The following is an 87,056-nucleotide window of genomic DNA, read 5'->3' as shown; positions in this document are numbered from 1 at the left end:
GCTCGTCGGGGTACTTCCTGGGTGCTGCCATGACTCTCATCCTCCATGGATTGAGAGCCTCCACCAGACCCGGGGCGATTCACGGTATCAGCGAAGGGCGAGCCCAGGACGCCTTCTTCACTGGCGAGCCGACATTGGCGCCGACCGGAAGCTTCAGCCACAGTTCGTCGGAGCCTAGGGGCCGATCAGCAGGCGACGCAGGCCATGACCCAAAGCTGTTCGAGACCTCCATCCGGCTGTCAGTACCCTCCACCCGCGCGAAGATGCCGGCAGGCACGATCAGCTGACGGGCGACGTTGTCATCGACGACGAGCGACTCAGACCATTGATCAGCACTGTGCCACGCAGTGGCCTCTTGCCCGTCCGCCATCCCGGCTCAGCTCTCCTCGAAGCCCGACTGGTCGAACTTGAGCGTCTTGGCGTTCTCGGAGACTGTGCGTACCTTGCCGTCGCCGAAGCCGGTCTGGTTGATGGCTTCGATCTCGATTCGGACGGTCAGCTCGGTGCCGTCGTCGGCGCGAAGGTTGGCGATGACCTCGTCGGCGATGTTCTTGAAGTCCATCGCGATCTTGTCGGAGTTGAGAGTCTTCACGCCGTAAAACCGGGTCTTGGGCAGCGGGTGGAAGACATCGACCCTGGGAGTGTTCGCGTCGTGCTCCGTGGTACCGCCGTGCTGTTCGATCAGCTCGGCGAGTTGCTCTTCAGCGGTCGGCTTCGGAGCCGACTCTTCCTCGATCTGCTTGGATGCGACCTCGGGCTTCACGAGCAGGAGCGTGTCGGCGGTGTCCGGCGGAAGCGTCTTGCCGTCGTTGGTGGGCGCCCAGAGCCCGATGTAACGGCCGGTGGATTCGTCGTAGCCAGTGGCGAGAGCGAAGGCGTCAGTCTGCCAGATCATCGGCATGTCAACGACGCCCTCGTTGAGGACCTTCCGGTCACGCAGGCGCGGCATGTACGGGTACTGCGAATAGAGACTCCACAGCGCGCCGAGGGAGACGTGACCGTCCTTCCAGATCTGCGGCACCTTGGTGATCGCCAACCGGATGGTTGCAGCGGCCTGCCGGATCGACAGGTCGCCGTCGTTACCGAGGCGTCGGGAGACACGGTCGGCAAGCGCGTCGGACTGGCCTTCGACCTTTGTCTCCTTGATCAGGAACGGGGCCCCCGGGTCGGGCTGAGCGGGAACCAAGGCCCAGGTGAAGCTCTGCAGCAGACGCGCGGTGACGGTCTGGTCGGCCTGCGTCGCACGCTGTGAAGCCTGGTTCTTCTGGTTCTGGGTGAGATCGAGATCCGCCTCGTTTGACAGGACGTGCTTCCAGCCGAGGTAGTCGCGAGTCGCGTTATCGAGTTCTTCCAGCCTGGCCTCGTCCGCGGCCAGGTACACAAGCGCGTTGCGATGCGTGCGGTTCGAACTGCCGCGATGCTCCGTGGCCTTGTGGGCAAACTCTTTGGCCGCCGACTCCGCCCCACGCTTGTGGGCGAACTTGGGGTGCAGGATGACGAGGCGAGCCTCGTCGCTGTCTGGGATGTCGGCATTCGACTCCGGGCAGACGTGAACGCCAGCGAAGTCGCCACGCGTTCGGCCCTGATCCTGAAGTCGACGCACAATCTCGGCCCATACGTCCTCCTTGTGGAGACGCTCGGCCTGGTCCTTCGCGGTCCGGGTGATGTTGGGCTGGACGTCGTACCAGTATTTGCCTGAGCCGGAGTAGAAGTACGTCGCTCGGTCGCCGAGCTGCGTCAGCGCGGAGTGGAAGTTACCTGGGATATCGCCGGGAATCGCGGTGCCCAGGAAGACGCGCTGCGTGCCGATTCCTTTGTGCACAGACCCCGGTGCGATCGTTGGGGCCGCTCCGAAGAAGACCGTTCGGGCGAGCCGCTTGGTGAGCGCGCGCTGGCCGAAGAGCGGCTTCTCCTTGTCGATGCGAGCCGGTTCAGAGTTGGGGCCGTCGACATCAGCGTCGATGATCGCCTTCCAGGAGTCCTGGAGATACTGCGTGAGCTCGGAGTTGACGTTGGACGTCGCGAGCGGTATCGAGGCGGGCATGATCATCGGCGACTGGTCTTCGCCGGTCCAGAGAGCGTGGATGACCGTGCTCATCAGCCTCAGCACGCCCCGCGTGCGCTGAAAGCGCTCCAGTGACGACCACTCCTCGTAGAGGGTGTCGAACAGCTCCGGGTGGATCGGGTAGGTCCGCTTGATCCGGTCCTCGTAGGCGCTGTCGCGCACTTCGCGCGGGAAGTCGTCGGAGAACTTGCGATACATCTCGACGTACGCCCGAGCGGTGGCACCGATCGCCGCGAGCGCTGCGGCGTCGGGCTGCTTGAACAGACGTTGCTTGACGATGTGGTAGGCCTCGTCCGATGACGCGGGGCGCCATTGGTCAGCGACACGGCGGACGACGTTCTGCAACCGCTTGAGTGCTTCCAGGCCGTGCTGGCCGCCGACCTCCTCGGCGTTCCCAGCGACGATCGTGTCGTTTGCGTCCCCCCTTTCCGAGGCCGGGATCGAGATCGCCAGCAGGACACCCTTCGTGCCCTTAACAGCCTCCGTGAGCGACTGGGCAAAGGTGAACTGATCGTCGAACGTGCCACCTGCAAGGTCATCGCGACCGACGAGGGAGCGCGCGTACGCGACCCACTCGTCAATAAGAATGACTGCCGGTGCGTACTTCTCGAGTAGCTCGTGCAGCGCGTCGCCGGGGTGTGTGCGGTCGCGGTCAGCCTTGGCCACCATGGCGTAGGCCTGCGGCCCACCGAGCTGCCAGGCGAGCTCACCCCAAATGGTGTTGACCTGCGTCCCGTCGTCCTTGGTCACGCCCGACGGACTGAGGTGGTTGCCGACGATCGCGACACGGTTGACCGCCGTGGCCGAGTAGCCGTTAGCCGTCAGGAGCTCCTGTGTCTCCTGAGGGAAGCCGCCGACCGGATGGCCAGCGGCGACGTGCCAGAGCGAGAGCATCGAGTGGGTCTTGCCGCCGCCGAAGTTGGTCTGCAGGTTGATGACCGGCGAGGCGTTGTCGTCACCCTCGAGGCGGCGGACCGCGCGGCCGATGAGGTCACGTAGGCCTTCGGTCAGGTAGGTACGTCGGAAGAACTCGACCGGATCGGCGTAGTCGGAGTCGACCTCTCCCCCGGTGGCGACCTTGTAGAGGTCGGCGGCGAACTCGGAGGCGTGAAAGTTGCCCGTAGCGACGTCGTCGTGCGGCTGGAGCACCTCGCGCCACGGGCGAAGCCCTGCAGCCTCAGGGTTATCGACCGCTGCTCTCAGAACCTTCTTGTCGTCCTTGTCGGCCGTCACCCGGCGCAGGTTCAACCGAATCGCGCGGACTTCGTCTGCCTCCTTGGCTGCGCCGATGAGCTTGAGCAGCCGTTCGCCGGTGTCGAGGGCGCGGTACGCGTCGTCGTCGGTAAAAGTCCCGTTATGCGCCCACTCGTTGCGCACCTCTCGAAGCTCACTGGCAAACGTCTCGCCGGCGCGACCGATGGCCTGGTTGAAGGGGTACCACCCCGGCTTGAACCCGGCGGTGATGTTGCCCTCGGTGAGGATCCTGAACTGCACCTGGGGATCGAGGGCATCGTACGTCTTCGTCGACGGCGCACCGTTCTTGCTGTCCTTCGCCTGAACGAGCTTCGTCCAAACCGCCCCCAGCGAGGGGTCGCCCTGGCCAACGACTGTGGAGATGAAATCGTCCAGCGCCGGCGCCAGCACCTGGAACATGCGGTCGATGCGGTCTCGGTTACTCAGTGCCATGTCAGTCGGTCTCCGTGACGGTGTCATCTGCGAGCTCATCGGGCTCGAAGTGAGCTGAATCTTCTTCGGCGAAGCCTTGGTCGATGTCGCGCTGGACATTCTTGCCGATGGCGGCCTCAACGAGCTTGCACAGGCTCTCGCGGCGTGCCCTGAAGAACGCGTGGAAGTCATCCGCGCGCAGGAGCTCTGCCGGCACGAGATGCGTTCCGAGCAACTCGTCGAGGCGAGGTGAGTCCAGCTGGGCGCGCGCCTCGATCACCTTCAGGTACGACGACGGCGCAGTGCCGCCGATCGTCCGATTGGTCCGCGCGCTGATCGTGGTCTTGTTGACGATGCTCTCGCGGTGCTCGTCGTCGATCCCCGTGTCGTTGCACCACTTCTGCGGGAAGATGTGATGGATGTCGACGGCAAGGTCGACGTACTGGACCTTGTCGAGCGCCTTGTCCTCCATCCAGTCACGCGCGCCGCCCGCGAGGATGAGCGCTGCGATGCCCTTGTAGGCTGCTGCGTTCCGGGTTCGGAGCGAGTGAAGGCGCGACTCGGTGAAGTTGGCGTCTTGAATGGTGCGCGGGACCGGCATTGACTCGTCGCGGGCCCAGGCCGGGACCATCTCGATGTCACGTGCGAACCGAGTTTCGATGGCGGAGCCGTATAGCTCCCCGAGCACACCGCACCAGTACCAGCGGATGAGTCGCTCGCTCACGCTGATGAGGTCAGCGTCCTTGCCGAGCACGACCTTGATTGTGGCCAGCGGGACCAACTGCTTCGGATACGGCACGTCGCGTGGAGCGAAGATGTGACGATCGGCGAGGAAGGTGGCCGCCCAGATGAACGCCTCACGGAGCTGGTCGCGCCACTCCAGGTAGTCGGCAAGCGTAAGCTTGAGGACGTCTTCGCGCTTTGCAGAGATTGCCGGCGGCCGGTCGGACGTGTCAGCCAGGTTGCGTTTGCGGGTCGTGAGCATCGTGACCGCTTGCAGGAAGTCGATGTTCTCTACAGCTGCGAGGACTGGATACGAGGACCACTTAAGTTGGGTTTCCTTCCAATCGTCGTTCAGGCGGAAGTCCTCGCCCGACTTTTCGTAGTAGCCTGCGTCCCCGGCGAAGACTGCGGTCAGCAATTCGAAAACGTTGAGTGGCAGACCTCCGATGTTGACCTTCTCAAAGACAGTGGCAACGGCCGCCTTGTCCGTGCTCTCGTCGAGCACGATCGCTGGGATGTCATAGGTTGCGGCCGGCTTGATGAACTCCTCGTGGAACCGCTTGCCGAGATCTCTGTCCGCGAGTTCCAGGATCCAGCTCATGTAGTCGCCGTAGAGGAGATGCAGCGGGAAGTAGCCGTGTTCGCGCTGCTTGTCGTGGTCGCTCAGGTCGAGGACGACATCCTTGCCGAAATTGGTCTTGATGACTCCGTCGGCGGGGATGCTGATGAGAGCTTCGTCCACCCGGTTTGAGTCGCTCAACGCGGTTTCCATGTGCACCAGGTAGCGGCGGTCCAGAAGTTTGCCGCGGCTGTCCTTGGTGGCGACCGCGCCATCGCCGCTGAGCGCCTGCGTGAGGGACGTCAGACGCTGCTGGCCATCGAGCAGGAGGAACTTCGCTTCAGTGCCGGGCGCGAGTTCGACACCCTCGATCGGACGCGGTTTGAACCGAACCTGGGTATTGCCGGTTTTCAGGAGCATGACCGCGCCGAGAGGGTGGCCCCGCAGCACCGTGACCAGCAACTGGCGGATGCGCTCGTCTTCCCACTTGTACCCACGCTGGAAGTCCGGGAGCTGGATCTCCCCCGACCGCGTCCACGTCAGGTATTCACCAAGCTCGTACATTGGTGTCAGGAAGCCCATCTCAGTCCTCTTCGGGTTCGAAGTCGATCACAGCCTGCGTGGCTAGTGGCCTGGCGTCGGCGGCACGCTTGGCCGCATCCAGGACGTCGGGCCAACTCGTGACGACGTTATTGAAGCTCAGCGCATCCTTGGTCCAGCCCTGCTTCTCGGCGAAGCGGAACAGCAGGTGGGCGAGCTCCTTCACCAGGTCGGCTTCGACCGCACCGTCCGGGCGGCTGAGCGCGGCTTGCAAGAAGTCGCCGGCCGGGGCGATGCCCTCGCGCTCGAGCGTTTTGATCAGGTGGTGCAGCGCTTCCCACGCGCTGGTGTGGTCGTCCGAGAAGACGTCGTAGTCTGACGGCAGGTCGGCCGGCTTGATCAGCGCGACCTTCCCCGCTGCGCTGGTGAGGATCTCGTTACGGCGCATGGTCTCGACGCTGGTGTTGCGGGCGCGGGCGAGGTTGTCGGCGTCGCCGAAAGTGCCGATGCCGTAGCCGTGTTGGCGGTACCAGGCGATGGCGAATCGGGTGGTCGCGTCAAAGTCACCCTCCTGCTCCGACAGCACCCGATCGAGGATCTCGTTGATCCGCGCGAGCGCGGAGCGGACGGTCATCTTCGAGCCGTCGTTCTCGATCACCCCGCTGTAGCGGCTGAACACCGACATACCTGGCCCGATCGCCGCCTGCGGCAAGTCGACGGGCGCGATCTGGCCCTGTTGGAGCTTGCGGAGCGCGTCGGGCAGCTCGGCCTCGAGTGCAGCGATGAAACCGCGGCGATCGGTGGTGGGTGCGGACTCCGGGCGGGGGCGGAGGGAGAGGACGATCGACGATGCGAGGGCGTTGGTGCCGCTCGCGATCATCCGGTTGCTGAGCTCGCTGCGGTTCGGCCATGTGGACGTGATCTCCCAGCCGGAGCGGATCATGCCGTCGAGGAGGGTCTCCCAGCCTGTAGATGCCTCACCAGAGCCGTCGACCTCGCTCTGCTTGAAGGCGTACCAGACGGTGATCGGATAATCGTCGCGCGCTGCTTCGCGGGCACGGGCAAAGACCGACCTGAAGCCTTCCTCGAAGAAGGCTCGCGCCCCTTCCTTGCCATCGTGGCGGTAAGGATTGGCGACAAGTTCCTCCGCTTTCGGGACCAGCATCGTGCTGAGAAGGTCCGAATGAACTGCTCGCAACGTGCGGCGAAGCCAGACGTAGAAGAAGTCCGACAAGTCCGAGTAGCCAATGTTGTCGTAGTATGGCGGGTCAGTGCTGACCAGGACACCCTCGTACGATCGGGAACTCGCATCCGCCTGGTCCGCGTGCCCCGAGGCATCCGGAACCAAACGTTCAAGAGCCTTGCCGACCCAAGTCCACTGGTCACGCATGTTGCCAGACGACGCTGACAACGGGTTCGCCTCGCAGAAGTCCCAAACCATTGGGATGGCCTGTCGAGCGAACAGGTGGCCGATGCCCTCGTTCTTGACGTCGGAGCGCCATGCACACAGAGCGTTGTGATAGTCGGTCGCCTTTGAGATGCCGAAACCCAGGAGAGTGGCAACGCCATCGGCGTACTCCTGGGTGCCGCCGTCGGCGAGGACCCGCTCCCGGGCCTCGGCGACCAGGTCGCTGAAGGTGGTGAGTGCGACGAGCTGGCGGTTGGTGAAGAGGTCAGCCCAGGTCGTGATGCCGTAGTTCGGCGTCTTGAAGTCCCGTGGGTTCGTCGGAAGCGTTCCTTCCGGTACATCTTCGGGGCGTTGAAGGTCAGCGGCCTGCACGTGTACCTCGGTCGGTGCGAGGTAGACGCGCTGTCGGTTGCCCTCGGCGACAACTGACATTAGCTTCTGGTCCATTCGGCCGGCGCGGCCCTGCTCACGGATGTACTTCAGCGGCACGGACGACTCGCAGGCGATGCAACGCCCCCCGAGCCGCCCAACAGTGCCGTCGTTCTCCTTCGTCGGCGCACCTGCGAGGCTATGTCCGATGTCGAACGCCACTCGCTGCCCCGATGGATGGTCAGCGTCCGCAACGACGGTCGGGACGACATACGCCTCCTTGCCCTTCTTCTTGCCCAGCCACCAGGACCGGACGAGGGGCATCTCGATGCCGCAGGCGGGGTTGGGGCAGGTGACGGTGCGGGCCCAGATCCAGGCGATGACGGTGGCCTTGGATCCGTCCGGGAGTGTGGCCTTCGGGTAGAGGTGGCCGATCCGCTCCTCGGCCTGGTCGCGCATCCACTGGCCGTAGGCGCGGACGTCGGCAGCGAGGCCCTCGGCGCCCTTCCACTGGCGGATCTGCGACTCGGCCAGGCCGGGGAACACGGGCGACTGGTCGCGGAACTTCGGCGGAATCTCGATGAGCGCCTTGTTGATGAGCACGGCGACCGGATTGAGGTCGGAGGCGTGCGCCTCGAGGCCGAGCCGCTGCGCCTCGAGCGGGATAGTGCCGCCGCCGGCGAATGGGTCGAGGATCGGAGGCGGGTTGCCATCAGTCGACTTGAGAATCTCCTGGCGGGCTTCCTCAAGCAGGCGCTCGTCACGGATGTTCTCCCAGACCACGAGCCGCTCAATGATGCCGTGCAAGCGCTCTCGCTCGGCCCGCTGCTCCTCTTCGTTCAGGCTGGGGTCCGAACTCGGGTCATCAACCAGCTGAGCGAAGAGGACTGCCCGGGCGGCGGCAAGTGGCCGGCGAGCCCACCAGAGGTGCAGCGTCGACGGGTGACCGTGCCGGATCGACTTCTCGCGAGCGGACTCGCGGTTGATTGCCTCCAGCGGTAGCGCCACTTCGATCAGCTTGCGTTTGTGCACTGGTTCCTCGACCCTCCGTGCCCGATGTGACGGGCGAATCTGGACGCCGATACGGCGCGTGATGATGCGTACAGAACCCTACCGTTCGGCTCCGACAGAAAGGCCGAAAACGCGAGAGAACTGTGGGACTAGTCCGAGGTCAAAACGGTGTCGTCCCCTTGGCCCACGTCTTGGCCCAGTCGCCGCGAATGCCGGTGGCTTCGAAGTCGCCCAGATCGGTGGTCGCGAAGGGGTCGGCGAGATAGCGGACCTCGTCGTTCTGCGCTCCTCGGGTGTCGACCTTGACAAGGGCGAGGCGGTAGCGCGGGACCGCGTTTTTGCCGGTCATGACCTCGTTGTGGGTCACGAAAAAGTCCTTAGCGCCGTCGATGCGCGCCTTGACTTCGATTCGGTAGGTGTCGCCGTTCGCATCGGTCGAGAGGATGTCGAAGCCCTTGTTGTTAAACGCCTGCTCGACGGGCTTGCGGCCCAGCTCACGTTCGCGGGCCATGACCAGGTCGACGCCTCGGCGCTCGACCTCCTTCGTCTCCTTGGCGTGCATAGGTGCGTTGGCGGGCAGGTCGCCTTCGAGCATCGCGATCGGGAGCACAAGAGCGGCGGTCACGATCCTTGGAGGCTTGGTCGACATCAGGCTCTGCTGATCGAGCAACTCGAGGCGCTTGCGGAGGCGGACGTCAAGCTCAACAGCCTTGCGGTTCAGGCTTTCGGAGGACTCCTTGGGCTTGTCGCCGGCCTGTTCCTTCTCACTGGCGATGGCGGCGTCAAGGAGAAGTCGATCGCGTTCGCCCACTAGCCGCTTGGTCACAAGGTCGCGTGCCTTGCTCAACTCCGAGAGTCGGCGCGGCTGGACGTCCGCGAGGTACTCGGGCAACTGGTTATTGATGATCCAGCTCGTTGCCTTGTCCTCAGCCTCGGCGAGCCACGGCAGATCACGAGCGGCTTTAGTGACGGCGTTCTCGGGTGCGGCGACGCAGTCCAAATAGGGCGCAGGCCCGGCGGGGCTGACGGTGCCGTAGGAATCGACGTAGGCGTAGCCAAAACGGCGGGCGACGGACTCGCCGGTGGCGTCGGCGACCTCCTCGATTACGCCGACGAGCAGGTGAGGCTCCTCCAGCGCGGCCGAGACGAGGACGGTGCCTCGGTTGAGTGCTCCGCCGAACTGACGCACGGCCTCATCCATGACTGCGTCGTGGAGTGGGTGACCGGGGGCGAGGAGGTCGGCGCGGGCCAAGTCGCCGGGCTGGACCTTGTCGAGGTCGAAGGTGACACGGTCGTACTTGGTGGCGATCGGTCCCTTGCCGGCTGCCCGGATCTGTTGGGGGACGTTGGCGATCTCGTAGCGACCCTGTTCACGCTTGACGATGCGGCCCCCGAGCCGGGTGAACGCAGCCTTGAAAGCGAGTTCGATGTAGTGCGGTTGGAGCCGACGTGCACGGGCCTCGTCCATTGCCGCTCGAAGAACCTGCAAATCCGCTTCAGCCAGATGCTCAGATGCAAGGGCACGTTCGTCGAGGAGATCCTTGAGCCCTTCGCCGACAGACGCATCGATGACATCGTGCATCTTGTCCTTGACATCCGGTCGCTCGCCGTACTGGATGGCATCTAGCAAGAGCGTCCGCAGCGGGACCTCATTGAAGGCTTCACCGAGGACGTCGAAGACCTTGCCGCCGTAGGTCTCTCGCATTTGTTCGAGCTTCTCGAGCAATCGGCTGAAGACCTCACCTTCGCGGGTGTTCGCAGCGACGAGGTTCCAGAGACGGCAGACTTCCTCCTGGCCGATGCGATGAATTCGACCGAACCGCTGCTCGATACGGTTCGGATTCCAGGGCAAATCATAGTTGACCATGAGGTGAGCTGCCTGGAGATTCAAGCCCTCGCCGGCGGCGTCAGTCGCAATGAGGATCTGGACGTCGCGGTTCTTGGTGAACTCCTCGGTGATGATCCTGCGGTCGCCACGACGAACACCGCCGTGGATGGCTTTCACCGCTTCAGGTCTGCCGAGCAGAGAACCGATTTTGCGCGTGAGGTAGTCGAGCGTGTCGCGGTGCTCAGTGAAGATGATGAGCTTTCGAGGCGAGCCGTTGGTATCGCTGGTCAGAGCGTTGTCCTGAAGGATTCTCGACAGCTCGGTCCACTTGCGGTCAGTACCGGCGTCTCGCACACGCTTGGCGGTTTCGACGAGTGCAGCAAGCTCGATGAGTTCCGCGTCGAGTTCCTCAACTGTTTGCGCAGCTGTCGCGGCGTCCATCACGTCCTCTTCGAGCTGCTCCAACTCCTCAGCGTTGTACTCGTCCTCATCGAACTCACTGATGTCGATTGTGGGTTCGCTCTCGCGGTAGGTGCCGTTGAGGATCTCCGTCTTCTTGCGCTCCAGGCGCTCGCTGCGGCGTACGAGGCTCTTGTAGATCGCTTCGGGCGACGACGCGAGACGCCGTTGGAGGACTGTGAGGGCGAAGCCGACGGTGTTCTTGCGTTTGCCGCCGAGCTTCTCCGCGCGGTTCATCCCCTCGCGGACGTAATGGGTGACGTCTTCGTAGAGGTCCTGCTCCAGCGCGGTCAGCTCATAGGGAACGGTTTCGGCGATGCGTTCGGGGAAGAGTTTCTTGCCTTCGAAGGTGAGCAAATCCTCCTTGACCATGCGGCGCATGATCCCCGAGACGTCGACGCTCTTCTTCTGCTTGCCCTCGAATCGGTCGCGGTCGAGCAGGGTGAGGAAGAGCTGGAAGTCCTCCTCCTTACCGGAATGCGGCGTTGCGGTCATCAGCAGCAGGTGGCGGGTGATCTGGCCGAGCAACTCGCCGAGCAGGAACCGCTTGGTCTTCTCCAGTTTGCCGCCGAAGTAGTGCGCGCCCATGCGGTGCGCCTCGTCAACGATGATCAGATCCCACTCAGTCTCCTTGAGCTGGGCCTGCAGGTGCTCGTTGCGGGAGAGCTGGTCCATCCGCGCGATCAGCAGCGGGTTGGTCTCGAAGACGTTGAGGTTGATGTTGGCGTCGATCAACTGGTTGGTCAGCAGGTCGAACCGCAGCCCGAACTTGAAGAAGAGTTCGTCCTGCCACTGCTCGACCAATCCGCCAGGCGCCACGATGAGGCACTGCTTCACATCGTCACGCAGCAGCAACTCCTTGATATAGAGGCCGGCCATGATTGTCTTGCCAGCTCCAGGGTCGTCAGCAAGCAGGAAACGCAAGGGAGTGCGCGGAAGCAGCTCCCCGTACACGGCGCGAATCTGATGCGGCAGGGGCTGAACGTCGCTCGTAGCGACAGCGAGCATGGGGTCGAAGAGGCCCGCCAGGTTGATGCGCTGTGCTTCAGCAACCAACTTGTAGTCGCTCGCCTCCGCATCGAAGGCTCGGCTTCCTGTTGGCGCAATTGACAGGGTGGCTTCGTCCTTCCGGAAAACCACCTGCTGCCCAAGTGCGCCCTTGGCATTCTTGTACGTCAACTCCAGCGCGTCGGTGCCGTGCCACTGTGCGGCGATTACTGTGATGACCTCGGCAGGGATCAAACCTTCAACCCGCAAACCGGGTTTGAGTTCCTCAAGCTGCATTTCTGACCTCCTGATCGACAGTCGGCCAACGTTACGCGAACGGTCCGACAGCCCAGTGTGTGACATGCGCGTCGGTGGCCACCACTAATCTTTGCAGCAACCCAAGGACGAATGAGGCACGAGGCCATGGATCGAGAACAACGGCAAGAGCTACGCGCGACCGCTGAGCAGGTCTCACATTGGGTCGATCAGGCGAATTCATGCGTGGCACTACGCGGCAAAATCGAAGCGGATGCGTCCCAAGCCCTCGGCGCCCTACGGCAGAGGATCGTCAACGTCCATGTGGATGGCAACCGCGTCGCGTGGAGGGTGCTGCCGCTCCGGAATCCGGACGAGAAGACGCTCGGCTCGATTGCCCGTCGGGCTCAGCTCCCGACGCTCTCATCTAAGGAAAGGGGGTGGCTTGACGGGCTGACGTCATCAGCCGCTGCCGCGGTCCGTGACGTCAAGCCGTTAGTCGGTGCGCGTCGCTTCTTCAGCGGAAGCTCGAGAAAAGCCACGGGCTCCGCCGCCGGCGAGTACCTCACGCGCGTCCGAGCAGAAGGGCTCGCTGTCGACGTTCCGGGCCTTCTCGACGCGCTCCTACGACATCACACGGCCGAGCGTTCCGACATCCCTCTCCACCATGCGATGGAGGAATGGGTCGGCCTCCGCTCGCTCATCAGAGACCTCGGAGCTGACCCGCAGGTTAGCCCTGTGTCAGTCCTGGGCCCGCTTACAGCGTCTATCGAGAGCATCAACGCAGCCGTGCGACGCGAGGAGAGCCTCCAAGCCGACGCGCGCGCTGCGGGTCAGAAGGTTCGCGAGAGCGAGGTGTCAAAGATCCTGAGCGATATGCCGGTCGAACGACTCAAGAACGCCACGCGCGACCGCCTTCGCATTGGCCCACTGATTGAAGGCGGCATCACGACGGTCCAAGCTGTGCTCGACCGCGGTGCGGCACTCGAATTTCTCCCTGGAATCGGAGCGACCACCGCCACCCGGATACGGGGCGCCGCTCAAACGCTGCGGCAGACAACCCACGATGAGATGCCGGTGCGCGTCGACATCAAGAGCCGCACGCCCGAAGCAACCGAGCTCCTCCATCGCCTTCGGGACTGGGACGCACTGCGGCGGATCAAGGGCGCGACAACCGATTTGGCGTTGACGCACGCGCTGACTCCGCTCGCCAATGGTCTCGACAGAGACGTGACGCACCTGGTCGTCACCGCCGGGGACCGTACTCCCGAGCAGTTCTACGACGCCGTCCAGTCGGTCAACCAGCGAGCGGCTCAAGTCTCTTTCGCAGCATCTGATCCGTCAGATCGCGACCCCTGGGAGGACTTCCTCACGAGACCTGCCGACTACTTTGCGTTGCTGTCCGAGCTCGGCTTTATTACGGAGGACGACGAGAAGACCCACGGGGACCTGCCGGACGACATTGTCGATGCAGTTCGGAAGCTTGAACTCAACACTCAGCATCTGACGGCCTCGCTCCGCGGCTACCAGAGTTTCGCCGCCCGGTTCGCTCTCACACAGCGCAAGGTGATCATCGGCGACGAGATGGGCCTCGGGAAGACCGTCGAGGCCCTCGCTGTCCTCGCACACCTGAAAGCCAAGGGCTCCCACCACGCCCTCGTGATCTGTCCAGCTGCCGTCGTCACCAACTGGCTGCGCGAAGTTCAGTCCAAGTCGGCTCTCCGACCTCACAGGGTGCATGGGCACGGCCGCGACTCAGCGCTGCGGAACTGGACGCGTAATGGTGGGGTCGCAGTCACCACCTTCGAAACCTTGGCCTGGGCTAGTGAGAGCATCGGCAGCGTCGACATCGGCTGCATCGTGGTTGATGAGGCCCATTACATCAAGAACCCTGCTGCACTGCGCTCGCAGCGCGTTTCAGACCTCATCGACAGATCTGACCGAGCGATTCTCTTGACGGGCACACCGTTGGAAAACCGTATCGATGAGTTCCGAAACCTCGTGAGCTATCTCCGGCCGGACCTATTGCTGGATGCGAACGAGCTCGCGCCTCGACGTTTTCGCCGCCAGGTCGCACCTGCATATTTGCGGCGGAACCAAGAGGACGTGCTGACTGAGTTGCCAGAACTCGTCGAGGTTGACGAGTGGCTTCCCATGTCGTCGAAGGACGAGCAGGCGTACCGGGAGGCGGTCGGCGCCGGCAACTTCATGGCGATGCGCCAAGCCGCGATGGCGAACGGTATCGACTCCGAGAAGATGCGACGGCTCATCGAGATCGTCGAGGAGGCCGAAGACAACGGCCGGCGCGTGATTGTTTTCTCTCACTTCCGCAAGGTGCTCGACGAGATCGCTCAGGTGCTACCTGGCGAGGTATTCGGCCCTCTTACCGGGTCCGTGCCGGCGGCCGCACGCCAGACGATGGTGGACCGCTTTTCCTCAGCCGGCCACGGCGCGGTGCTGGTCTCGCAGATCGTCGCTGGCGGCGTAGGGCTCAACGTGCAGGCCGCGTCGGTGGTGGTGATCTGCGAGCCGCAACTCAAACCCACAATCGAGTGGCAGGCGATCGCACGGGCGCGGCGCATGGGCCAGCTCCAAACCGTTCAGGTGCACCGGCTTCTGTCTGAGGAAGGCGTTGATCAACGAATAACCGATCTCCTTGCGCGCAAGAAGGAGCTATTCGACGACTTCGCTCGAGTGAGCGAAACTGCGGAGAGCGCGCCCGAAGCCTACGACGTCACTGAGGCCGAGCTCGCGCGGGAAGTTGTCGCGGCTGAACGCGAGCGTCTGTTCAAACGGCCCACTGCTGAATCCCGCGAGGAAGAGGCGGTCTGATCCGTTTCGGGGCCCGAGGGCGCCGCGCAATGGGCATTCGCTCCGCGGCGTCCTCGCGCTTCGGCATCGTTTGCTAACTCCACGCTGGCCGCAGTGCCGGAAAACGTGGAGTTTGACCGTGAGGTTCCGGCGTCGTCGTCTGCGCGGAAACGTGGCCATCGGTCTTGCACCGCGCAGTTGGCCGGGCCAACCCCTCCGCGGCCTTACACGCTGACCAAGAGGAGCCACCACAAGGAGAAAACCCCCGAACCGAAGGTCCGAGGGTTTTCGATGTCTGTCGACATCTAATTGGTAGCGGGGGCAGGATTTGAACCTGCGACCTCTGGGTTATGAGCCCAGCGAGCTACCGAGCTGCTCCACCCCGCGTCGGTAGTTCCTACTTTACGGGACGGCCATATGCCGTTCAAACTCGGGGTCCCCCTCTGAGCTTCCGAGCTGGAACCGCGGGAAGATCAGCGTTCTCGCGCGCGCTGGACGGCGGACTCGCCGTGGTCGCGCACGGCGATAACAGCCGCGGTCAGGGTCTCGGGATCAGCAGAGAGGCCGGCGATCACCTCGTCGAGCTGGTCGAGTCCCGCGTCGGCGAGCAGGCGCTTCTCGTTCGTCACCCACTGGCCTCGCGCCGCCATCACCGCGTGGGCGAACTCGAGCGCAGCGACCGCAACCAGGCCCGCAGTCTGCGTGACGCGCCCGTGGATCGCATCGTTGTGCTCGGCGTAGACGAGGTTCATCCGGGCACGCCCCATCCACACTTCGGGCGCGAGGCGCCGAAGCCCATCGGGATACGTGGGACGCGGGAGCTCTCCCCTCAGCACCTGGTTGATGCCAAGCTCGGCGACGACGAGGTAGCTCGGGATGCCGGCGAGGTGGAACATCAGCGGTTCGATGTGGAAGTCACCGCGCCGACTCCGCTCGAGCTCGCGCTCGACGACGGCGAGGTCGCGGTAATGGACGTCCACCCGCCGGCCGTCGATGTGCAGCCACGCGCCACCGTTGAACACTCCCCCGCCCCAGTCACCGATCTCCGAGACCTCGCCGTCCCAACCGACGTCGCGCAGCGACTGCGGGTCGAAGGCGCCGCGGTAGTAGATCGCCATGTCCCAGTCGCTATCGGGACGCGCAATCCCTTGCGCACGTGACCCGCCGAGCGTGACGGCCTCGACGGCCGGGAGCGCGGCGAGGGTATCAGCGACGTGGTCGAGGAACTGGGAGTCGTCCATGGCGCTCACGCTAAAGGACCCACCGCGGTTCCCGACACCACCTCACTTGCTGAGGTTGCGGAACTGGCGGCGTACCGAAGAGAGTGGCCGAACCGAAGCGAGGGAGCGCTTGATCGCGGAGGAGGACGCTGCCCGTGGCGATGGAGTCGGACGCGGAGCCCCTTCGCGCTGCCGGAAGCCAGACGCAGCCCCGCGCGGCGAAGCGCCAATGTTGTCAGGAAGCGCAGAATTTCTAAATCTCGCACCTCGGCGCGCGCAAATCGATATTGTGCCCTTATGGATCTCGCCGAGGTACAGCTAAAGGTACAGCTTGCGCTCCTTCGCACATTCAAAGAGGAGCACGCTCTTTTCGAATATCGCGCAAGCGAAAGGTCAATCGTGCACCAACTCGCCTTGAGGGTACGAGATCAGTTTCCCAATTTTGACGTAGACGTGGAGTACAATAGAGAATCCGGCCAAGGTGATGTGAAATGCGTCCATACCGAGCCCGGCAAGCGCTTACTTAAGAGACGACGACTCCCTGACCTTGTGGTGCATCACCGCGAGGCCATCGGAACGAATAGCAATTTGCTTTGTCTTGAAGCCAAGACGGCCTGGTCGCCCGGCGGGATCACACGCCTGGACGGCGATTCGCTCAAGGTTCAAGCGCTCATGCAGACCTTCGGGTATAGGCATGGTGTTGCGCTTGAACTCCACCCATACGGAGAGTCTCGATGGTTCACCTTGCAAGAGGGTGCACCTGTGGAGGTCCGCGAGGACGATCAGATCAAGATAGGCACTAGCGAGTGATGCCCCACACCAGCAGAACCTCGCTCACAGTTCAGAACTCACTGACGACGATGAAACACCTCAACGCCCGCTAGCGGCTCGCTGTGACTCGGTCCAGCGGGTGAGTTCGGCGGTGAGCTGTGCGGGAGCGTCGAGCTGGATGAGGTGCCCCGCCCCTTCAACCAGCGTGAGGCTCGCGCCCGGAATGAGCGACTGGAGCCGGTGGGCACGGTCCACGGCAATCCACTCGTCCTCGGCACCCCACACGATGTGCGTCGGCTCGTCGATCGTCCCGTACAGCGGCTCGACTTCGTCCGTGAACCGTTCGTCCGCCTGGGCCATCTGCCGGTACAGCGCCGCCGGCCCCTCGCCACCGGTCCAGGGTTCGACGAGCATCGCCAGATCCTCCGGTCGCAATCCGCGATGGCTCGCACCGCTGATGTAGGCCTCGACAGCCCCGCGATGCACCGCAGGAGGCAACTGCTCGAAGACTTCGGCGTGCTGCTTGACCAGCCTGAAGAACGGCGAACCCCATGGCCTGAGTGCCACCACGTCGACGAGACACAACGACGCGAATCGCGCCCCGTGGAGCAAGCGGGCGCGCAGAGAGACCACTCCCCCGAAGTCATGCGCGATCACGTGCGGCCGCTCGAGCCCCCACTCGCGCAGCAGCTGCGCGAACAGCTCTCCCTGCACGCCGAGGTCGACCGCGTGGTCGGGGTGCTTCGACGACACGCCGTACCCGGGCATGTCCCACAGGTACACGGTGAACCGGCTGGAGAGCGCTTGAGCGATGGGGCGCCACAGCGCCGACGACCACGGCGTGCCGTGCAGAAACACGAGCGGCGGGCCATCGCCGAAGCGATTCCACGCCACGGTCCGGCCGTTCCACTCGATCGTTCGTGTGAGGTGAGGAGTCACGCCAGCGACGATAACCGCGGGCGGTGTCACGTTGCCGTATTCGGCTCGGTGGTCTCGATACGGTCGGTCGCTGAGCGACCTCCCTACTCGACCACCAATGGCCGGATTAGGTGGTCGCGTAGGCCCGAGGAACGAGGGCCGTATCGAGACCAGCCGACGTAACGCGGTCTCGATACGGCTCCGCAAGCTCCGCCTACTCGACCACCTATGGGGGTGGTGAACGAAACCACAAAAGTGTCGGTGGCCTTCTCTAGGTTAGAAACATGATCGAGAGCAGTTCTGACGCGCGGGTCGGCTTCCTGGCCGAATTGCGGCGCGAGAATGCTCTCGCGGAGTACCGCCGCTGGTCGGCCACGCTCGAGTACCTCGACGCGGAGACCGCGCGGATCGAGCGGGAGGTCGAGCCGCAGCAGCGCGAACTCGCCCTCGCGGCCGTGCGGTCGGTGATCGCGCAAGCCAACGGGTGGAGCGAGCATCAGATCACGGCACGAATTCACGAAGCCGAGACCGCCCGCGGTGAACTGCAGAATGTCTGGGCAGCGTTCGGCGAGGGTCTGCTCGACGCCGCTCGGGTGTCGATCATCGCGGCGGGTGCGTGGAAGCTGACCCAAGAACGATCGATAGCCAAACTCGACCGGCGCGTCGTCGCCTACGCCACGACGCATACGACCGGCGAACTGCACCAGTGGATCAAACGGTTCATCGCCCGCGTCGAACCCGACGAGGTCGAAAAACGGTACGAGGACATCGTCGCCGAACGATCCGTCACCATCCATCACCACGAGGACGGGACCGGCGACCTGTACGCCGAAAACCTGCCCTCGTACGTCCTCGCGGGGATCGACCAGCGGCTCGACCACGCCGCCAAGACAGTGACCGAGGACGAGCGGACCATCGCCCAGCGTCGCGCGGACTTCCTCGTCGACGCCCTCGACCACATCGACCCCGACAACGAACCCGCCCGGACCCCGAACCTCGCGATCGGGGTGATGGTTCCTGCGTCCACGCTCGCGGGCATCGATGATCAGCCCGCCATCAGCGCCGACCGTGACTGGGTGATCCCCGCCAACGTCCTTCGCACACCCGCCGAAAGCGGCCACACGTTCTGGTACCGGCTCCTCGTCGACGAGAACGACAACATCCTCGCCACCCGCTACGACGGCCGATACCCCCCAGACCACCTCCGCAACGCGATCCGCTTCAGAGACGGCACCTGCCGATACCCCAGAATGGAGCCATCGCATAAGGGGCATAGCCGCGATGGAGACGAAGAAGGCGCAGAACTGCGACCTCGACCACCGAGAACCACTCCCCGACGGCCCCACCTCAGGCGACAACCTCTGGGCCTTGTGCCGCCACCATCACAAACTCAAGACCTTCAACCACGCCGAGCCGCTGCCCTTCGGTGAGGGATGGGCGTGGCGCGTGGGCGAGACGGTGCTCCGGGAGTAGAGCGCGTCGCGTCGTGTGGTCTCGATACGCTCCCTCGTTCCTCGGTCGCTACTCGACCACCTATGACGTCGGCCCTCGTTCCGGTTCCTGAGTAGCCGCGAGGAACGAGCGGCGTATCGAAGGGCGCGGCTACTCGACCACCTACGAACTTCAGTCACGTGGTCTCGATAGGCTCCCTCGTTCCTCGGTCGCTACTCGACCACCTATGGCCGGTTAGTCTCCTGGCATGGGTGAGGAACGGGCTTTGGGAGCGTTGGAGTCGGCGGGGATCTCGTTTGCGGTGACGCGGCACGGGCCGGTGTCGTCGCTCGAGGAGGCGGCCGCCGCGCGCGGCGTCGAGCCGGCGAAGCTGCTCAAGTCGCTCGTCGTCCGCCGCGCCGAGGACGACTACCTGTTCGTCCTCGTCCCCGGCGATCACGGCATCAGTTGGCCCAAGCTCCGCGCTCTGCTCGGCGTCTCACGCCTGTCGATGCCGGACAAGTCCGTCGCGAAAGACGTCACCGGCTACGAGCGCGGCACCATCACCCCGTTCGGCTCCACGCACGCCTGGCCGGTCATCGCGGACAACCGCATCGTGGGCGCCGGCCCGGTCTCCATCGGAGCCGGCGCCCACGGGGTCGCGGCGACCGTCGACGGCGACGACCTCGTCGCCGCCCTCGACGCTCAGGTCGCCGACGTCACCGATCCGCTCTGACGCCGCCCGAACCGGCCCCGCACCTTCTCCACCAGGAGGTACAGCACCGGCACCAGGATCAGCGTCAGCAGCGTCGAGGTGACGAGTCCACCGATCACGACGATCGCCAGCGGCTGCGAGATGAACGCACTACCGCCGGTGATACCGAACGCCATGGGCGTCAGCGCACCGATCGTCGCGAGCGAGGTCATGAGAATCGGGCGCAGACGATGCCGCGCGCCCTCCTCTACAGCATCGGTCGGTGACAGCCCCTGCTCGCGGTACTGGTTCACCAGGTCGATCAGCACGATCGCGTTCGTCACGACGATGCCGATCAGCATGAGCATGCCGATGAGTGACGGCACACCGAGGGGGATGCCGGTCGCCACGAGCAGACCGATCGAACCGGTCGCCGCGAACGGCACCGACACGAGCAGGATCAACGGCTGGATCAGGCTGCGGAACGTGCCGACCATGATGAGGTAGACGATCAGCACTGCCAGCGCGAGCGCCAGACCCAGCTGCGTGAACGCCTCATCCTGATCGGCCGCGACACCACCGATGGAGGCCTCCGCGCCGTCCGGAAGGTCCAGATCGTCGATCGCCGACTGCAGCGCCGTGGTCACCGAGCCGAGATCGTCGCTCTCCGGCGTCGTCGACACCGTCACCGAGCGATCCCCGTCGAGACGCGTGACTGTCGTCGGCACCTGCAGCTCCTCCACCGTGGCGACTTGACCGAGCGTCACCCCCGGCGCGAGCGGCGTCTGCCGCAGCGCCTCCACACCCTGCGGCACCTGGCCCATCGCCAGCACCGCGTCACGACGCTCGCCGTCGAGCACGACCTGACCGAGCGGAACCGGTTGCAGTGAGCTCGCCACGATGCCGGCCAACGAGGTCTCGTCCAGGCCCGCCGCCGCGGCCGCCTGCTGGTTGAGCGTCACCGAGACGATGGGCTGCTCCCCCGACGCGTTCGACGTGACGTCCTGCGCGCCGTCGATGCCCTCGACGGCTTCGAGCACCTGCGTGGCGGCCTCGTCGAGCGCCTCCGGATCGTCCGCCGTCACGACCACGTCGAGGCTGGACGCGAAGCCACCGGTCGCATCCAGTGTCACCTTGCCGACGTCCTCCAGGCCGTCGATCGCAGCGCGGATGTCGTCCTGGAGCGCGGTCTGGTCGGCCTCTGGATCGGTCGTGACCGAGAACGACGCGTCGCTGGAGCCGGCGAGGACGGCGAGGCCCTCGCCCTGGCCGACGGTCGTCTGCACCGTCTCGACGCCGTCGATCTCGAGCAGCGCCTCCTCGACCTTGGTCGCGGCCTCATTCTGCCGTTCGAGCGAGGCGCCGGGCTCCAGCTCCTGCGTCACCGCGACGGTGTTCTGACCGGAGTCGCCGAGGAAGTTCGTCTTCATGAGCGGCGCGAGGGCGAACGTGCCGATGAGGATCGCCACCGCCACCACGAGCGTGATGACCGGGTGCGCGTTGGTGCGGTGCAGCAGCGGCACGTACAGCCGCTGGAGGAAGCCCTCGCGCTCCTTCTGCTCGGCCTCGCGGCGCACCTGCTCGGCGTCGACCTCGCCCGTCGGGGCCTTGAGGAACCAGCCGGCGATGACCGGGATGATCGTCAGCGCGACGACGAGCGAGGCCAGCAGCGCGAGCGAGACGGTCAGCGCGAACGGACGGAACAACTCGCCGACCTGACCGCCCACGACGGCGATCGGCAGGAACACCGCGGCCGTCGCCAGGGTCGCCGACGTGATAGCGCCCGCGACCTCCTTCACGCCGGTGATGATCGCCTGCACCTTCGGCGTCCCGTAGGACAGGTGGCGTTTGATGTTCTCGATGACGACGATCGAGTCGTCGACGACGCGACCGATCGCGACGGTGAGCGCGCCGAGCGTCAGGATGTTGAGCGAGTAGCCGCCTACGTAGAGGCCGATGAAAGCGAGCAGCAGCGACAGCGGGATCGAGATCGCCGTGACGAGCGTCGAGCGCAGCGACAGCAGGAAGACGAGGATCACGATGATCGCGAACACGAGTCCAAGCGCGCCCTCGACGGTGAGGTCTTCGACCGACTTCTCGATGAACGGCGCCTGGTCGAAGACCACGTCCACGGACGCGCCGTCGCCGACCGCGGACTCGATGTCGTCGAACACGTCGTGCACGGCGTGAGAGATGTCGACGGTGTTGCCGTCGGGCGTCTTGGTGATCCCCACCGCGATGCTGTCGCGGCCGTCCGTGCGGGAGATGGACGTGGCGGGGGCCTCCGCGAGGGACACGTCCGCGACCTGACCGAGGGTGACCGGCTGCGTTGCGCCTACCAGCGGCAGCACGGCGAGGTCCTCCACCCCGGCGAACGACGTGCCGACCTGCACTGTCAGCGCGCGCTCCCCCTCGTTCACGGTCCCGGCGGGCACGAGCGCGCCGTTGTTCTCCAGCGCCGATGTGATCGCCTGCGTGTCGAGTCCCGCGCCGGTGAGGGCGGCTAGGTCCGGGGTGATCTCGACGCGCTGCGTCGGCGCGCCGCTGACCGTCACTTCGCGGACACCTTCGAGGTCGGACAGCAGCGGCACCACGTCCTGCTCCACGCGGGTGGCGACTTCGGCGAGGTCGGCGTCGCCGGCGATGGCGAGCTGGATAACCGGGAAGTCGTCGACGCTGCCGGCCAGCACCTCGGGGTTGACGTCGTCCGGGAGCGCGATGGTCGGGCCGGACAGCCGGTTCGTCAGGTCCTGGCGCGCCTGACCGAGGTCGGTCCCGTAGTCGAGTTCGACGAGGACCATCGAGACGCCGCTGCTCGACGTCGCGCTCGTCGAGGCGACGCCCGCCAGACCGCGCACGGCCGACTCCACCGGTTCGGTGATCTGCTGGTCCACGACCTCCGGCGACGAGCCCGGGTCGGTCGTCACGACCGCCATGACGGGCAGTTCGAGCGACGGGATGAGCTCGAGTTTGAGGCTCGACATGGAGACGAAGCCGAAGATCGCGACAATGACGGTGGACAGACCGACGAAAGCACGGTTGCGCAGACTGAACCGGGCAAGACCGGACACGGGACTCCTTAGGATGGTTAGCGTCACGCTAACTATGACAGGGCGGAACAACGGGAGACGAATGAGCAGTGAACGCGATGCGGTGATCGCGCGACTCGAGGACGACCAGTTCGCCATCGCGATGATGCTCGTCCGCCGCGACACCGGCGCACTGAGCGGCGACGACATGCCGGCTCAGCAGCTCAAGACGCTCTTCGTCGTCCGCGCGCTCCACGAACCCACCGCGCACGACATCGCGCTGCGGCTCGACGTCAGCGCAGCTACCACGTCCGGGCTGCTCCACCGCCTGGAGGATCGCGGCTACATCACGCGGCGCCCCTCCCCGACGGACCGGCGTGCGCGCATCATCGAGGTGACGCCGAGCGGCGACCAGTTTCTGCACGAGATGCTGACGATGGTCCGCAACACGAGCCTCGAGATCATCGACGGCCTCACGATGGAAGAGCTCACCGCCCTCGCCATCGGTACGGCCGCTGTCCGCCGTGAGGCCGAACGGCTCGAGCGCGGTCAGGACTCCTGAAGCGGCACGAAGTTGTACACCCCGTGGCGGGTGATCGTGGGCTCGTTCCCGTGCCGGACGACGCGCGTCATGGCGGCTCCGACCGGGACCACGAGCACTCCGCCCTCAGGTGAGAGCTGGTCGACCAGCGCGTCGGGGAGCCGCCGCGCTGACGCCGACACCAGGATGCGGTCGTAGGGGGCTTCCGCGGGCCATCCCAGCTCGGCACCGGCCTGCTCGATGCGCGCGTTGGTCGTGGTCACGTTGTCGCGCCCCATCTGCGCGAGTTCGGGCACGATCTCGACGCCGATGACGAACCCGTCCGGACCCACCCGATGTGCCAGGAGCGCGGTGGTCCACCCCGAACCGCTGCCCACGTCGAGGACCCGGTCGCCCGGCTGCGGGTCCAGCAGTTTGAGCATGTCCGCGACGGTCCGCGGCTGGGAGTTCGTCATCCCGTAGCCGATCGAGACGGGAGCGTCGATGCCCGCTTGGTCGGCAACGTCATGAGGGAGGAACCGCTCGCGCGGAACCTCCCTCATGACGGCCTCGACCCACATGGGTCAGGAGCCTCCACCCAACTGCTGCTCGGCCTGCTCGATCGCGTCGGCCATCTCGTTGATCCGCCGCTGATACGTGGCCAGATCGCCCTCCTGCAGCGCCTGCTGAGCCTGGTCGTACAGCTCCGTGGCCTGCTGGAGCAGCTGCTCCGGGGTCTGAGCCTCGGCGGGCTCGCCTCCGTCGCCCTCCTCCGGCGGGGCCTCCACCTCGTCCTCGGGCGGCGGCGCCGCGCCCTCCTCGAGCCCGAGCGCCGCGCGCAGCGCCTCGTCGAGCGTATTGCCGATGCCGACGTCCTCACCGAACGACGCGATGATGTACTGCAGCACCGGGTACGAGCCCTCCTCCACGGAGCGCTGGATGTAGACCGGCTGCACGTACAGCAGAGCACCGCCGACCGGCAGCGTCAGCAGGTTGCCGCGCAGGATTCGCGCGTTGGTCGCCTGCTCGAACGGCAACAGGGTCTGCGTCACCTGGTTGTCGGCCTGGATCTGCGCGGCGATCTGGTTGGGACCACCGACTCGTGTCTCACTGGGCAACTCCAGGATCTGCAGCTTGCCGTAGTTCTCCGGGTCGGACGCCTCGGAGTTGACCGACATGAACGACGCCAGGTTCTGACGATTGTTCGGCAGGTAGACGCTGGTCAGCGAGAACTGCGGCGTCTCCTGGTCGGGTCGGCTCATCGTCAGGTAGTACGGCGGCTGCAGCGCGCCCTGGTTGCCCGACGGGTCCTCCGGAACGCGCCAGCGCTCGCCGTCCTCGTAGAACGTCTGCGCGTCGGTCACGTGGTACCGCGTGAGGATGTCGCGCTGGACCTTGAACAGATCCACCGGATAGCGCAGGTGCTCCAGCAGGCCCTCGGAGATCTCGCTCTTGGGCTTCACCGAGTCGGGGAACACCTTCATCCACGTCTTGAGGACGGGGTCCTCCTCGTCCCACTGGTACAGGTCGACGGTGCCGTCGTAGGCGTCCACGACGGCCTTGACGGAGTTGCGGATGTAGTTGACCTGGTCGGTCGGCAGTGCCATCTGCGCGGCGGTCTGCGTCAGGGTGTCCGACGTCGCCTCGCGCAGCGAGCGGTGCTGGCTGTACGGGTAGCTGTTGCTCGTCGTGTAACCGTCGGCGATCCACACCACGCGACCGTCGACCACGGCCGGGTAGATGTCGCCGTCCACCGTCAGCCACGGGGCGACCTTCTGCACACGCTCGCGCGGGTGGCGGTCGTAGAGGATCTTCGACTCCTCGTTGACCCGGTCCGAGAGCACGATGTTCGGCTCAGCGAACTTGAGCGCGTAGAGCACCTTGTTGAACAGGTTGCCCACCGGCACGCCGCCCTCGCCGTCGTACGTGTTGGCGGTGGCGTTCTCGGGGTTGTCGTCGTCGCTGCCCCCCGAACCGCGCGGAATGTCGACCTCGATCGGCTCCGCACCTTCGGGGCGGCCGACGATGGAGTACTCGGGCGACTTCTCGCCGAAGTAGATGCGCGGCGGCACCTCGAACTCGAACTCACCGGTCGGCGGGATGTCGCGGGCCGCCCAGACGGGCTCACCCTGGGGCCCGCGCTCGTTGCCGTAGGCGGCGATGACGCCGTAGCCGTGCGTGTAGACCGTGTGGTCGTTGGACCAGGTGCGCTGCGAGCTCTGCAGACCGTCGAGGTCGACCTCGCGCGCGGCGATGATGACGTCGCGCGGCTGGTCCTCGCCGTCGAAGCGGTACCGGTCGACGTCGAGCGTCTTGTTGACCGTGTAGTAGCCGCGCACCTGCTGCAGCTGCTGGAACGCCGGCGACACGAGGGTCGGGTCGATGAGTCGCGAGCTCACCCGGGACTCGGCGCTCGCGTTGAGCTCCTCGGGCGAGAGCTCCGTCGCCGCCGAGTACGAGCGGGTCTCCACCTCACTGACCCCGTAGGCCGCGCGCGTCGCCTCGATGTTGCGCGCGATGTACGGCTCCTCACGGTCCGCCTCGGAGGGGCTGACCTGGAACTGCTGCATGAACGCCGGCCACAGACCGCCGATGAGCACCGAGGACAGGATGAGCCCGCCCAGACCGATCGCCGGAAGAGTCCAGCTGCGGGCGATGATCGTGGAGAAGAACAGCAGTGCGCAGATGATCGCGACCGCGATCATGATGTTCTTGCTCGGGATGCGCGCGTTGGCGTCGGTGTAGGTGGCGCCGTCGACGACTCCGCCCGTGCCGAGCAGCAGGGTGAACCGGTCGAGCCAGTACTGGAACGCCTTGATCAGCACTGCGATGCCGGCGAGGACGGCGATCTGGATCTGGGCGCCCCGCGTGAAGCTCAAGCCGCGGCCGGCGAAGCGGATGCCGCCGTAGACGTAGTGCACGAACGCGGTCACCACGATCGTGATGATCACCATCGTGAAGGCGAAGGACGCGATGAACGTCAGCCACGGCAGGTCGAAGACGAAGAAGCCGTTGTCGCGGCCGAAGTGCGGGTCCTCGACGCCGAACTCGGTGCCATGCCACCACTGCTGGAACGTCTCCCAGCGGGACTGGCCGACGACGCCGGCGAAGATGCCGAGGATCACGGAGATGATGATGAATGCGGCCTTGCGCACCGGAGTGAGCGCGAAGCGGTACCGGGCCGCCGGGTCGTCGCGACGCAGCAGGTGCGGTTCGGCGCGCGTGCGGTACGCGAGGAAGAGGTTCAGGGCGACGAACAGCGCGAACACGATCGCGAAGCTCACGAAGAGGCCGACCCGCGTCCAGATGACGGTGGTGAAGACGTCGGAGTAGTCGACCGAGCGGAACCACAGCCGGTTGGTCCACACGTTGGTGAAGACGGAACCGAGCACGACCAGCGCGGCGAGCGTGATGAGAGTCGGCACGAGAACGCGACGACGGCGGTCGGGCGGCGGAGCGGCCGGTTGCGGACGGGGGGCTCCGAAGATGTCGCTCAACAGTTCTCCTGGGTCATGTCGCCGGCATGGCCGATGGCAGGCCTAAGCCTATCGAGTGACCCCAATCACGACATGCTCGCGTTCAGGAGCGCCACCAGGCCGGGGACGAGCTCGGGCCCCTCCAGCAGCGGCGCGTCCTCGGGGGTCCGGGCCCGCACGGTGGTGTGGGCGCTGCCGTCGCGCAGCACGGCGGCGCAGATCCGCACCTCCTGGCGTTCGGGATGCTCGGCCACGACGCGCACGAGTTCGTCGGGGTCCTCGGGCAGGTCGGCCTGCGCCGACGGCGGGAGCATGACCCGCTCGATCACCACGGCGCAGCCGTGCACGGTGTCGGGCCACATGAGCGTCGGAAGCACGTCCTCGACGGAGCGGTCGGCCGGCACGCCGTCCTGCTCGACCGGCGTGTACCCGTCAGGATCGCTTAGCTGATCGGCGAGCGCCGGCTGCGCGGCGATCAGCTCGGCCGTGCGCACCAACGCGAAGAGGCGCGGGGACTGGTCCCAACCGCCCTCGGCCACGTGCCGCTCGACCTCGAGGGTCGCCTGGCGCAACGGGGAGTCGGGGGCTACTTCGAGCATGTGGGGACCTCGGCTTCCGGGTTGTCGGCGAGCGTCTCGATCGCCTCGATCGCCTGCTGCATGGTCTCGACGTCGACGAGCGTCATCGCGGTGTCGGCGGTGGCCGCCTCGGCGCAGTTGGCGCTCGGCACGAGGAACACGGTCGCTCCCCCGTCCTCGGCGCCGGCGATCTTCTGCTTGATGCCGCCGATCGGGCCCACCGCCCCATCCGGGGTGATCGTCCCCGTGCCGGCGATGGACAGGCCGCCGGTCAGGGCGCCAGGCGTCAGCTTGTCGTAGATGGCGAGCGCGAACATGAGCCCGGCGCTCGGACCGCCGACGCGATCGCCGATGTGGTTCTCGATCTCGATCGGGAAGTCGAAGCCGACGCCCACGACGATGCCGACGCGGGCGCGCTCGGGGTCGTCCTCGGCGGGGACCGTTCCGATGGTGACCTGCTGCGGAACGCCCTCGCGGGCGATCTCGAGCCGTACCTCGTCGCCCGGCTCGAGGGCACCGATCGTGTCAGCCACCTGCTGCTGGTCGGCGACCCGTTCGCCGCCCACCGCGAGGATCTCGTCTCCCTCCTCGAGCACACCCTCCGCGGGCGACCCCTCGACGACCGAGCGGACGCTGACCGTCTCGGGAACGTCCATGCCGAGGGCCCGCAGCGCGGCCGCGCGCGAGGCGTCCTGCGAGGAGCTCAGCTGCGCGGCGCCCTGCTGGCTCGCGTCTTCGTTGGTCTCGCCGTGGGGGTAGAGGAAGTCGTGCGGAACGAGGTCGACGTCCTTGTCCCACCAGGCCTGCAGCGCGGCAGGCAGCGCGATCTCGGTCTCGGCGCGCGACACCGAGACGGTGGTGAACGCCAACTCGCCTTCGGTCTCGTACGTCTCCACGCCCGCGCCGAAGGTGAGCAGCGGCTGCCCGTCGAGGGTGCTGAGGGTGTCGAAGGACGGTCCAGGGCGCATCGTCGAGTACGGCACCGGGAGGATGAACACCAGGCACGACACCGCGACCAGCGCGATACCGGTCACCGTCAACGTGGCCGTCCGGCGGCTCATCGCAGGCTCTTCCGCGTCGTCGTCACCCCCGCAGCCTAGACACCTGCGCGAAGCAGTTTCGATTGGCGACACGGCCTAGTCTTGACCCATGGCTGGCGACGAACCCCGCGAAGAACCGGAGAACCCGTTCAAGGGCACGCCCATGGAGCATCTGTTCGGCCAGATGGGCGGACAGTTCGATCTGTCCGCGCTCCTGTCCCAGATGCAGTCGATGTTCGAGCCGCACGAGGGCGCGGTGAACTACCGCCTCGCCACCGACATCGCCCGGCAGACCCTTGCCGCGAGCGGCCCCGACCCGTCGCCGACGACGACTAAGCGCGGCGCGATCGACGACGCTGTCCGCCTCGCCGAGATGTGGCTGGACCGCGCCACCGAGCTGCCGAGCGGCGTCACGTCGAGCGCGGCGTGGAGCCGTGCGGAGTGGATCGAGCAGACGATGCCGCAGTGGCAGGTGCTCGTCGAGCCCATCGCCGCCAACGTCGTCGCGTCCATGGGCGAGGCGCTGCCCGCGGAGGCGAAGGCCCTCGCCGGTCCGTTCGTCGCGATGATCTCGCAGGCCGGCGGCGCGATGTTCGGCCAGCAGATCGGTCAGGGCATCGCCGGTCTCGCGACCGAGGTGCTGTCCTCGACGGACGTCGGTCTGCCGCTCGGCCCCCAGGGCATCGCGGCGATCCTCCCCCACAACGTGAGCACGTTCGCCGAAGGCTTCGAGCACGGTGAGGCCGACGTGCTCCTCTACGTCGCGCTGCGCGAGTGCGCGTACCAGCGCCTCTACGTCCACGCCCCCTGGCTGCGCAGCGCGATCGTCACCGCCATCGAAGAGTTCGGCCGCGGTTCGCGGATCGACGCGAGCGCGATCGAGGAGAAGATGCGCTCGATCGATCCCACCCGTCCCGAAGCGATCCAGGAGGCCCTCGAGGGCGGCCTGTTCGAGCCGGACGTCACGCCCGAGCAGCAGCACGCGAAGAACCGCCTCGAGCTCCTGCTCGCCCTCGCCGAGGGCTGGGTCGACGAGGTGGTCGGGCAGGCCACGGCCGAGACGATGCCGGCCGCAGTGGCGCTCGCGGAGGCCATGCGTCGCCGTCGCGTCACCGCGGGGCCGGCCGAGCAGACGTTCGCCGCGCTCGTCGGGCTCGAACTGCGCCCGCGCCGCCTGCGCGATGCCGCGAACCTCTTCTCGGCGCTGCGCGACCGCGAGGGCACCGAAGCGCGTGATCGCGTGTGGAGCCACCCGGACCTGTTGCCCACGAGCGAGGACCTCGACGATCCGCTGGGTTACAGCGAACGGCACGGCGAGACCGGCCAGATCACCGACGACGAGTTCGACGCGGCGCTCGGCAAGTTGCTCGCGGACGAGGCGTCTCGGGGCGACGACGAGCAGAAGTGACGCTGCACCAGGACGCCCACGCGGTCCTGTCCGCCTGGCACGCGCCGGACACCGACCAGGAGACGCTCCGCACGCGCTACCTCGCTCATCTCGAAGCCCACGATGACGCGATGTGGCGTACCTGCCACCCGGACCATCTGACGGCCAGCGCGATCGTGCTGTCGGACGACGCACGCCACGTCGCTCTGACGCTGCACCGCAAGCTCGGCCGGTGGTTGCAGTTCGGCGGCCACTGCGAGTCGGACGACACCAGCCTCGCCGGCGCCGCCGCCCGGGAGACGCGTGAAGAGTCCGGCATCGCCGAGTTCGCACTGGACCCGCGGCCGCTCCTGTTGTCACGGCATGAGGTGCCCTGCGGGCCGCTGCGCCCGGCGCATCACCTCGACGTGCAGTACCTGGCGGTCGTGCCGGCGGGAACGGAACTGGTCGTGTCCGAAGAGTCGACGGACGTGCGGTGGTTCGACGTGGACGCGCTTCCGGCCGACACGGACGACACCGTGCGGGCGCTCACCGCGACTGCCATGACACGGCTTCGAGAAAGCCCTCGGCCCGCTCCCGGCGCTCGTATCCACTGAGCAGCCGCTGGAATCGAGGTCCATGATCGGCCTCGAGCAGGTGGGCGAGCTCGTGCAGCAGGACGAAATCCACGACGTAGCCCGGCATCGGGCGCAGCCGATCGGACAGCCGGATCGACCCGTCGTGCGTGCTGCATGACCCCCAGCGCTTGTGCTGATTGCTGACCCACCGGACCGACGACGGCTTCGCAGCTCCGTCGAGGTACCGCTGCGAGAGATCGGCCGCCCGGGACATGAGGTCGTCGTCGGCCTGCGGCGCCCGGCGCCGCTGCACGCGCGCGTCGAGCTTGGCGACGAGATCGCTCACGACACGCTCTTCCTCAGCTTTGCTCATGCTCGCCGGGATCATGACGATGGTGCGGTCGCCTTCACGTCGCGCCTGCACCGTCCGGCGGCGCCGAGCGCTGCGCCGGACCTCGATGCGGGGCGCGTCGTTCATGCCGAGGACTGTAGTGCGCGGCACCGACACGGGTCGCTGTCCACTGCTCGTCCACACCTCGCCTCGGCGATCCCCACAGGTTCTCCCCAAGGTTGTCCACAGGCGTGGACAACTGGTCTGCGGGATGGGCTTGACGCCCGGCCCGCGGGGCCCTACGTTCAGTCCAGACGAACCCCCGGTGGCCGCAGGGGAAGGCGCGCCGCCGGGGGTTCTTCTCTGCCTCAATACCGGCTGAATCGACGTGCAGCCTCTACGCTTAACGTGACCTACCCCACATCCAAGGAGACCGTCATGGCAGACGACAGCTGGAGCGGCGAGTTCTACTGCGTGAAGTGCAAGGAGAAGCGCGAGGCGACCGGGACGATCCAGGTCAACGACAAGGGCACCAAGATGGCCAAGGCCACCTGCCCAGTGTGCGACACCAAGCTCAACCGGATTCTCGGCAAGGCCTGACCCCACGCGGCTGTGGATGACGGCCGCGCGCGACGAGCAGGACGCGGCACGATGACGTCATGGCCGTCCGCCCCCTGCTTCGTCCCGGCTCCGCGGTGCTGCGTCGCGACGCTCAGCACCTCCAGATCGGCACCACGCCGGGAGTGATCGTGCGCGACGATCCCGGCGCTGCCGCGGTGCTGCGCCACGCCGACGGCGTGCGCGTGGCCGAGGAACTCGCTGACATCGCCGAACGCGAAGGCTCGACCCACGGTGCTGAGCTGGTAGCCGAGCTCATCGCTCGCGGCGCGCTGGTCGTCGCATCGCTGGGTGGCAAGCGTCCGCGGGTCGACATCCGCCACGACCTCGGATGCGCGCGCTTCGCGCAGGTTCTGCGCGCCCTCCTCGCGGACGACGCCGTCTTCGCCGAGGGCCCGCAGGCGCTCATCGTGGCGGCGACCGTCGGCGAACCCGCCCGGACCGCGTTCCGGGCGATGAGCGACCACCGCATCGCGCATCTTCCGGTCGCGCTGCTCGACGACAAGGCCCGGGTCGGTCCGCTCGTCCTGCCCGGACACACGCCGTGCCTCGACTGTTTCGACCTGCAGCAATCCACCACCGATCCGCACTGGCCTGCGCTCGTCACGCAGTTCGGCGTCGCCCGGCCTTCACGTGTCGGTGCCAGCGCAGCGGCGCTCGGCCTTGCGGCCGCCGAGATCGCCCGGGCCGTCGCCGAACTCGACGCCGGAAACACCCCGCACCTCGCCGGGCGAACGGTCCTCCTCGGTCCCGCGCCCACCCAGGCCGTCGCGTCCGCAGTCCGATTCCACCACCGCTGCGGATGCCACCTCCTCGCCGCCTGATATCACTGCGGATTCGACCGGCGCCCCTATCCTGATGACGTGGCCGGCCGCGACAAGGACGAGGAACGCCCACTGACGGGCAGCGCCTTCGCGCGGGGCGCCCGGCTGGCGAGCCTTCCGGCCTCCTTCGCCGCCCGCACCACGTTGGGTCTCGGCAAGCGGATGGTGGGAGCCCCGGCTCAGGCGGTCCTGACCGACGTGCAGCGCCGCACCGCCGACCAGATCTTCAGCGTGCTCGGCCAGCTCAAGGGCGGCGCGATGAAGTTCGGGCAGGCGCTGAGCGTCTTCGAGGCAGCCCTCCCCGACGAACTCGCCGGGCCGTACCGCGACGCGCTGACCAAACTGCAGGACGCGGCGCCGCCGATGCCGACATCGACCGTCCACCGCGTCATGACCGCCGAGTTCGGCGTCGACTGGCGCCGCCGCTTCCCGGCCTTCGACGACCAGCCGGCCGCCGCCGCATCCATCGGTCAGGTCCACCGGGCGACGTACCGCGACCCCGAGACCGGCGACGAGACCGAGGTCGCGGTCAAACTGCAGTACCCGGGCGCCGGCGACGCCCTGCTGTCGGACCTTCGGCAGATCTCCCGGATCGCGAAACTCTTCGGTGTCCTGGCCCCCGGCATGGACGTCAAGGCGCTCGTCGCCGAGCTGCGCGAGCGCGTGGCCGAGGAGCTCGACTACGGACTCGAAGCCGAGGCGCAACGCGCCTTCGCCGAGGGCTTCGCCGACGATCCCTACGTCGTCGTCCCGATGCCGCTCGCGCACACCGAGCACGCCCTCGTCTCGACCTGGATGGACAGCTCGGGATCGCTGGCCGACGTCATCGACCACGGCTCGAAGGAGGACCGCGACCGGCTGGGCGAGGCATTCGTGCGTTTCCTGTTCGCCGGCCCCTCTCGCGTCGGACTGCTCCACGCCGACCCTCACCCGGGCAACTTCCGGATACTCGACGACGGCCGGCTCGGCGTGGTCGATTACGGCGCGGTGGCGCGGCTGCCCGACGGCCTCCCCGACGTCATCGGTCGGCTGCTGCGCGCCTCGGTGGACGGTGATTACGAGGCCGTCGTCGCCGGACTGCGCGACGAGGGCTTCCTGCGCGGTGAGGCGCTCGACCCGGAGGTCATGGAGCGCTACCTCGCGCCGCTCATCGAACCGGCCCGCGCGGAGACCTTCACCTTCAGTCGTGCCTGGTTGCGCGCGCAGGGCCAGCGACTCAGCCGGCCGGACGCCGAGGGGTTCGGGACCGCGCGCCAACTCAACATCCCCCGCGAGTACCTGCTCATCCATCGCGTGTGGATGGGCGGCGTCGGCATCCTGTGCCAGCTCGGCGCGACCGCCCCGTTCCGCGAGATCCTGGCCGAATCGCTCCCCGGGTTCGCCGACTAGGCGTGCTCGGTGACGACGGAGAGCACCGCGTCGCCGTACCGCTCGAGCTTGGCCTGGCCGACACCGCGGATACCGGCCAGCTGCTGGACGCTCGTCGGCTTGACCTCGGCGATCGCCTGGAGCGTGGCGTCGGTGAACACGACGTAGGCCGGTACCGACTGTTCCGTGGAGATCTCCTTGCGCCACGTGCGCAAGGCCTCGAACAACGCCTCGTCGTAGGTGGAAGGACAGTCCGCGCACCGGCCGCGGGACCGGTCGGCCGCCGCCAGCGGTTTGCGGCACACCCGGCAGAGCGCCACCTTGCGTTGGCGCGGCGAGCGGACCGGCTGCCGGGCCTCGTGCTGGGCCGGCAGCAGCGCATCAAGGAACCGCGTCGGCGGTCGGTTGCCGCGGCCGCCGGGATGCCGCGTGGCCGACCAGCTGATGATGAGGTCGTGGCGGGCCCGCGTGACGCCGACGTAGAACAGCCGGCGTTCCTCCTCGACCGCCGCCGGGGTGTCGGCGTGGACGCTCGGCATCATGCCCTCGTGCATGCCGACGAGGAACACGGCGTCCCACTCCAGACCCTTGGCGGCGTGGAGCGTGGCCAAGGTGACGCCGTCGGCCGTCGGGGCGTGGGCCTGCTGAGCCCGGCGGTCGAGATCGGCCACGAGCGCCGTGAGGTCGGCGTCGGGCTGCTCCGCGGCGAGATCACCGGCCATCGTGACGATCGCGTGCAGCGACTCCCACCGATCACGCACCGCGCCCGAACCGCTCGGTGGCTCCTCGGTGTGGTTCATCGTCGACAGGACGGCACGGACGTCGGCGACGAGGTCCCCGGCGCCCTCGCCTGCGCGTGCCGCACCCCGGAGCAGCGTGACCGCCTGGCGCACCTCGGCGCGTTGGAAGAACCCTTCGACGCCGCGCAACACGAAGGGGATGCCGTGCTGGCCCAGCGCCTCCTCGAACGCCTCGGACTGGGCGTTGATGCGAAAGAGCACGGCGATCTGCTTGTACGGCGTGCCACGACGATGCAGCAGGGCGATCTCGTTGGCGACCGCGTTGGCCTCCGCCGTCTCGTCCGGGTACCCCTGGTACGACACGGGGTTGCCCGGCTCCTGCTGCGAGCGCAGCTGAACGCCGTCGCCGCCGCGCGGCCCGAAGACCGCGTTGGCGGCCGCGACGATCTGGGGCGTGGACCGGTAGTTGCGGACCAGCTCGTGGCGCTCGGCGTCGGGGAACTTGCGCCCGAACCCGGCGAGGATGCGCGGGGACGCGCCGGCGAACGAGTAGATGGTCTGACGTGGATCGCCGACGACGCAGAGGTCGTCGCGTCCACCGAGCCACAGGTCGAGGAGAGTGGCCTGCAGCGGGTTGACGTCCTGATACTCGTCGACGACGAACCAGCGGTACTGACGGCGTACCTCGGCGGCCACCCGCTCGTCGTCGGCGAGGATCGCGGCGGTGACCAGGAGGATGTCCTCCATGTCGATGCGGCCGCGCTCGTGCTTGACGTCCTCGTAGGCCCGGAGGATGGCGCCGGTGGTGCCGTGATCGAGGTCGGCGACCTGGCGCCGACGCTGGGGCGCCTCGCGCGCGTAGTCCTCGGGCCGGATCGTGGAGACCTTGGACCACTCGACCTCGGCGGACAGGTCGCGGATGAGCGCCGTGTCGGTGGGCACGCCGACCCGCTTGGCGGCCTCGGCGACGAGCCCGAACTTGGACGCGATGATCTCGGGGAACTCGGTGCCGTAGACCCGTGGCCAGAAGTACCGCGCCTGCCGCAACGCCGCAGAGTGGAACGTGCGCGCCTGCACGCCACCGGCACCCAGCTGGGCGAGCCGCGTGCGCATCTCCCCGGCCGCGCGGGTGGTGAAGGTGACGGCGAGGACCTCCGTGGGCTTGTAGACGCCTGTCGCGACGCCGTAGGCGATGCGGTGCGTGATGGCGCGCGTCTTGCCGGTCCCCGCGCCCGCGATGACACAGACCGGGCCGCGCAGGGCCTGGGCCACCTGACGCTGCTCGGGATCGAGTCCGGCCAGCAGGTCCTCGGCGTCGGGCACGCGGCAACTCCTTGAGCAGTCGTGGGAGGATGGACGACGTCCAGGTTAGACGTCGGAGGTGACAACCGTGTCGGCAGCGTTCACGCTCTTCTCGACCCCGTGGTGTGGCTATTGCCATCGCCTCAAGGGTCAGCTCGAACGCGAGGGGATCGAGTTCACCGAGGTCGACATCGAGAAGGACCCCGACTCCGCGCTCGTCGTCGAACAGGCCAACGGCGGCAACCAGACCGTCCCCACCCTGCTGTTCGAGGACGGCTCCACGCTGACCAACCCCACGGTCGCACAGGTCAAGGAGAAGCTGGGCCGCTGAGCCAGCTCTCGATCAGCCAGCGCGAGATCGAGACGTGCGGCGGCGGCAGAACGATCTCCTCACCGCCGACGGCCGCCGTCAGTTCGTCGCGGGTGAACCAGCGCGCGTGAGCGATCTCGTCCTCGTCGACGCTGATCTCGCTGGCGGTCGCCCGCCCGAAGAAGCCGAGCATGAGACTCGACGGGAACGGCCAGGGCTGGCTTCCCGCATAACTCACGTCGCCGACGGGGAGACCGACCTCTTCACGCACCTCCCGGCGCACCGCATCCTCGAGCGCCTCGCCCGGCTCCACGAAACCGGCCAGCGTCGAGTACCTGCCCTCCGGCCACGCCGCGTTGCGGGCCAGCAGCGCGCGGTCCGACTCGTCGGTGATGAGCATGATGACCGCCGGGTCGGTGCGCGGAAAATGGTGCGCGCCGCACTCGCGGCAAGTCAGCAAGTGTCCTGACTCCGCCACTTCGAGCTCGGTGCCGCAGCGGGCGCAGAAGCGATGGGAGCGCAACCAGCGGGCCATCGCGATCGCGTGGATGGCCAGCGACAGTTCGTCCGGCCCCAGCAGCGGCGCGAGAACGCGCACGCTCGTGGGCGCGAGATCCTCTGCGACGCGATCGACCACGACGGCCGCATGGGTGACTCCCCCGGACTCTCCCAACAGCATCCACGTGCCCTCAGGCGCCTCGTCGCGGGTGATCCACCGCAGGGCCGGTCCGTCGACGGTGGGGACGTGCTCGCCGCCCACCACGAGAACGCGAAGCCCCGGATCGTCCTTCCAGGTGTCGTCGTGACGGCGATTGCCCTGCCGGTCGTGCCGAGCACGGTCGAAGGCGAAGTCCACCCGCTCACCGTAGCCCGAGTCGCTCCTCGAGATCGGATCGGCCGGGGAGGTCGTCGAAGCGCCGCACCTCGTCGAGTCGCACGTAGTAGAAGGCGCCCGTGACGCGCTCGGGCTCGATCCCGTGCATCTCGGCCCACGCGAGTCGGTAGATCGCCAACTGGAGCGGGTCGGCGTCCGCCCGGCGGTTGGTCTTCCAGTCGACGACCTCGAACCCGTCGTCGGTCGCGAACACTGCGTCGATCCGCCCGATGAGCTGCTGACCGCCGAGGCGCAGTGAGAACGGCGCCTCGATCGCGACCGGCTCGCGCTCGGCGAACGGACCAGCCTCGAAGGCCTTCTGCAGCGCTTCGAGGTCGGCGTCGTCGAGCACTTCCGTGTCGCCGCGGCCCGGTAGGTCGCCCGGGTCGAGCAGCGTCTGCTGTCCGAAGCGGGCCTCGATCCAGGCGTGGAGCCGCGTGCCGAAGCGCGCCGCGGAGGACGGGCGCCGTGGCATCGGCCGGGCCAGGGAACGAGCGAAGGCGGTCTCGTCCTCCGCGAGCGCGAGCGCGGAGGTGGCCGACAGGGCGGGCGGCAACGTCACCTCGACGACGGACGACTCGGCGTCGTTCGCCTCCTCGATCAGCAGGTCCAGCTCGGCGCGGATCTGCATGAGTTCGGGGTGCACCGTGATCGGCAGCGCTTCGGTGGCAGCGAGGTGATGCCGGACGTCCTCGGCGAACGCGCGCCGCGTTTCCATCCCCTGCAACGGCATCGGCCAGGCGTACGTGGTGGCGTCGACGTGCGGATTCTGTTCGTCCTCGTCCGGCTCGGGCGCCCACACCAGCGGCTCGACGTCACGCTCGCCCAACCATCGGCGCACATCCTCGAGGAAGCGGGAGACCTTGCGCGGCTTGAGCTGGGTGCGGCCCCAGCGGTGGCCGCTCACGTGGAGCCGGTGGCGTGCGCGGGTGAAGGCGACGTAGCCGAGGCGGATCTCCTCCATCAGCGCGTCGGCCTTGTTGCGGGCCTTGAAGTCGGCGTCGCCGGCGGAGGTGAACTCCTCGATGTCCGGGACGAAGTCGGCATCCCCGCGCAGGGCGACGGGAAGGACGCTGGCGTTCGTGGTCCAGCGCGGACGCCCCTTGGAGTCGGGAAAGACCCCGTCGGCGACGAACGGCACGACGACCTCGTCGAACTCCAAGCCCTTGGACTTGTGGACGGTGAGCAGCTTGACGGAGTCGGCGTCGGAGGGGGCGCTGAGCTCCATGCCCTTGTTGAACTCGTTCTCGGCCTGCAGATACGCCAGGAGACCGGCGAGCGAGGCGTAGCGATCGGACTGCGCATAGTCGCCGATCGCGTCGAGCAGCAGCGTGAGATTGTCCGAGGAGATCTGCTCGGTGGCCAGCTCGACGTCGAGGTCGAGCTCGGTCACGACGCGTCGGGCCAGGTCGAGCAGCGGTTCGTGGACGTGCCGCCGCAACCGCGACAGCATCGCCGCGAGCTCAGCGAAGCGGGCCCGGGCATCGTCGGAGTACGGCAGGTCGCCGGGGTCTTCGACAGCCTCGGCGAGTGCGACGATCTCGGTCGGGTCGGTGCCCGCCGTGGCGTGCTCGAGATCGGACTGCAGCCGGCTCTCCGGGTCGTCGTTCTCGGAGTCGTCGCGCCAGATCCGGCCGAGGTGGGCGGCGCGTCTTCCGAGGAGGGCGAGATCGCGGTCGCCGATGCGCCAGCGCGGGCCGGTGAGCAGCCGCAGCATCGCCGGGTTGGCGGTGACGTCCTCGAGCAGCTCGAGGACCGCGAGGACGTCGAGCACCTCGGGCTGGCTGAGCAGCCCGGTCAGCCCGACGATCTCCACCGGGATGCCGCGACGCCGCAGCGCCTGGACGATCTCGGTGTTCTCGTTCGTGGCCCGCACGAGCACCGCGATCTCGCGCCAGACGTGCTCGCGTCCGGCCTCACGCGCCCGCTCCCCCGCCGCGGCGACCAGCTCGACGAGATGGTCGATCTCCTCCGCGACGCCCCGGTGCAGGGCTACGGACACCTCACCGGGCGGGTTCTCCGGCGCTGCCTGCAAGGGAGTGACGACCTTGGCGACCGCCGGATCGGCGTAGTAATCGGCCGCGATGACTCCGGCGAGGTCGATGATCTCCGGAGCACAGCGGCGGCTCACCGCGAGCGAGTGCAGATCGCCCCGCGAGCCGTCGGCTGCCGGGAAGTCGTCGAGGAACGCGGCCAGATTGCCCGACGCCGCACCGCGCCAGCCGTAGATGCCCTGGGCCGGGTCGCCCACGGCGCTGATCCCCCGGCCGGCGAAGAGCGCTCGCAGCAGATCGCGCTGCGCGACCGAGGTGTCCTGGTATTCGTCGAGGAGGACCACCTCGAAGCGCTCGCGCAACGCCGCGCCGACCTCCGGCAACTGGGCGAGCTGGGCACCCCACGACATCTGGTCGGAGAAGTCCATGACGCCCGCGTCGAGCTTCGCCGTCCGATAGGCGTCGACCAGCCGGCTCAACTCGGTGCGTTTACGCGCCCGGTCGGCGACGTCACGATGCAGCGCGAGCTGCTTGTCGACCGACTCGACCTCGGCGATGATGCGGGCGTCGTACTCGCGCAGCTGCTGCGTGGTGACCAGATGCTCCGAGAGCTGCGCGTCGAGCGCCAGCAGGTCGGTGATCGTCGTGGGCATCCACGCCGAGACGTGTGAGAGCGGCCCGTCGTAGCCGCGCACGATCCGTGCCGCGATCTGGAAGCGGGTGGCGTCGGCGAGCACCCGCAGATCCGGTTCCACGCCCAGCCGCAGCCCGTGCTCGGAGATGAGCATGCCGGCGAAGGCGTGGTACGTGGAGATGGTCGGCTCGCCGTACTCGAGCGAGAAGTCGCCGATGAGGTCGAGCGATCGCCGCACCCGGGTGGCGAGCTCGCCGGCGGCTTTGGCGGTGAAGGTCAGGCCGAGGATGCGTGCGGGATCGATCTCCTGGTGCCCGACGAGCCACACCACGCGCGCCGCCATGACCGCGGTCTTGCCCGACCCCGCCCCGGCGATGATCGCCTGCGGTCGGTGCGGATCGGCGACGATCGCCGCCATCTGCTCCTCGCTGAACGGGATCCCCAGGATCTCGCGGAGATGGTCCGGATCGCGGACGAGTTTCATGCGTGCTCTCCTCCCCCGATGGTGAAGGTGGTGGTGGACGGACACACCATCTGGAACTCGCAGAACGAGCACGTGTCAGGCATGGCGACGAAGCGTTCCTCACGCATGACCCGGATGGAGTCCCGCACCAGGTCGAGGGCGAAGAACGGCTCGGTGGGCGCGTCCTGCGGCTGGACCTTGGGCACGTCGGGATGCTTGGCGCCCGCCGGCTGGCGCAGCTGCACGAGCTCGGCGCCGCCCGACGGCGCGCCGGGAGCGAGCTCCTCGGTGGCACCGTGCGCGACGGCCAGCTGGTACACGCCGAGCTGGGGGTGCGCGGCCACCTCGGCGGCCTTCGGAGCGTTCTTCGAGGTCTTGAAGTCGACGACGTGCACCCGCCCCTCGGCGTCCAACTCGACGCGGTCCATCGAGCCCTTGAGCACGGCCCGCTCCCCGTCGAGCTCCAGCTCGACCTCGAACGGGTGCTCGGCGGCCAGCGGTGTGCGGGGGTTGGTCGCATGCCACCGGGCGAAGCGCAGCAGCGCGGTGCGCGCATCGGCTTTCTCCCGCGCGCTGATCCACGGCGCCTGGTGGTCGAGCCGGTCCCAGACCTCGTCGAGGTGCCGCTCCATCTCCGCGAGGTCCGGCTCACGGACGTCACGGCGCACGATGTCGGCGGCGATCGCGTGGACGACGAGGCCGAAGCCCTGCGCGGTGGAACTGCCGCGCGTGCCGCGGGCCTCGCGGGAAAGGAACCACTTGAGCGAACAACTGGCGATCTCGGCGACCGAGGACCCCGACAACACGAGAGGAGCGTCCGGGTCCTTGAGGGGGTGGTCGTTCACGGTGAGCTCGCGGGTGCCCCACCAGCGGTCGGGGTGCGCCGCGCGCCCTGCCCACACGTCGTGGCGGGCGATCTCGGCGAGCATCGCGGCAGCCTCGTCGCGCAGCGCCGCGTCCTGATGACCGGCATAACTGCGCAACTGGGACACGACCCCGCGCAGCGACAACGGCCGGTGCGGTCGGGCGCGCGGCAGCACGCCGGGATCGGCGGGCCCGAACCCCGCGTCCAGCAGGGCCCGGACGAAACGGGAGGGCTGATCGCCGTCGTCGGTCGGCGTCTCGACAGCGGTGACGACGAGTGTGCGACTCGCCCGCGTGCAGGCGACGTAGAACAGTCGCCGTTCCTCGCGGAGCCGGTCGCTGCGGGACGCCGCGTGCGCGCCGTCGAGCGCCTCCGCCTGCAGTAACGACCCGCGGTGACGCAGATCGGGCCACCGCTCCTCCTGGACGCCGGCCACGACGACCAGAGGCCACTCGAGGCCCTTGGAACGGTGCGCGGTCATGAGCCGGACCGCATCGGGGCGGCTCTGCGAGCCGACGAGCTGATCGGCCGGGATCTGCTGAGCCCTCAGCTCGGCGATGAAGTTGGCGACGCCGACCCGCTGCTTGCGCTCCTCGGTACGGGCGGCGTGGTGGAACAGAGCCACCACCGCGTCGAGGTCGCGATCGGCGGTGAGTCGTCCTTCTCCCCCGGACTCCCACTGTGCCCGGAGCCGCTGAGGCCAGTCGGTCCCGTCCCACAGCGTCCACAGTGCCTGCTCGGGAGGCTCGCCGTCGCTGATCTGTCGCGCGGCGCGCTGCAACAGGGAGGCCAGGCGGCGGGCGCGCTCCACGGCCTCGGCCGTGGCCGGCTCGAGTCGCCCGAAGCCCAGCATCGCCGGATCGCTGAGCGCATCGGCGGTCAGCTCGGTGGACCGGCGTTCGGGGGCACGCTGGCGCAAGACGCGACCGAGCCGCCGCAGGGCGGGAGCATCGAGTTCGCCGAGAGGCCCGCTGAGCACGACCTTCGCGTGCTCGGGATCGAGAGGGAAACCGCGGGCGATGAGATCGGCGGCTTCCAGGGCCGAGAGCAAGGCCCGCACCGCCGGTTCGGCGGTCAGAGGGATCTCGTCACCGGCCACTTCGACGGGCACCCCGGCGGGGACGAGCGCACGCTGCAGCCGGGCCAGATCGCTGCTGGTACGCACGAGCACCGCCATGTCCGACCACGGCAGCTGCCGATCGAGATGGGCGCGGCGCAGAAGGTCGGCGATGTGCTCCGCCTCAGCGGTGGCCGACGCGTAGGTCTCGACCCGCACCTCGCCCGGATACGGCGCGTGGGAGCTGACCTCACGGTGGCGCCGCAGGATCTCCGGGTCGAGGCTGCCCTGATGGCCGACGGGGCCGAGGACGGTATGAGCGGCACGGAGGATCTCCGGCCCGAACCGCCGGGTGACCCGCAGCGCCATCACGCGCGCGGGCGCGGCCGGTGTGCCGAACTGCTCGGGGAACTGCGTGATGCCCGCGGGGTCGGCCCCGCGGAAGCCGTAGATCGCCTGGTCGTGATCGCCCACCACGACCACGTCGCGCCCGTCCCCGGCGAGTTCGTGGAGGAGGTCGACCTGAAGGGGGTCGGTGTCCTGGTACTCGTCGACCACGACGAGCCCGAACCGCTCACGCAGCTGCGCACCGATGCGCGGGTCGTCGATCAACTGGCGGGCAGAGGTGACGAGGTTGGTGTAGTCGGCGAGGTTCTGCAGGCCGGTGACCTGGTCGTACTCCTCGATCGCGTCAGCCAGCCGTGCCCAGTCGGCACGCTCGCGAACGCGCGCGAGCTCGCGCAGATCGGCGACATCGAGGCCACGCGCCGCGAGGTGCGCCATGAACGACTGGACCTCGCCGGCGAAACCGCGCGTGCGCAGTGCCTGACGCAGCGACGCCGGCCAGGACTCGACGTCGTGCCCGGCGAGGAGCTCGGCGATGACGGCGTCGCGCTCCGGCGCCGTCAGCAGGGTGGGCGGAGCGGCGAATTCCTCAGGGTCGGAGAACTCACGCACCAGCGCGTAGCAGAAGGCGTGGAAGGTCATGGCCGGCACCACGCCGGCGGAGCCGCCGAGCCGGGCGGCGATACGCTCGCGCAACTCCTCGGCCGCCTTGCGGCTGAAGGTCAGGACGAGGATCTGCTCGGGACGCAGTTCCTCACGGGCGATGCGGTCGACGACGACTTCGACGATCGTGGTGGTCTTGCCGGTGCCCGGCCCGGCCAGCACGAGCAACGGCCCGCCGCGGTGATCGACCACCGCCTGCTGGCTCTCGTCGAGCTGCGGCGCAGGTGCGGCCGCGGTGTCCGGACGGACGATGCGGTACTCCACGGGCGACGAGGGCATGACGCCATGCAATCAGACGCCACCGACAGCGCGGGGCACATCCACCCGTCCGCGCCGCACCGGTGTGCCTTCGCGCGCCCAGTGCTCCTGCGCCTCGAGCATCAGATGCGCCGGCAGCGTGCCGTCGGCGCGCACGACCCGCCACCAGCAGACGACGTGACCGACCCGCGACATCACCTGACCGACCTGCCGGGGCCCGCCTTCGCCGAGGTCCTCGGCGATGAGTCCGAAGGTGAGCACCTGGCCCGGGGGAATCTGCTCCACCCGGGCCAGGACGCGTTCGGCGAACCGCTCGTTCAGCTCAGTAGGCCGGCTGCGAAGGATCGATCTGATCGACCCAGGCCACCACACCGCCGCCGACGTGCACGGCGTCGGAGTACCCGGCGCCCTTGAGCACCGCGAGCGCCTCCGCCGAGCGCACCCCGGACTTGCAGTGCAGGACGACCTGCTTGTCCTGCGGCAGCTGGTCGAACGCCTTGCCGTTGAGGATCTCGCCCTTGGGGATGAGCACCGAGCCCGGGATCTTGTTGATCTCGTACTCGTTGGGCTCACGCACGTCGACGAGCACGAAGTCCCGGCCGCCGTCCGCGCGCTCCTTGAGCCAGTTGTTCAGCGTGTGGACGCTGATCGTCGAGTCGGCGGCAGCCTCGGCCGCCTCGTCGCTCACCGCGCCGCAGAAGGCGACGTAGTCGTCCATGAGCTTGGTCGGCAGCTCGCCCTCGGGATCGCGGCGGATCTTCAGCGTCGTGTAGCGCATCTCCAGCGCGTCGTACACCATCAGCCGGCCGATCAGCGGGTCACCGATGCCGGTGATGAGCTTGATCGCCTCGGTGACCATGATCGACCCGATCGAGGCGCACAGGACACCGAGGACACCGCCCTCGGCGCACGACGGAACCATGCCCGGCGGCGGCGGCTCGGGGTAGAGGTCGCGGTATTGCGGGCCTTCCTGCGCCCAGAACACCGAGACCTGACCCTCGAAGCGGTAGATCGAGCCCCACACGTAGGGCTTGCCGAGGATCACCGCGGCGTCGTTGACGAGGTAACGCGTCGCGAAGTTGTCGGTGCCGTCGAGGATGAGGTCGTATTGGCTGAAGATCTCCAGCACGTTGTCGTTGTCCAGCCGTTCCTGGTGGACGATGACGTTCACGTACGGGTTGGTCTCCGCGACCTGCTCGGCGGCGGACACGGCCTTGGGCTTTCCGATGTCCGACTGGCCGTGGATGACCTGGCGCTGCAGGTTCGACTCGTCGACGACGTCGTCGTCGATGATGCCGAGCGTGCCGACGCCCGCGGCGGCCAAGTAGAGCAGCGCGGGGCTGCCGAGACCGCCCGCACCGATCACGAGCACCTTGGCGTTCTTGAGTCGCTTCTGGCCCGTCATCCCCACGTCGGGGATGATCAGGTGGCGACTGTAGCGGCGAACCTCGTCGATGGTCAGTTCGTCGGCGGGTTCCACGAGTGGGGCAACCACACGTCTCTCCTTCGGCCTGGGGGTCCGGATGTCCGGCATAACCATGCGGACGCCCCCATTGTTCCCCGCCTCGCCCAGCAGCCCGGTCGGCGTCCGGATCGTGAACGCGTACCGACTACGCTGGCGTGCGTGAGTTCTGCTGCCGACGCCCGCCCCCGCACCAGTCGCCTTCCGCGCACCGCTCGCCGGGCGCAACTCCTGGAGGTGGCACGGGGTGTGTTCGTCGAGCAGGGCTACCACGCCGCGTCGATGGACGAGATCGCAGAGCGCGCAGGGGTCTCCAAGCCGGTGCTGTACCAGCACTTTCCCGGCAAGCTCGACCTCTATCTCGCGCTGCTCGCGACGTCCTGCGACGAGATCATCGAAGGGGTCCGCACGGCCCTCGCCTCGACCACGGACAACCCGCGCCGTGTCCAAGCGACGATCGAACTCTGGTACGACTACGTCGCCGACCAGGGTCAGTCGTTCCGTCTCGTCTTCGAGTCGGACCTGACCAACGATCCGGAGGTCCGCGAGCTCGTCGACCGCGTCATCAGCGAGTCGGCCAGCGCGATCGCCGAGGTCATCCGGGAGGACACCGGCCTGTCGGATGCCGCCGCCCAGCTGCTCGCCGTGAGTCTCGTCGGCATGGGTCACGTCGGCGCCCGCAACTGGCTCTCCGCTCAGTCCACCCTCACGCGGGACGAGGCCGTGAGCCTCGTGTCGTCGCTCGCCTGGCGAGGCATCGGCGGTTTCCCCAACCCGCATCGCACCCCGTCCACCGAAGGAGAGGAATGACCGTGGAGGTCAAGATCGGCGTCCAGAACGCCTCCCGAGAGCTGTCCGTCGAGACCGACGCCGCACCCGACGCGGTGCTGTCGGAGCTGCGCACGGCGATGGCGGACAACTCCGTGTTCACCATCACCGACGCCAAGGGCCGCACCGTGGCCGTCCCGGCCGACAAGGTCGCGTACCTGTACTTCACGTCCGACGCCGGTCGCAAGGTCGGCTTCGGTCTCACCTGAGCCGACGCGCCACCGACAACTCAGGCTGCGAGGCCGAGTTTCTCCATGCGGGCGGTGTGGGCCTCGGTGAGGCGGGTGAGCATGCGCCCGATCATCGCGAGGTCCATGCCGCTGCCGGGACGGTCGACGCTGCCGACGAGCACGGCGGTCAACGCGTCGCGCTCGGCGACGACCGCCTGCGCGTGGCTGAGGGCCTCCCCCATGAGGCGGCGTGCCCAGAGCGCGAGCCGACCGCCGACCTTCGGGTCGTCCGCGATCGCCTGACGGATCACGTCGACGACGAACTCCGAGTGCCCGGTGCCGCTCAGCGTCGACAGCACCAGCTCGCGGGTGTCGGCGTCGAGGAACGCGGCGATCTCACGGTAGAAGTCCGCCGCCAGCCCGTCGCCGACGTACGCCTTGACGACCCCCTCGAGGAACGTGGACGGCTGCGTCTGACGGTGGAAGCGCTCGAACGTCGAGACGAACGGGCGCATCGCCTCGAAGGGATCGACCTGCAGCTCGACGAGCCGGTCGCGCAGCTGCTCGAAGTGATGGAACTCCGCGGTGGCCATCGCCGCGACCTCGACCTTCGTGGCCAGCTCGGGGGCGAGTTTGGCGTCTTCGGCGAGCCGCTCGCAGGCGCTGATCTCGCCATAAGCCAGCAGTCCTAGCAGATCGATCACGCCTTGACGGTAGGCTGGATCATCGAAGGCGTTCGGCACGGCGGTCATGACCCGCAGCGTAACGCGATGCGGCACCGCTCACGACGCCGCCCGAACGAAAGACTTGCGACGTTCCTCGAGGACGTCTGAGAAGAAATCCGAGAAGAACACTGACTACTTTCACCGAGCTGGGTGTCGAACCCGCCATCGCCGATGCGCTGGCCGAGGTCGGCATCACGACACCGTTCCCCATCCAGGAGATGACCCTTCAGGTCGCCCTCATGGGCACCGACCTGATCGGCCAGGCCCGCACGGGAACCGGGAAGACGCTCGCGTTCTCCATCCCGGTGATCCAGCGGACGCTGGCCCCCGGCGACGCCGACTACGAGCAGCTCGCCGCCCCTGGCAAGCCGCAGGCGCTCATCGTCGCACCGACCCGTGAGCTCGCGCTCCAGGTCGCCAACGACGTCAAGACCGCCTCCAAGAACCGCGGGACCCGCAACCTCACCATCTACGGCGGCGTCCCGTACGAGCCGCAACTGGAGGCACTCGAGAGCGGCGTCGACATCGTCGTCGGTACCCCCGGGCGCATCCTCGACCTGGTCAACCGCCGCGCGCTGGACATCAGCCACGTCAAGTCGCTCGTCCTCGACGAGGCCGACGAGATGCTCGATCTCGGCTTCCTGCCCGACGTCGAGGCGATTCTCGCGCGGACACCCGAGACCCGCCAGACCATGCTCTTCAGCGCCACGATGCCCGGCGCGATCGTGAGCCTCGCCCGCAAGCACATGCACCACCCGATGAACATCCGGGCGGAGTCCAGCGAGGCGAATCAGACCGTCCCGGCGACCAACCAGTTCGTGTGGCAGGCGCACGACATGGACAAGCCCGAGATCGTCGCCCGCATCCTGCAAGCCGACGACGTCGGCCGCGTGATCATCTTCAGCCGCACCAAGCGTGCCGCCCAGCGTCTCGCCGACGACCTGGCCGACCGCGGCTTCCCGGCGTCGCCGCTGCACGGTGACATGGCCCAGAAGGCCCGCGAGAAGGCCCTGCAGGGCTTCCGCGACGGCAAAGTGAACATCCTCGTCGCCACCGACGTCGCCGCTCGCGGCATCGACGTCGCCGGCATCACGCACGTCATCAACTACACGTGCCCCGAGGACGACAAGACCTATGTGCACCGCATCGGCCGCACCGGTCGTGCCGGTGCCAGCGGTACGGCTGTGACATTCGTCGACTGGGCCGACGTGCAGCGCTGGAAGCTCATCAACAAGGCCCTCGATCTGCCCTTCGACGAGCCCGAGGAGACGTACTCGACCTCCGAGCACCTCTTCCGCGACCTGGGCATCGACCCCACCGTGAGCGGTCGGCTCAAGCCCGCGGCGCCGAAGGAGAAGAAGAAGGACGACGCTCCGTCGGGTTCCGCCGGCGGCTCCAGCCGCAACCGGAATCGCACCCGTCGCCGCAGCGGTTCGGGTGACGGCAAGCCGGCCGATCGGTCGGAGCAGACCTCCGCCTCCACCAGCGACACGGCGTCCGAGGGCGAGAACGGTCAGCCGCGGCGCCGTCGCCGCCGTCGTCGCCGCAGCGGCGGGTCAGGGTCCCAGGGTGAGGCGTCCTCGCACGCCTCCGCCTCGAGCGACTGATCCCGTCCTCGGCCGCGAGCGACGTACAGTGCTCGCATGGCAGAGGCGACACCTCCTCCCCATGAGGGCGAGGCGCACGGTCGAGGGCTCGCCCAGCGACTGAACTGGTTGCGTGCGGGCGTCCTCGGCGCCAACGACGGCATCGTCTCGGTGGCGGCCGTCGTCGTGGGCGTGGCCAGCGCGACCGACACGACGTCGGCGATCCTCACCGCAGGAATCGCCGCGCTCGTCGGCGGCGCCATCTCCATGGCACTCGGCGAGTACGTCTCGGTGAGCAGCCAACGCGACACCGAGCGTGCTCTCATCGACAAGGAACGTGGCGAACTCGAGGCGTTCCCCGCCCAGGAACTCGAGGAGCTGACTCAGCTGCTCGTCATGCGGGGCCTATCGCCGGTCACCGCCCGGCAGGTGGCCGCGGAGCTGACCGAGCACGACCCCCTCGAAGCCCATCTGGCGGTCGAACTGGGGATCGACCGCGACGACCTCATCAACCCCTGGCACGCCGCCGTGTCCTCGGCGGTCGCGTTCACACTCGGCGCGATCCTGCCGATGCTGGCGGTCACACTCCCGCCGGCGTACTGGCGAATCCCGGCGACCTTCATCGCGGTCCTGGCGGCCCTCGCGATCACGGGCGTCGCGAGCGCCACGCTGGGCGGCAGTTCGCGAGCTCGCGCCGCCGCCCGTCTGGTGGTCGGCGGATTCCTCGCATTGGCCGCGACGTACGTCGTGGGCGGCCTGCTGGGAACCGCCGGCGTCGTCTGACTCAGGCGGTGACCACGACCGGCGTGCCGAGGGGAGCCCAGTCCCACAGGAACGCGGCGTCCTCGGGCTTCTGGCGGATGCAGCCGGCGGAGAGCGGCCGGCCGAGCTCGTCGACCGACTGTTCGAGGTTGCCCGCGTTGTCGACCGGGATCGAGTGGAAGCCGATCGGCTCGCTCCATCCGGTCGTGAACTCGACGAAGTACTCCATCGTTCCAGAGTTGTCGAAGCTGGTCGCGTGGCGGTATCGCGCCCGCACGGCGTAGGAGCCGGGGTCGAGATTGTCGAAACGGCTTCCCGAAACCAGATAGGTGGCGGTCACGGTGCCGTCGGCCTCGATGAGCCACACCCGCTGGTCGCCCTGGTCGAACACCACGCGGCGCCCCTCCCCCGATTCCGGCGGCGGAGGCGGGACGGCGGGCGCCTGGGGTTCGGGCTCCTCCCGCGCCTGCTCCACGATCGGCGCTTCGACCGTGGGTAGCGATGCGGTCACGATCGTCGGAGTCACCGCCTGATCGTCGGAGGCGACCGACAGGGACGGCGAGAAGACGGCGGTCAACCCGACGGCGAGTGACGTCGCGCCCGAGCCGAGAAGCAAGGTGCCGCGCACCTGATGCGTGCGCGGCGGCCGGCGGTGTTTAGCCACCTGATGCCACCACCTTGGCCAGCACGCGATAGGCCTCCGCACCCTTGTGCTGCGCCGCGGTGCCGAGAATGGAACGGCCGATGGCCGGGGCCTCGGCGAACCGGATCGACTTGGGAATCGGCGGTTCGAGCACTTCCAGCCCGTAGGTAGCGCTGATCGCGGCGAGCACGTTCTGCGCGTGCCTGGTGCGGCCGTCGTACATCGTCGCGAGAACGCCGCGCACCTCGAGGTTGCCGTTCACGAACTGGCGGACGTCGTAGATCGTGTCGAGCAATTGGCCGACCCCGCGGTGCGAGAGGGTCTCGGCCTGCAGCGGGATGATCACCTGGTCGGCGGCCGACAAAGCGCCGACGGTGAGCACACCCAGCGCAGGGGGACAATCCAGGAGGATCCAGTCATAGTGCTGTGCGACCTTGGCCAGCGCGACGCGCAGCCGCTGCTCGCGGCCGGTGCGGGTGATCAGCTGCTCCTCGGCCTGGGTGAGCGCGATGTTGGCCGGCAGCAGGTCGAGACCGTCGTCGGTCTCGAGGATCGCGTCCAGCGCCGGGATCTTGCCCAGCAGGACCTCGCCCACGGTGAGCTCGAGCTCTTCGGGATCGATGCCGAGCGAGAACGTGAGGCTCCCCTGCGGGTCGAGGTCGACGACGAGGACGCGATGTCCCAACTCGACGAGTGCGGCGCCGAGAGAGGCGACGCTCGTGGTCTTCGCCACGCCGCCCTTCTGATTGGCGAACGCGATCGTCGTGGTCACGCGGCCCATTGTGCCACCGTGCGTGGTCGGACGAGACCGATCCGTGTGCGCCGGCCGGCGCGTCGGCTGGCATGCTGTCGTCATGACGGCTCGCGCACTGGTCACCGGCCCCACCGCCGGCATCGGGAACTCGTTCGCACGCCTGCTCGCGGCGCAGGGCACGGACCTCGTGCTGGTGGCCCGCGACGAGCAGCGACTGGAGCAGCTTGCTCAGCGGTTGCGCGCGGAGCACGGCGTCGACGCCGAGGTCCTGCGCGCCGACCTGACCGACGACAGCGACCTCGCCCGGGTCGCCAACCGCATCACCGACAACGCGCGGCCGGTCGATCTCCTCGTCAACAACGCGGGCGCGTCGATCGCCGGATGGTTCGGCACCACCGATATCGCCGACGAAGACCGTCAACTGGACCTCCTGGTGCGCGCCCCCATGCATCTGATGGACGCCGCGCTCAAGGCCATGTCCGGACGGGGCCGCGGCGCGATCATCAACGTCGCGAGTGTCGCGGCCTTCACGCCGCGCGGGGCGTACTCCGCGCACAAGTCGTGGCTGGTCAACCTCTCGCAGTGGGCGCACCTGCAGTACGCCGAGGCGGGCATCGCGGTGCAGGCGCTCTGCCCCGGCTTCACCCGCACCGAATTCCACCAGCGCATGGACGCCGACATCTCCGACATCCCGCGCTGGATGTGGCTCACGTCCGACAAGGTCGCGAAGGCCTCCCTGAAGGACCTCCGCAAGGGCAAACCGTTGTCGATCCCGTCGCTGCGCTACAAGGTCCTCGCCACGCTGGCCCGTCACCTGCCGATTCGGCTCGTCGCCAACGTCGCGAAGCGGGGCCGCTGATGAGCGTCCCGAAGACCCTCCAGATCCCCGACGGGGTCGAGGTCACGCGCATCGTCACGCCGCGCTGCGATCACGCCGTGCACGTGGCCCGCGCGAAAGGGCCTCGCCGCGGCTCGATCCTCCTCGTCCACGGCTGGACCGGCAGCAAGGAGGACTTCACACCGGTCCTCCCCCTGCTGGCCGTGCAGGGCTTCGACGTGGTGGCGTACGACCAGCGAGGCCAGTTCGAGACTCCCGGAGCGCTCGACGACGACTACTCCTTGGAGGCGTTCGCCGAAGACGCCCTGGCGCTGGCCACCGAAGCGTTCGAGGACGACCGCTTCCATCTGCTCGGTCATTCGTTCGGCGGGCTCGTCGCCCAGCGAGTCGCCCTCGCCGCTCCCGAGCGCCTACTCTCCTTGAGCCTGCTGTGCACGGGCCCGGGAGCGCTCGGCGACTCCCCGACCCGGCCCCTCAAGCACGTCGTGGCCGCGATCGGTCAGGTGCCTTTGCTGCAGATTCACCAATTGCGTGAGAAGGGCGTCAAGCGCCCGGCTCAGATCACCGCGTTCTTGGCCAAGCGCTTCACGTCGGGAGTTCCCGCCGCGCTGAAGGCCATCACGCAGCACCTCATCGATGCTCCGGACCTCGTCGACGAGGTCGCCGCGACCGGCGTGCGCTGCTGGGTGGCACGGGGCGCGACCGACGATGCCTGGCCCTTCGAGGCGCAGGACGATCTCGCCGAGCGACTCGGCACCGAGGTCGTCGTGCTGCCGTCAGCGGCACACTCCCCCGCGGTCGAGGCCCCCGAGGAACTCGTCGAGGCCTGGCTGCCATTCCTGGAGAGCTGACCGCATCAGTCGGCGCCGACGATGCGGCGCAGCGCGGCGACGTGGGCGCGGTAAGCCTTGGCGCCCGCGCTCGTGAAGGAGGCCCAGGTGCGGACCCGTTTGTCCCTGGTGCCCTTCGAGATCGTCACGTAGCCGGCCTCCTCGAGGGCCTTCACCTGCTTACTCAGCACCGATTCGCTGACGCCGAGCGTCTCACGCAGCACCGCGAACTCGACCTGGTCGACGGTGTCCAGCACCGCGCAGATCTGCAGGCGATGCGGCGCATGGATGACCGTGTCGAATCCTTCCACGCCGACCGTCATCGCGGCTCCTGCAGCGCCTGCCGGTAGTCGCGGTCCCATTGCGGGCCCACGATGGTCCAGAGCAGAACGATCATTGCGCCCAGCGCGACGCTGAGAGCGACGTTCCGGGTGACAGCCGTCGCCACCAGACCGGCCACGAACGGCACGATCATCAGCCAGTACCGCCAGGCATCGCGCACGAAGGGATTGCCGAAGTCCCAGACCCCCGTGCTGTTGCGGTACCACCCGATGGAGCTGAACACGACGACGGCGCCGACCAGCACGAAGGGCAGACGCCACCAGGTGTCCAGCGCGAACGAGATCATCAGCAGCGCAGCTCCGAGGGAGAGATAGGTGTAGAACCCCCGGGGGGCGCGGGCACGGTCGGCGACGTCGCCGCGGGCCTTGTCGATGGAGGCCAGTGCCTCGCGCGCCGCATCGCGGTCGAACTCATCTCGACTTTCCATGATGGAAAGCGTAACGCCGACTTTCCACGGTGGCAAGCCGGATCGGAAAGTCACCCGAGCGCGGATCTCAACGCACGCCGAGCCACGGGTCCCAGATCGTCGACCGTGCTGGTGAGCCGGCGGATGGAGCCGAGGGCGCGATCCAGGTCGTCGTCGCCACGCGTCGGCTCGGTGAGTTCGATGCCGACGAACGCCGCCGAGACGAGTTCGGCCAGCGCATCGGGCGCGATGACCTGCTCGAATGGCGAGCCGACGAGGACGCGCCGCAGCACGTCGCCGACCCGCTCAGTCCACAGTGAAAGCGCCTCCCCGGCAGCGGCGGCCAGCGCCGGATCGACTTGCGCCGCAGCCAGGATCTGCCCGAGCACCGCCACGGTGCCGGCCGCCCGCTCCTCCCGGTGCAATCGGTCGGCGAGGTCGACCAGCTCGGTGAGGCTGTCCACGGCGTCGAAGCGCTCGGCGTAACGGTCGATCCGTGCTCGCGTGGCCTCCAAGCAGGCCTGACCGATGAGGTCGGTGACGGTCCCGAAGTGGTAGAAGACCAGGCCCTGCGCGAGCCCGGCACGCTCGGCGATGCTCCGCGCCGACACCTTGGCGATGCCCTCCGAGCTGATCGTGTCGATCGCCGCCTGCACGAGCCGTCGCTTGGTGTCCTCTGACTTGGCGGTCATCACCCCGCCCACCCTACGGGGGCCGGTCGCTCCGAGTACGGCATCACCACCGGCGAGGCGGGGCGCTCGGCGAACTCGCAGACGAACCGGCCGTCGTAACCGAAAACGGGACCGAAGCGAGGGTGCTCCACGCGGACGTCGATGGCGTACTCCTGCGCTGCGTCGTCGTAGCGTTCGCGAAGGTGGTGCTGCGAATGTCGAGGGCGCCGTCGACCACGTGCACGTCCAGCGCGACGGCGAGGTGCTGATGCGTCCCGAGGAAGTCCACCACGCCGACACCCGGCACGTGGATCATCGTGGCATCGAAACGCCGCCGATGGCCGCCGCCGAATTCGAAGGTGCGCACGAAGGAGACCGTCTCGCGCCCGAGACCGTCGACGTACGCGTGGTTCTCGATGGTGAAGGGGACGTGGCGGCCGGTCTCGGGAAACAGGATGTTGCGCAGTGTGCCGAGCCGCAAGAACGGCTCCATGTAGGCGGGGCCCGCGCCACACCTCGCGCATCTCGCCGCGGCCCACGCAGAGTTCTCCCGGCTTGAGCCCGAATCGAGACTGCAGCGCGGGATGAAGCCGCCCGAAGTCCATGCCCAGCGCCTGGGCGAAGATGCTCGTCATGCCTTCTCCAGCGTCGCCAGGTCGGGCGGCCACGTCGCCGAGAGCGAACGCGAGCGACCGCGCGGGCGCCTGGTCGCGCTCGGCCCACAGCCTCAGGCGGTCGAAGGGCCATGCCGTCGCCCACCCCATGAGCGGCCGGAACAGCACGTCGATGCGTCGGTAGCGCGCCCGGTAGTCGTATCCGGTCAGGAAGCGGAGTGCACCTTTCTCCGGTTCGTAACGCCAGTACCCGGCGCCCTCGGCGATCGGCGAGAGCACGTGCGGGGAGGCGAACCGCAACGAGGACGTCGCGCCGCCGGTCTCGCGCCGCCGGTCCCCCACGTGGACGCCGGTGCCGGACACGCCGAACGTGGAGTACGTGAACCGTCGCACGCCCTCCTCACTCGCCTGGGGTTCGATCCGCCCGAACCGCAGGTCCCACCGCGCATGCTGCGCGGGATCCTGCGTCAAGGCCCATACCCGCTCGAGCGGCGCGTCGATCACCGTCTCGACGTAGATCCCTCGTCGTGCGCGCCTCATGGCCGATGGACCCCTCTCTTGAGCACTCACTCAAAACACAAGCTACACGAGTTTGAGCGAGTGCTCAAGAAGGTCGACTCAGCCCAGCAGTCGTTCGAACTGCTCGGGGGCGGTGGTGTTGCAGCCGAGCTCGAAGTTGATCTTGCCCGTGCCGTGATAGTCGCTCGATCCGGTCTTCACGAGATCGAGACGGTCGGCGATGCCGGCGAGGTCGGCTCGCGCCTCGGCGTCGTGGTCCTGGTGGTCGACCTCGATACCGGCGAGTCCGAGCGCCGCGAGTTCGGCGAACGTCGCCTCGTCGAGCAGGCGGCGGCTTTCCCGAGCCCAAGGGTGAGCGATGACGGGGCGACCGCCCGCCTCCTGCACGAGCCGGACCGCGCGGAACAGGTCGGCGGCATACCGGTCGATGTAGGCGGGCTTGCCCGGGGTCAGCAGCGTCGCGAACGCCTCATCGCGATTGCGCACGTAGCCCTTGGTCACGAGGGCGTCGGCGATGTGCGGACGCCCCGAGGAGACGGTCCCCTCGGACGCCGCCTGGACGTCCTCGACCGTGATCTCATACCCGAGTTCGTTGAGTCTGGCGACGGTGAGCGGGAGCCGGTGGTCGCGCCCGGCGATGACACGGTGCAGTTCGTCGACGAGCGGCGCATACTCCGGATCGAACTCGTAGCCCAGCAGGTGAACGCTCGCGCCCCGGTAACGCGTCGAGATCTCGATGCCCCGGACGAGGCGGACGCCCACGTCGTCGGCCGCCTGGAGCGCCTCGGCCCAGCCGGCAGTGGAATCGTGATCGGTCAACGCGACGACGTCGAGATCTGCCTCCTGGCGCGCCTTGCGCACCAGGTCGGCGGGGTCGTCGGTGCCGTCGGATCGGTTCGAGTGCGTGTGGAGGTCGATGCGCACGTGCTCAGGCTAGCGCCGAACGCTCACCAACTCGCGACGTTCCACCGCGTCACGACCGGCGTCCCCCGATCCTCGCCGAGGACGGAGTAGGTGCCGGTGTCGAGCAGGAACGATCGTCCGTGCTCCACACCGAGCCCGAGCCAGCGCGCCGTGAGCGCGCGGAGGCTGTGACCGTGCCCGAAGACGAGCGTCCGTCCGCCCTGCTGAACTCGAGCGACGACCCGGTCGAGCCGCTCCGTCAGTTGCTCGGCCGTCTCACCTCCGGGGGACGGATGCGTCCAGACCGTCCAGCCGGGGACGCTCTCACGGATCGTCTCGGTCGTCAGCCCCTCGTAGTCGCCGTAATCCCACTCCACGAGGTCCTCATCAACCTGCGGATCGGCGAACCCGGCGAGTTCGGCCGTGCGGCGTGCCCGCAGCCGCGGACTCGACAGCACGCGATCGAACGCGACGTCCGCGAGCAGCGGCCGGAGCTTGGCGGCCTGCTGCTCCCCCACGTCCGTGAGCGGCAGGTCGGTGAACGACGTGTGCCGCCACGCCTTGCTCCACTCGGTCTCGCCGTGCCGGGCGAGCCACAGTTCGGGAGCGTGTTCGCTCACTGGGGGATCAGCGCCCAGTAGTCGAGATCGAGCAGGACCTGCGCGGCGTACGTGCCGTCCTCACCCCGCAACGTCATGGACGGGTCGTGTCCCTTCGTGGCGACGAGTCGCAGCCGCAGCGCGCCGACGCCGGGAGCCGGGGTGTCCGCCTTGTCGAGCACCTCCGACCAGGCGTACACCGTGTCGCCCGCGAACGCCGGAGCCGCGTGTGCCCCGGCGTTGATCGCGGCGATGAGCTGAGCGTTCGCCAGACCGTTGAACGACAAGGCGCGGGCCATCGAGATGATGTGGCCGCCGTAGATGAGGCGGGTGCCGTCCGGGCGCGCCTCGACGTTGAAGTGCACCTTCGCCGTGTTCTGCCACAGCCGGGTCGCCATCATGTGTTCGGCATCGGTGAGCGTCACGCCGTCGACGTGGTCGATCCGCTCACCGACGGCGTAGTCGTCCCAGCGATGCGGCTCACCGGCCGCGGCCGTGTCGTAGTCGGAGAAATCGAGCCCCTTCGGGATCACCAGGTCCTCGACCGCGACGACGGAGGCGAGCTCCGGCACCACGGTCTCGGGAGCTGCCGCCTCGACGTCGCGCTTCCGCACCATGACCCACCGTGCCCAGTCCAGGGCGACCTCACCGCGCTGATTCGTCGCGGTGGAGCGGACGTACACGACACCGCTCTTGCCGTTGGAGTTCTGCTTGAGGCCGATGACCTCCGAGCGGGTGGCGAGCGTGTCGCCGGGCACGACCGGCTGGTGGAACCGGCATTCGGCGTATCCGAGGTTCGCGACGGCATTGAGCGAGATATCCGGGACGGTCTTGCCGAAGGCGATGTGGAAGGCGATCAGCTCCTCGACGGGCGCCGGCGACAGTCCCACGGACGCGGCGAACTCCGCGGACGACGGCACGGCGAAGCGGGTCGGATACAGGGCGCCGTAGACCGCGCGGTCACCCTCGGTGACCGTGCGGGGGGTGGCGTGCTCGATCACCTGACCGACGGTGAAGTCCTCGAAGAAGTTGCCCGGGTTCGTCTTGCTCATGACATCCTCACGCTCGGTGACATACGACACTCATCATGTCGCACCACCGGCCGCGGAGGGCGTCACCCCCGGGTCGCGAGATTCAGAACGTCGCGCCGGCACCGGGTCGGTGCGCGAGGAGCTCCTGACCGCGAGCAAGGTGCTTGTGTTCGACGAGGATCTCGAACTTGCCCGGAAGGATCGTCTTCACGCTCGAGAAGTCGCGCTGTCCCCGCTGGAGGCCGTAGAAGACCGCGGACAGGATGCCGCCCCAGACGATGCCCAGCACGAGACCGGTGAGCACGGCGCTGAGCCACTGTCCCTCGGCTGCGAAGATCCCGAGCAGCAAGCCGATCAACAGGCCGAACCAGGCGCCGCTGGCGATACCGCTGAGGATCACCCGACCCCAGGTCAAGCGCCCCGTCACCCGCTCCACCTGCTTGAGGTCGGTGCCGACGATGAGGACGTTCTCGACGGGGAACTCCTGATCTGAGAGGTAGTCGACCACCCGCTGAGCCTCCTCGTAGTCGTCGTACAGGCCGAGCGACTGCGGGTATTCCAGGGAGAAGATCTGAGCCATGTGTCCAGCGTAGACCTCGACAGCGGCCTTCACGCGGGACGAAAATCGTTCACCCGCCAGACACCGCACGGTCGCCGGGTCGTCCTAGCGTCCTCGCGTGAACCTTCGTCTCCCCACCCTCACCGCCGTCGGTTGCATCGCAGCGCTCGGTTTCGCCAGCGTCTCGGCAGCGGCGGTCCAGTTTCCCGATCCGGCCGCATCGGCCGTCACCCTGACACCGATCGGCACTCATCACACCGGGCAGTTCGATGAGAGCGCCGCCGAGATCGTCGCCTTCCATGCCACGACGAAGCGCACGTTCGTCGTCAACGCACAGTCCGGCGTGATCGACGTTCTCGACAGCGCCGACCCCAGCACTCCGGCCGCGATCGGCACCATCGCGGCCGCGGGGACCTCGTGGGCCGGCGGCACGCTCCCGGCCGGCGCCGTCGTCAACTCGCTGTCCGTGCGCCCCGACGGGCTCGTGGTCGCGGCGATCGAGGCCCCCACGAAGACGGATCCGGGCTGGCTGCTCTTCGCCGACGCGAACTCGCTGAGTGTGCTCGGTGCCGTACAGGTCGGCACGCAACCGGACATGGTGAGCCTGTCCCCCGACGGCCGCCTCGCCATCTCCGCGAACGAGGCCGAGCCGGCCGACGACTACAGCCTCGACCCGGAGGGCTCCGTCTCGGTCGTCAGCCTGCCCAGCGGTGTCGCGGCGCCGGCCCAGGAGGCCGTGCGCACGGCGACCTTCCACGACTGGGAGGCCGGCGGCACGCGCACCCTGCCGGAAGACGTCCGTGTCGTCGGCCCTGAGGTGAACACCGCGTTCCCGATCTCGGCGAACCTGGAGCCGGAGTACGTCACGGTGGACGCCAACAGCACGACGGCCTACGTGACCCTGCAGGAGAACAACGCCGTCGCGGTGGTCGATCTCGCGAGTGCCACGGTCACCGACATCTGGCCGCTCGGGTTCAAGGACCACAGCCATCCGGGCCAGGGCTTCGACCCCTCCGATCGCGACGGCACCATCGCGATCGCCCCGCAGCCCGTGCGCGGCATCTACCAGCCCGATGGCATCAGCGCCTACGAGGCCGGCGGTCAGACCTACCTCGTGACCGCGAACGAGGGCGACGCGCGCGAATGGGGCGACTACGCGGAGGGCGTGCGGGTCAAGGACCTCGGCGCTGACGGGATCCCTCCGATCTGTACCGACAGCCCCGCCGCGGCGCTCACCGGCGACGCCGAACTCGGCCGTCTCAACGTGAGCCTCGCGAACGGCCTGCGCGCCGACGGCTCCTGCTACGAGCAGCTCTACGCCTTCGGCGGGCGCTCGTTCTCCATCTGGACCACCGACGGCACTCAGGTCTACGACTCCGGTGAGGAGTTCGAGCGGATCCTCGCCGATGCGGTGCCGGAGTTCTTCAACTCGAACCACAGCGAGTCGAACTTCGACGGACGCAGCGACGACAAGGGCCCGGAGCCGGAGAACCTCGCCATCGGACAGGTCGGCGACCGCACGTACGCGTTCATCGGCCTCGAGCGTGTGGGCGGCATCGTCGTCTACGACATCACCGATCCGCAGGGCCCCAGCTTCGTCAGCTATGCGAACAACCGCGACTTCGCCGTGTCGGCGGAGGACGAGATCGACGCCGGCGGCGACCCGGCCGACGTGCTGCGGCGCGCCGGGGACCTCGGCCCCGAAGGCCTGGCCTTCGTTCCGGAGGAGGCCTCGCCGACGGGCGAACCTTTGCTCATCACCGGCAACGAGGTGTCCGGCTCGACGACGTTCTTCATCGTGGGTGCGGCCGGAAGCGAGCCGGCACCCGAACCCGAGCCGGCTCCGGGTCCGAGCCCCGAGCCGACGCCGGGGGTCGGCGCATCGACGCCTCCGCCGGCCCACGAGGCTGCGGAGACGGCTCGCCGCGTGTCCGGCGAACTGCCGGACGCCGGCGCCGACGTGTCGCCGTGGTGGTTCGCCCTCGGCGCAGCACTGCTCGCCGCCGGTGGCGGCACCGTGCTGGCCCGCCGGCTCCGCAGCTGACCTTCCTCGATCGTCAGACGTCCCGAGGGCTGGAGCCCTCGGGACGTCTGGCCTCGAGTGGTGCGGATCAGATCGCGTAATCCTTGAGGAGGGCGCGACCGATGATCATCTTCTGGATGTCGGAGGTGCCCTCGCCGATCAGCATGAACGCCGACTCGCGGTACAGACGCTCGATCTCGTACTCCTTGGAGTAGCCGTATCCGCCGTGAATGCGGAACGACGCCTCGACGACCTCGTTGCAGTACTCGCTCGCGAGCATCTTCGCCATGCCGGCCTCGACGTCGTTGCGCTTGCCGGCATCCTTCTGCCGCGCCGCGCGGACGACCATCGCATGCGCCGCCTCGACCTTGGTGGCCATCTCGGCCAGGCGGAACAAGATCGCCTGGTGCTGTGCGATCGGCTTGCCGAACGTCTCCCGCTGCTGCGCGTAGGCGATGCCGAGCTCGAAGGCGCGGTTGGCGATGCCGACGGCGCGCGCACCCACGTTGACGCGGCCCACCTCGACCCCGTCCATCATCTGGTAGAAGCCCTTGCCGGACTCGCCGCCGAGGATCTGGTCCGCACCGATCTTGTGCTTCTCCAGGATCATCTCGGTCGTGTCGATGCCCTTGTAGCCCATCTTGTCGATCTTGCCCGGGATGGTGACGCCCTGAGCGGTCTCACCGAAGCCGGGCTCCTTCTCGACGAGGAACGTCGTCATGTTCTTGTAGACCGAGTCCTGGCCCTCGTCGGTCTTGCACAGCACCGCGACGAGATTGGCCGAGCCGCCGTTGGTCAGCCACATCTTCTGACCGGTGATCTCGTAGGAGCCGTCATCGAGCTTGGTCGCCTTGGTCGAGACCGCCGAGACGTCCGATCCCAGCGAGGGCTCGGACATGCTGAACGCGCCGCGCACCTCGCCCGTGGCCATCCGCGGGAGGTACTTCTGCTTCTGCTCCTCCGTGCCGTGCTGCTTGAGCATGTAGGCGACGATGAAGTGGGTGTTGATGACGCCGGAGACGCTCATCCAGCCACGCGCGATCTCCTCGACCACGAGGGCGTAGGTCAGCAGCGACTCCCCCAGTCCGCCGTACTCCTCGGGGATCATCAGCCCGAAGATCCCGAGCTCCTTGAGACCCTCGACGATGTCGGTCGGGTACTCGTCGGCGTGCTCCAACTCGGTCGCGACAGGGAGGATCTCCTTCTCGACGAACTGGCGTACGACCTTGAGAATCTCTTCCTGCTCTTCGGTCAGGCCTTCGGTGCGGACTAGACGACCCATGCGGATCCTCCTCGGGTGACAGGTGTGATCGACGCGACTGTACCGCGCATCTCACAGTAAGTGACTAGCGAGTAGCGCGCGCTCCCTGTCGCAGCGATCAGACCGCGCTCTGATCGGCTCCCGTGTCTTTGCGACGACGCGTCCACAGCAGGCCACCGGCCGCGGCGGCGACCACGACGACCGCGCCCAGAATCCACCACCACGTGGAGCCACCGGCAGCGGCATCGTCCGAGGCCTCGTCGTCGGCGTTCTCGGCCGCAGGCGGCTCCGCGTAGTCCGGCTCGCCCGCGACGTCGCCCACCGCTTCGGCGCGCACACGGATCGGGATCTCGCCGGTCTCCTCGGCGTCGCCCGCGCTGCGATTGACGAAGACCGCGCAGTAGTAGTCACCAGCCAGCGAGGCGTTCGCGACCTCGCCAGTGATCTCGCGATTACGGTAGGCGACCTCGGGCGTCGCGTTGGTCAGGGTCACCGCCTGCGTCCCGTCGTAGTACGCGCTCGCCGCCTCGATGTCGACCGGCGAGAATGCCCCGCGATTGGACCCGTAGGTATCGACGCGGACCAGCAGGTCAGGACCCTTCAGCGCGCCCGCCACCGTGCCGCTCTGGTCGAACGTCGCCTCGCACACGCCTTGCTGACCCCACTCGACCGGCATGCGGTAGAACAACGCCTCGCCGGTGAGGATGGTGTCGGAATAGGTCACGGCGGGTTCGAGCTCAGGCGCGCCGCTGAAGCTGGGCGTGCCAGCGATGGGTTCCGCAGAAGAACCCCCGGCCTGCAGCTGCGGGACTTGGTAGGAGTTCGAGCCCTTGGGGAGCGCTTCGAGGTCGGTGACCTCCGGCTCCTCCACCACCAGCAGCTCCAGCGCCTTGCTCTCTTCGGTGTCGGGCGTTTCGACCGACAGGATCGGGTTGCCGCCTCCACACTCGGTGAGGTCCTCACTGGTCAGAATCGACGTGGCCGTCACCGGGGTGTTGCGGGTAAACGCGCCGATCGCCGCCGCGCTCACCGGGATGGTGCAGGGCTGACCGTCCTCACCCAGCACGCTCAGCTCGATGCGTTCGCGCTCGGCCAAGCCCCTCATCGTGGGCCGGATCGTCGCACTCACGAACACCGCCCCGCCTGCGGGGTCGGGCAGTTCGTATGTCTTCGTCGCCGAGCGGTCGATGGTGTCAAGCCACTGACCGTCCTCCATCGCGGTCGCGTCCTCGGCCGTCGATCCGCCGACGATCGGCCGGCCAGCGGCTTCATATCCGCGTGCCGCGCGAACAGACAAGCGCTCCAAGGTGTTGGGGAGAGCGCCGATGTCCTCGACGTCGTAGTAGGTGCCGCCACCGGCGCTGGCGATGCACGAAAGCTGTTCGCGAGCCTTCGAGCCGACCTGCAGTCCGATGGTGTCGATGCGCAGGTCGATGCCGCGCTCGACGATACGACCGGCGATCTCGCACGGATCGACGTTGCAGTTCTCCTCCCCGTCGGAGACGAGGACGATGCTGCGGGGGCCCTCATCGGGAAGGTCGTTGGCTGCCTGCTCGAGGGCGTAGGCGATCGGGGTGTTGCCCAGCGGCTGCAACGCTGCGACGCCACTCTTCAAGGCGTCGCGATCGAGCTCTTCGACTGGAGCCAGCAGGTTGCTGTCCTCGCAGGATCCCGCGCCGTCGGAGATTTCGGCCCCGTAGGCGCGCAGGCCGACGCGCGCCTCCTCGGGCAGTTCGTCGATGACCCGGTTGAGGCTGGCCTTCGCTGCCTCCATGCGGGTGCTTCCGCGTCCGTCGGGCTCCGCCATCGAACCCGAGGCGTCCACAACGAGGACGAGTGAGCCAGGATCACCGTCGCCTGACTCCTGCTCGGCATACGCCGTCGCCGGCAGCAGACAGACGGCTAACGTGATGGCGATCACACCGCCACAAAAGCGCGCTGGATTTCGCCTCGATCCCCAGTCCGTAGTACTTTCGTCCCGGAACGTCCCCCAAGTCATGGCTCGCAGTGTATCGGTGCTCCTCCTTGGGTTGGTTCACGAACGCTTCGGGGGTGTTCCTTTCCTGACTATGTGCTCGTCGAAAGGAGCATGCCGATGCCCGGCGTCGTTGCGCTCACCTCGTTACGCCCGGATCTTGGGCTCGAGTCGCAGGTCGGTGGCCTCGGCGTCATGGACATCCGGCATCCTGAGGCTGCGGAGCAGCTCTTGGGACGTTGGTCTGACGAACCGGTCCTCGTGCTGTGCACGCAGGCCGATCTCGACAATGCCCGATCGGTGGTCGCATTGGCCGCGACCCGCTTTCCCTCCCTGCGGGCGTCGGTCGAAGCGCTCCCCGGCCCGAGCCTGACTCTCGCCGAGCTCGGGCGGCGGGCGGCAGCTCAACCCGACCTCGTGTCGAGCGTCGCCGCTCTCGACTCCCTGCGCGAAGCAGCGTGGATCGCGGCGTGGCTGCCGCAGGTGCGCAAGCTCGCGACAGTGAACCCGTCGATGGGCCAACATCTGCGTTCCTATCTCCCCGGTGCCGGATTCCTCGTCGAGTTCGCCCCGGACCCGCACGTCACGACGCTGACGGGACCTCGCGCCCAAGGCCGCGCCAAGCAGTCGCAACCGCGACGCGCCAAGTCCCGAGGCGCCGAACCTGCGGACTTCTCCGGCCACACACTCGTGCACTCGTCGACCGACATCAGCTGGCTCGTCGACGATGTGCGGCGCTCCCTGAATCTCGGTGCCGCCGAACGCGGTGAGCCGCTCCACGACGTCGTGGACGCGCACGGCTCATCGCGCGTTGTCGAATTCGTGACGGTGCGACCCGACCTCGAGCCGGACATCCACCGTCGTCTCTCCCACGCGGTCGAGTGCGCAGCCTGCGGCGCTCACCATCCCCGCTCGGTCTGTCCCTGGTGCGGGATGACGACCGATCAACCTCTCCTCGCGACCCCCGACCAAGGAGCCACCTGGTGAACCCCCGCCAACGCACCGGCGTTCTTCTCATGATCGGTTCAGCGCTGCTGGCGATCGTCTTGTTCTTCGTCGTCTCGAACTACGTCTCCGGCGTGAACTCGAAGGTCGCGCCCATGGTGACGGCGTACTCCGTCGCAGACGGCATCGACGCGTATCAGGTGATCCAGTCCGACGACGTGGAGGAAGTCGAGATTCCGCGGCGCTATCTCCCCGAGGCCGCGGTCACGAACATCGACGACATCGTGGGACGACGCGCCGCCTTCAACATCGCACAAGGCACCTACATCGGGTCGGACATGCTGCGGCCGAATTCGTCGCTCGGCGACAACGAGCGCGAGGTCGCTTTGACCGTCGATGCAAAGACCGGCATCGCCGGACGAGTGGCCCCCGGCGACTTCGTCGACGTCATCGCCGTGCTGCAGCCCGAAGAAGGGCCGGCCAGCTCGCAGGCAGTGGCTCGCTCCGTCCGTGTTGTCTCGGTCGGCGGCGTGGAGGTGCGAACGGAACAGCCCAGCCGTAACGAGCTCCAGGAACGCGAGGTCATCCCGGTGACTCTCGCACTCACACCGGAGCAGACCTACGCCGTCACCCTCGCGGATGCCACGGCAGTCACGGTCCGCCTCATCGGCCTGCCCGACGGCCTGGAGAGCGATAACCGCGGCGGCGAGCCGACCGGCACCAACACCGCCATCCTGCAGAGTCAGATCAGCTGAGGGGTCATGTCATGAGCACAAAGGTCATCATCGCCGCCCCCCACCAGGACGCCGCGGCCGAACTCGCCGGGCTCCTCGCCGAGCTTGAGGACGCCACGGTCGTCGACATCGCCGACACCAGCGCTCGTTTGGAGCGCCTCGTCGGCACGCACCAGCCCGATGTGGCGTTCGTTCACGAGGGGTTGGGTCCCGTCTCGGCGATGGACACGGTGCGGACGCTCGTCGCCCGCTACCCCGGCACGGCAGTCCTCGTCGTGGCGGACAATCCCTCGTCGGACTTGTTCGCCGCAGCCATGGATGCGGGCGCGCGCGGCGTCCTTGCCCGTCCTCTGGTTCTCGACGAGCTCGTCCAGCGATTCGAGGCGGCCGCTCAGTGGTCCGCCACGATGCGCTCGCTGCTCGCCCAGGATTCGACGCCGTCGGACGGCGCGTTGTCGCGAGGATCGGTGATCGTAGTCGCGGGTGCCAAGGGAGGCGTCGGCACGACGACCGTGGCGGCGCACCTGGCTCACCACCTCGTTCGGGCAGTGCGCGGTCGTAGTGTCTGCCTCGTCGATCTGGATCTCGAGGCTGGCGACATCGGCACTCTCCTCGGAGTGACGCACCGCCTCGACATCTCCGATCTCGCGAAGGTGTCCGACGACCTCAGCGTCGCGACGATCAACTCCGCACTTCACCGGCGCGCCGACGGCGTCGCCACGTTGCTGGCTCCCACGCGCTTGGAGGACGTGGGCGAGATCGGTGAACGCGAGACGGTCATCATCCTCGCAGCATTGCGCCAACAGTTCGACATCGTCATCGTGGACGCCGGTTCTCACGTCACGCCGAGCAGCGCTGCCGCGGTGGAAGTCGCCAACAAGGCCGTTCTCGTCTCCACGCCGGACGTCCTCTCCCTGCGCGCCGTCCACCGGACGATCACGCATTGGCAGCGTTTCGGGTCACGCGAGCCCGAGCAGGTGTCGATTCTGCTCTCGCAGGTCTCCCGACACCACGAGATCCAGCCCGAAGCAGCCGCACGTCTCGTGCCGGTGGCTCCGCTCAAGACCTCCATCCCCGATGCTCCCAAGACTCTGGAGCGGGGGATCAACCACCAGAACCCCGAGAAGGTCGACGACAAGGACCACTGGGCCGCGATCGACCAGCTCGCGGGCGAGCTCGGCTTGCTCGGCGACAGCGGGCCCGAAGCACCTCGCGTCAAAGCGAAGCAGCGCCGAGGTCTTCTCGGGTCGCGCCGCGCCGAGGTCGGACAAGCGGCACTGGAATTCACTGCACTTTTCCCGCTTGCACTCTTGACCATGGCGCTGTTGTGGCAGGTCGCGCTGTGGGCGGTCGCGATCGTGTACACGGGCAATGCGGCCGACGAAGGGGCTCGTTCGGCGGCTATCGGCGGTTCGCCTTCGCAAGTAAGCCGGGACGCTCGTGCTGCGGTGCCGGGCTGGATCGAGAACGGCATGAGCGTCTCGACTCCGGCGCAGTCCGTTCGCGTGCGTACCGAGTTGCCCATCTTCGCTCCCGGCTTGTCGTTCAATGGGCTGGCCTACACCTCGACCGTTCACTACGTTCAGGAGTGATGCCGATGCGCACGCGACAGCTGCACCGTGACCGCGGTACCACTGCACTGGAGATGACGGCCCTCGTGCCGCTCGCCGTTCTGGTGTTGTTCGTCTTCATCCAGGGCGCGTTCGCGCTGTACGGCGTGACTGCCACCCAGACCGCCGCACGACAGGGCGCACGCGCGTACTCGCTCGACCAGAACGCGAGCGCCGCCGTGGACAGTGCCCTGCCGTCGTGGATGCGCCACCGCGTCGAGACCTACGGCCCCGGTCATGGGGTTCGCGTGCAGGCCGACATCCCCGTGATCATTCCGGGAATGAGCTTCACGATCGAGCGTAAGGCGGTCATGCCGTGAAGCGTCAGACGTTCAAGTCCGACTCGCTGCGCACAGCCGATGCCGTCAGCCGCGACATCCAGGCCGACGCCGAGGCTAGCGACGACGCGCTGGTCGCGGAGTTCCGCGAGAAGCTGCTCGAGGAGATCGACCTCAACGAGCTCTCCCGCCTCGAATTGTCGCAGCGCCGCGCGCGACTCGAACGCGTCATGGCACACCTCGTGGGGCGAGACGGTCCGCTGCTGTCGAGCCGTGAACGAGCGAGTCTAGTGCGGCGCGTCGTCGCCGAAACCCTGGGCCTCGGCGTCCTCGAACCGCTGCTGCTCGACGACTCCATCACCGAGATCATGGTCAACGGACCATCGACGATCTTCGTCGAGCGTTTCGGTCAGGTGGAACGTGCGAAGGCGCGCTTCGTCAACAACGAGCAGTTGCTGCAGACGATCGACCGGATCGTCTCGGAGGTCAACCGCCGTGTCGACGAGTCCAGCCCCATGGTCGACGCGCGTCTGCCCAACGGCGAACGTGTCAACGTCATCCTTCCGCCGCTTTCGCTCGACGGTCCCGTGCTGACGATCCGCAAGTTCCCCAAGCCGTTCACGATGCAGGAACTGATCGACCGCGGCACCCTCACGGCGCCGGTCGCGGCGTTCCTCGACGCCTGCGTCAAAGCCCGGCTCAACGTCGTCGTCTCGGGAGGCACAGGTTCGGGTAAGACCACGCTGCTCAACGCGGTCTCGGCCTCGATCCCCGACGGTGAGCGCATCGTCACGATCGAGGACGCGGCCGAGCTGTCGCTGCAGCAGCAGCACGTCATCCGGCTGGAATCGCGTCCCGCCAACGTCGAAGGCCGAGGACAGATCACCATCCGTGACCTGGTCCGCAACAGCCTTCGTATGCGTCCGGACCGCATCATCGTCGGCGAGGTCCGCGGCGGCGAGACGATGGACATGCTCTCGGCCATGAACACCGGTCACGAGGGTTCACTCACGACAGTGCACGCCAACTCCCCCGAAGACGCCATTCATCGTCTCGAGACGCTCGCCAGCATGAGCGACCTCGAGTTGCCGTTCACGGCGATCCGCGAGCAGGTGCGCAGCGCGGTCGACGTCATCGTGCAGCTCAATCGTGCCAGTGACGGCACCCGCCGCGTCATGGAAGTCGTCATGTTCGTCCCCGCCGACGACGACGGCAACCGCCGTTCCCACGTCGTCTCGCGCTTCGACGAGAACCGTACTGACGGCACGACGCGCGGGTCGCACGTCATTGGCAGCATCCCGCGCAGCATGGCAGCGCGTCTGCAGCGTAACCAGGGGTACTTGCCCGAGGGCATCCCGGTCGCGCTCGGAGATCAGCCCGTGGGCAGGAGGCTCGCGCCGTGACCGTCTCGGTCCTGCTGCTCATCGCGACTCTCGCGCTCTTCCTGTTGGCCATCACGCAGTTCCTCACGGCCAGCAACGAGCTGAGCCGGCTGCGACGCGCCATCGACCCTCGCGATGACGAGGGAACCGGGCGCGCGTCGACCGCTCGCCTTGACCGGCTCATTCAGTCCAGTCCGGTGGGCCCAACGCTCGAGGCCGCGCGCTTGCAGATCGGCGCACCGCTGACCATCTCGCAGCTCACTGCGCTGATCATCGCTGCGAGCGTCAGCCTGGGGGTCATTCTCGGATCGATGCTCAGTTGGCTGTTGTTCCCTCTCGGCGTGCTGCTCGGCGTCTACGCGTTTCGCTGGTACGTCCGCCGCAAGGCCGACCAACGGCGCGAAGCCTTCATCGCTCAGATGCCGGACTTGGCCCGCACCTTGTCGAACGCCGCCTCCGCCGGACTCTCGGTGCGCACCGCGATCGCGCTTGCCGCCGAAGACATGGAGGAACCAGCGCGTTCCGAGCTCACCGAGGTGAGCAACCAACTCGGGCTCGGGCGTTCCCTGGAAGAGGCTGTCGGCGACATGGAGAAGCGCCTGCCGTCGCGCGAGGTCTCGGTCCTGGTCAATTCGCTCATCGTGAGCGCCCGCTCCGGCGGCGCCCTGGTGTCCGCGTTGCGCGACATCGCCACCACCTTGGAGACTCGCAAGGAACTGCGTCGGGAGATCCGCACGACCTACGCCCAGACGGTGGCGACGGCATATGCCGTCCTAGGCATGGGCCTGCTCTCGCTCTTCCTCATCGAGCAGATCAATGAGGGCAGCGTCGACGCGATGCTGCGCAGCAACGTCGGCCGGATCACGCTCATCGCCGCAGGCGGCATCTATGCGTTCGGCGTGTGGTTGGTACGACGGATGACCCGGGTGGAGGTCTGACATGCTGCCTCTGCTGTTCGGCCTCGCCAGCGTGGCCGTCGCGATCATGTTCGTCGCCGGGTACCGGGCGGCCCGGGCCGACACGCTCGCCGGATTGGATGTCGCCGACATCGCCCTGCTGCGCGACAAGGCGCAGAAGAAGCAGCGTCTCGGGCCGCTCGACCGCATCGCGCGACGCTACGCACCGGTACTCGAGTCACTCCTCGGCGCCAAGCGCATCGAGGCGCTGCGGTTGCGCATCGAGATGGCAGGCCGTCCCAACGGGATGACCGTGACGACGTTCCTGGAATTGGTCGTCAAGTACGCCATCCTCCTCGGGACTGCCTCCCTCGCGTTGCTGTCCCTCGGGCAACCGCTCTCGGCCGTCGCCGTTCTCGCAGGTATCTACTTGTTCCCGATGAGCCGGCTGAGCGGACACCTGAAGAACCGGCGCGACCAGATCGACACCGACCTTCCGGACATGCTCGATATCCTCGCCGTGACCGTCGGTGCCGGCATCGGCTTCCGATCGGCCCTTGAGCGCGTGGCGTCGCGGTTCGAGGGACCGCTGCACGACGAGATCATGCAGACGCTGCGCGAACTCGACGTGGGCGTTCCGCGTCGACGCGCGTTCACCAATCTGCGGGATCGGTGCCAGTCCGAAGCGATGAACTCCTTCGTCTCGGCGTTCCTCCAAGCAGAAGAACTAGGCGCTCCTCTCGCGGAGAGCCTCAGTCACATCGCTCGTGACAGCCGCAGGGACGCTTCACAGCGCGCGCGGCGCCGTGCTGCGCAGATGGTACCGCGGGTCACCCTCGTCGTCTCCATCGTCATGGTGCCCCCGACAGTGGCGGTGATCGCCGTGGGCCTCTACCTCGGCTCGGGGATCGATCTCGGGAGCGTGTTCAGTGGCGGATGAGGCGCACGATCTGCTGACCCGGCTGACCAAGGTGACCTTCCTGGCGCGGATGGGGGTCATCCTTGTCGGCGTTGCTGCAACGCCGGTCGACCGACGGTTGGAAGTGCTCCTCGTCGTCCTGCTGACCGTGATCGCGGCACTCGGGCTGTTCCGCACCGAAACCGTCACCCGCGTCATCGCGCGTCACCCCATCCTGATCGTCGTCGATACGCTGCTCGCCGGCCTCGTCGCGGGTGCGGCAGGCGCCGACAGCCTGCTTGCCCTGTATGCGCTCTCCACGGCATTGCTCATCGGTATCTACTTGCCGCGGTGGTATGCGGCGATGCTGGCCGTCGTCCTCGTCGCCACGTTCGTCCTCGCCTCGCTCGCCACCGCCGACCGCCCCGCGCTCGACGCTGTCGAGTGGACAGTTCCGGTGGCGATGGCCGTGATCGTGTTGCTCGGCTCCGCCACCCGACGACTCCACGAGGACACCGTCGCCAAGTGGCGCACCATCACGATGCTCGAAGCGCGATCCGGTCGGCAGTCCGAACGGCTGCGCCTCGCTCGCGACATGCACGACTCCGTCGCCAAGTCCCTCCATGGCATACAGATCGCCGCCGCCACGCTCCCCCGCTGGATTCGCGAAGATCCGGAGAGGGCCGCACGGCGATCGGAGGAGATCGCGGCCGCCGCCACGCACGCCACCAGCGAAGCACGCATGCTGCTCGAGGGGTTGCGCGAGAGCGAACTGTCCTTCGCCGAGATCGTCCAACGGCACGTGGAAGAACTGGAAGCCGGGTTCAACGGGACGGTCAAGCTCGAGGGCGCCGAGGACCCCCGCTGGGACGAGCTGTCTGCCGCGGTACTCCTCCAGATCGATCTCATCCTCGGCGAGCTGCTGGAGAACATCCGCCGACATAGTCAGGCGTCGCAGGTCGTCGTCGCCTTCGCCAGCGAGCCCACGTGGACCATCCGGGTGGAGGACGACGGGGTGGGTTTCGATCCGGCCCGGGTGCCCTCCACGCGCTTCGGGCTCACCGGGGCGCACGAACGCCTGGCGCTGCTCGACGGGGAGCTGAGTATCGAGAGCACGCCCGGCCGGGGCACGCGTGCACAGGCCACCATTCCACTCTGCCCACAGCTCGAGAACGCCTAAGTCCTAGGGGGACGCATGTCAGCTGTCACGGTCGCGATCGCCGACGACAATGCGGTCGTTCGTATGGGTCTGCGGAGCCTCCTCGAGTCGAGCGACCGCGTTGAGCTGATCGGCGAGGCGTCCGATGGGCAGGAGCTGGTCGAACTGGTCGAGCGCGAACGACCCGACGTCACGCTCTGCGATATCCGCATGCCTCGCCTCAACGGCCTCGGCGCCCTCCATCGAGTAGCGGATCTGACGCGCTTCGTCATGCTCACCAACAACGATGACGAGGCGACCGTACGCGAGGCGATGCAGACTGGCGCCCGAGGTTATCTCGTGTACGGACATCACGATGGGGACGAGATCCTCGCCGCCATCGTCTCCGTCGCCAACGGCTCGACCGTCTGGGGGCCCGCCGCCACCCAGGCACTGCTCTCTCCCTCCGCTGCGCCGTCGACTCGTGACAGCGGCCACCCGGCCGCCGCTCATCTGTCGGAACGCGAACGCGAGATCATGGAACTCGTCGCTGCCGGCAAACGCAACGCCGAGATCGCCAGCACCTTGTTCCTCGCCGAGAAGACGGTCAAGAACCACCTCAACCGCATCTTCCCGAAGCTCGGTGTGACGACCCGGGCGGAGGCGATCAGCCTGTGGCTGAGCCCCAAGTCCCGCCACGAGTCCGCGGAGGTTGGGCCCTGAGTTGGGTCGCCGGGCCCATCCGTCCCGGCTCGACTCTCCGTAATGTCATGGCTGTCGGGAACACCCGGCCGCAGACCACCCGGTCCGACGAACGGGCCACAGCATCACAAGGAGACACCATGGACAAGCTCATCGCCCTCTACGCCACCCTCACCTCGATGGTCGCCGCTCCGCGCGACAAGGAAGAGGGCCAGGGCACGCTCGAGTACGTCGGCATCGTCATCGTCGCCGGCATCCTCGTCACGGCGATCGTGACCGCTCTCGGTGGCGGCGACACCATCTCGAGCGCCATCACCAGCGGCATCAACAAGATCACCTCGCTGGGCGGCTGATGATCGTGCAGCGTTCACGCGACCACGGGCGGGAGCGCGGCGCCGCCGCGAGCCTGCTCGTGGTCGCCGGCGTTCTCGTGGGACTGGCGGTCTTCACCCTCATGGTGTTCCCGATCGCCACCGCCACCGACGCCAAGTCCCGCAACCGTACTGCCGCAGACGCCGCCGCCCTCGCCGGAGCGGAAGGTATCGTCGGCGACCTCGAGAGCGTCCTGCTCTCCGGGTCTTGGAGCGGCGGCTGGGGCAACCTCGCGGACCTCACCGACAGCGGCCTGACGGCCGCGCAGAATTACATGAGCCGCAACGATTCACAGGCCCGACTCGTGTCATACAGCTCACGCTTGGAGGGCCTGACGTGGGTAGTCGAGGCCGAGGTGGAGAGTCCGCCGGTCAAGGCGGGCACCAACCCGGTCCGCAGTTACGCCCGGGCTGAGGTAGGCCTTCCGAACTGCTCGTTCGACTACGAGGAGGTCGAGCCGACGCCCACGCCGGAGCCGACCGAGCCGCCCGAGGAGGGCGAAGAGCCCCCCGAGGAGACCCCGCCTCCTCCGCCACAGCCCGGACCAGATCGGATCATCACGTGTGATGGGCGCGAGTGGATCGTCGAGGACCAGGGGACGGTCGAGGACCCGGACTACGAACTTCCCGGGGGACTGATCTCCGCCCTACTGGACGACCTGAAGCCCCGCCTGGTGGCATGATCTGAGAGGTATCGACATGGAACGCACCGCAGTGGTGGTGACCGCACTCGGGTGCGCGATCGCCACGGCCCTCGCGAACCTCGTCGCCGCTTTCGTGGGCATCAACGGCAGCACCACGGGCGGCATGTGGATTCGCACCGCCCTGGTGATCGCCGTGATGCTCGTCGTGGCGTCGCGCAGCGCCAACCGGCGCGAAGCCGAGGGTTTCCCGCTTCCCGAGGTTGTCGGGCTCTGCATCGGCTGGGCCCTCAACCCGTTCTCCTGGATCGGGCGTTCCTTCGTCGGTCAATGGTGGGCCGACGGCAACACCACCATGGCGATGGCCTTCGATTTCGGGGCCTGGATCGTGACCGCCATTCTCATCGGCCTCGCCGTCAAGCGCGTGCGCTCCGCTCAGGACGTCGCAGGAGTCCGGCGATGAGCGCCTCAGGACGCAGGTTCGGCCGCCACGTGCGAGCCGGCCACGAGTCCCCACTGTTCGAAGGCACCACGTTCGGCTTCGATGATCGAGGCCGTCCCTCGCTGAAAGGACCCGAGACGATTTCTGCGCAGCACATCGACGGCGATCACGTGCCCGGAGCGCGTGACGTGCGCGATATCGAGGTCGAACCGCATTCGCAAGCCGTGCACGTGCCGGCAGGGACGCAGCCAGAGGGCGCCGTCGATCCCGTCTCGGCCGAGCAGCCCACGCCGGCGGCTTCTGGCCGTGTCAGCGATCTCCACCGGCGCCACATCCCGGCCGTCCACGATCAGTCGCGTCATGGCGCGATGGTAGCCCGCGGACGCCGCCACCAGGAGCGTGGACAGGGCTCGCTCGAGCTCACCGGCATCATCGTCACCGCCGCCATCCTCGTCGCCGCCGTCATCGTGGCCACGACGACGCAGAGCGATCGGATGGGCAACACCATCGCTTCGACGATCTGCAAGATCGTCACCCTCGGTCAGGGCAACTGCGGCGACGCCGACACCGCGGCGCGCCCGCCCTCGGACTACCTTCCCAGCGAGCCCTGCGTCATCAACGGATCCGGCAGCTCCACCAGCGGACAGGTCGGCATCACCTTCGTGAAGATCAGCGCCTCGGAGGGCTGGCTGATCGAGGAGCTCGGTGACGGCACGTTCCGGTTGACCCGCATGACCGACCTTGGGGTCGGAGGCACCGTCGGTATCGGCTTCGGCGCGACCGTGACCGTCGACGGCGACCGCATCGGTGTCGAGGCACAGGCGGGCGCGTCATCGTCCCTCGTCGGCAAGAGCGGCGACGTCTACATCGCCGACTCCCTTGAGGAGGCCCAGGAGATCCTGTCCCAGAAGGGCACCGACGAGACGAAGGACTTCTGGCTCGGCGACGACAATCCAATTCGCGACGGCTGGGACTGGGCCTTCGGCGCGGGCGAGCACGAGCAGCGCGAACCCGATGAGTGGTACGAAGCGGCCGGTCAGAGCACCGAGGGCTCGGCGAACGCCACGCTGCTGAACGGCGACGCCGGCGCCACGGGCCAAGTCGAGTCGTTCCTCGGCACGCGCTACCGCTCCGACGGCACCAGCACCGAGTACTTCGAGGCCTCGATGGAAGGCGAGCTGAGCGCCGGCGTTGTTGTCGCCGGAGCAGGACTGCAAGGTGCCATGGGCGCCATCGTCGAGGTCGATCGCGACGCCGACGGCAATCCGACCGCCATGCGTCTCGTCTCCTCGACGATGGGCGACGCGTACGCCTACGACGACCCGTCCAACAAGGAGACGCCGGAGACGACCCGCACCACGATCGAGATCCCGCTCGACACGCAGGAGGGCCGCGACCTCGCCGCCCGCACGATGTGGGCCGTCGGTCTGCCGCTCAACGGCGTCTTCCCCGACGTGGATTCCAGCGCCTGGGCCGTCCCTGGTTTCGACGCCGCCTCCGTCGGTCGAGACCTCGGCGAGTTCGCCCGCGACCACGGCAAGATGTGGCGAGAGACCTTCACCGAAGACGTGTCGACCAACGGTTTCAACATCACCGGCAAGCTCGGCGGCGAGCTCGGCGGCGGTGCTGAGTGGAGTGACACCAGCATCACCACGACCGGGGCCGAGTACTACGACGGCACGGGCTGGGTCGAGCGTCCCGGCTGTGCGGCATGATGGCCTGCATGCGTGCTCGACGAACGATCGCCCTCGGTCTCCTCGGTGCCGTGATGCTCGCCGGCTGCTCCGGAGGAGGTGACTCCGTGCCCGACGACCAGGCTCTCAAGCCGATCGAGACTCCTGAGGGGTGGACCGAACAGGAGATCGGTGGGGTCACGTTCGCAACCCCGCCCGAGTGGGAAGAGCTGGAACTCCCCGACTCCACCGAGGGCACCGCGCGCATCGGTTTCGCTGACGAGCCGAGCAGCTCCGGCTCGACGGGCGGCATCATCGTGATGGTGCTTCCCGAGGCTCGGTTCCCGGCCAAGACGCAGGCGCAGACGTTCGTCACCAGCGCCAAGAACCAGGAACAGGCGTCCGGCGACGAGATGTCCGAGTTGGTGTGGCCGGGCGCGGAGGTCGCGTGGTACGCCACCTACACCGCTGAGGTGGGCGCTGAGGAGACGGTGCCGCATCCGACGGCTCACCTCGTTCTCGACTTGGAGAACGGCTACCAGGTTCAAGCCACGGTCCGCGCTGAGGAGGGCAGTCCTGCTGCCGATCACCTCGAGGATGCGCTGGCCACCATTCGCGTGTCCGACGACGTGAAGATCACGGAGGGCGCGTGAACGACGGAGCGTCCTCGATGCACCGCACCGTTTCACTCTTCGCGATCGCCTGCCTGGCCGCTCTCGTAGTCGGACCGTTCGCTGCGTGGATGGCGCACGAGCAAGGGGCCATGCCGGGCACCTTCTCGGCTGAACGTCACAGCGCCGGCGAGGAGTTCCGCGTCAGCGAGCCTGGGCGCAATGTCGCGATCTGGGCGTTGCCCGCCGAGGTGGACCGAGCGTCGGTGCGCTGCACGAGCAACGGCGAGCTGCTGGGTCTCGCCGAGGAGCGCACCACGCAGGTCGATGGCGAGTCTGCTGTGCTGCTGCTGGACGACGAGTTCCTCTCGCTCGAGCGGCTCTCGTGCAGCGGCGGCGGGGTCCAGGAGCTCGCGCTCTCCTCGCGGATGGCCGAGAGCACCTCGCGCACGATCACGATCGGCGCGCTGGTCGCCACTCCGGCGCTGTTCGTCGTCGGACTCGTCCTCCGCCGGCGCGGGTTCCGCTGGCCCGTCTGACTCAGTCGCCGACCAGAGTCTCCGTCGGCTGACGGCGCCCGCGCGCGAGCGTCACCACCGCCAACCCGGCGAGGATCAGCACGAGCCCGCCATAGGTCGCCCACGGCAGTGCCTCGCCGAGGAAGATCGCGGCGAGCATCGCCCCCACCGGCACTTCGAGCAGGAGCGCCAGCGAGATCACCACCGGCGTCATCACGGCGAGCAGGTGGTTGATGACCGAGTGCCCGAGGAACTGCGCGCAGACGGTGACCGCGGCGATGAGCGCCCAGTCTCGCGCAGCGAATCCGCCGAGTGGCACGCCGCCGATGAGACAGACCGCGAGCAAGGTCACGCCGCAGACGCCGTAGACGAGGAATGTGTAGGTCGTCGTGCCGAGCGTCTCGCGCGCCCGTGCCCCCGCGACCACGTAGAGCGCGGCGAACAGGCCGCCCGCCAGCGCCAGACCGTCACCGATGAGGGCATCGCGCGACAGCGACAGATCGACGCCGGTGATGACGAAGACTCCCCCGATGGCCAAAGCGCACCCCGCCACGACGGCGAGCCCCGGACGCACGCCGCGCACCACGTCGATCAGTACCACCCAGAGGACCTGCATCGACACGAGGGCGATCGCAGCGGCGACCGAGGTGAGCTTGAGCGAGGAGATCCACGTCGCGAAGTGTGCGGCGAGCATGACCCCGGCGAAGGCCACCAGCAGCCAACGCCGACGGCTCTGCGTCGTCAGCTCTCCGCGCCCTCTGGTCAACGCCGTCGGGGCGAGCAGCACCGTCGCAGCCGCGTTGCGCCAGAACGCGATCGCCAGCGCCGGAGCCGTCGTCGCTGCCATCAACGGTCCTGAGGCCGAAACTCCGAGGATCGCGACGGCGAGCAGCAGTACGGTCACCGTCACAGTCTCGCGCGTGGGGCTGCCGCGGCCTCACGCCGGTAGGGTTTGAGCGTGAGCACGACCACCGGACGCATCTTCCTGTCCCGCATCGTCGGGCAGGCCGTTTTCGATCCCGTGGGCGACCAGGTCGGCAAACTTCGCGACGTGGTGCTCGCCGTGCGGTCTGCACGACAACGTCCTCGCGTGCTCGGCCTCGTCGTCGAGGTACTCGGACGACGACGGGTCTTCCTGCCGATCACCCGCGTCACGTCGATGGACTCAGGACAGATCATCACCACCGGCGTACTCAACGTCCGCCGGTTCGAGAAGCGACGTGCCGAGACGCTCGCCGTGCACGAGCTCTTCGACCGCACCGTCACCTTCGGTGAGGGGCTGACCGGCACGGTCTACGACATCGCCATCGACCAGGACCCGCGACGGGACTGGTACGTCTCCGACGTCGCCGTTCAGGAGAAGAGCAAGCGCTTCGGCCGGCGCGGGGCCAGCCATGTTCTGGAATGGGATCAGCTGACCGGTCTCGCCCAGGAGGAGATCAGCCAAGGCGCCACGCACCTGCTCGCCACGATGGACGAGATGCGTCCGGCGGACCTCGCCAACGCGCTGCGGGATCTGACGCCCAAGCGGCGTCTGGAGATCGTCGCGGAGCTCGGCGACGAACGGCTCGCCGACGTCCTCGAGGAGATGCCGGAGAAGTTCCAGGCAGAGATCCTCGGCGTCCTCGATCCCGAGCGCGGCGCCGACGTGCTCGGGGAGATGAGCCCCGATGACGCCGCCGACCTCCTGGGCGGACTCCCGGCGCAGGCGGCCGAGCAGCTCCTGCGGCTCATGGAACCCGATGACGCCGAGGACGTGCGGCGCCTCATGATCTACGAGGACCGCACCGCCGGCGGCATGATGACGACCGAACCGGTGATCCTGCCCCCGGGGGCGACCGTCGCGGAGGCGCTCGCCATGGTCCGCGAGCCGGAACGCCCGCCCGCACTCGCCGCGATGATCTACGTCTGCCGTCCTCCGGTCGAGACGCCCACCGGACGCTTCCTCGGGGTGGTGCACTTCCAGGCGCTGCTGCGTGAACCGCCGTCGACGCTGGTCGGCGCCATGGTCGAGGGCGACATCGACTGGCCCCGCCCGGAGGCCTCGCTGTCCCACGTCGCCAACCTCCTGGCCGCCTACGACATGGTCGCGTTGCCCGTAGTCGACGAGAACCAGCATCTCCTCGGTGCGGTCACAATCGACGACGTCCTCGACCATCTGCTGCCCGAGGGGTGGCGCGAACAAGACGACACGTCCACGGAAGGGGGTCTGGTCCGATGACCGATCGAGAGCGCGCACGACTCGACCAACCGCGAGAGCTGCGCCGATCGTTGCGTCCGCGCCGCGAACCCGACCCTGAACGCTTCGGCCGGTTCGCTGAGGGCGCGGCACGCTTCCTCGGCACGGCGACGTTCATCATGTGGATGACGATCTTCATCGCCGTGTGGATCGTCTGGAACGTGCCGTGGGGTCCGGACCGTCCCCGCTTCGACGAGTACCCGTTCATCTTCCTGACGCTCATGCTCTCGCTGCAGGCGTCCTACGCCGCTCCGTTGATCCTGCTCGCGCAGAATCGGCAGGAGGCCCGCGACCGCATCGCGGCCGAACAGGACCGCGATGCCGCGGCCCGTGCCCACGCGGACATGGAGTTCCTGACTCGCGAGGTCGCCAGCCTGCGGCTGAGCCTCGGCGAGGTCGCGACACGCGACTTCCTGCGCAGCGAGTTGCGCTCCCTCGTCGCCGAGCTGGAGCGCGGCGACGACACCGAGTCCGCCGAGCAGACCCCCCGCTGACCCGTCGGCGGTCCGCCTCGCGGGCGGCCGCCGTCCGGGCTGGAGCAGGGCCGTACGATGGGAGCCATGGCTGCCGTCACCGAAGACCAGGTCCGCGAGGCGCTCAACGCCGTCAACGACCCGGAAATCAAGCGACCGATCACCGAGCTCGGGATGGTCGACACCGTCACCATCACCGACGACTCGATCACGGTGCGCCTCCTGCTCACCGTGGCCGGCTGCCCGCTGAAGGACACGCTCAACCGCGATGTCACGGCGGCGGTCACGAAGGTCGCCCCGGCGCACCTCGTCTCGGTCGAGATGGGCGTCATGACCGACGAGCAGCGCAAAGCCATGCAGGAGCACCTGCGCGGCGGCCGCGCCGAGCGCGAGATCCCGTTCGCGCAGGCCGGGTCGCTCACCAAGGTGTACGCGATCGCCTCGGGCAAGGGCGGCGTCGGCAAGTCGTCGGTCACCGTCAACCTCGCCCTCGCGATGGCGCGTCGCGGTCTCAAGGTCGGCATCGTCGACGCCGACATCTACGGACACTCGATCCCCGACATGCTCGGCCTGGGCGACCAGCGCCCCACGCAGGTCGAGGAGATGATCATGCCGGTCCCGGCGGCCGAGGGCATGAAGGTCATGAGCATCGGCATGCTCAAGCCCCGCAAGGACCAGGTCGTCGCGTGGCGCGGCCCGATGCTCGATCGCGCACTCGTGCAGATGCTCGCCGACGTGTACTGGGGCGACCTCGACGCCCTCTTCCTCGACCTTCCCCCCGGCACGGGCGACATGGCGATCAGCCTCGGACAGCATCTGCCCGGGGCCGAGGTCGTCGTGGTGACCACTCCGCAGCAGGCCGCCGCCCAGGTGGCCGAGCGCGCCGGGACGATGGCCTCGATGATGCACCAGCGCGTCGTCGGCGTCATCGAGAACATGTCATACCTGCAGCTCCCCAACGGTGAGCGCATGGAGATTTTCGGCTCCGGCGGCGCCGACGAGGTGGCCAAGGGCCTGACCGCACGCCTTGGTTACGACGTCCCGCTGCTCGGCCGCGTTCCGCTCGAGGAGAAGCTGCGCGAGGGAGGCGACACCGGCCATCCCATCGTGGCGGCCGATCCCGCGGCGCCGTCGGCGACGGTGCTGCAGGACATCGCCGACACGCTGAGTGGTCGCCAGCGTGGGCTCGCCGGCATGCAGCTCGGGCTGTCTCCCGCCGGTCGCCTGTGATTTCAAGGCCCTGATCCGTGTTCGGAATGGGTTGGCCGGAGATCGCGGTCATCCTCATCGTCGCGATGATCGTGTTCGGCCCGGACCGGCTGCCAGAGCTCGCCCGCCAGGCCGCACGGATGGTGCGGACGGTCAAGCAGATGGCCGACAACGCCAAGTCGGACCTCCAACGCGAGATCGGTGACGACTGGCGCGACCTCGATCCCCGCGCCAGCGTCCGGGAACTCCTCGAGGAGGACAGCGGCACGACCCCGTCCCCCGTGAAGGAGACGCGCATCCTCCGCCCCGGTGAGATCCCGCCGTTCGACGACGAGGCCACCTGATCTCAGTCGCTGATCTCGGCGTACAGTTCCTCGGCGACGCGGCGCAGGATCGTGCCGCACGCGTCATCGAGCCGGTCGGCGTCGGACATGTCGAGCGCGACAGCGCGGCCCTCGCGGGCCTCCTCCCTCATCCGGTGCGCCACCTGCACGGCTGTACCGAAGCCGATGTGCCCTTGGAGGCGCACCACCGTGCGGTCGTCCTCGTGTTCGAGATTGACCAGAGGCGCCGATGTCTCGGGGCGGTCGGCGAACATGTGGAGCCCGAAGCGATGGGAGAGCTCCTCGAGCGCCCGCACGCCACGCGTGCTGTTGCCCACCGCGTCGAGCCTCGGGCTGAACGCCGCGACGCCGAACTCCGAGGGATCGACGGCGGTGATGCCCCCGGAGACGCCGCTCTTCGCGGGAAGCCCGACCCGCGCGGCCCACTCCCCTGAGGCGTCGTACATCCCGCAGGACGCCATGACGGACACCGCGTCGCGAGCGACCGCCGCGTCCATGACCTGCTCACCGGTGACGGGATTGCGGCCACCGAAGGCGAGGGTGGCCGCCATCGTGGCGACGTCGCGGGCGTCGACGCGTACGGCGCACTGGCGGAAGTACGCGTCGAGTGCAACGTCGACAGGGCAGGCCAGGGCGCCGTGGGATGCGAGCACGTAGGCGAGCCCGCGATTGCGATCGCTGGACTCCGACTCGGCCGCTGCGACGTCCTCGTCCACCGCGAGATCGCGTCCCGCGCACCGGGACATGAACGAGAGCAGGGCATCGACTTTCGCGTCGGCGTCGCCACCCGGAGCCATGGACGTCGTGGTGATGGCACCGGCGTTGATCATCGGGTTGGCCGGCCGCCCCGTCTCCGGCTCGACGCTGATGGCATGGAACGGCTCCCCGGTCGGTTCCAGACCGACTCTCTCGAACACGGCGTCACGACCGTGCGACTGCAGCGCGAGGGCGAACGCGAACGCTTTGGAGATCGACTGCACGGTGAAACGGTGGTCGGCGTCGCCGGCAGCATGGACGTCGCCGAAGGGGCCGACGAGCACCAGGGCGAACAGGTCCGACTCCGGCGCGTCCACGGCGTTCTCAGCGGCGAGTTCGCCGTCGTCCTGATCGCGAAGGTCGTCCAGGACCGAGGTCAGGGCATCGGCAACGGGGTCGCTGTCCATGCCCTCTATGCTCACACGCCGACGGGACCCAGGAAGCGTGTGCGGCCGCGCGACGGCTCTCGGTGCGAGAGGGCCGCGCGAAGCTGTGCCCTGCCCCGGTGGATGCGTGAACGCACCGTTCCCAGCTTGACGTTGAGGACGTCGGAGATCTCCTCATAGCTGAGACCCTCGACATCGCAGAGTACGACGGCGACACGGAACTCACGCGGAAGCGAAGCGAGCGCGGACTCGACGTCGGGATCGAAACCGGCGTCGTGCACCACGTACTCGGGAAGCACGTCGGCGCTGGGCATCCGCTCCTCGGCGCCGTCGAAGAGCGCGAGCGTCTTCTGCCGCTGTGCCTTACGGGCCTTGTCGAGGAACAGGTTCGTGGTGATGCGGTGAATCCAACCGGCGAAGTTACCCGGCTCGTAGCTGTCGAGCGAGTTGAACACGCGCACGAAGACGTCCTGCATGAGGTCCTCGGCGTCCTGGCGGTTACCGGTGAGGCGGTAGGCCAAGCGGTACACCTGGGCCGAATGCGCTTCGACGATCTCGTCCCACCGCTGTGTGTTCGACTCCATGTCTCGATCCTCGGACGTGATACTGAGAAGAGCCCCAGAAACGGCTGACGGTTCGCCCAGTCGCCTTGTGACGTTCTTCACTAACAGTGTCTCATGATGTCGCTGTGTCCGCGAGTCCGGCCCGGCATCGCAGTGACGAAGCGCTAGGCTGAGGCACGACAACGGTTCGGACGAGGAGAGCATCATCACCACCGCAGCGAGCCTGGCCTTCGCCGAAGACCTGCACCCCGAAGACGACCACGCCGCCAGCGCGCGCGCCCACGGCGAGCGGCTCGGAGCCACTCCGGTCAGCCCGGGCGCAGGCGCCGCGTTGTCCTTCCTCGCAGCCTCGGTGTCGGCCAAGGCCGTCGCCGAGATCGGCACCGGTGCCGGCGTCTCGGGCCTCTATCTGCTCCGCGGCATGGCCCCGGACGGCGTCCTGACCTCGGTCGACTTCGAGGCCGAGCACCAGCGGCTCGCCCGCGAGGCGTTCGCTGCCGCCGGGATCGCTCCTCAGCGGTTCCGGCTCATCACCGGTTCAGCGCTCGAGGTACTCCCCCGGCTCATCGACCACGGCTACGATCTGGTGTTCGTCGACGGCGACAAGGTCGAGTACGGCGAGTACCTGGACGAGGCGCTGCGGCTGGTCCGGCCCGGCGGCGTCATCGTCTTCGATAACGCCCTCTGGCACGACCGTGTCGCCGATCCGGCCCAGCGCGACCCGCAGACGACGGCGATCCGCGATCTCATCACCCGCGTGCGCAACGAGGAATCGCTGCGCAGCCTCCTCATCCCGCTCGGCGACGGCCTGTTGGCCGTGCAGGTCGCGGGCTGACCTACTGCTCGAAGCGGGGCGCTGAACGGAACCCCGCAGGGCCGCGCACGACCGCGACGACCTCGAAGGGCTCGATGACGGGGGCGACCCCCACCGCGAGCGTGGCCGGCGCCTGGTCGGCGGCGGCCGTGAACTCGTTCTGGAACTCCTGGCGCGCCTCGGCCGAGACGAAAACGTAGGTCCCCTCGAACCACTCCCCCTCGCGGGCGCGCCATGTCTTGAAGCGCAGCCCGGGGAGGTTGGCGAAGCGCGTGAAGGACTCGTCCTCCACATAGGCCCTGAGCTTCTCCAGGGCACCCGCAGGTGCGCTGGTCAACGACCAGCGCACCGAGAGTCCGAACACGTGCTCAGACAGCCTTGAGAGCTTCGCCGAGTGTCTCTGCTTCCTCGTTGGTCAGCTCGACGACAAGTCGTCCGCCACCCTCGAGCGGGACGCGCATGACGATGCAGCGTCCTTCCTTGGTGACCTCCATCGGTCCGTCGCCGGTCCGAGGCTTCATCGCCGCCATCTGTTCCCCTCTCGTCGTGGACGACGGGCGATGGCGCCCGCCGTGCCTGTCCATTATCGCCTATCGCACCGACACGAGGCGACAGACCCGTCCACGTTTGTCCCTGGAACGGTCAGTCGGCGCGTCCGATGGGACGCGCGACGCAGTCGGCGAGGTGGTCGTTGACCATGCCGGTGGCCTGCATGAGCGCATAGGCGGTGGTCGGCCCCACGAAGGCGAAACCGCGACGTTTGAGCTCCTTGGCGAGCGCGGTGGACTCCACCGTCACCGCCGGCACCTCGGCCATCGTCCGCGGCGCTGGATGGGAGGCGGGGCGGAACGCCCAGATCAACGCATCGAGTCCACCGTCCAGCTCCACGACCGCACGGGCATTGGCCACGGTGGCCTCGATCTTGCGCCGGTTGCGCACGATTCCGGCGTCCTCCATCAGTCGCTCGATGTCAGTGGCGCCGAACGCCGCCACGGCGGCCGGGTCGAAACCCGCGAAGGCAGCACGGAACGCCTCGCGCTTGCGCAGGATGATCGACCAGCTCAGTCCGGACTGGAACGCCTCCAAGCTGAGCCGCTCGAACAGGGCGACGTCACCGTGAAGTTCGCGGCCCCACTCGGTGTCGTGATACTCGCGCATGAGCGGATCGACGTCCGTCGCCCAGGCGCACCGCACCTCCACCGCGTCAGTCCTTCTCGACGAACCAACGCACCGCGTCCTCCACGTCGTCGGTGACGTGGATGCGGTCGAGGTCCTCCTGCACCATCATTCCGGCGGGCAGCATCGTGGTGCGGAGCCAGTCCATGAGGCCACCCCAGTACTCGGTGCCGAACAGCACGATGGGGAAGGTGGTGATCTTGCCGGTCTGCGAGAGGGTCAGCGCCTCGAACAGCTCGTCCATCGTGCCGAAACCGCCGGGCATGACGATGTACCCCTGCGAGTACTTCACGAACATCGTCTTGCGCACGAAGAAGTACCGGAAGTTGATGCCGATGTCGACCCAGTCGTTGAGACTCTGCTCGTGCGGCAGTTCGATGCCCAGGCCCACGGACACGCCGCCGCACTCGCTCGCGCCCCGGTTGGCCGCCTCCATGATCCCCGGGCCGCCGCCGGTGATGACGCCGTATCCCTCCTCGCAGAGACGGTGAGCGATGCGGCGCGCGGCCTCGTACATCGGAGCGTCGGGGGCGGTGCGGGCGGAACCGAAGATCGCGACCGACTTGCCGAGCTCGGCCAGGCCGCCGAAGCCTTCGACGAACTCCGCCTGGATCCGCAGGACTCGCCAGGGATCGGTGTGGACCCAGTCATGCGGACCGCGGTGGTCCAGCAACCGCTGATCCGTCGTCGAGTCGGGCACCTGGTCGCGTCGCAGGCGCATCGGACCGCGCCGGTACTCCGAGGGCCGCTGCTCGGTCATGAGGTCAACCACCTTGTCAGTCGTTCGTGCACGGAACGCACCTCGGCGACGCGGACGTGCTCGTCGGCCTTGTGCGCGAAAGAGGGATCGCCGGGTCCGTAGTTGACGGCCGGGATCCCGAGCAGGGTGAACTTGGCGACGTCGGTCCAGCCGAACTTCGGGCCGACCTGTCCACCGACCGCCTCGACGAAGGCGGCCGCGGCGGGCCGATCCAGGCCGGGCAGGGCGCCTGGGGCGGAGTCGGTGACGATGAGGTCGAAGCCCTCGAACACCTCACGCAAGTGAGCGAGCGCTTCGTTCTCGCTGCGGTCGGGCGCGAAGCGGAAGTTCACCGTCAGCACGGCGTCATCGGGGATGACGTTGCCACTCACTCCCCCACGCACGCCCACGGCGTTGAGACCTTCGCGGTACACCAGGCCGTCGATCTCGACCTCGCGGGCGACGTACCTGTCGAGCGTGGCGAGCGCAGGCGCGAGCTTGTGGATCGCGTTGCTGCCCATCCAGGAGCGCGCCGAGTGCGACCGCTCGCCGGTGGTGCGGATCTCGACTCGCATCGTGCCCTGGCATCCCGCCTCGACGCCCGCGTTGGAGGGCTCCATGAGGATGGCGAAGTCGCCCTCGAGCCATTCGGGATGCTCACGCGCGATGCGGCCGAGGCCGTTGTGTTCGGCAGCGATCTCCTCGGCTTCGTAGAAGACGTACGTCACGTCACGGACGGGAGCGTTCAGCTCGGCAGCGAGCTTGAGCGCCACCGCAACCCCGCCTTTCATGTCGCAGGTGCCCAGGCCCCACAGGGTGTCCCCCTCGAGGCGCGCCGGCAGGTTCCCGTTCTCAGGAACAGTGTCAAGATGCCCGGCGATGACGACCCGCTCGGAACGACCGAGCGACGTGGCGGCGACGAGCGTGTGACCATCGCGGCGGACCGTCAGGTGCGGCAGGACCGAGAGCGACCGTTCGACCGCGTCGGCGATATCAGCCTCGTGGAGGCTCTCCGAGGCGATATTGACGAGGTCGGCGGTGAGGTCGACGACGTCGACCGACAGATCGAGTTCAGGCACGTCCCCACCCTAGGGCGTCTCATGCACGCTCGAAGACGCAGAACTCGTTGCCCTCCGGATCGGCCATGACCGTCCACCGGATCTCTTGGTCACGAGGCCGCAGGATCGTCGCCCCGCGATCGACGAGGTCATCGAGCGTCGCTCCCGGAAGCAGCCGCACGTCCCAGTGGATACGGTTCTTGACGGCCTTCGGTTCGGGCACGGGGACGAAATCGAACGATTCCACCGGCGCTCCGGGGATGCCGTCGAGGTGACTGTACCCGTCGCCGTCCTGGGCGGGCACGCCCCACACCTCGCCCCACCAGTGGGCGATGCGCTCGGGGTCGGCGGCGTCCACCACCACGTCCTTGAGCCCGGTGCGATGGTGCGGCTCGACGACGAAGACGCAGAGCTCGCCGCCCTCCGGGTCCTCGAATACGGTCCACGGGAACTGGCCGTCCTCGCTCAGCTGCGGAGACGAGGCGAAGGGCTCGAGATCGTGCGCGGACAGGTCGAGGTGGACGCGCTGCTTGACGCTCTTGGGCTCGGGGACGCGATTGAGCCAGATGGTCTGGCCCGGATCGTCGCCGCGCAGCACTCCCTCACCGTTGTGGTTGAACGCCTCGAACCGCAACCCGAGCCGCTCCGCCCACCACGGACCGACGCGATGCGGATCGACCGCGTCAATGCACAGATCCTTGAATTCCACCAGCGCCGTAGCCATGCCCTCACGCTAACCCCGTCCGCCGACACCCGCGAGCAACCAGCGAGCGGGCGCGGTCGCACAGCGGCGGGCCCGTCGTAGTTGGTCGAGTAGCGGCAAGCCCCCGACGTAGGTGGTCGAGTAGGCCCGAGGGACGAGGGCCAATGGAGCCGTGGCAACGGGGGCGTAGCCGCCACGGAGCGAGACCAGTGGGGTGACGTGGGCTCGCTCCATCGCGGCTACGCCCCTCTTGCGATGGCTCCATGTCGGTCGCTGAGCGACCTCCTACTCGACCACCCGATCAGGGGCTGTGCACAAGATGCGGAAAGTGTCGGTGGCCTTCTCTAGATTGGGAACATGATCGAGAGCACGCCCGACGCGCAGGTGGCCTTCATGGCCGAACTGCGGCGCGAGAGTGCTCAGATGGACTACCGACGCTGGGCTGCGATGCTCAAGTTCCTCGACGCCGAGACGGCGCGGATTGAGCGGGAGGTCGAGCCGCAGCAGCGCGACCTTGCTCTGGCCGCGGTGCGGTCGGTGGTGGCCCAGGCGAACGGCTGGAGCGAGCATCAGGCCGCGGGTCGGATTCACGAGGCTGAGACTGCTCGAGATGACCTACCCACTGTCTGGAAGGCGTTCGGCGAGGGTGAGATCGACGCCGCTCGCGTCTCGGTCATCGCGAACGGCGCATGGAAACTCACCCGCGAGCAATCGGTCGAAAAGCTCGACCGACGCAGCGTCGCGTATGCGGCCACGCACACCGTCGGCGAGTTGCGGCGGTGGGTGAAGCGGTTCATCGCCCGCGTCGAGCCCGATGAGGTCGAGAAGCGGTACGAGGACGTCGTCGCCGAACGGTCGGTCACGATTCATCATCATGAGGACGGCACCGGCGACCTGTTCGCAGAGAACCTGCCCTCGTATGTCCTGGCTGGGATCGATCAGCGCCTCGACCACGCCGCGAAGTCACTCAGTGAGGACGACCGGACCCTGCATCAGCGCCGCGCCGACCTGCTCGTCGACGCGCTCGACCACATCGACCCCGACAACGAGCCCGCCCGCACGCCGAACATGGCGATCGGTGTCATGGTGCCCGCCTCCACGGTGGCCGGGATCGACGACCAGCCCGCGATCAGCGCCGACCAGGACTGGGTGATCCCCGCGAACGTGCTGCGCACACTCGCCGAGAGCGGCAACCCGTTCTGGTACCGGCTCACCACCGACGACCGCGACAACATCCTCGCCACCCGCTACGACGGCCGATACCCCTCGCACCACCTACGCAACGCAATCCGCTTCCGCGACGGCACCT

At 67.9% G+C, this 87,056-nt stretch carries 79 protein-coding genes, 1 tRNA gene and 3 pseudogenes; 39 read left to right on the top strand and 44 right to left on the bottom strand.

Going from position 1 to position 87,056, the window contains the following annotated elements; all coding sequences use genetic code 11:
• Positions 1-376: 376 nt before the first annotated feature.
• The 5 genes and pseudogenes from EHW97_RS10560 to EHW97_RS10545 form a co-directional block, all read right to left on the bottom strand.
• Positions 377-3,751, bottom strand: coding sequence for a DUF499 domain-containing protein (locus tag EHW97_RS10560; RefSeq protein ID WP_124237129.1), 3,375 nt, complete (start codon positions 3,749-3,751; stop codon positions 377-379).
• 1 nt (position 3,752) lies between these two features.
• Entirely contained in the window at positions 3,753-5,594 is a 1,842-nt protein-coding gene (locus tag EHW97_RS10555; protein WP_124237128.1) for a GmrSD restriction endonuclease domain-containing protein, read from the bottom strand.
• A 1-nt stretch (position 5,595) separates the two neighbouring features.
• Positions 5,596-7,788, bottom strand: coding sequence for a DUF1156 domain-containing protein (locus tag EHW97_RS10550; protein ID WP_243696395.1), 2,193 nt, complete (start codon positions 7,786-7,788; stop codon positions 5,596-5,598).
• A 399-nt stretch (positions 7,789-8,187) separates the two neighbouring features.
• Positions 8,188-8,337: pseudogene (locus tag EHW97_RS15765) on the bottom strand (DUF1156 domain-containing protein); the annotation flags it as partial.
• Between the two features lie 163 nt (positions 8,338-8,500).
• On the bottom strand, positions 8,501-11,911 hold the full coding sequence (locus tag EHW97_RS10545; protein WP_124237126.1) for a helicase-related protein: 3,411 nt from the start codon (positions 11,909-11,911) through the stop codon (positions 8,501-8,503).
• A 204-nt stretch (positions 11,912-12,115) separates the two neighbouring features.
• On the opposite strand from EHW97_RS10545, the gene EHW97_RS10540 reads away from it, so the two are divergent.
• Positions 12,116-14,701, top strand: a complete 2,586-nt coding sequence (locus tag EHW97_RS10540) for a DEAD/DEAH box helicase (RefSeq protein ID WP_208001992.1) — start codon at positions 12,116-12,118, stop codon at positions 14,699-14,701.
• A 289-nt stretch (positions 14,702-14,990) separates the two neighbouring features.
• Here EHW97_RS10540 and EHW97_RS10535 read toward each other — a convergent pair.
• Both EHW97_RS10535 and EHW97_RS10530 read right to left on the bottom strand, forming a co-directional pair.
• A tRNA-Met gene (locus EHW97_RS10535) sits at positions 14,991-15,067 on the bottom strand.
• Positions 15,068-15,153: 86 nt separating this feature from the next.
• The gene (locus EHW97_RS10530) at positions 15,154-15,921 is read right to left on the bottom strand and encodes a nucleotidyltransferase domain-containing protein (RefSeq protein ID WP_124237124.1); all 768 of its coding nucleotides are present in this window, start codon (positions 15,919-15,921) and stop codon (positions 15,154-15,156) included.
• Between the two features lie 276 nt (positions 15,922-16,197).
• Between EHW97_RS10530 and EHW97_RS10525 the strand changes: the two genes are divergently transcribed.
• The gene (locus tag EHW97_RS10525) at positions 16,198-16,710 is read left to right on the top strand and encodes a hypothetical protein (protein ID WP_124237123.1); all 513 of its coding nucleotides are present in this window, start codon (positions 16,198-16,200) and stop codon (positions 16,708-16,710) included.
• A gap of 60 nt (positions 16,711-16,770) precedes the next feature.
• Here EHW97_RS10525 and EHW97_RS10520 read toward each other — a convergent pair whose 3' ends face one another.
• A complete protein-coding gene (locus tag EHW97_RS10520; protein WP_124237122.1) occupies positions 16,771-17,610 on the bottom strand; it encodes an alpha/beta fold hydrolase in 840 nt (279 codons plus the stop codon).
• A gap of 263 nt (positions 17,611-17,873) precedes the next feature.
• Between EHW97_RS10520 and EHW97_RS10515 the strand changes: the two genes are divergently transcribed.
• Complete coding sequence (locus EHW97_RS10515; protein ID WP_124237121.1) at positions 17,874-19,019, top strand: DUF222 domain-containing protein; 1,146 nt, start codon at positions 17,874-17,876, stop codon at positions 19,017-19,019.
• 269 nt (positions 19,020-19,288) lie between these two features.
• Positions 19,289-19,756 carry an aminoacyl-tRNA deacylase gene (locus EHW97_RS10510; protein ID WP_124237120.1) on the top strand — a complete coding sequence of 156 codons (468 nt, stop codon included), beginning with the start codon at positions 19,289-19,291 and terminating at the stop codon, positions 19,754-19,756.
• On the opposite strand, the gene EHW97_RS10505 is transcribed toward EHW97_RS10510, so the two are convergent.
• Positions 19,726-22,785 (bottom strand): efflux RND transporter permease subunit, encoded by a 3,060-nt coding sequence (locus EHW97_RS10505; protein ID WP_124237119.1) that lies wholly within the window; start codon positions 22,783-22,785, stop codon positions 19,726-19,728. The two genes, EHW97_RS10510 and EHW97_RS10505, sit on opposite strands and share 31 nt — an antisense overlap.
• A gap of 61 nt (positions 22,786-22,846) precedes the next feature.
• Here EHW97_RS10505 and EHW97_RS10500 point away from each other — a divergent pair, with 61 nt between their 5' ends.
• A complete protein-coding gene (locus EHW97_RS10500) occupies positions 22,847-23,305 on the top strand; it encodes a MarR family winged helix-turn-helix transcriptional regulator (protein WP_166367479.1) in 459 nt (152 codons plus the stop codon).
• Here EHW97_RS10500 and EHW97_RS10495 read toward each other — a convergent pair.
• The 4 genes from EHW97_RS10495 to EHW97_RS10480 form a co-directional block, all read right to left on the bottom strand.
• Entirely contained in the window at positions 23,293-23,844 is a 552-nt protein-coding gene (locus tag EHW97_RS10495; RefSeq protein WP_124237117.1) for a protein-L-isoaspartate O-methyltransferase family protein, read from the bottom strand. The genes EHW97_RS10500 and EHW97_RS10495 overlap by 13 nt on opposite strands.
• Before the next feature lie 3 nt (positions 23,845-23,847).
• A complete protein-coding gene (locus EHW97_RS10490; RefSeq protein WP_124237116.1) occupies positions 23,848-26,760 on the bottom strand; it encodes a UPF0182 family membrane protein in 2,913 nt (970 codons plus the stop codon).
• Between the two features lie 65 nt (positions 26,761-26,825).
• Positions 26,826-27,338: a PPA1309 family protein gene (locus EHW97_RS10485; RefSeq protein ID WP_124237115.1), complete on the bottom strand. Its 513-nt coding sequence runs from the start codon at positions 27,336-27,338 to the stop codon at positions 26,826-26,828.
• Complete coding sequence (locus tag EHW97_RS10480) at positions 27,326-28,378, bottom strand: YlbL family protein (protein WP_124237114.1); 1,053 nt, start codon at positions 28,376-28,378, stop codon at positions 27,326-27,328. The genes EHW97_RS10485 and EHW97_RS10480 overlap by 13 nt, the downstream gene beginning before the upstream one ends.
• Positions 28,379-28,466: 88 nt before the next feature.
• Between EHW97_RS10480 and EHW97_RS10475 the strand changes: the two genes are divergently transcribed.
• Positions 28,467-29,765 carry a zinc-dependent metalloprotease gene (locus EHW97_RS10475; protein ID WP_124237113.1) on the top strand — a complete coding sequence of 433 codons (1,299 nt, stop codon included), beginning with the start codon at positions 28,467-28,469 and terminating at the stop codon, positions 29,763-29,765.
• Positions 29,762-30,340: an NUDIX hydrolase gene (locus tag EHW97_RS10470; protein ID WP_124237112.1), complete on the top strand. Its 579-nt coding sequence runs from the start codon at positions 29,762-29,764 to the stop codon at positions 30,338-30,340. The genes EHW97_RS10475 and EHW97_RS10470 overlap by 4 nt, the downstream gene beginning before the upstream one ends.
• On the opposite strand, the gene EHW97_RS10465 is transcribed toward EHW97_RS10470, so the two are convergent.
• On the bottom strand, positions 30,273-30,779 hold the full coding sequence (locus EHW97_RS10465) for a YgjP-like metallopeptidase domain-containing protein (RefSeq protein ID WP_124237111.1): 507 nt from the start codon (positions 30,777-30,779) through the stop codon (positions 30,273-30,275). The genes EHW97_RS10470 and EHW97_RS10465 overlap by 68 nt on opposite strands.
• A 291-nt stretch (positions 30,780-31,070) precedes the next feature.
• On the opposite strand from EHW97_RS10465, the gene EHW97_RS15345 reads away from it, so the two are divergent.
• The 3 genes from EHW97_RS15345 to EHW97_RS10455 are packed head-to-tail and all read left to right on the top strand — an operon-like array spanning position 31,071 to position 33,463.
• Positions 31,071-31,232 carry a DUF5679 domain-containing protein gene (locus EHW97_RS15345; RefSeq protein WP_166367478.1) on the top strand — a complete coding sequence of 54 codons (162 nt, stop codon included), beginning with the start codon at positions 31,071-31,073 and terminating at the stop codon, positions 31,230-31,232.
• A 59-nt stretch (positions 31,233-31,291) separates the two neighbouring features.
• Positions 31,292-32,074 carry a hypothetical protein gene (locus tag EHW97_RS10460; RefSeq protein ID WP_124237110.1) on the top strand — a complete coding sequence of 261 codons (783 nt, stop codon included), beginning with the start codon at positions 31,292-31,294 and terminating at the stop codon, positions 32,072-32,074.
• 39 nt (positions 32,075-32,113) lie between these two features.
• Entirely contained in the window at positions 32,114-33,463 is a 1,350-nt protein-coding gene (locus EHW97_RS10455) for an ABC1 kinase family protein (protein ID WP_243696393.1), read from the top strand.
• Here the strand turns inward: EHW97_RS10455 and EHW97_RS10450 are convergent.
• Complete coding sequence (locus EHW97_RS10450; protein WP_124237109.1) at positions 33,460-35,505, bottom strand: ATP-dependent DNA helicase UvrD2; 2,046 nt, start codon at positions 35,503-35,505, stop codon at positions 33,460-33,462. The two genes, EHW97_RS10455 and EHW97_RS10450, sit on opposite strands and share 4 nt — an antisense overlap.
• Positions 35,506-35,572: 67 nt before the next feature.
• Between EHW97_RS10450 and EHW97_RS10445 the strand changes: the two genes are divergently transcribed.
• A complete protein-coding gene (locus EHW97_RS10445) occupies positions 35,573-35,815 on the top strand; it encodes a mycoredoxin (protein WP_124237108.1) in 243 nt (80 codons plus the stop codon).
• On the opposite strand, the gene nudC is transcribed toward EHW97_RS10445, so the two are convergent.
• Genes nudC through moeZ form a run of 5 tightly spaced genes read right to left on the bottom strand, consistent with a single transcriptional unit; the run spans position 35,793 to position 44,481 of the window.
• Positions 35,793-36,650: an NAD(+) diphosphatase gene (nudC, locus tag EHW97_RS10440; RefSeq protein WP_243696392.1), complete on the bottom strand. Its 858-nt coding sequence runs from the start codon at positions 36,648-36,650 to the stop codon at positions 35,793-35,795. The genes EHW97_RS10445 and nudC overlap by 23 nt on opposite strands.
• Positions 36,651-36,654: 4 nt before the next feature.
• Positions 36,655-39,780 carry an ATP-dependent helicase gene (locus tag EHW97_RS10435; RefSeq protein WP_124237106.1) on the bottom strand — a complete coding sequence of 1,042 codons (3,126 nt, stop codon included), beginning with the start codon at positions 39,778-39,780 and terminating at the stop codon, positions 36,655-36,657.
• Positions 39,777-42,968 (bottom strand): ATP-dependent helicase, encoded by a 3,192-nt coding sequence (locus tag EHW97_RS10430; protein WP_124237105.1) that lies wholly within the window; start codon positions 42,966-42,968, stop codon positions 39,777-39,779. Before EHW97_RS10430 ends, EHW97_RS10435 begins: the two co-directional genes overlap by 4 nt.
• Positions 42,969-42,980: 12 nt before the next feature.
• A complete protein-coding gene (locus EHW97_RS10425) occupies positions 42,981-43,232 on the bottom strand; it encodes an MGMT family protein (protein WP_243696391.1) in 252 nt (83 codons plus the stop codon).
• 37 nt (positions 43,233-43,269) lie between these two features.
• A complete protein-coding gene (gene moeZ / locus EHW97_RS10420) occupies positions 43,270-44,481 on the bottom strand; it encodes an adenylyltransferase/sulfurtransferase MoeZ (RefSeq protein WP_124237135.1) in 1,212 nt (403 codons plus the stop codon).
• 90 nt (positions 44,482-44,571) lie between these two features.
• Between moeZ and EHW97_RS10415 the strand changes: the two genes are divergently transcribed.
• A complete protein-coding gene (locus tag EHW97_RS10415) occupies positions 44,572-45,219 on the top strand; it encodes a TetR/AcrR family transcriptional regulator (protein ID WP_208001991.1) in 648 nt (215 codons plus the stop codon).
• Complete coding sequence (locus EHW97_RS10410; protein WP_243696390.1) at positions 45,216-45,446, top strand: DUF3107 domain-containing protein; 231 nt, start codon at positions 45,216-45,218, stop codon at positions 45,444-45,446. Before EHW97_RS10415 ends, EHW97_RS10410 begins: the two co-directional genes overlap by 4 nt.
• 20 nt (positions 45,447-45,466) lie before the next feature.
• Here the strand turns inward: EHW97_RS10410 and EHW97_RS10405 are convergent, their stop codons facing one another.
• Entirely contained in the window at positions 45,467-46,159 is a 693-nt protein-coding gene (locus EHW97_RS10405; protein ID WP_124237104.1) for a ferritin-like fold-containing protein, read from the bottom strand.
• Positions 46,160-46,350: 191 nt separating this feature from the next.
• On the opposite strand from EHW97_RS10405, the gene EHW97_RS10400 reads away from it, so the two are divergent.
• Both EHW97_RS10400 and EHW97_RS10395 read left to right on the top strand, forming a co-directional pair.
• Positions 46,351-47,739, top strand: a complete 1,389-nt coding sequence (locus EHW97_RS10400; protein ID WP_124237103.1) for a DEAD/DEAH box helicase — start codon at positions 46,351-46,353, stop codon at positions 47,737-47,739.
• Between the two features lie 36 nt (positions 47,740-47,775).
• On the top strand, positions 47,776-48,501 hold the full coding sequence (locus tag EHW97_RS10395; RefSeq protein WP_124237102.1) for a VIT1/CCC1 transporter family protein: 726 nt from the start codon (positions 47,776-47,778) through the stop codon (positions 48,499-48,501).
• 1 nt (position 48,502) lies between these two features.
• Here the strand turns inward: EHW97_RS10395 and EHW97_RS10390 are convergent, their stop codons facing one another.
• Positions 48,503-49,144, bottom strand: a complete 642-nt coding sequence (locus EHW97_RS10390; RefSeq protein WP_166367477.1) for a L,D-transpeptidase — start codon at positions 49,142-49,144, stop codon at positions 48,503-48,505.
• The gene (locus EHW97_RS10385) at positions 49,137-49,904 is read right to left on the bottom strand and encodes a ParA family protein (protein ID WP_124237100.1); all 768 of its coding nucleotides are present in this window, start codon (positions 49,902-49,904) and stop codon (positions 49,137-49,139) included. Before EHW97_RS10385 ends, EHW97_RS10390 begins: the two co-directional genes overlap by 8 nt.
• Before the next feature lie 73 nt (positions 49,905-49,977).
• Here EHW97_RS10385 and EHW97_RS10380 point away from each other — a divergent pair, with 73 nt between their 5' ends.
• Both EHW97_RS10380 and EHW97_RS10375 read left to right on the top strand, forming a co-directional pair.
• Entirely contained in the window at positions 49,978-50,736 is a 759-nt protein-coding gene (locus EHW97_RS10380; protein WP_124237099.1) for an SDR family NAD(P)-dependent oxidoreductase, read from the top strand.
• On the top strand, positions 50,736-51,566 hold the full coding sequence (locus EHW97_RS10375; RefSeq protein WP_124237098.1) for an alpha/beta fold hydrolase: 831 nt from the start codon (positions 50,736-50,738) through the stop codon (positions 51,564-51,566). Before EHW97_RS10380 ends, EHW97_RS10375 begins: the two co-directional genes overlap by 1 nt.
• Before the next feature lie 5 nt (positions 51,567-51,571).
• Here EHW97_RS10375 and EHW97_RS10370 read toward each other — a convergent pair whose 3' ends face one another.
• The 9 genes and pseudogenes from EHW97_RS10370 to EHW97_RS10335 form a co-directional block, all read right to left on the bottom strand.
• Entirely contained in the window at positions 51,572-51,868 is a 297-nt protein-coding gene (locus EHW97_RS10370; RefSeq protein ID WP_124237097.1) for a transcriptional regulator, read from the bottom strand.
• The gene (locus tag EHW97_RS10365) at positions 51,865-52,314 is read right to left on the bottom strand and encodes a hypothetical protein (RefSeq protein WP_124237096.1); all 450 of its coding nucleotides are present in this window, start codon (positions 52,312-52,314) and stop codon (positions 51,865-51,867) included. Before EHW97_RS10365 ends, EHW97_RS10370 begins: the two co-directional genes overlap by 4 nt.
• A gap of 50 nt (positions 52,315-52,364) precedes the next feature.
• Positions 52,365-52,985: a TetR/AcrR family transcriptional regulator gene (locus EHW97_RS10360; RefSeq protein ID WP_124237095.1), complete on the bottom strand. Its 621-nt coding sequence runs from the start codon at positions 52,983-52,985 to the stop codon at positions 52,365-52,367.
• Positions 52,985-53,457, bottom strand: a pseudogene (locus EHW97_RS10355) (DUF4166 domain-containing protein). Before EHW97_RS10355 ends, EHW97_RS10360 begins: the two are co-directional and overlap by 1 nt.
• Before the next feature lie 280 nt (positions 53,458-53,737).
• A pseudogene (locus EHW97_RS15965) lies at positions 53,738-54,118 on the bottom strand (SRPBCC family protein); the annotation flags it as partial.
• A gap of 78 nt (positions 54,119-54,196) precedes the next feature.
• Positions 54,197-55,021: a PHP domain-containing protein gene (locus EHW97_RS10350; RefSeq protein ID WP_124237094.1), complete on the bottom strand. Its 825-nt coding sequence runs from the start codon at positions 55,019-55,021 to the stop codon at positions 54,197-54,199.
• Positions 55,022-55,044: 23 nt separating this feature from the next.
• Positions 55,045-55,620, bottom strand: a complete 576-nt coding sequence (locus EHW97_RS10345; protein ID WP_124237093.1) for a histidine phosphatase family protein — start codon at positions 55,618-55,620, stop codon at positions 55,045-55,047.
• On the bottom strand, positions 55,617-56,651 hold the full coding sequence (locus tag EHW97_RS10340; protein ID WP_124237092.1) for a MaoC family dehydratase: 1,035 nt from the start codon (positions 56,649-56,651) through the stop codon (positions 55,617-55,619). Before EHW97_RS10340 ends, EHW97_RS10345 begins: the two co-directional genes overlap by 4 nt.
• An 82-nt stretch (positions 56,652-56,733) precedes the next feature.
• Positions 56,734-57,210: a YflT domain-containing protein gene (locus tag EHW97_RS10335; protein ID WP_124237091.1), complete on the bottom strand. Its 477-nt coding sequence runs from the start codon at positions 57,208-57,210 to the stop codon at positions 56,734-56,736.
• A gap of 97 nt (positions 57,211-57,307) precedes the next feature.
• Here EHW97_RS10335 and EHW97_RS10330 point away from each other — a divergent pair, with 97 nt between their 5' ends.
• Positions 57,308-59,233 (top strand): choice-of-anchor I family protein, encoded by a 1,926-nt coding sequence (locus EHW97_RS10330; protein WP_208001989.1) that lies wholly within the window; start codon positions 57,308-57,310, stop codon positions 59,231-59,233.
• Between the two features lie 67 nt (positions 59,234-59,300).
• On the opposite strand, the gene EHW97_RS10325 is transcribed toward EHW97_RS10330, so the two are convergent.
• Together EHW97_RS10325 and EHW97_RS10320 are read right to left on the bottom strand one after the other, a co-directional pair.
• Positions 59,301-60,494 (bottom strand): acyl-CoA dehydrogenase family protein, encoded by a 1,194-nt coding sequence (locus EHW97_RS10325; protein WP_124237090.1) that lies wholly within the window; start codon positions 60,492-60,494, stop codon positions 59,301-59,303.
• Positions 60,495-60,591: 97 nt separating this feature from the next.
• Entirely contained in the window at positions 60,592-62,394 is a 1,803-nt protein-coding gene (locus EHW97_RS10320) for a vWA domain-containing protein (protein WP_166367476.1), read from the bottom strand.
• Between the two features lie 174 nt (positions 62,395-62,568).
• Between EHW97_RS10320 and EHW97_RS10315 the strand changes: the two genes are divergently transcribed.
• From EHW97_RS10315 to EHW97_RS10260, 12 genes are all read left to right on the top strand, one after another.
• Positions 62,569-63,435, top strand: a complete 867-nt coding sequence (locus EHW97_RS10315; RefSeq protein WP_124237088.1) for a hypothetical protein — start codon at positions 62,569-62,571, stop codon at positions 63,433-63,435.
• A complete protein-coding gene (gene cpaB / locus EHW97_RS10310; RefSeq protein ID WP_124237087.1) occupies positions 63,432-64,148 on the top strand; it encodes a Flp pilus assembly protein CpaB in 717 nt (238 codons plus the stop codon). The genes EHW97_RS10315 and cpaB overlap by 4 nt, the downstream gene beginning before the upstream one ends.
• 11 nt (positions 64,149-64,159) lie before the next feature.
• Positions 64,160-65,719: a P-loop NTPase gene (locus EHW97_RS10305; protein WP_124237086.1), complete on the top strand. Its 1,560-nt coding sequence runs from the start codon at positions 64,160-64,162 to the stop codon at positions 65,717-65,719.
• A 5-nt stretch (positions 65,720-65,724) separates the two neighbouring features.
• On the top strand, positions 65,725-66,057 hold the full coding sequence (locus EHW97_RS10300) for a TadE family protein (RefSeq protein ID WP_166367475.1): 333 nt from the start codon (positions 65,725-65,727) through the stop codon (positions 66,055-66,057).
• Positions 66,054-67,418, top strand: coding sequence for a TadA family conjugal transfer-associated ATPase (locus EHW97_RS10295; RefSeq protein ID WP_243696388.1), 1,365 nt, complete (start codon positions 66,054-66,056; stop codon positions 67,416-67,418). The genes EHW97_RS10300 and EHW97_RS10295 overlap by 4 nt, the downstream gene beginning before the upstream one ends.
• Positions 67,415-68,335 (top strand): type II secretion system F family protein, encoded by a 921-nt coding sequence (locus EHW97_RS10290; RefSeq protein ID WP_124237084.1) that lies wholly within the window; start codon positions 67,415-67,417, stop codon positions 68,333-68,335. Before EHW97_RS10295 ends, EHW97_RS10290 begins: the two co-directional genes overlap by 4 nt.
• 1 nt (position 68,336) lies before the next feature.
• Positions 68,337-69,233, top strand: coding sequence for a type II secretion system F family protein (locus EHW97_RS10285; RefSeq protein ID WP_124237083.1), 897 nt, complete (start codon positions 68,337-68,339; stop codon positions 69,231-69,233).
• Positions 69,223-70,371, top strand: coding sequence for a sensor histidine kinase (locus EHW97_RS10280; RefSeq protein WP_124237082.1), 1,149 nt, complete (start codon positions 69,223-69,225; stop codon positions 70,369-70,371). The genes EHW97_RS10285 and EHW97_RS10280 overlap by 11 nt, the downstream gene beginning before the upstream one ends.
• 15 nt (positions 70,372-70,386) lie before the next feature.
• On the top strand, positions 70,387-71,052 hold the full coding sequence (locus tag EHW97_RS15340; RefSeq protein ID WP_124237081.1) for a response regulator: 666 nt from the start codon (positions 70,387-70,389) through the stop codon (positions 71,050-71,052).
• Between the two features lie 119 nt (positions 71,053-71,171).
• Positions 71,172-71,384, top strand: coding sequence for a hypothetical protein (locus EHW97_RS10270; RefSeq protein ID WP_124237080.1), 213 nt, complete (start codon positions 71,172-71,174; stop codon positions 71,382-71,384).
• Between the two features lie 5 nt (positions 71,385-71,389).
• Entirely contained in the window at positions 71,390-72,085 is a 696-nt protein-coding gene (locus EHW97_RS15335) for a hypothetical protein (RefSeq protein ID WP_166367474.1), read from the top strand.
• 16 nt (positions 72,086-72,101) lie between these two features.
• Positions 72,102-72,506 carry a hypothetical protein gene (locus tag EHW97_RS10260; protein WP_124237079.1) on the top strand — a complete coding sequence of 135 codons (405 nt, stop codon included), beginning with the start codon at positions 72,102-72,104 and terminating at the stop codon, positions 72,504-72,506.
• A gap of 5 nt (positions 72,507-72,511) precedes the next feature.
• Here the strand turns inward: EHW97_RS10260 and EHW97_RS10255 are convergent, their stop codons facing one another.
• A complete protein-coding gene (locus EHW97_RS10255; RefSeq protein ID WP_124237078.1) occupies positions 72,512-72,847 on the bottom strand; it encodes a DUF192 domain-containing protein in 336 nt (111 codons plus the stop codon).
• A 6-nt stretch (positions 72,848-72,853) separates the two neighbouring features.
• Here EHW97_RS10255 and EHW97_RS10250 point away from each other — a divergent pair, with 6 nt between their 5' ends.
• From EHW97_RS10250 to EHW97_RS10240, 3 genes are read left to right on the top strand one after another with little or no spacing between them, the layout of a single operon-like run.
• Positions 72,854-74,200, top strand: coding sequence for a hypothetical protein (locus EHW97_RS10250; protein WP_124237077.1), 1,347 nt, complete (start codon positions 72,854-72,856; stop codon positions 74,198-74,200).
• 8 nt (positions 74,201-74,208) lie between these two features.
• The gene (locus EHW97_RS10245; RefSeq protein WP_124237076.1) at positions 74,209-74,811 is read left to right on the top strand and encodes a hypothetical protein; all 603 of its coding nucleotides are present in this window, start codon (positions 74,209-74,211) and stop codon (positions 74,809-74,811) included.
• Positions 74,808-75,308: a hypothetical protein gene (locus tag EHW97_RS10240; RefSeq protein ID WP_124237075.1), complete on the top strand. Its 501-nt coding sequence runs from the start codon at positions 74,808-74,810 to the stop codon at positions 75,306-75,308. The genes EHW97_RS10245 and EHW97_RS10240 overlap by 4 nt, the downstream gene beginning before the upstream one ends.
• Before the next feature lies 1 nt (position 75,309).
• On the opposite strand, the gene EHW97_RS10235 is transcribed toward EHW97_RS10240, so the two are convergent.
• Positions 75,310-76,191 carry a DMT family transporter gene (locus EHW97_RS10235; RefSeq protein ID WP_208001988.1) on the bottom strand — a complete coding sequence of 294 codons (882 nt, stop codon included), beginning with the start codon at positions 76,189-76,191 and terminating at the stop codon, positions 75,310-75,312.
• 54 nt (positions 76,192-76,245) lie between these two features.
• Between EHW97_RS10235 and EHW97_RS10230 the strand changes: the two genes are divergently transcribed.
• From EHW97_RS10230 to tatB, 4 genes are all read left to right on the top strand, one after another.
• Entirely contained in the window at positions 76,246-77,508 is a 1,263-nt protein-coding gene (locus EHW97_RS10230; protein ID WP_166367473.1) for a magnesium transporter MgtE N-terminal domain-containing protein, read from the top strand.
• Positions 77,505-78,020 carry a DUF1003 domain-containing protein gene (locus EHW97_RS10225; protein ID WP_124237074.1) on the top strand — a complete coding sequence of 172 codons (516 nt, stop codon included), beginning with the start codon at positions 77,505-77,507 and terminating at the stop codon, positions 78,018-78,020. The genes EHW97_RS10230 and EHW97_RS10225 overlap by 4 nt, the downstream gene beginning before the upstream one ends.
• Before the next feature lie 66 nt (positions 78,021-78,086).
• Entirely contained in the window at positions 78,087-79,229 is a 1,143-nt protein-coding gene (locus EHW97_RS10220) for an Mrp/NBP35 family ATP-binding protein (RefSeq protein WP_124237073.1), read from the top strand.
• A gap of 26 nt (positions 79,230-79,255) precedes the next feature.
• Entirely contained in the window at positions 79,256-79,552 is a 297-nt protein-coding gene (tatB, locus tag EHW97_RS10215) for a Sec-independent protein translocase protein TatB (RefSeq protein ID WP_243696387.1), read from the top strand.
• 2 nt (positions 79,553-79,554) lie between these two features.
• Here the strand turns inward: tatB and glsA are convergent, their stop codons facing one another.
• Together glsA and sigE are read right to left on the bottom strand one after the other, a co-directional pair.
• Positions 79,555-80,715 (bottom strand): glutaminase A, encoded by a 1,161-nt coding sequence (glsA, locus tag EHW97_RS10210; RefSeq protein ID WP_124237071.1) that lies wholly within the window; start codon positions 80,713-80,715, stop codon positions 79,555-79,557.
• Between the two features lie 11 nt (positions 80,716-80,726).
• The gene (gene sigE / locus EHW97_RS10205) at positions 80,727-81,278 is read right to left on the bottom strand and encodes an RNA polymerase sigma factor SigE (protein ID WP_124237070.1); all 552 of its coding nucleotides are present in this window, start codon (positions 81,276-81,278) and stop codon (positions 80,727-80,729) included.
• A 148-nt stretch (positions 81,279-81,426) separates the two neighbouring features.
• On the opposite strand from sigE, the gene EHW97_RS10200 reads away from it, so the two are divergent.
• A complete protein-coding gene (locus EHW97_RS10200) occupies positions 81,427-82,092 on the top strand; it encodes an O-methyltransferase (RefSeq protein ID WP_341770291.1) in 666 nt (221 codons plus the stop codon).
• A gap of 1 nt (position 82,093) precedes the next feature.
• Here the strand turns inward: EHW97_RS10200 and EHW97_RS10195 are convergent, their stop codons facing one another.
• From EHW97_RS10195 to EHW97_RS10170, 6 genes are all read right to left on the bottom strand, one after another.
• The gene (locus EHW97_RS10195; protein WP_124237068.1) at positions 82,094-82,435 is read right to left on the bottom strand and encodes a hypothetical protein; all 342 of its coding nucleotides are present in this window, start codon (positions 82,433-82,435) and stop codon (positions 82,094-82,096) included.
• 4 nt (positions 82,436-82,439) lie between these two features.
• Positions 82,440-82,601, bottom strand: a complete 162-nt coding sequence (locus EHW97_RS10190) for a DUF3117 domain-containing protein (protein WP_166367472.1) — start codon at positions 82,599-82,601, stop codon at positions 82,440-82,442.
• A gap of 112 nt (positions 82,602-82,713) precedes the next feature.
• Positions 82,714-83,271 carry a DNA-3-methyladenine glycosylase I gene (locus tag EHW97_RS10185; RefSeq protein ID WP_279432310.1) on the bottom strand — a complete coding sequence of 186 codons (558 nt, stop codon included), beginning with the start codon at positions 83,269-83,271 and terminating at the stop codon, positions 82,714-82,716.
• 4 nt (positions 83,272-83,275) lie between these two features.
• Positions 83,276-84,007 (bottom strand): LOG family protein, encoded by a 732-nt coding sequence (locus EHW97_RS10180; protein WP_124237066.1) that lies wholly within the window; start codon positions 84,005-84,007, stop codon positions 83,276-83,278.
• Positions 84,004-85,065, bottom strand: a complete 1,062-nt coding sequence (dapE, locus tag EHW97_RS10175) for a succinyl-diaminopimelate desuccinylase (RefSeq protein ID WP_124237065.1) — start codon at positions 85,063-85,065, stop codon at positions 84,004-84,006. The genes EHW97_RS10180 and dapE overlap by 4 nt, the downstream gene beginning before the upstream one ends.
• Positions 85,066-85,084: 19 nt before the next feature.
• Positions 85,085-85,768 carry a VOC family protein gene (locus EHW97_RS10170; protein ID WP_124237064.1) on the bottom strand — a complete coding sequence of 228 codons (684 nt, stop codon included), beginning with the start codon at positions 85,766-85,768 and terminating at the stop codon, positions 85,085-85,087.
• 336 nt (positions 85,769-86,104) lie between these two features.
• On the opposite strand from EHW97_RS10170, the gene EHW97_RS10165 reads away from it, so the two are divergent.
• A partial coding sequence (locus tag EHW97_RS10165) for a DUF222 domain-containing protein (protein WP_124237063.1) occupies positions 86,105-87,056 on the top strand: 952 nt, incomplete at its 3' end.

The sequence above is a fragment of the Aeromicrobium camelliae genome (assembly GCF_003850045.1).
In the GTDB taxonomy this organism is placed as follows: Bacteria; Actinomycetota; Actinomycetes; order Propionibacteriales; family Nocardioidaceae; genus Aeromicrobium; species Aeromicrobium camelliae.
Note: the sequence above shows the minus strand (reverse complement) of the source record. Positions and strands in the feature narration are given on the sequence as shown.

Excerpts from the sequence above, each read along its gene's own strand:
- EHW97_RS10560 (WP_124237129.1), bottom strand. The coding sequence starts at position 3,751 with ATGGCACTGAGTAACCGAGACCGCATCGACCGCATGTTCCAGGTGCTG.
- EHW97_RS10555 (WP_124237128.1), bottom strand. The coding sequence starts at position 5,594 with ATGGGCTTCCTGACACCAATGTACGAGCTTGGTGAATACCTGACGTGG.
- EHW97_RS10550 (WP_243696395.1), bottom strand. The coding sequence starts at position 7,788 with ATGCGCGACCAGGCCGAGGAGCGGATCGGCCACCTCTACCCGAAGGCC.
- EHW97_RS10545 (WP_124237126.1), bottom strand. The coding sequence starts at position 11,911 with ATGCAGCTTGAGGAACTCAAACCCGGTTTGCGGGTTGAAGGTTTGATC.
- EHW97_RS10530 (WP_124237124.1), bottom strand. The coding sequence starts at position 15,921 with ATGGACGACTCCCAGTTCCTCGACCACGTCGCTGATACCCTCGCCGCG.
- EHW97_RS10525 (WP_124237123.1), top strand. The coding sequence starts at position 16,198 with ATGGATCTCGCCGAGGTACAGCTAAAGGTACAGCTTGCGCTCCTTCGC.
- EHW97_RS10515 (WP_124237121.1), top strand. The coding sequence starts at position 17,874 with ATGATCGAGAGCAGTTCTGACGCGCGGGTCGGCTTCCTGGCCGAATTG.
- EHW97_RS10510 (WP_124237120.1), top strand. The coding sequence starts at position 19,289 with ATGGGTGAGGAACGGGCTTTGGGAGCGTTGGAGTCGGCGGGGATCTCG.
- EHW97_RS10500 (WP_166367479.1), top strand. The coding sequence starts at position 22,847 with ATGAGCAGTGAACGCGATGCGGTGATCGCGCGACTCGAGGACGACCAG.
- EHW97_RS10495 (WP_124237117.1), bottom strand. The coding sequence starts at position 23,844 with ATGTGGGTCGAGGCCGTCATGAGGGAGGTTCCGCGCGAGCGGTTCCTC.
- EHW97_RS10485 (WP_124237115.1), bottom strand. The coding sequence starts at position 27,338 with ATGCTCGAAGTAGCCCCCGACTCCCCGTTGCGCCAGGCGACCCTCGAG.
- EHW97_RS10480 (WP_124237114.1), bottom strand. The coding sequence starts at position 28,378 with ATGAGCCGCCGGACGGCCACGTTGACGGTGACCGGTATCGCGCTGGTC.
- EHW97_RS10475 (WP_124237113.1), top strand. The coding sequence starts at position 28,467 with ATGGCTGGCGACGAACCCCGCGAAGAACCGGAGAACCCGTTCAAGGGC.
- EHW97_RS10465 (WP_124237111.1), bottom strand. The coding sequence starts at position 30,779 with ATGAACGACGCGCCCCGCATCGAGGTCCGGCGCAGCGCTCGGCGCCGC.
- EHW97_RS15345 (WP_166367478.1), top strand. The coding sequence starts at position 31,071 with ATGGCAGACGACAGCTGGAGCGGCGAGTTCTACTGCGTGAAGTGCAAG.
- EHW97_RS10460 (WP_124237110.1), top strand. The coding sequence starts at position 31,292 with ATGGCCGTCCGCCCCCTGCTTCGTCCCGGCTCCGCGGTGCTGCGTCGC.
- EHW97_RS10435 (WP_124237106.1), bottom strand. The coding sequence starts at position 39,780 with ATGAAACTCGTCCGCGATCCGGACCATCTCCGCGAGATCCTGGGGATC.
- EHW97_RS10430 (WP_124237105.1), bottom strand. The coding sequence starts at position 42,968 with ATGCCCTCGTCGCCCGTGGAGTACCGCATCGTCCGTCCGGACACCGCG.
- moeZ (WP_124237135.1), bottom strand. The coding sequence starts at position 44,481 with ATGCCGGACATCCGGACCCCCAGGCCGAAGGAGAGACGTGTGGTTGCC.
- EHW97_RS10410 (WP_243696390.1), top strand. The coding sequence starts at position 45,216 with ATGACCGTGGAGGTCAAGATCGGCGTCCAGAACGCCTCCCGAGAGCTG.
- EHW97_RS10405 (WP_124237104.1), bottom strand. The coding sequence starts at position 46,159 with ATGACCGCCGTGCCGAACGCCTTCGATGATCCAGCCTACCGTCAAGGC.
- EHW97_RS10400 (WP_124237103.1), top strand. The coding sequence starts at position 46,351 with ATGACCCTTCAGGTCGCCCTCATGGGCACCGACCTGATCGGCCAGGCC.
- EHW97_RS10395 (WP_124237102.1), top strand. The coding sequence starts at position 47,776 with ATGGCAGAGGCGACACCTCCTCCCCATGAGGGCGAGGCGCACGGTCGA.
- EHW97_RS10385 (WP_124237100.1), bottom strand. The coding sequence starts at position 49,904 with ATGGGCCGCGTGACCACGACGATCGCGTTCGCCAATCAGAAGGGCGGC.
- EHW97_RS10380 (WP_124237099.1), top strand. The coding sequence starts at position 49,978 with ATGACGGCTCGCGCACTGGTCACCGGCCCCACCGCCGGCATCGGGAAC.
- EHW97_RS10375 (WP_124237098.1), top strand. The coding sequence starts at position 50,736 with ATGAGCGTCCCGAAGACCCTCCAGATCCCCGACGGGGTCGAGGTCACG.
- EHW97_RS10370 (WP_124237097.1), bottom strand. The coding sequence starts at position 51,868 with ATGACGGTCGGCGTGGAAGGATTCGACACGGTCATCCATGCGCCGCAT.
- EHW97_RS10365 (WP_124237096.1), bottom strand. The coding sequence starts at position 52,314 with ATGGAAAGTCGAGATGAGTTCGACCGCGATGCGGCGCGCGAGGCACTG.
- EHW97_RS10360 (WP_124237095.1), bottom strand. The coding sequence starts at position 52,985 with ATGACCGCCAAGTCAGAGGACACCAAGCGACGGCTCGTGCAGGCGGCG.
- EHW97_RS10340 (WP_124237092.1), bottom strand. The coding sequence starts at position 56,651 with ATGAGCAAGACGAACCCGGGCAACTTCTTCGAGGACTTCACCGTCGGT.
- EHW97_RS10335 (WP_124237091.1), bottom strand. The coding sequence starts at position 57,210 with ATGGCTCAGATCTTCTCCCTGGAATACCCGCAGTCGCTCGGCCTGTAC.
- EHW97_RS10325 (WP_124237090.1), bottom strand. The coding sequence starts at position 60,494 with ATGGGTCGTCTAGTCCGCACCGAAGGCCTGACCGAAGAGCAGGAAGAG.
- EHW97_RS10315 (WP_124237088.1), top strand. The coding sequence starts at position 62,569 with ATGCCCGGCGTCGTTGCGCTCACCTCGTTACGCCCGGATCTTGGGCTC.
- EHW97_RS10305 (WP_124237086.1), top strand. The coding sequence starts at position 64,160 with ATGAGCACAAAGGTCATCATCGCCGCCCCCCACCAGGACGCCGCGGCC.
- EHW97_RS10300 (WP_166367475.1), top strand. The coding sequence starts at position 65,725 with ATGCGCACGCGACAGCTGCACCGTGACCGCGGTACCACTGCACTGGAG.
- EHW97_RS10285 (WP_124237083.1), top strand. The coding sequence starts at position 68,337 with ATGCTGCCTCTGCTGTTCGGCCTCGCCAGCGTGGCCGTCGCGATCATG.
- EHW97_RS15340 (WP_124237081.1), top strand. The coding sequence starts at position 70,387 with ATGTCAGCTGTCACGGTCGCGATCGCCGACGACAATGCGGTCGTTCGT.
- EHW97_RS10270 (WP_124237080.1), top strand. The coding sequence starts at position 71,172 with ATGGACAAGCTCATCGCCCTCTACGCCACCCTCACCTCGATGGTCGCC.
- EHW97_RS10260 (WP_124237079.1), top strand. The coding sequence starts at position 72,102 with ATGGAACGCACCGCAGTGGTGGTGACCGCACTCGGGTGCGCGATCGCC.
- EHW97_RS10255 (WP_124237078.1), bottom strand. The coding sequence starts at position 72,847 with ATGACGCGACTGATCGTGGACGGCCGGGATGTGGCGCCGGTGGAGATC.
- EHW97_RS10250 (WP_124237077.1), top strand. The coding sequence starts at position 72,854 with ATGGTAGCCCGCGGACGCCGCCACCAGGAGCGTGGACAGGGCTCGCTC.
- EHW97_RS10245 (WP_124237076.1), top strand. The coding sequence starts at position 74,209 with ATGCGTGCTCGACGAACGATCGCCCTCGGTCTCCTCGGTGCCGTGATG.
- EHW97_RS10225 (WP_124237074.1), top strand. The coding sequence starts at position 77,505 with ATGACCGATCGAGAGCGCGCACGACTCGACCAACCGCGAGAGCTGCGC.
- EHW97_RS10220 (WP_124237073.1), top strand. The coding sequence starts at position 78,087 with ATGGCTGCCGTCACCGAAGACCAGGTCCGCGAGGCGCTCAACGCCGTC.
- tatB (WP_243696387.1), top strand. The coding sequence starts at position 79,256 with ATGGGTTGGCCGGAGATCGCGGTCATCCTCATCGTCGCGATGATCGTG.
- glsA (WP_124237071.1), bottom strand. The coding sequence starts at position 80,715 with ATGGACAGCGACCCCGTTGCCGATGCCCTGACCTCGGTCCTGGACGAC.
- sigE (WP_124237070.1), bottom strand. The coding sequence starts at position 81,278 with ATGGAGTCGAACACACAGCGGTGGGACGAGATCGTCGAAGCGCATTCG.
- EHW97_RS10190 (WP_166367472.1), bottom strand. The coding sequence starts at position 82,601 with ATGGCGGCGATGAAGCCTCGGACCGGCGACGGACCGATGGAGGTCACC.
- EHW97_RS10180 (WP_124237066.1), bottom strand. The coding sequence starts at position 84,007 with ATGACCGAGCAGCGGCCCTCGGAGTACCGGCGCGGTCCGATGCGCCTG.
- EHW97_RS10170 (WP_124237064.1), bottom strand. The coding sequence starts at position 85,768 with ATGGCTACGGCGCTGGTGGAATTCAAGGATCTGTGCATTGACGCGGTC.